Raw genomic sequence first — 115343 nt, 5'->3', positions numbered from 1 at the left:
ATCAAAAAAAGTAGTTGTATCTCCCACAACCAAAGGATAAACTTTATTGACAGGATCGAATCGATATACATAATCATTTCCTGTAGTCTGATTTCCGTCCGTAATTATAACAGTTGGAAAAGTCAGGTTTTTATTAATGCTTTTTAGATTTTTGGCAACTTCATCAAGATTAGTTTGTTTTCCTTTAAAATCAAATTTATCAGAAGACTTAAAATCGGCATCAAATTGATAAGACTGAATATCAAATTTCTCTTTAAGAGCAGGATTTGAAATCAGTTTTTGATATAGTTCAACTGCTTTTTTATCTGATTTTAAAGCTTCAATCGAGCTTGAATTATCGACAGCAATTGCTAATGGTGTTTTGGTGATTTCAAGCGAACTTTTAGAAATTATTGGATTTATCAATAAAACCAATAATCCAAAAATGGCCAGAAAACGTAAAAAAGCCAAAAACCAAATCAGATTTGATTTGTTTTTGGCTTTAAAAAAATATTGAAAATACGACAAACCACCAGCTATTACTAAAGAAAGCAATAATAATAAAATCGAGTTTGTAGTCATATATATTTAGTGTTCAGTAATCAGTTTTTAGTGATCAGAATTTAAAAATCGAATTATAACAAACGTGTTCTTTTTATTATTTTTCAGATTGAATTTACTGAATACTCAAAAACTGAACACTGCAAACTATTAAGTAAGCATTCCTCCGCAAACGTTAAGCACTTGTCCTGTAACGTAAGCACTCATATCTGAAGCTAAGAAAAGACAAGCATTTGCTACATCTTCAGTAGTTCCACCACGTTTCAACGGAATTCCGTCTCTCCATCCTTTTACGACATCTTCAGGTAATTTTGCAGTCATTTCAGTTTCGATGAAACCAGGAGCGATAGCGTTGCAACGAATATTACGAGAACCTAATTCAAGCGCTACAGATTTTGTAAAACCAATTGCACCCGCTTTTGAAGCTGCATAGTTTGTTTGACCAGCGTTTCCAGAAACACCAACAACTGAACTAATGTTGATGATAGAACCAGCGCGTTGTTTCAAAAATGTTTTTTGAATCGCTTTAGTCATATTGAAAACAGATTTCAAGTTAACATCAATAACTTGGTCAAAATCAGCTTCAGACATACGCATTAATAAGTTATCTTTTGTAATTCCGGCGTTGTTGATCAAAATATCAACAGTTCCAAAATCAGCTAAAACAGCATCAACAAAAGTTTGTGCTTCATTAAAATCGGCAGCATTAGATTGATAACCTTTTGCTTTAACTCCTAAACTATTCAATTCAGCTTCAAGAGCTTCTGCAGATGCAGCAGATGAACTATATGTAAATGCTACGTTTGCACCATGTTTAGCAAAAACTTCTGCAATTCCTTTTCCAATTCCGCGGCTAGCGCCCGTAATGATTGCTACTTTTCCTTCTAGTAATTTCATATTAAGGTATTCGTTTTTATTTTTTGAACTACAAATATAGATTATTTGGGCGTTTAATAAAATTTGGATTGCAAAAAATGGCATATAATCTTCCTAAACAAGAAAAAAAGCAACTCCAAAACAGGAGTTGCTTTTCGCTCAAAAAAATAAAAACAAAAGTATAAATTTAGATGTGATTTTGTTTCGTTATAAAATACGCGATTCCTAACATTACTGCCATAATAAGCATTCTATAAATGGCCGATTGAAATTTTACTGTTCCATTTTCTTTGTCTTCTTTTCTCTGTTTTCTAAGATCAAAAATCATTATTGGAAGAATTACAAGAATAGATGCGTACAAATAATATCTAGTGTACTGCGGATATGATTCTGAAAATGTCACTAATACTAATCCCCAGAAAAAGAAAATAGTGATTACTGGTGTTATAATTTTTCTCATCATAATTTTGAATATTTTAATTACTAATTTATATTCGAAATTCTTACATAAAAACTATGTTACTTCTTTGTTTTAGAGAAAAAAAGCAACTCACAAAATGAGCTGCTTTTCCCCAAAATTAAAAACAAAACTAAAAATTAATTAAGCTTCCAAGTCGTCATTCTAAACGGACTTGATGAACTCGTAAACGTATAAACAGTATTGCTATAAACTAATCTGAAATTTTCTTTTTTCACATAAATTCCGTTAGGATCCATAAGATATTTATCAAAACTTGCAAGGAAAGCCGGTGTGGCTACAGTCGTATTTCCGTTCCATGATTTATGTTTCAGAATTATTTTCTTACCAGCGGCATCCTCTTGAATAGTTACATGATGCTGCAACGGTGATCTTCCTACGAAAGTGTAATAAATAAAGGTTCCAATGGCATGATTACTATATATTTCAACCGAAGCAATACTTTGCCCTGCTGGTAAGGATGCATTAATTTTTTCCAATTCCGCATAAAACAATGGTGAATTAGTCTGTGCTTCTACAGTATAGTCATCAGTAAAGAATCCAAACCAAGCAACTGGCTGTCCAGGAAGCATTATTTTATAATCATCTGTAAGAACTAAGGGTTTGTCTGTATATTTTATAACAGCAGTTACCCCATTTGTTCCTGTTGCTGTAAAACTTCCATCCGTACTGTTGTATATGAAATTCGTCAATTTCTGTCCTCCTACTTCAACCGCAGGACTCACTACGATTCCGGTTGGTGTGTATCCAACTCCCATATTGTAACTCACAGTATAACCACTTTCTATAGAGTTTGATTCTGCAAAACGAGTTACTGCACTAAATGAAAAATCAAATTTATGAATTGCTTTACCATCGTTTGTTTCAAGCAGTCTAAAAAGTGGTCTGTCATCTCCTCCAACAACATTTTGCTCCATTATAATATTTTTAGGAAGATCTGTCCAGTCATTAGCCGTTGCTTTTACAAAACGTAATTCCTCTCCACTTCTATTTGTTCTAAAAATGATTTCACCATTTTCCTGTCCATAATATAAAAACTGAAAATCTCCTAAATACCCTTTTGCTCTTAAAGCAGGAATCGGGTAATTGTCTGACTCTGACAAAAGATGAATTCTATTTCTGGTAGTAAAAACTACACTGACCGTGCTTCCTAACTGAACTTCGTACTCGCTTTTATAAACGTTAGTATCGCTATCAAAATCTGAAGCCATTTGTACCGTTCCGTCTTTGGCAAATTTGAACAAATGTGTATATCCGCCTAAAACAGTATTATCTGTAAAATAAACTGCTTTCCAACCAAATTCTGAAGAAAGCAACAAATTATTTAATTCACTTTTTTGAGCATTTAATCGCTCTGTTGGCGTTTGATCAAAATTTTGTTCCGCATCTGTATTATTGCTACAGCTGCTCAAGTACAACACCAAAAGCGTTGCAAATAAGTACTTAAATATATCTTTCATTTTCATAATACTTTTTTTAATTATTTATTACAGCTGTTGTATTTTTTTCGGCTTCATCTCTCAAAGCATAAAAATCCATATTGAAAGCTTCTTTAAAATATTTCACTACGATTGCTTCTTTTGCTTTTAAGGCTGCAAGAGCAGTTGGGCTTTTAATGCCAGCTAAAAATGAAGCATATTCCGCTTTTGAATAGATTAATATCATTGAAGCAGTTTCAGCAAAATCCTCGTTGATGTTTGATCTTGCATAACTTGTGATAAATCCAAGCTCATTGGATTCCGGTATCTCATAATTATACCAATCTGCCGTATAACCACCAGGCGTTAAAAGTTTCCATGCTTTTTCGTCAAAAGGTTTATTTTGATTTAAAATATGGATGTACTCGTGCTGAATGGTATGTATAAACTCCGAAACGTTTGCTCGATTTGATTTATCAATATAATCAGTTTCAAACAAGGTAACACGCTGTCCGCCTTCTGCCAAACCTAAAGTTCTTGTACCTACACTATTTAAATTCACCCCTCCTACTAAAACAATTTCTCTTGGCGCTATTTTCTTTACGAAATCAGGACCTCCGATTGTTGCATAACTTTTAAGCCAGATTGTCTGTACAATTTCCAGCGCAGGCTGTACTTTATCAACTGTTGGAGGAAATAAATAACGACTGTTATCAACTGTATTTTGATTCCACTTATATTGTACATTAATATTATAAGGCTTCACATAAGCATTTGTGATCCAATTATCTAAAGTTGTTTTTGCTGGTTGTGTATAGTCTAACTGACTTTCTCCTGGCATTTCGTCATTACCACATGAAATTAGAGTGATCGAAACTAGTGCTAAAACCGCAATTTTATTATATTTTAATAATTTCATAATTTTAATTTTTAGTTATCTAGGATTTAGTTCAACGCCAGTGTTTGATGCATGCAATGGAATTTGCAATGCTCTGCGGTTATCATCTTTTGCTAATGTATTAACCGGCTTATTTGCCGTTTCATGCTTCACAACAATGTTAAAACGCTTAATATCAAACCATCTTAATCCTTCATGTATAAAATCTCTTCTTCTTGTTTCTGCAATCGCTTTTATATAAGAAGTCTGTACCGCTGTCATTGGATAGAATGGTGTGTATTCATCTGCAATAACCGGGAATTTTGCTACCACTTTTGCTTCTGTAACTTTATCTGTTGTACTATTATACGTTGGTGTTCTTGTAGCTAAAAAATATTCCAGTTCTTCATTCGCTATAGCAGTCTGACCTTTCATAACGTGTGCTTCGATTCGGTTTAAGAAAAACTCATCATTACTTAGTAAAACTTCAGCAACATATGGATCTCCAATTCCAGCAGTTACATTAGAATATTTAAAGTACTCATAGAACTTTGGAACAAATAAAGTAATACTGCTGTTTGACGAATAAAGGTTATAGTAATATGCTTTCCCAAAAAGGTTTGTCGTTCCACCAAAAACATCTGTTTGACGTGTTCCGGACAAGTTAAAACGATTTAAATAATATGCTCTGCTCACAATTGTATTAGCAGAAACTATTAATAAATTAGTTTCAATATTACTGGCTCCATATTTTAATTGCTGATCTTCAACACCTATAGATTCGTAAGAGGAATAATCTCTTAATTTGCCTACTGGCTTTGTTGCAAAATCGTTAGACAATTCAAGAACTCTGTCCCAATTTCCTTTCACTAAATAAAATCTGCTTGCAAAAGCTTTTGACGCATTAATATTAAAGTGAAATTTAGGCTCTTTGTAATCGTTTGTTACCAATTTCAAACCTTCTTCTAAGTCTTTTTCTATAAAACTAAAAACTTCAGCAACCGTATTTCTTTTGTATTTAGTCAATAATTCAGTTTCCGGTTTTGTTACATACGGAATTCCTAGATCTGAAGCTGCTGTTGCAGGATTATAACGTTTTGACCAAAGTGAAACTAACATAAAATGAGAATAAGCTCTTGCTACAAGTGCTTCTCCTTTTTGCGGATTAAGGCTTGCAGGATTTCCTAATTGGTCAATTGCTTCCAAAGCCTTATTGGCGTGCGCAATGGCATTATAACAAGCATCCCAATAGTAGGCCTGTGTATCAATATCCGTTGTTTCGGTTTGAATTAACCAATTATAGTTTTGCTCGTTTTTTTGTAATGTTTCTGGCAATCCGCTATCAAAAACGTTGTCAGACATTGTTTCAGCAATCTCGAAATAACTCATTTTTGGGTACGCTTCTACTAACAACTCTGATATTTTTGCAGGCGTATCAATTTCGGTTCTGTTATCTGGCTTTTCTGAAAGGAAATCATCACAGCTAGAAATACATATAAGTATTAACAGGGATAATGCTATTTTTAAGTTTTTCATGATTTTGAATATTATAATGAAAGGTTTAAAGTAAATGTGTATTGAGAGGTTACTGGTAAAGCAACTCCTCCAGAATTACGAAATTCAGGATCCTGACCGTTTAATCTTTTATCAGAATAAATTAGCCATGGATTAACCGCTGATCCTTTTAAAGTAAATGTACTTACTCCTATTTTTTTCTTGAAATCACTAGGAAATTCCCAACTTAATGATATGTTTTTTAATCTTACAAAATCACCGTCTGCAATACGAACATCTGAATAATTATAGGTGTTGTATGCTTTTGCAAGGTTTCTCGCTCCATCATAATTAGCATTTAAACGTCTGTCTGCGATAACTGGAACATCAGTGAAATTTTCATCGCCCGGATTGATCCAGCGGTTTGTGAAATCTTTTGTGAATACCGTTAAATCATCATAAGTACTGTCGTAAATTGGATTTAAACGAACTTTGTTTCCTCCTGATCCAACAAAAAACACATATAAAGACCAGTTTTTGTACGTGAATGTATTGGCTAAACCAATAGATTTATTTGGCTCAATTGATCCTTCATATTTTAAATATTTCGTCACATTTAAATTATCCTGAAAATTAGCTTCTGTAATATTATTCACAGCTCCGTCTTGTAAAATGAACGTTGGAAGACCTTGATTGTTTAAGCCTGTAAATTGATAAGAGTACAATGAATTTCTTGGATGTCCTAATGTATTTCCTCCATTTGCATCAATCAAATCAAATGCAGTTGGCGTATTTTCCAATCTTGTAATTTCCTGATTATAAACTGAAAAATTCATCGTTGTAGACCATTTGAAATCTCTGTTATCAAAGTTTTTAGTTGTAAAAGCAACCTCTAAACCTTTTGTTTCCATATCAGCATTATTTCCTTGTCTGATTCTTTGACCTCCAATTCCGGAAGTAATTACGTAATCAACTAAGTCAAATGCTTTACGACGATAGACATCAGTAGTGAACTGCACTCTGTTATTGAACATTCCCAGATCAACTCCAATGTTCGTTTCGAATTGCTTTTCCCAAGTTAAATCTCCGTTTTGTAATTCGTCAATTCTAATTCCTGTTTCTCTGTCATCAAGATTAAAACGATCTGTTACATAACTTTTGTAAATAGCCAAAGAGTTTGTTGCAGGTCCCGCTGTAGCTGTTAAACCGTAAGAAGCTCTTAATGCTAAAGTATTTACTGATTCAACATTTTTCATAAATTTTTCTTCAGCAACATTCCATTTTCCACTAAAAGTATAAGTTGGCAGCCATCTTGATGAATCACTATTTCCTTGTCTGTTTGACCCATCATAACGTCCTGTAACAGAAGCCGTATAACGACGATCATAAGTATATCCTACTTTCCCGAAGAAACCAACTGTTCTTTCTTTTTCTTCATTGAATCCATAATAAGAATCTCCTCCATTGATAATTTTTTCAATTAATCTTGGATCAGTAAAGGCCGTTAAACCTCTGTCGTATTGTAAACCTGCAGCTGTAAAATTATCGCTAGATCGATCTACGACTCTCATTTCAGTTCCAAATAAACCTTCAACCTCATGTTTTTCGTTAAAAATATTTCTATAATTGATACTGTTTCTTAAGTTATAAGAAGTCATATCATTTGTAAATTTTCTTAAGAAACCTCCATTTGGTAAAACAGAAACTTTAGGAGCGTTTAAGTCATTCGGGTCCTGATATAAAAAAATATTATCATTTCTTACCAATGTATTTACCCCGTCTTCACCTTCTGGCGTACCCGCTTTATAAGCGCCTACAACATTTGAGCCTTCTAAAATTTTATGCTCACGACTTGTATTGGCATAACGCGCAGAACCTGTTAAGTTATAATTCAAATGCTTAGATATTTTATAATCTAAATCCAATTGAAAACGAATATCCTTAACCTCAATTTCCATATAATTGTTGGCCAATTCGTTCACAATATTCATTTTTGCCCAGTTATTTCTATAGTATTCCAGATTACCATTTTCATCGTAAGGACGCAAAGTTCTGCTTGTATTTAATACATAGTTGAATGGATTGATATCAAAATCACGTGTTACTTTTCCAAAAACAACATCTTTTTCGCTTTCATAACTTCCAGGCGCACCCTGATCACGAATAGAAGCTAACGTAGATAAGGTAATATTCAATTTATCATTTATAAAAAATGTACCTTTTAGGTTACTTGATATTTGTTTTACATCATCAGCAATAGTCCATCCTGGATCTGTATAGTAGCCTAACGAAGCATAGAACGTATTGTTTTTTCCTCCGCCAGAAAAACTCAAAGAGTGGTTTTGTGTAATAGATGGTCTAAATAAAACCTCGAACCAGTCTGTATTTGCTAATTCATATTTCTTTAAGAAATTATTACGGCTAACAGGATCATTATTCACTAAATAAGTTCCAGTTTCAGGATTATAAGTATTTATTGCTCTTCCTAAAATGTTGTATGCTCCTCCATATCTTCCATTTACAGTTGAAGGCAAATCAAGATAGCCTTTCGCTTCCATTTCCTTAAAAATACTCATAGACTCCTGAGAATTCAAAATATCATACTGGCTGTAGTTTGGAACCGTTCTGACAGTTTGTTCTAAACCGTATGTTATTTTTAATGGAGAATCTCTACGACCTCCCTTGGTAGTTACAACTACAACCCCATTTAACGATCTTGAACCATAAATTGACGTAGCCGATGCATCTTTAAGAATTTCGATATTTTGAATGTCGTTTGCGTTTAAACCTGCTACAGATGAACTTAATAATGTCGATGAATTTCCAGAAGCTAAATCTGCAAACGACATATTGATGATATCTTCCTGAACAACACCGTCAATTACCCATAAAGGTTTTGTATCTCCAAAAATAGAAGAAGATCCACGAACGGTAATTTTAGGAGCTGTACCAAAGGTACCTGTAACATTCTGCACGGTTACCCCGGCAGCTTTTCCTTCGATCATTCGGCTTACGTCAACTACACCATCAACTTTTAATTCGGCACCAGAAATTTTACTAATTGCCCCCGTAAAAGTTCTTTTAGAAGTTTTTTCATAACCTGTTGTTACCACAACTTCTTTTAAATTTTGACCCAATTCAGTCAAAACAATAGTTGGCGAAGTATTTGAAGTGTCAATTTCTTTAGTCTCCATTCCTACATAAGAAATCACTAAAGTTGTACTATTTGCAGGCATTTCTATAGAGAAATTCCCATCAAAATCAGTCAAAACTGCAATTTTAGTTCCTTTTGCCATTACTGTTGCACCAGGAAGCGGACTTCCTGTAACATCTGTTACTTTTCCTTTAATAATTGGACCTGCAGTAAAAATATTTAATAAGGCATCATGATTTGCTGTCGCAGAAAAAGGATCTGCTACTGCATTTTTTTGCAAAACAATCTGATTGCTTACTTCAGAAAAAGTGATATTAAAAGGCGCTAGGATTCGGTTAAGAATACTAGCCAAAGTTTCTTGATTTGCCTCAATACTAACTTTTTGGTTTAATTGAGGTAATCTTGAATTATAAGAAAATTTTACTTGTGCTGACTTTTCAATTTTAGATAATGCGTTGTCTAAAGTTAAATTTTCAACTGTAATTGTAACTTTAGTATCTAATTTTTTCTGCCCATTTACACTGTTTGCCATTGTAACACTTGAAAATATAAGTGCTAAGACAAACTGAAATAGTGTTATTTTCATGATTCGATGGAGTAATCGTTGTTTACCAACTGGTTTTTTCATAATTTTGGTTTGTTTTGATTAATACTGATTCGCGTGTATTTTAAGAAACGAACTGAATTGCTCTTTACAGAGAGAAATTCAATCTAATAAGTGTCGATAATGTTACAGCATTTCGGCACTTTTTTTATGCATTTTTATTTTACATAGGCTTATACTATTAGTTTGGTTTTGGTTAATTTTTAGCTTTGGTTTTTTAGTTTTATTTTAAGAATGAAAGTCAAAAACACTTTATAATTACAGTTATAAAATATTGAATTAATTACACCCTTCAGATGTTATAATAACCTGATTTCCATTCATTTCAAAATTGGTTTCGGCACTGATACTTTTACAGACAATTTTTAATTTTTCAGGCAAAGGCTGATCACTGAGCGAAGTGGTCAAATGGCAGTCTTTTAATTTATTTTTAGGATAATCGATCTTAACCTGATACGCCTGTTCAATCGTTTCGAAGATTTGAGAGACCGGAATATCGCTAAACTCAAAACTTAACTGCTCAATATTCCCCACGCTCTGTACTAATGCTTTGTCCTTAGTAATATTTGTGATTTTATTGAATTTTAAATCGCTTCTGAAAAAACGAAGTGCCTGATTAGGAAGAAGTATCACTTCCTGATGATCTGATTTCGAAACCAGATCATTTGACTTTACCTTAACTTTACCGGTGCGAACAAGAACTTCAACATCAGGCTGATCAGAATAAGCTTTAACTCTAAAACTAGTCCCAACTACCTTTGTAACAATCTCATTAGCGTAAACGAAAAAAGGCTTTTTAGGATTTTTACTAATTTCAAAGAAACCTTCGCCGGATAAATACACCTTTCTTTCGTTCCCGGTAAAGATTTTAGGGTAACTTAATTTACTATTTGGCTGTAATAAAACAGAACTGCCGTCTGACAGTGTAATAATTTGCGGATTGCTGGAATTGTTTGTCTGTTCAACCAATCCTTCACTATTTTCAGCTATCAGTTCTTTATAGGTAACAATATTATCAGCGGGATAATAATTTTTATAATACCAGACTGACAGCAGGCAAAAAAACAAACTTGCTGCAATTCCAGTAAAAAAGTAGTTTTTGAAAAACTTTGTGCCGGCATTTTTACCAAAAAGAATTTGATTTTCCTTTTCTTCTATTTTACGCCAAGTATTTTGAAGTGCTTTGTGAATATCAGATTTCGATAAATTCGATTCTGGAACTTTCATTGCTAAAAGCAAATGTCTCGCATCCTGAACAAGTTTTGCACGATGACGGCTCTCTAAAGTCCACTCTTCCCAGCCGTCTTGATCAGCTTTAAGCAAAACCCATGACTGGAATGATTCGTCAGACAAGAAGTCTTCAATTTGAGTATATGTGTTACGTTTTTGCATCTAAAAATAAGGTTACAAAAACATAGAGGACAGCACTCTTATTATATACTCACTAAATTATGATTTTTTTTATTTTTTTTGAAATAAAATTAAAAACTGCTTGCGGATAGCAGAAGAAATAAGGAAAAACTGCCTTTCCATTCTCTGCGAAGCGTCATTAATCCACGGTGCAGCAAATTACTGGCTGACTGATAATTCACGTCAAGCATTTCGGCAATCTGCTCTACGCTAAGACCTTGATGATAACGAAGATATAAGGCTTCCTTTTGTCTGGATGGCAAATCATTCAGCAGTTTATTCAAATGAATTATTTTTCCTTTGGCATCATCATCCGCTTCGTCTAAAAGCTCATGATCAACTGAAAATTCAAGAAGAAAAGCAATTGAATCTGTACTGGCAGTTTTTCGAAAAATATGATCCCGTTCGTGCAAACGTGCAATTCGTTTACGTACGCTTGACAACAAATAAGCTTTTACAACAACTGAGGACTGCAAAGAACTTCTGTAAATCCAAACATCTGTAAAAACATCCTGAATGCAATCTTGAACTTTTTCTTCAAATGGAGAAAGCGAATTTCCATATCGTACTAAATCGGCATAATATCTCTCGAATAACATTGAAAATGATTGTTCATCACCATCTTTCAATTTATTCCAAAGCGTATTATCATCAACAACATTAAATAGTAAAGTCGAACTCTTCATGGTATTTTTGGGGACAAGATTCTCTTATATTGAGATTTATTTAATGTAAGGATTGTATTTTTTTTAACATTATCCTTTCATATTGTGCGATAAATATATAAAAGCGATCTTGTAAAAACAATTTTTTTACATAAAAGAGACATTTTTTTAATAATAAACTTAACGCAATCGATTACATATGAATTATAAGCAAGTCAATAACAACTTTAATTTTGAAAAAATGTGTTCCAAAGATTCTACATCAAAATGAATCTCCATAATCTATAAAAAACAAAAAAGCCTTACTATTTAAGTAAGGCTTCGATATATTTTATCAATATTTCTTTCTTAGAAAGCTACATTCCATCTTGGCAATTTAGCATTTTCATCTAAGAAATTCTGCAAAACCAAACCTTCAACAGCTGTTGGAATTGCTTTCACATCAGCATTGAAAGTTTCGTACCAAACTACTTCAAGTACAGAAATGCCCTCTAATTTCATTTGAGCTGGCCAAGAATATTTTCTTCCAGTTTTAGCAAATTGGTGTCCGTTAACAATCTTATCGTAAAGACCACCATTTTTGCTTTTTAAAGTTCCGTCATTCTGAACTGTTCCTGTAGAACCTACCATAATAAGCTCCTTCTCTCCTCCTTCAACAGCATAGACTACAAAAATCCCAGCGCTTCCTTCCGGTGCATTGCAAACTTCTTCTAAACTGTCTTCAATAGTAAAAGCAAAACTGTTGCTTGCTTTAAACTTTTCTAATTCTTTATACATATAATTTTGTTTTAGCTTCTGAGATACTAAGGTGCTAAGTCGCTAAGTTTTTTTCATCTTCCTTAATATTCCAAAAATGTAAAAAAGTCTCAACAAAATATTGAGACTTTTTTGGAATTTATTATTTTACTATTTGGAGATTATCCAAGTACTTCTTTTACTTTTTTACCAATTTCAGCTGGTGAATCAACAACGTGAATTCCGTTGTCTCTCATAATTTGTTTTTTAGCAGCTGCAGTATCGTCAGAACCACCAACAATAGCACCAGCGTGACCCATTGTTCTACCAGCAGGAGCAGTTTCTCCAGCGATAAAACCAACAACTGGTTTACGGTTACCATCAGCTCTAACCCATTTAGCTGCATCAGCTTCTAATTGACCTCCAATTTCACCAATCATGATGATAATTTCAGTTTCTGGATCGTTCATTAATAATTCAACAGCTTCTTTAGTTGTAGTTCCAATGATTGGATCTCCACCAATTCCAATAGCTGTAGTGATTCCTAAACCTTGTTTTACAACTTGGTCAGCAGCTTCGTAAGTTAAAGTTCCTGATTTAGAAACGATACCAACTGTTCCTTTTTTGAAAACGAAACCTGGCATAATACCAACTTTAGCTTCACCTGGAGTAATAATTCCAGGACAGTTTGGTCCAATTAATCTAGAATTTCTTTCTTTAACATAATTATTTGCTTTAATCATATCTGCTACAGGAATTCCTTCTGTAATAGCAATAATTACTTTAATTCCAGCATCAGCAGCTTCCATAATTGCATCAGCAGCAAAAGCTGGTGGTACAAAAATGATAGATGTATCAGCTCCAGCTTGATCAACAGCATCTTTTACTGTGTTAAAAACCGGACGATCTAAATGGCTAGTTCCTCCTTTTCCTGGAGTAACACCACCAACAACATTAGTACCGTACTCAATCATTTGAGAAGCGTGGAAAGTTCCTTCGCTTCCTGTAAATCCTTGAACAATTATTTTGGAATCTTTATTAACTAAAACACTCATGATATATATTTTATGTAGTTTTTAAAATTGTGATGCAAAAGTAAGGTTTTGTAATGTATTTTAATCTTTTTGTCTTCAAAAAAATTAAGAAAATTGACTCATTTGATAACCGCGGTACAATTTATCATCCTTAATTTGCCATATTGTAGAAAAATGAGCCAATAACATCTCTTCTCTCGGGTTTTCAATCGTTTTCACAAAATGAGAATAACGTATTGAAACCAAGTCGTCTTCGGCAATAATATGACTAATTCTAACCTTCGAACGCACATACGCGCGACTGAGTTCATTAGCCATTGCGAGCATCGAATCATAATCCATTTCGATTAATCCTTTGGTACTGTTCCAATCTAATTTTACATCAGGATGCAAATAAATTTTCATGATCTCGCTATCAATTAAGGCATCTGACTTATAAAATTTTTGAACAAATTCTTTAATAGACATATTATTTCAATTTATTTAGAATTTCAGGAATCTTTTTGATATTAGCCAATTGTTTCAACTTTTCTCTTGATTCTTCGATTGGAGTTCCAAAATATGATTTTCCTCCTTCAACCGATTTAGTAACGCCAGTCTGTCCCATAATAACAGCCTTGGCTCCTATTGTGATGCCACTGGTCGTACCTACCTGTCCCCAGATCGTTACTTCATCTTCAATAACCACACAGCCTGCAATTCCGGTCTGCGATGCAATTAAACATTTTTTTCCGATCACTGTATCATGTCCAACATGAACCTGATTGTCCAACTTAGTTCCTTCACCAATTGTAGTGTCGCCGGTCACTCCTTTGTCAATTGTACAAAGAGCACCAATTCCAACATTGTCTTCAATAACAACTCTTCCACCAGAAATTAACTGATCAAAACCATCCGGACGTTTTTTATAATAAAATGCGTCTGCACCTAAAATCGTTCCGGCATGAATAATTACATTATCTCCAATTACAGTATGATCGTAAATAGAAACATTTGAATGTATCAGACAGTTTTTACCAATTTTCACATGGTTGCCTATAAAGCTGTTAGGCTGTATTAATGTACCTTCTCCAATTTCTGCAGAAGATGAAATTGACACATTTGCAAATTGAAAAGGCTTAAAATGCTTGGTTAAGGTATTAAAATCTCTGAAAGGATCATCAGAAATTAAAAGTGCTTTACCTTCTGGGCAGTCAACTTTTTTATTGATCAAAACAATAGTTGCTGCAGACTGTAAAGCTTTGTCATAATATTTAGGATGGTCAACAAAAACAATATCACCGGGTTCTACAACATGAATTTCATTCATGCCTAAAACCTCAAAGTTTTTATCGCCTATAAATTCGCAGTTAAGCAAATCTGCAATTTCTTGTAAAGAATGAATCTTTGGAAATTTCATATGTTATAATTAGAAAATTTGTCAATTAGAAAACGTGTCAATCAGAAAATGAGTCAATTAGAAAATGAATGTTCAAAAATATGCCTATTCAAAAATTATCTAATTGACTCATTGACAAATTATCTTAATCAATAAACTACTCTTTTACACGCTCCATGTAAGAACCTGAAGCTGTATCAATTTTAATTTTATCACCTTCGTTGATGAATAAAGGAACGTTTACCGATGCTCCAGTTTCTACTGTTGCATTTTTTGTAGCATTTGTAGCTGTATTTCCTTTTACTCCTGGCTCAGCGTATGTAACTTCAAGAATTACTGAAGATGGCATATCTACTGATAAAGGCAAATCAGTTTCAGTATTTACCTGAACCATTACACTTGTTCCTTCTTTCAATAATCCTGGAGCGTCCAAGATATTTTTATTCAAAGAAATCTGCTCAAAAGATTCTGTATTCATAAAATGAAATTCATCTCCTTCAGCATATAAAAACTGATAATTATGTGTTTCTACACGAATAACGTCAATTTTATGACCTGCTGAAAACGTATTATCTAATACTCTTCCTGTAGTTAAACTTCTTAATTTTGTTCTTACGAAAGCAGGACCTTTTCCAGGTTTTACGTGAAGAAATTCAACGATTTTATAAATATCGTGATTGAATTTAATACATAATCCGTTTCTAATATCTGATGTAGATGCCATTTTTGTTTGTTTTATTTAATTTTTGTTGAATCGTTTATTCGTTTAATTGTTTATTCGATCAAACGATTAAACAAATAAACAGTTAAACGGTATTTTAATAATTTCCTGAATAACCTTTCATAATTCCTCGTGATGAATTTCTGATAAAATCCAGAATTTCATCTCTCTCAGGAGTCGCTTCCATTTCAGCTTCAATAATACTTAAAGCTTGAGTTGTATTGTAATTTTTTTGGTATAAAATTCTGTAGATTTCCTGAATTTCTCTAATTTTTTCAGTACTAAAACCTCTTCTTCTTAAACCAACTGAATTGATTCCAACGTATGACAAAGGCTCTTTCGCTGCTTTTGTATAAGGCGGAACGTCTTTTCTAACCAAAGATCCACCTGAAATCATAGCGTGATCTCCAATATGAATAAATTGGTGAATCGCTGCTAAACCACCGATAACTGCATGATTTCCAACAACTACGTGACCTGCTAATGCTACACCATTTACAATAATAGCGTTATTTCCAATTTCGCAGTCGTGTGCAATGTGAGCATAAGCCATTACTAGACAATTGTTTCCAAGAATAGTCTGTCCAGATGCAACTGTACCTCTATTAATAGTTACACATTCTCTAATAGTACAATTATCTCCAATAATAGCAAGAGAATCTTCTCCTCCAAATTTTAAATCTTGTGGCACCGCAGAAATTACAGCTCCTGGAAAAATATTACAATTTTTTCCAATACGCGCACCTTCCATGATGGTCACATTTGAACCAATCCAAGTACCATCACCAATAACAACATTATTGTGAATTGTTGTAAAAGGCTCAATTACAACGTTTTTAGCGATTTTAGCGCCAGGATGAACATATGCTAATGGTTGATTCATCTGTAAGTTTTATATTTTAAATTAAAATAGTCTAATTTGAGGGCAACAAACCTAAACAATAAATTTGATTAATTATTGTTTTCTTGCGATTTGTGCCATTAATTCTGCCTCAGTAACTAATTTTCCGTTTGCATAAGCATTTGCCTGCATGTGGCAGATTCCTCTTCTAATAGGAGAAATCAATTCGCATTTGAAAATTAAGGTATCACCAGGCAATACTTTATGTTTGAACTTAACATTGTCAATTTTCATGAAATATGTTAAATAATTTTCAGGATCTGGAACCGTGCTTAAAACCAAAATCCCTCCTGTCTGTGCCATAGCTTCAACAATTAAAACTCCTGGCATAACTGGTGCTTCTGGAAAGTGTCCTACAAAGAAATTTTCATTCATAGTAACATTTTTCAAACCAACAACATGACGATCAGACATTTCGATAATTCTGTCAATCAACAAAAATGGAGGTCTGTGAGGCAACATTGCCATAATTTTATGAATATCCATCAATGGCTCTTGATTTAAATCATAAACTGGAACGTGATTTCTCTGTTCTATTTTGATAATTTTAGCCAATTTTTTAGCAAACTGAGTGTTTACAAAATGACCTGGCTTATTTGCAATAATTTTTCCTTGAATACGAACTCCAATTAAAGACAAATCTCCAATAACATCAAGTAATTTGTGTCTTGCAGCTTCGTTTGGATAATGCAAAGTAAGATTGTCTAAAACTCCGTTTGGTTTTACAGAAATTTCATCTTTACCAAAGGCTTTCTTTAAATTTTCCATAGTTGCCTCAGAAATCTCTTTGTCTACATAAACAATGGCGTTATTTAAATCACCACCTTTAATAAGTCCGTTTTCTAATAGAGACTCTAATTCATGCAAGAAACTGAAAGTTCTTGAACTTGCGATTTCAGTTTTAAAATCGGAAATACTTTTAAGTGTAGCATTTTGCGTACCTAAAACTTTTGTGCCAAAATCTACCATTGCTGTAACTTGGTAGTCGTCACTAGGCATCACAAGGATTTCGCTTCCTGTTGCTTCGTCAGTAAATGAAATCACTTCTTTTACCACATAAACATTACGGCTTGCGTCTTGTTCTTCTATTCCTGCCTTTTCAATTGCTTCAACAAAATATTTTGATGAACCATCCATAATTGGAAGTTCAGATGCATCTAATTCAATAATAATATTATCCAAATCGCACCCAACTACTGCTGCTAAAACATGTTCTGGAGTTTGTATTTTTACACCTAATTTTTCTAAATTAGTACCTCTTTGCGTGTTAACAACATAATTAGCATCAGCCTCAATAATTGGCTGACCTTGCAAATCTACTCTAACAAAAGTGAAACCATTATTAATAGGAGCCGGTTTAAAAGTCATTGTAACTTCTTTTCCAGTGTGTAATCCTACGCCTGTTAGTGAAATTTCATTTTTGATGGTCTTCTGTTTAACCATTATTTCCATTTTTTGGGTTTATTATTTGTTTTTTTAATTCTTCAACTTCGGCAACAATTTTAGGGAAGTTTTTAAAGTGAACATATGATTTATTAAAATCACTATATCCAAGTGATGGTGAACCTTGTAAAATTTCATCATCTTTAATGTTTCTTGCAACACCAGACTGCGCCTGAAGTCTAACATTATTCCCTATAATTAAATGGCCTGCGATACCAACCTGCCCGCCAATCATACAGCTTTCTCCAATTTTAGTAGAACCAGCAACACCGCTTTGAGCAGCAATTACTGTGTTTTTCCCAATTTCAACATTATGAGCGATCTGAATTTGATTGTCTAACTTAACTCCTTGTCTGATAATCGTAGAACCAAGAGTTGCTCTGTCAATTGTTGTATTTGCACCAATATCAACATTATCTTCAATGATAACATTACCTATTTGTGGTACTTTACTATATACTCCTTCTTCATTTGGCACAAAACCAAAACCGTCAGCTCCAATAATAGTTCCTGAATGAATCGTACAATTGTTTCCAATTATAGTTTCAGAATAAATTTTTGCACCTGCAAAAACAAAAACGTTATCACCAATTGTCACATTGTCTCCAATAAAACTGTTTGGATAAATTTTAACATTATTTCCTAAAACTACATTTTGTCCTATATAACTAAAGCTTCCTAAATATAAATTCTCTCCATATTTTGTCCCTTCTGATATAAAAGACTGCGCTTCAATTCCGGTTTTATTTAATTTTACCTGATTGTAGAAATGCAAAAGTTTAGAAAAAGCTGCGTAAGCATCTTCAACTTTTATTAAAGTTGTAGTGATATCCTGTTCTGGAACAAAGCTGTCGTTAACAATTGTTACTGTCGCTTTTGTAGTATATATATAGTTGACATACTTAGGGTTAGCCAAAAAAGTAAGCGATCCTTCTTCGCCTTCTTCTATTTTAGATAGCCGAGAAACTTCTGCATTGGGATTCCCAACAACTTCTCCTTCTAAAATTCCTGCTATTTGTTCTGCTGTAAATTTCATTGCGACAAAAATATAAAAAATAGATTTTAAATGTTAATTTTAGATAAGTTGTTTTGGGAAACAGATGTAATATTTTGTTACCAATTTAGATAACGATTTCAAATTCAGCTGATCAGAGGCTTCAACAACATCTTCAATTGTTTTATCTTTTTTCAAAATTCGTATCGGTTCAGCCGCTTTACTGTATGCCTGGTTTTTAATTTTTCCTCTAAAAATAAAATAACCCGCATCTACTGCTGAAATATGATGGTCCTCAGCAAATTCTTCTTTTAAAGATTGAGATTCTTCCATCGGAATTTTCTCTGCACTCATTTTTATTTTAAGCAAATCTCTGTTAATGATCATTTTACTTAATGTCGAAAGTATAAAATCATCTTGTCTTTGCCATGCTTTTAAAGCACTTATAATATCAAAATCATCTAATTGAGAAAAAAGGTCTAGTTTTTCGGCATCAAAATCTTCCAGTGTTATTTTGTTTTGCATAAAATACAAAAGCGGTTCGCTGCAAGGAAGTTTTGTTCCTTTAAGTGTAAGCTCTTTTGCTCTTTTTAAGACTTTCATCAAAATTAATTCGGCTACTAAACTTGTTTTATGCAAATAAGCCTGCCAATACATTAAACGTCTCGAAAGCAGAAATTTTTCAACCGAATAAATTCCTTTTTCTTCAATAACCAAAACATCATCAACCACATTCATCATCTGAATCAATCGTTCAGAATTCACATTACCTTCTGCAACTCCTGTGTAAAAACTGTCTCGTTTTAAATAATCCATTCGATCCATATCCAATTGACTTGAAATCAATTGCAACATAAATTTTCGATGATATTCGCCTTTAAAAACCTTAATTGCTAAACTTAATCTTCCGTCAAATTCATCATTTAATTCTTTCATGAATAATAATGAAATTGCTTCGTGATTTACATCTTCAACAATGCTTTTTTCCATTGCATGTGAAAATGGTCCGTGACCAATATCATGCAGTAAAATGGCAATCAGCAAAGCGTTCTCTTCTTCGCTTGAAATTGCAACACCTTTAAAACGAAGTGTATCAACAACTTTCTGCATTAAATGCATGCACCCCAAGGCATGATGAAAACGTGTGTGATTAGCACCCGGATAAACCAAATACGACAAACCCATTTGCGAAATACGACGTAAACGCTGAAAATATGGGTGCTGAATTAAGTCGTAAATAAGTTCGTTCGGGATGGTAATAAACCCGTAAATGGGATCATTGAATATTTTTAACTTATTAATATGAGTCACTATTTGGTTATTTTTAGGTCAACAAATATAAGTAAATAACTATAGTTTTTCATTTAAAAGTTGACATTAAATTCACTTGACTTTGAGACAAATACCTTATATTCAAAAAGATTTAATCTAAAATTTAGGTTTCGTTTTTATGAAATTTATACTATTTTTAATACTTTTTAAGTTCTATACTTCTAAATTGCATCAAAATTAATTTGTTTATGGATAAGATAAAAATACTTTGGGTCGATGATGAAATTGATCTTTTGAAACCACATATATTATTTCTGGAGAAAAAAAACTACTCAGTAACCACTTGCAACAACGGCCTTGATGCAATTGCTTTATTTGAAGAAGATAATTTTGATATTGTTTTTTTAGATGAAAACATGCCAGGAATGAGCGGTTTGGAAACGCTTTCGGAAATGAAAGAAAAAAAATCAGCTATCCCGATGATTATGATCACCAAAAGTGAAGAAGAATATATAATGGAGGAAGCGATTGGTTCTAAAATCGCTGATTATCTGATAAAACCAGTAAATCCAAATCAGATTTTACTGAGTTTGAAGAAGAATTTGGACGATTCGAGATTGATTACTGAAAAAACGACTTTAGATTATCAGAAGGAATTCAGAAAAATTTCGATGGAATTAGCCATGGTTAATTCCTATGAAGACTGGGTTGAATTGTACAAAAAACTGCTTTTTTGGGAATTGAAACTAGAAGATATCAACGATACTGCGATGATTGAAATTCTTGAATCTCAAAAAGTGGAAGCCAATTCTCAATTCGGAAAATATATCGAAAGAAATTACGAAGACTGGTTTGCTCCAAAAGCAGATAAACCAATTCAATCGCATAATTTATTTAAAGAATTAGTTGTTCCAGAACTAAAAAAGAAAGACAAACCTGTTCTGTTTGTTGTAATTGACAATCTTCGCTATGACCAATGGAAATCCTTTGAAACTGTTATTTCTAACTATTACAAATTAGAAAAAGAAGTTCCGTATTTCTCTATTTTACCAACAGCGACGCAATACGCGCGAAATGCCATTTTCTCTGGTTTATTGCCAATTGAAATGGAAAAACAATTTCCGCAATATTGGAAAAATGATGTTGAAGATGGCGGAAAAAACCTTTACGAAGCAGAGTTTCTTTCGGCTCAATTAAAACGTTTAGGATTAAATCTGAAAGAAGATTATTTTAAAATCACCAATTATGCAGGAGGCAAAAAACTGGCAGAAAACTTTAGAGCTTTAAAAGAAAACGACTTGGTTACAGTTGTTTACAACTTTGTCGATATGCTTTCGCACGCTAAAACCGAAATGGAAGTAGTAAAAGAACTAGCTTCTGACGATAAAGCATATCGCTCCTTAACTTTGAGTTGGTTTAAAAACTCTCCATTATTAGAGATTATTCAGCAAGCTCAATTATTAGGCTTCAAACTAATTTTAACCACAGATCACGGTACAATTAATGTAAAAAACCCGTCGAAAGTTGTGGGAGATAAAAATACAAGTTTAAATTTGCGTTATAAAACCGGACGCAGTTTAACGTACGAACAAAAGGATGTTTATGTGGTAAAAGAACCTAAAACAATTGGTTTACCGGCAATAAATATGAGCAGTTCGTTTATTTTTGCCAAAAATGATTTTTTCTTGGCTTATGTAAACAACTACAATCATTATGTTAGTTATTACAAAAACACGTACCAGCACGGCGGCATTTCGCTAGAAGAAATGATTATTCCGTTTCTAGTTTTTAATCCAAAATAGAAAGAGTTTTCAGTCTCAGTTTTCAGTCTCAGTCTGAAAACTGCGACTGAAACTATAAATAAATATAAAAATGAATATCGTTTTTTCATTAGATCAAATTCAAGAAGTTGCTCAGCAAATATTAGACTCGAATCCTAAAAAGATTATTCTTTTTAATGGAGAAATGGGTGTTGGAAAAACCACTTTAATCAAACAATTATGCAAGAGTTTAGATGTTCAGGACGCAACCAGCAGCCCAACTTTTTCTTTAGTTAACGAATATTATACGTCTAACAATCAAATCGTTTATCATTTTGATTTTTACCGATTAAATAAGGAAACTGAAGCACTCGATATGGGCGTTGATGATTATTTATACTCTGGAAATTGGTGTTTTATTGAATGGTCTGAAAAAATCGCGAATTTGCTTCCTGAAGAATATTCTACTATAAATATTGAGTTGTTGGCAGACGGAAAAAGAGAGCTGAAATTAGTTTAAAATCTTTGTTCATCTCTGTGAAAACCTTTTTAGAATTTTTGAAATAACCACAAAGAGACAACAAAAAAATATCCAAAATGAATTCTCAAAATACCGTAGAAATAATCCCTTTTTCCTCAGATTTAAAAGAGCACATCAAAACTTTAAATATTGCCTGGCTGGAAAAATATTTCAAAGTTGAAGAAAAAGATAAACTCACACTTTCAAATCCGCAGGAAGAAATTATAGACAAAGGCGGCATGATTTTTTACGCTCGTTATAATAATGAGATTATAGGAACTGCCTCTTTAATGAAAGTTGATGATTCAACATTTGAATTAAGCAAAATGGCAGTTTCAAATAATGCACAAGGTTTAGGAATTGGCACTAAACTTCTTGAACATTGCTTTAATGTAGCCAAAGAAAACAATGTTAAAACACTCATTTTATATTCGAATACAATTTTACTTCCGGCAATTCATTTATATAGAAAATTCGGTTTCACAGAAATCCCTTTAGAAACGGGCATTTACGAAAGAGCAGACATAAAAATGGCAAAAAAAATATCTTAACATTGTCGCTACAGTATTAGCAGAATTTTTGCACTAATTTTAAATCTTTTTACGTAATTTGTACCTTTAATTTTTTGCACAACCCATGTCAATCACGTTAACTCCATTTACAAAACAACAATTACTGCCACAGGAAGAAAAACTTGAGGTTGGTCGTTTTAAAAGAGAACTTTTTATAGGAATTCCTAAGGAAACAAGTTATCAGGAACGCCGTATTTGCCTAACTCCAGATGCCGTAAATTCCCTAACTTATGAAGGACATCGCGTTATGATTGAATCTGGCGCGGGTGAAAGTTCTAGTTATACCGATAAGGAATATGCCGATGCTGGTGCAGAAATCACAAAAGATACAAAAAGAGTATTTGGTTGTCCATTTTTACTAAAAGTAGAACCGCCGACTTTAGCCGAAATTAAAATGATTAATCCTGAAACGGTTATCATTTCTGCTATTCAATTGAAAACCAAAAAGAAAGAATACTTTGAAGCGTTGGCACAAAAGAAAATTACTGCTCTTGCTTTTGAATATATTAAAGATGAAGATGGATCTTACCCAGCTGTAAAATCTTTAAGCGAAATTGCCGGAACTGCTTCTATCCTAATTGCAGCCGAATTGATGATTACCGATGAATTTGGGAAAGGACTTTTATTTGGAAACATTACTGGCGTTCCTCCTACTGAAGTTGTAATTTTAGGTGCTGGAACGGTTGGTGAGTTTGCTGCAAAAACCGCCATCGGACTAGGTGCAAACGTAAAAGTTTTTGATAATTCGATTACAAAACTACGTCGTTTACAGAATAATTTAAATCAACGAATTTTCACTTCAACCATTCAGCAAAAAGGTCTTTTAAAAGCTTTAAGACGTTGTGATGTTGCTATTGGTGCGATGCGCGGTAAAGAACGCTGTCCAATTGTAGTTACCGAAACTATGGTTGAACACATGAAAAAAGGAGCCGTTATTGTTGACGTCAGTATTGACACTGGCGGATGCTTCGAAAGTTCTGAAGTTACTACACATGAAAAACCTACCTTCATTAAAAACAATGTTTTACACTATTGTGTACCAAATATACCCTCACGATATTCCAAAACTGCCTCATTATCAATAAGTAACATCTTAACACCTTATCTTCATCAGATAGCCGAAGATGGTGGTTTAGAAAGTGCAATCAGATGCAACAAAGGACTTAAAAATGGAATTTATTTGTACCACGGAATCTTAACAAATAAAGCAATTGGCGACTGGTTTGATTTGCCAGACAACGATATTAATTTACTTGTATTTTAAAGGAACTTTAATGTACCTTTGCAAAAAATTTATTTCATGAAGTTCGTACATCGTTTTGCATATTATTTGATTGGTTTAGTTATGGGATGCTTTTTTGTAGCCCTTGTATTTAGTGGAAAAGATACTCGATGCAATTACTTTCCGAATGCCCGAGTTTTAAATAATTTAAGAACAAAACCTTTTCAATATTCACCTAAAGCAATTCAGACTTTAAACGAAAAATGGGTTGATACTGCCGATATTAAAAATACTTTAACTTACGGAGATGTTGATTTTGACCAAAGCAACGTTCCATTCAAAAAAGGGAAATTGTATATCATTGAAGGAAAAACGGCAAAAAATCAAGAGATAATTTTAAAAGTCGTAAACTACGAAAACAAAGCTGTTTTAGAGGAAATTGCGAAGAAATAATTAGCTTTTTATTCCATCAAAACCATTCTATTTCTTTAATTCGCTTCGATTTTAAGAAATCATTTGTCTGACTGAAATGCTTATTTCCAAACCATTTCCCCTGATTTGCACTCATAGGCGAAGGATGACCTGATTCTAAAACATAATGTTTTGAGCGATCAATTTTTAAGCCTTTTTTCTGCGCAAAGCTTCCCCATAAAAGGAAAACAACATTTTCTTTTTGACCAGAAATAGCTTGAATAACAGCATCTGTAAAAAGGTTCCATTTTAAATGTTTATGACTGTTTGGACTGTCTTTTCTAACAGTCAACGAGGCATTCAAAAGTAAAACACCCTGTTTCGCCCATTTTTGAAGATTTCCAGATGTTGGCATAAAAATCGAATCAAAATCGGTGTTTATTTCTCTAAAAATATTACGAAGCGAAGGCGGAATTTTGACATCATCATTTACAGAAAAGCTTAAACCATTGGCTTCTCCTTCTCCATGGTAAGGATCTTGACCAATAATTACAACTTTTAGATCCTCAAAACTGCAGTTATTAAAAGCAGCAAAAATTAATTCAGCCGGCGGATAACAAGTATGCGTTTTATATTCGACATCTAAAGCCTTCATTAATTCAATGAAGTACGGTTTTTGAATTTCATCTTTTAAAACTGCTTGCCAATCTGGAGATAAATTAATTTTCATTTTAAAATTTTATTACAAATTAAGCAAAGTTTTACTCAAACTGCCAATTATTAGTGCAATTTCGTTTTAAAACTTTGTAACTTTGAAATCTTTACAACTTACGATATATAATGATATCTATTACAGAAAAAACATTACAAGATTTACAATTTCCAACGGTGCTTGAAACAATTTCAGCAGGCTGTAACACAGACATTGGAAAAGAAAAAGCTTTACAAATAATACCTTTCAGAGATAAAGAAACATTGATGCAGTCTTTAATGCAGACATCAGAATATGTATCTTCATTTCAAAACAATAACGCAATTCCGAATCACGGATTTGACGCCATCACACACGAAATCAAATTTTTGGCTATTGAAGACAGCTTTCTAGAAGTTGGAAGTTTTAGAAAAATTGCTAATCTTTCGTCAACAACAAATTTCCTGCTGAATTTTTTAAGAAAGTTTGATGATTATTATCCAAACCTTAATGCAAGAGCTTCTCGTGTTGAATTGACTAAAGATATTATCACCGCGATTGATGCCATCGTTGATAAATACGGAGAAATAAAAGACAATGCATCGCCAGCTTTAGCCAGTATTCGTCAGAATATGAATTTGGTTCGCGGTAAAGTAAATCAAAGTTTTGGTGTAGCTTTAACTCAGTACAACGGCTTAGGTTATTTGGACGATATTAAAGAAAGTTTTGTACAAAATCGTAGAGTTTTAGCGGTTTTGGCAATGTACCGCCGTAAAGTAAAAGGCTCAATTTTAGGAAGTTCCAAAACAGGAAGTATTGCTTATATTGAACCAGAAGCTACTTTAAAATATTCGAGAGAATTAGCGAATTTAGAGTATGAAGAAAAGGAAGAAATTACGAGAATTTTAAAAAATTTATCAAATGTAATTCGCCCATTTTTACCTCTGTTAGTTGAATATCAAGACTTTTTAAGCGATATTGATGTCGTTGCCGGAAAAGCAAAATATGCGAATCGAATCAACGGAATTTTACCAACCATTACTGAAGAAAGAAGATTGTTTTTCAGAGAAGCATATCACCCGATTTTATACCTTAATAATAAGGAGAAAAAAGAAATCACGCATCCGCAAACTATTGAATTAAAACAAGAAAACCGAATTATTGTAATTTCTGGACCAAATGCCGGAGGAAAAACTATTTCGTTAAAAACAGTTGGTTTACTGCAATTAATGCTTCAGTCCGGAATTTTGATTCCGGTTCACGAAAGAAGCGAAACTTTCTTATTTGATCGAATTTTAACTGATATTGGAGACAATCAATCTATTGAAAATCACTTAAGTACATATAGTTATCGATTAAAAAACATGAATTATTTCTTGAAGAAATGCAACAAGAAAACCATGTTTTTAATTGATGAATTCGGTACAGGTTCTGATCCTGAATTAGGAGGTGCTTTGGCTGAAATTTTCTTAGAAGAATTTTATCATAGAGAAGCTTTCGGAATAATCACAACCCATTATTCTAATTTAAAAATTCTTGCAAACGAATTGCCTTTTGCTACAAATGCCAATATGATGTTTGACGAAAAGTCATTGGAACCAATGTATAAACTGGCTTTGGGTCAGGCTGGAAGTTCTTTTACCTTTGAAGTCGCTCAGAAAAATGGAATTCCGTTTGGATTAATTAATCGTGCGAAAAAGAAAATTGAAGTTGGAAAAGTTCGTTTTGACAAAACCATTGCGACGCTCCAAAAAGAAAGATCTAAGCTTGAAAAAACTTCTTTAAATTTAAAAGAAGAAGAAACTCGTGCGCGCGAAGAAAGCAAAAAGATGGAAAACATCAATACGAGAATCCAGCAAAAACTAGAAAGCTATCAGGAATTATATGACAGCAACCAGAAGATAATTTACATAGGACAGAAAATTGATGATATTTCTGAGAAATATTTCAACAACAAAAACAAAAAAGAACTTATTGGAGAATTTTTGAAAATTGTTGAAATCGAAAATTCAAAACGTAAAAAAGCAACTCCAAAAGAAGTTAAGGCGAAAGTTGAAAAACAAAAAGAAATTATTGCTGAAGTACAGGTAAAAGTTGAGGAAATTCGCCAGGAGAAAAAAGAAAAGAAACTTAAACCAGTTGTCGAAAAACCAAAACCAATTTTAAAAGTTGGCGATCGCGTCAGAATGTTAGATGGGAGATCCGTTGGAAGTATTGATTCAATCGAAAAAAATAAAGCAACAGTAAATTACGGAATTTTCACGTCTAAAGTAAGTTTGGACGAATTAGAATTGGTTGAAGCTGCTAAAAAATAAGTTTTTTAATTTCCAGTCGCAGTGGCAGTTTTTAGACTTAAAAAAGAGTAAAATTCTGCCAAAATTAAAATAAAGCGATTTTAGAAACTATTTTCAAAAATGCAGTAAAAGACATAAATAATTTTTAAAAATTGATTTAAAGTAAAATATGAATGCTGTTTTTTATTTATAAAACTTATCAAAATTTAAAATTCAATAAATTTTACAAATAGCAATCTAGTTAGTAAATTAAAATACGATATTGCAAATTCTCAACGTTTATAGTTAAGTACAAAACTTGATTCACAATAAAAATGGAAAATCTTCCAAAAGATAAAAAAATAATCCTTTTTGATGGAGTTTGCAATTTATGCGATTCTGCTGTTCAATTTATTATCAAACACGATAAAAATGATATTTTTAGATTTGTAGCATTGCAATCCGAATTAGGTATTTCAATTTGTAAACATCTTGGAATCGGCTTTTCAAAAATGGACAGCATTATTTTATACCATCCTCGGACTGCTTATTTTTATAAATCTTCGGCCGCTATTGAAATTGCTAAAAGTTTTGGTGGATTTTGGAAATTAATTTTAATCTTTAGAATTGTGCCCATTTTCATCAGTGACAAAATTTATGATTATATCGCAAAGAATAGATACAATTGGTATGGCAAAAAAGAAAGCTGCATGATTCCTACTCCGGAATTAAAAGCCAAGTTTCTTTAAAAATTTTAATTTTCACAATATTCTCATTTCGACGAAGGAGAATTTTCACAATTGAAACATATAAAATAAAAATCCCAAACTCCGGTAAATCAGGAATTTGGGATTTTTTTATTGAAAATTTAGATTTTTATTATCTAATCAATTTTCTGTATTTCAAACGTTTTGGAGTTAAATCACCACCAAGACGTTTCTTTTTATTTTCTTCATAATCAGAGAAACTTCCTTCAAAGAAATAAACTTCAGAATCTCCTTCAAAGGCTAAAATGTGCGTACAAATTCTATCTAAGAACCATCTGTCGTGAGAAATAATTACAGCACAACCAGCAAAATTTTCTAAACCTTCTTCTAGTGCACGAAGCGTATTTACGTCAAGGTCATTCGTTGGCTCATCCAGTAAAAGTACATTTCCTTCTTCTTTCAAAGTCATTGCTAAGTGCAAACGGTTACGTTCTCCACCTGACAACATTGAAACTTTTTTATTTTGCTCACCACCACCAAAGTTGAAACGTGATAAATAAGCTCTTGAGTTCACCTGCTTTCCGCCCATCATTACTAATTCCTGACCGTCTGCAAAGTTTTCCCAAATCGATTTATTTGGATCAATATTAGAGTGAGACTGATCTACATAAGCAATTTTCACAGTTTCACCAACTGAAAATTCGCCGCTGTCAGTAGCTTGCTCTCCCATAATCATTTTAAAAATGGTAGATTTACCAGCACCGTTTGGCCCGATAATTCCAACAATTCCGGCTTGTGGCAATGTAAAATTCAAATTATCATAAAGTAATTTTTCACCAAAAGCTTTTGCAACATTTTTAGCTTCAATTACATTAGTTCCTAAACGTGGACCATTAGGAATGTAGATCTCTAAATTCTCATCTAGTTGTTTTTGATCTTCATTTAATAATTTGTCGTAGTTCTGTAAACGTGCTTTTTGTTTGGTTTGACGGCCTTTTGCGCCTTGACGAACCCATTCCAACTCGCGCTCTAAAGTTTTTCTACGTTTAGAAGCTACTTTTTCTTCCTGAGCCATACGGCTTGATTTTTGATCTAACCAAGAAGAATAATTTCCTTTCCATGGAATACCTTCTCCTCTATCCAACTCTAAAATCCATCCTGCAACATTGTCAAGGAAATATCTATCGTGCGTTACAGCGATTACAGTTCCTGCATATTGCGCTAAATGCTGCTCTAACCAAAGTACAGACTCAGCATCAAGGTGGTTGGTTGGCTCATCAAGTAACAATACATCAGGCTGCTGCAATAACAAACGACATAATGCTACACGACGACGCTCACCTCCAGAAAGGTTTTTAATTGGCGTATCACCTTCAGGCGTACGCAAAGCATCCATTGCAATTTCTAATTTCGTATCGATTTCCCAAGCGCCAAGTGCATCAATTTTATCTTGTAATGCTGCCTGGCGGTCCATCAATTTATCCATTTTATCTGGATCTGAGTAATTTTCTTCAAGACCAAATAAATCATTTATCTGATTGTATTCTTCTAAAACAGCCATAGTCTCAGCTGCTCCTTCACGAACAATTTCGATTACTGTTTTAGAATCATCAAGAATTGGTTCTTGCTCTAAGTAACCGACAGTATAACCAGGCTGAAAAACTACATCACCTTGATAATTTTTATCAACTCCTGCAATAATTTTTAAAAGAGAAGATTTTCCAGAACCGTTAAGTCCCAAAATACCAATTTTTGCTCCATAAAAGAAACTCAAATAAATGTTTTTAAGCACCGGCTTGTCTGCTCCCTGATAGGTTTTACTCAATTTCTGCATTGAGAAAATTACTTTCTTATCGTCTGACATTTTCTATATTTTATTTTAATTATTTAATTAGATACGTTGCAAAAGATTTTTGCATTTATTATTGAAAAAATTAAACCCTGCCTTTTAAAGCATTGAATACCCATGCATTAGCTAAAAAACCAACTCCAACAGCAGCAAATCCCCATCCCGAAACATCACTGTATCTAAAGATTCCAAGACCTATAAGCAACAATCCCATAAGTACCATTATAAAAGTAGCCCATCCTAAAACGGTATTTTTATTCATTCCCATAATTGTGTAATTATTTTTTAATCTGATTAATTTTTAGAAAGGCAAATATCGTGAATTATTACGGCTTAATTAAATATTTTATATAGCATTTCTTTAAGTAAATCTGATTGAGGCAAAGCATTGGCACCGACTCCTTTACTCTTAACATCAATATCTCGCAAAGCGCCAACAATCTGACTTACTTTTCGCATTGGGTAATTTTTAATCGCTAAATCATATTCTTTCAAGAAATACGGATTTACACCAATTGCTGCAGCAACGTTTTTTGGATTTTTATCTTTTAAACCATGATATTTTAAGAGCTGTACAAAGAATCCAAATATTAATCCAGTAGTCATTACTAAAGGATATTCTTTAGGATTATGCGCAAAATTTTCTGCTATCTTATACGCTTTCAATTGATTGCGTTCTCCAATTGCTTTTCGCAATTCGAATACATTATAATCTTTGCTAAAACCAATATTCTCCTCAATATGCTGAGGCGTAATCATGGTTCCCTGCGGCAAAATAATCTGCAGTTTTTCAAGTTCGTTATTGATTTTACTCAAATCTGTTCCTAAAAACTCAACCAACATGGCATTTGCTTTTGGGTCAATTGTGTATTTTTTTCCAGCCAGAACACGCTTAATCCAGTCTCCTACCTGATTTTCGTATAGTTTTTTACTTTCGTAAACCAAACCATTTTGAGCCAATACCTTGGTTACTTTTTTACGTTTGTCGAGCGTTTTGTATTTATAACAAAAAACCAAAACCGTAGTTTCCATCGGATTATTGGCATACGATTCAAGTTTATCAATATTTCTGGACAAATCTTGGGCTTCTTTTACAATAACAACTTGACGGTCAGCCATCATAGGATAGCGCTTGGCCGTTGAAACAATATCTTCAATAGAAACATCTCTTCCGTATAAAACTGTCTGGTTAAAACCTTTCTCTTCTTCAGCAAGAATATTCCCTTCAATATATTCAGCTAGTTTATCTATATAATAAGGTTCTTCCCCCATTAAAAAATAAATTGGCTTAATATTTCCTGCTTTGATATCATTAACAATTTTTACTACTTCGTCCATTAAATATTTTTGTTTCAAGTTTAAAGTTTCAGGTTCTGGCTTCAAATCTTGAAACTTTAAACCTGAAACCTGAAACTATTTTATATTTTTGCTTTATGCTTAAACTTAATTTCCCAGTTTACACTTTCCGATTCAAAAATAGCGAAAATAAAGTGTCTATTTTTGATGAAATCAGAAAAAAATTCATCATTCTTACCCCAGAAGAATGGGTTCGACAGCATGTTGTTCATTATTTGATGAACGAAAAAAAATACCCAAAATCGCTGATAAATGTAGAGAAAGTTTTAAAAGTCAACGGATTAAGAAAAAGATATGATGTTGTAGTTTTCAATCCTGACGGCTCTATACATATACTGGTAGAGTGTAAAGCTCCCGAGGTAAAAATATCTCAGGCAACTTTTGATCAAATTGCACGTTATAACATGACAATGCAGGCACGGTTTTTGAATGTCACAAACGGACTAAACCATTTTTATTGTCAAATGGATTTTGAAAACGAAAAATATGAGTTTTTAAGAAGTCTGCCTGATTATAAAGAAAACCATTAAAATAAATAATTTAAGAACTTTTGGATAAAATAGCAGTTGTCATTTTAAATTGGAACGGAGTAAAATTGCTGGAGCAGTTTTTACCATCTGTTATCCAATTTTCAGAAGGAGCGACAATATATGTTGCCGATAATGATTCTACAGATAATTCAGTTGAATTTGTTCAGCAAAATTTCCCTACAGTTAAAATTGTAAAAAACACTGGCAATTATGGCTTTGCAAAAGGCTATAATGATGCTTTGAAACATATTGATGCTGAAATTTATGCGTTAGTCAATTCAGATATTGAAGTGACCAAAGATTGGCTTAAGCCAATTCTTGAGAATTTTGATAATGAAAAGCAAACCGGAATTATTCAGCCGAAAATCCTTGATTTTAAAAACAAAGAATATTTTGAGTACGCTGGTGCCGCCGGCGGTTTCATTGATAAATTTGGTTTTCCATTCTGCAGAGGAAGAGTCTTTGAAACTATTGAAAAAGATAACAGACAATATGATGATAATTGTGAATTGTTCTGGGCTTCAGGCGCTTGTTTTTTTATCCGAAAAAACGTGTTTCATGAACTAGGCGGTTTTGACGAGAGCTTTTTTGCACATCAAGAAGAAATTGATTTATGCTGGCGTGCTTTGAATGAAGGACACATTATTAAGTATAATTATCAGTCTTTGGTATATCATGTTGGCGGTGCAACACTGCAACAGGGAAATCCTAAAAAAACATATTTGAATTTTAGAAATTCCCTATTAATGCTTGTCAAAAACCTACCAAAAAGAGGATTATTCTGGGTCATTTTTCTTCGAATGATTTTAGACGGAATTGCTGGTATCCGTTTTCTTACGCAGGGGAAATTCAGCCATACTTTTGCCATTTTAAAAGCACATTTCTCTTTTTATTGCCTATCTTTAAAATATCTTAAAAAAAGAAAAGATTTTCAAATACAGCAATACTATACCGTAAAAAGTATCGTTTACCTGTATTACATAAAGAAATTACTGGTTTTTAAAGAAATCTTTAACAGTAATCAAAATATTAAAAACTAAATTTGTAATCAACGTTTAATTAAATATAATACCTATGAGAAAAATAGTTATCGCACTATCAGTATTAATGGCCTTAACTTCGTGTGTATCGAAAAAACAATACGCAGCACTTGAAGCTAAGAACAAAGAGACCCAAGATTTATTAAACTCTTGCACTGTTAAATTAAATTCTTGTTTAGAAGAAAAAGCTGGTTTAGCTGCTACAGCTGAAAGCTACAAACAACACAATCAAGACTTAATCAACAGTTCAAAAGATTTAACGGTTTTAACTACTAAAGGAGCTGAAAACCTTGAAAAATCTCTAGAAAGCTTAAAAGAGAAAGATTTGAAAATCTCAAGACTTCAAGATGCTCTTACGAAAAAAGACAGTGTAACTTTAGCATTAGTTACAAGTTTAAAAGGAGCAGTTGGAATCAACGATCCAGATATCGAAATCAATGTTGAAAAAGGAGTTGTATTTATTTCTATCGCTGATAAATTGTTATTCAAAAGCGGAAGTTATGACGTAAGTGACAAAGCAAAATCTGTTTTAGCTAAAGTTGCAAAAGTTGTAAATGACAAACCTGATTTTGAATGTATGGTTGAAGGGCACACAGATGATGTTCCTTACAAAAGCAACGGAGTTTTGTTAGACAACTGGGATTTAAGTGTTAAACGTTCTACTTCTATCGTTCGTGTATTAACAAACGATCTTGGTGTTAATCCTGCTAAATTAATTGCAGCTGGTAGAAGTTCATATGTACCATTAGTTGCAAATGATACTCCAGACAACAAAGCTCGTAACAGAAGAACTCGTATTGTTGTTATGCCAAAAATCGATCAATTCTACGATATGATTGAAAAAGAAATGAAAAAACAAGCTAAATAATCCTTGTTTTACATATCATAAAAACAGAAAAAGCAGGTCTTACGACCTGCTTTTATGTATCCTTAATTTTTTTAATAACCAATTAAATATAAATCAAGAATAGCATTATTTTTAATCAACTAACTAAATTTTAACTATACTAAAGTTAGGGATTATTTTTTAACTTTTATACAATTTCAGTTTTTTTTTACAAAATTCCAATATCGCCTTTACCCTCTCTCACAATAATTGGTTCATATTCAGACAAGTCAATAATCGTCGAACCAACATTATCACCATAGCCTCCATCGATTACCAAATCTACTAGATTTTGCCATTTTTCAAAAATCAATTCTGGATCTGTTGTGTATTCAATTACATCATCTTCATCACGAATCGAAGTCGAAACAACCGGATTTCCAAGTTGACGAACAATCTCTAAAATAATATTATTATCAGGAACACGAATACCGACTGTCGTTTTCTTTTTAAACTCTTTTGGCAAATTATTATTTCCTGGCAAAATAAAAGTATAAGGACCCGGCAATGCTCTTTTCAAAATTTTGAATGTCGACGTATCAATCTGACGAACATAATCTGATAAGTTACTTAAGTCATGACAAATAAACGAAAAATTTGCTTTCTCTAACTTAACTCCTTTTATTTTTGCAATCTTTTCTAAAGCCCTTGAATTGGTAATATCACAGCCCAAACCATAAACAGTATCTGTCGGATAAATTACCAATCCGCCATTTTGAAGCACTTTTACAACTTTTGCAATTGCAGCTTCACTAGGTTTATCTGGATATATTTTTATGAATTCAGCCATTTTTTTAGAAGATAGATTTTAGACAATAGAATAAAGACTACTCTTTAATTCCCTTATAGTTTTAGACACAAAAAACAACATTCCAAAAGCAAATAAATTCAACTTGAAACGAAAAACTTCATCGCTTGCATTAAATGTTAAAAAAAATTGTGATGGTTGAAAATCAAATCCTGCAAAAGTGTCATTTGTAAGATCCAAAGTAAAATTTATAGCAATACCACTTACAGATGTATAATACAATCCATAAAATTCGAAAGCAATCATTTGTAAAAATAACAAAATGATAAGTAAATTTAATCCTTTCAAATATTTTTTCTTATTTAATAACCATGCCGAATATATGGATAAACCAAAAAAAACAAAAGGGAGAATTAAGGGAATAAAAAACGGATTTTGGTATTTACCAGGATTCGTTGTCAATAATAAATAAATCGTTAGTAATAAACCGACAAGTCCTCCAAAAAACTGGTAAATTTCAATAAAATTGAGCTTTTTAGAAAGCGTTTTATTCAACATGCTTAATATCTATCTATTTTCTTTATTCTTTATTCTTTATTCTTTATTCTTCTACCCTACAACATCTAATTTAGCAAATCTTAGTAAAAGTTTCTTAATTCCGCCAACTTCAAATTTGATTTCGGCTTTTTTATCAGCTCCAACGCCTTCTAAATTAATCACTTCTCCTTTTCCAAAACGCTCGTGCATAACAATATTTCCAACAGTTAATTTGCTGTCAAATAAATTTGGAGCACTAGCATTTGGATTCGTTCCTGTTACTGGTTTTAGTTTTCTGATATTTAAATCCGGTTTCGGATTATTATCAGTAACATGTTTTGGCGGTGTTCCTCCTACTGGTTTTGCCAGTCTTAATTTTGATTTATCAACATCGCCAAAAATATCACCATCAATTGGCGATTTATAACGATAATTACTTTCAGCGGGAGTTAGATATTCTAAAAATTGACCATCAATTTCTTCAATAAAACGTGACGGTTCACTATCTGTTAATTTCCCCCAACGGTAACGGGACTGTGCATAAGTCAAATATGCTTGATGTTCCGCACGAGTTAAAGCTACGTAAAATAATCGACGTTCTTCTTCTAATTCGCTTCTGGTACTCATACTCATGGCACTCGGAAACAAATCTTCTTCCATTCCAACCACAAAAACATGAGGAAACTCAAGTCCTTTCGCTAAGTGAATAGTCATCAACGCCACTCGGTCTTCATCATTTGTATCTTTATCTAGATCTGTTGCCAAAGCTACATCTTCCATAAATTCAGAAAGTGCTCCTCTAGCTCCATCAATTTCTCTTTGTCCTTCGGTAAAATCTTTAATACCGTTTAAAAGTTCTTCGATATTTTGAATTTTCGCCATTCCTTCGGGAGTAGCATCTTTTTTCAATTCCTGAACCAAACCTGTCTTCTTTGCAACATGGTCCGTTAAATAAAAAGCATCCTGATTCTGATCAATTACCTGAAAACTCTGAATCATAGTCACAAAATCTTTCAATTTGTTTTTTGTTCCGGTATTCAGTTTCAAATCAATTTTATCAATGTTAACCATTACTTCCCAAATTGAGCGTTTGTAATGATTTGCCGCAATTGTCAATTTTTCTACGGTTGTGTCGCCAATTCCTCTCGCTGGATAATTAATCACGCGAATTAGTGCTTCTTCATCTTTTGGGTTAATTACCAAACGTAAATAACACAAAACATCTTTAATCTCTTTACGCTGATAAAAAGACAATCCGCCATAAATTCGATACGGAATATCACGCTTTCTCAACGCATCTTCCATCGCACGTGACTGAGCATTCGTACGATACAAAATGGCAAAAGATCCATTATGAAGCTGGTTCTGCATTTTCTGTTCAAAAATGGTACTTGCCACAAAGCGACCTTCTTCGGCATCTGTTAAACTGCGGTGCACTTTAATTTTCGGTCCAAAATCATTTGCTGTCCAAACTACTTTATCCAGTTTGGTTTTATTATGCTCCATAACCGTATTTGCCGCTTCAACAATATTTCGTGTTGAACGATAATTCTGCTCTAGACGAAACATTACAACACCTTCATAATCCTTCTGGAAATTCAAAATGTTATTAATGTTTGCTCCACGGAACGCATAAATACTCTGTGCATCGTCACCAACCACACAAATATTCTGAAATCTGTCTGACAAAGCCCTTACAATCAAATATTGAGAGTGATTTGTATCTTGGTACTCATCAACCAAAATATAACGGAAACGGTCTTGATATTTAGCTAAAACTTCCGGAAAACGTGTCAACAACTCATTGGTTTTCAATAACAAATCATCAAAATCCATTGCGCCGGCTTTAAAACAGCGCTCCACATATTGCTGATAAATTTCACCTAATCTTGGTCTTTTTGCCATAGCATCGGCTTCTACCAATTCTGGATTATTGAAATAGGCTTTTACTGTAATCAAGCTATTCTTATAACTAGATATACGTCCTAAAATCTGTTTTGGTTTATAGATATCACGATCTAATTGCATTTCTTTAATAATGGAAGAAATTAGTCTGGCCGAATCCTGCGAATCGTAAATAGTGAAATTAGAAGGATATCCCAAATGATCTGATTCCGCACGAAGGATACGTGCAAAAATCGAGTGAAATGTTCCCATCCAAAGATTTTTAGCTTCACTCGCTCCCACAATATCCGAAATCCTGTGCTTCATCTCGCGGGCTGCTTTATTGGTAAAAGTCAGCGACAAAATATTGAACGCATCAACACCCTGAGCCATTAAATAGGCAATTCTAATCGTTAAAACACGGGTTTTTCCCGAACCTGCACCAGCAATAATAATCATTGGCCCGTCTTTTTTAAGAACGGGTTGTCTTTGCGCTTCGTTGAGCTGGTCAATATATTTCTGCATGTAATTTATCTCCTTTATATGCAAAAATAAGAATTAATGATTTAATAAGCTACTAAGATTCTAAGGTTCTGAGATGCTAAGTTTTTTTTCTTTTTTTGAAGCCAAAGAATAGGCATTTTATTGAACATGGTTTCCCGCTTTCGGCTTTATCTCTCCGTTTCACTGCGAGGATATCACCTCTATCGGGGCTAGAAAACAAACAATATGATTTGAAAGAAAAATCTTTAAATTTAATTTATATTTGCAATAACTATGATTAATAATATGAAAATAAAACTTACTGAAACAGCCGAAAAAAGTTATTATGAAATTGTTAGAAAATATACTGAAAAGAAAGCTGCTGAATTTTCTAAAACTACATTTTCTGTAATTAGAATTATATCAGACAACAATAAAATTGGTCCACGCCACCAAAAAACTCTTTACCGAAAATTTTTGATTTCGAATCAAGTGTATTTATTTTACAAAATTGAAATTGATATAATTTATGTGGTTTTGTTTTGGGACAACAAAAGGAACCCCTTGATTCTAGATGTTATACTTAGTTCTTAATTTTTCTTTAAAATCAGAAAAATCAATTGTTCTACCTGCTTTTATATCTTCTTCACTTTTCTGTAATTCTTGAATCAAAATCTCTTCAGGAAACAACAAATTTGTAATCAACTTTACTTCTTGATGTGTAAAACTTTTTGACTTCAATTTTCTATAATAAGTTGCATGTTTCAAACCTAGTTTTTGCATAAAAAACTCAGCTTTATAATATGACTTACCTATTAAATCTGGCAGGCTATTAATATAATTCTCGTAATTTTCAACTATTTCTATCATAAAATGATATTTTAAGTACTATTATTCTACAAATATAATCTAACTAAATGATAAATAAAACAGAATTAAGTTAAAACTTACAATATTAAAGACATCAGTTCCGAAGCTTCGTGGATAGTATCTTATTTAAAAAACACATCATAAGCAAAGCGAATTAATGTCCCAACCACAACAACCAAAAAGAAAATTCGAATAAAACCATTTCCCTTATTAATTGCCAGTTTTGCACCAAGCCATCCGCCAAGTCCGTTGCTTATTGCCATTGGAATCGCGATGGACCAGATTATTTTTCCTTTAATCATAAACAAACAAATCGAACCAAAATTTGTCGCCAAGTTTACCATTTTAGCATTCGCGGAAGCGTGCAAAAAATCAAAACCTAAAAGTGCAATAAACGCAACTACAAAAAAGCTTCCAGTTCCTGGCCCAATAAATCCGTCATAAAAACCAACAATCATACTAATTACAATTGCATAAATAATTTGAGTTGTTTCCGAATGATCTTTGGCAACGTGCTGACCAAAATTCTTCTTTGCATACGTATAAACAAACAACAACGACAAAACCACAAGTAAAAGCGGTTTCATAAAATCGTTGCTGACCATTGTCAAAATGGTAGAACCCAAAAATGCCGATGGAACTGCCAAACACATCATTATGATTAATAATTTCCACTGAATAACTACTTTCTTTAAATATTGAAAAGCAGCAAAAGCCGTTCCGCTGAAAGCCGGAATTTTTAGCGATCCTATTACTGTTGAAACAGGCAAATTAGGCAATAAAATTAGCCCCATTGGAGTTTGGATTAGTCCACCGCCACCAACAATTGCATCGATAAATCCTGCAGCAAAGGCAGCTAAGCAAAGAAAAAATATTATGTATGAATCCATTAAAAGTAGTTTTGTTCAGATTTTGAAAACCAGTTGCAAAAATAAGTTTTCCGTTTTGTTTATTACCAAAAATTTAAAATGGATTTCTCCTCAAAAAGTATATTTTTGCTAAAAAATTTAACCCAAATGGATTTTACAAGAATTATAGAATTAGCCAGTTATACTTTGCCTGCAATTGTAACAGGATTTGTTGCCTACAGTTTTTTTGAACTGCATATTAAAAACAATGATAAAAAGCGTGCTTTTTTATTGAATAGAGACTATCAAAAACAGTCATTGCCAATACGTTTACAGGCTTACGAGCGTATGACTTTATTTTTGGAGCGTATAAACTTGACCAAATTATTAATTCGAATTGCCCCAATTTCGCAAAATAAACACGATTACGAAAACTACGTAATTGACCAAATTGAACAGGAATTTGAACATAATTTAACGCAGCAGATTTACATGTCTGACGAGTGCTGGACGATTATCACAACTGCTAAAAATGCTACAATCCAAATGATTCGTAAAGCTGCAATGAGCGATAAAGTAGAAAATGCAGATAAATTGCGTGAAGTTATTTTGAATGATTTATTAGAAAAACAATCACCTAGCAACGCTGCTTTAGGATATATTAAAAATGAAGTTGCTGAACTTTGGTAAAATATAATTTACTCGAAAGATTGAGTAATTAAAACATACTCAATCTTTCATTTTTTTTTTAGCTAACCCATTCTTCGCTATATTTTACTACTACCCATTTTCCTTTCTTTTTTTCTAAGAAAACCCGGTAACCTGCGCCGCATAAGCCAGAACAGTTTAAAATATATTTGACATAAGCCTTCTTTCCGTCAAGTGAAATTATTGGAATCGTTGCGTAATAATAACTAAAGTATTTTACATTCTTAATATCATTCCTAACTTCTTGGATAGATTTGATATCGACTTCATTAAAATCATTTTGCGATATTTTGAAAGCATTAAAGTTTTTGTTTTGAAATTCAATGTATAACGAATCTGATTTTGAAAAGAAAAATTTTTCTCTAGGAATATCTGGTAGTCCAATAAGAAGTTCTATCAACTCAGACTCACCTTCTGCTTTCTTTGGCAACTTGTTTTTCTCCACATGATCAATTCTCAGCTTTTGCAGATCTTCGCAAAAAGAAATCTTCTTTTTCTTTCCTAAATAAGGAGCGATTTCTAAGCTATCACTATTAATGAGCGCTTTAATTATTTCATTAACTTCTTCATTTTTTGGCAATCTAAAATTAGGAATTTGCTTTTCCTTCTGACAGCTTATAAAAAAGAAAATCAATACTAAAAGTGAACCAAAATAATTTAAACTTCTCATAATTTCAGATAAATTATTTTTTATATCTACCTATTATCACTCATAACTTCAGACTTATTCTGGGCGTATTCATAACCTTGCTCCCACCATTCCTTCATTACTTCTTTGTTGAAAATTAAGGCATTATCAGTCAGTTTTGTTGGTGTGTAATATAAGTTAAGTTTCACATTCTTATTGTTTGCCATAAGTTTTCCTATAGCAATATCATGTTTTTCTACCTGATCTAGAGCAATTCGGAACAAATCAATCATTAGTGAAAACGGGTTTTTACCGATAACGGTTTTATCCATATTCACTTCGGTTTCCAAAATAATTACGTCGATCTCTGTTGCACCACGATTGATTGCTTCACGAATTGGCACTAAACTTGAAAATCCGCCATCGCCGTATTCATAATTATTTTTCTCAACTAAACTCATAAACGGAACATAATTACTTGAAATCCAGGACCATTCTATGAATTCTTCATAACTGCAATCTTTTACCGACTTATATTCTGATTCGTTTTTTGTAAAATTGGTGACCGTAATAATTACATCAGTCTTCAGCTTTTTTAGCTTATTGAAATCTGATAATGAAAAATTATTTCGAATATATTTTCTCAAACCTTTGCTTTCGCCAAAAGTCCTTTTACCTTTAAAAAACTGACGTAATACATTGAAATGATTAATTGTTACAATATCAACACCTTCTTTATTTTTAACCACAAACGGACAAATATTGAAAATACTTGCCATTGTAACATTAGTATAAACCGAATGAATCTTTCTAATATGTCCCAAAGCTAAATGCGGAATAAGCAAACTTCCTGTAGAAGTGCCTAAAAATAAATCATACTCGTGATTTTTCTCTTCTATTAAATACTGCGCAACTCCGCCGGCAAAGGCGCCTTTGCTTCCGCCGCCAGAAATAACTAATGCTCTCATATATGGTATTGTAGGTTCTTTTTTAGAAATTAGAAGAAAGAAGCAAGAACAAAGACTTTCTTTAAAAGTGAAATCTTCCTTCTTTACTCTTGCTTCTTTGCTCTATTTTCTATATTCTATTCTCTTTTTTTCACTCTTTCAATAAACGGTTCAATTGAAATTGTTCATCGGGGGTCAAATTAGGCAAAATTCTTTCAAACGAGGCACGCATTTCTGAATTTTTTAATAACATTCTTATTGTGTCTCTTCCAAATTTTGAAAACTGCCACATATGATGCGTTGTGGAGGAAACTAAATTACTCAAAACCTGATCGTTAATAATTTTGAAAGCTATTAATTTTTCAAGTGCATTTTGTCTGGTCGTGGCTTCATATTTAGTAGACGAAAAACCAATTAATTCGGCAACAAGTTCATCTGGATTATCAGCATAATTTGATGTTGATAACGCGAGTGAAAGCCACAAAGTGCGAAGATTATAATCATTAAAACCAATCCAATTTTTTGATTTATTCAAATATTCGTTTCGGTGATCTGGAAAATTTCTCCAAAGCCAGTACAAAGCAATTTCCTGTGTTTGATACGATTGATCGTTTAACAGCGTTTCATATGCTGCTCTAAAATCTTCCGGAATTTTGGTTAAAGTTTCTGCAACAGTTTGACGAATCTGTACATTATTTGTCTGCATTGCTAAAAGCAGTAAATCTTTTTTTGCTTCGTATTTCTCATTTTCTAATTGATCAACAATTGACTCTTTTACTGTATGATAAACATCCGAATTTAAAGTTTTTATAAAGAAATCCTTTTTTTCAGCTAAAGGTGTTTTCTTCAATTTATCAACTTCCAATCTAACCTGAATAGCTTTATTTTTACTCAACAAAGCATTCGCAGTCGGTGTATCAAAAACTGTTGATTCCAGCCAGGTTTTCTGGAATTTATCCAAATCAAAATCGGATACCTTTTTAATTTCATTAAAGAAATCTTCTGTATTTACAATTTGATAGGCATATTTTTTCAGGTAACTTTTTATTGCTTTTTTAAAGGCTTTATCACCAATTGATTCATGAAGAACAAAAAGCGTCCAAGCCCCTTTTTCGTAAAACGTCAGCGAACTCGCTTTTGGATTCAAAACCGGAATAGAATCGGTTCTTGAAGCAAACTTTATTTGCTGTGCGGTGTCATAAAGTTTAGAATAAAAATAATCGTCACCAAAAATTTCACGTTCTGCAAGCGCAGCATAATAAGTTGCAAAACCTTCCTGAAGCCAGTGATGTTTACTGCTTTCGGCGGTTATTAAATTCCCAAACCAATGATGCGCTAATTCGTGCGCATCGACGTTTGTATAATTTCTGTCGGTAAATCCAATTGAATCGACTACATATCGAGTGGCAAAAAGCGTTGAAGTTGTATTTTCCATTCCGGCATATAAAAAATCTCGAACCGGAATTTCTCTATAAACTTGCCATGGATATGAAACGCCAATTTCTTTTTCTAAAAAATCAAAAATACGTTTTGAATATCGAAATGTAGGTTCAAAACGAGACGCATCTTTATTTTCTAAGTAATATTCAAGCGGAACATTCGATTTCGATTTCAAACTTTTTTTATCGTATTTCCCAACTGCAAGCATCAAAACGTAAGAACTCATTGGTTTTTCCATTTTGTACTGCCAATGAAATAAATTATCCTTTTGCGTTTTATCTTTTAAAATTCCATTTGAAATAACCTGATACTCTTTGTCATAAGATATACCTAAATTGAAGATCACTTTTTCATTAACATCGTCAAAACTCGGAAACCAATTACTTGTGTATCGACCTTGACCTTGTGTCCAGATTTGAACATCTTTTCCTTCAATATCAACAAAATACAAGGCTTGTTTTGGTTTTGCAGTATATTTAAAAGTCAGATGATTTTCTCCTTTTTGAAAATTTCCAATAAGCTGCAGCTGTTTCCCAGAATTAACGAAAACAACGTCTTTGTTGTCAATTTGTACTTTGGAAAATTCCATGTTTTTGGCATCAATTTTTATGGTGTCTATAGATTTTAAAACCATAAAACCGTAATCAACAGTACCTGAAACTGATTTTTCTTTGGCATTTAAAGTTAATTGCGCATTAACCGATTTAAAATCGACGAATTGAGTTTGTTGTGCAAAAATAAATCCAGTAAAAAGTAAAAAGATATATTTCATTGAAAATTTTATTTTAAAGAATCTGTTTCCCAAGATTTCGGATTGTTTTTAATATAATCATAAATTATTTCGAATCGTTTATAATTTCTGACGATGTGATCATGATAATTATCCTGCCAAATGGATTTTGTACCATTTATTTGTTTGGTCGTCACCGATTTAAAAATTGCTACAAATGATGAAATAGATTTTGGTTTACGTCCAAAATTAGATTCAGATTGTTTTTCGTCCCTATTGTCACGTAGAGGCGCACAGCTGTGCGTCTCCGTAACGTTTGTCGACAAAGATGTGTCACATTCTGTTGTCGATATGCTGGACGGAGACGCACTGCTGTGCGCCTCTACGATATGCGTTGTGTTTTGAATTTCGTTTTTATTTTGAATTTCAATCAATAAATGAATATGATTTGGCATAATAACCCAATTATGGAAAAACCAATTTTTACGAATCGCAATTGATTTCAAAAGTTCTGTCTCAATAATCTTTCCATTATCGTTTAAAATCATTTTATCATCTTCAATTGTTCCAAAAACACATTCTCTATTTTTTGCAACCATTGTAATAAAATAGACTGCTTCACTTGAGTAATCCCAATTCTTTAATCTAGTTGAATCGATTTTGAATTTATCTTTATATAATGACATATTTAGGCGTGTAAATTCCCAAAGTTACAAACCTTTCACCAACAAATAGAATGAAATTTGTAAGTTTACCGCATAAAAATACCAAATCGTGTCGATAAAAAAAGCCTTATTCAACTGGAGCAGCGGAAAAGATTCTGCTCTTGCCTTATATAAAATTCTGCAGCATCCTGCGCATAAAATTGAATGTTTAATGACAAGCGTGAATCAGCAATTTCAGCGAATTTCAATGCATGGCGTACGAGTTGAATTGTTAGAAGCTCAGGCAAAAAGCATCGGAATACCATTAAAAATTCTTGAAATTCCTGAAATGCCAACTATGGAAGTTTACGAAAGTGTAATGACTACAGCTTTAACCGAATTAAAAGAAGAAGGTATTTCGCATTCGATTTTTGGTGATATTTTTTTGGAAGATTTACGAAAATATCGTGAAGATCAATTGGCAAAATTAGGTTTTGAAGGTGTTTTTCCAATTTGGAAAATTCCATCCCACGATTTAATTCAGGAGTTTATTTCGCTTGGATTCAAAACGATTGTGGTTTGTGTAAACGAACGTTATTTAGACAAAAGTTTTGTTGGCCGAATTATCGACCAAGATTTTATTAATGATTTACCCGAAAATGTTGATGTGTGCGGAGAAAACGGCGAATTTCACACTTTTGCTTTTGACGGACCCATTTTCTCTGAACCAATAAACTTTGAAATTGGAGAAATTGTTTACCGCAAATATGAGAAACCTAAAAACGAAGATTCGTCAAATACTGCCTGTGACACAAATAGTTCTGATGCTTTTGATTATGGATTCTGGTACTGCGATTTGATTGCTAAATAAAAATTAGCCACGAATTCACGAATTTTTTATTTAATAGCAAAGTAAAAATAATTCGTGAATTCGTGGCTAATTTTCTTTTTATTCAGAATACATTGCCAGCAAATTCGTTACTGTATTCCAGTTTCGCATTGTTACTATAACATTCAGTTTTTTCTCGATATATTTTCCTTCCAATCTAGTTTTTCCAGCTCCAACGGCGTATTTAATAAAAATTCTATTGCCGTCAATACTGGCTTCATCTGGCTTAAACTGACTGATTTTTAAGTCATTTATATTTTCACTTTTTAAAGTAGTCGATACAAAAGCAACGTACAGTTTTTTGGTATCAAGATCTTTTTCTTTTAGATACGGACTGTTTTTAAAACACAATTCTAAATCTTCTTTAGTAATTACAATTACAGGAACTTCATGCCCAAAAACTTTAAAAATTTCCTGTTTTATCATGAAACCCACTTTCGAAGCATCTTCATCACTATCGACAAAAACATTCCCAGATTGCAGATAAGTGCGGATATTTTGAAATCCAATGTTTTCCAGCATGGTTTTTAGAGCTTCCATTTTCATCATGTTATGACCAGAAACGTTGATGCCGCGTAAAAGTGCTAAGTGTGTTTTCATTTTTAAAGTATTTAAAACAAAAAAAGTATCCAATTAGAATTGAATACTTTTTTCCTAAACAAACTTACGCTTTTTATTTTGCTTTTTAATAAATCACAACTTACAATAAAATAATATTCAAAAGGTATAAAAAACGATCTTAAACCTTCGAAGCAATTTTAAAAATAGTCTAAATATCAAAAAAACTGTGTCAAAAATTTACGAAGTCTTAAACAATTTGAATTAGTGAGTCTTGTTATTATTATTTTGACTTCTTGTATGTTAATTGATAATCGCACATCCTTGCCGAATTTTCCAAATTACCATTAAGAATATACAAAAGCTCGCTTTTTCCTCCAGATCCACTACAGGTAATAATCAAATTTGAAGGAGCAGAATAAGTTAATTGGAAATTAGCCCTGCCCTCTCTTTCAAAAATTTCAAAAGTACCAGATAAATGAGTAGTTACGCTATTAACTGTTTTAGTTCTTGTAAATGTATTGTCTTTACTAAAAACATACTCATCATTCCAACTTACTTCATTTTGGGTATTTATCCATTTTCCATAATAATCATTTACTTCTAATTTTTCTTTGTCATCAGAATTATCACTAGAACAAGAAGTAAGTAAAATAAGCAACGTAATTAAAAGTCCAATTTTTTTCATTTTTATAGTTTTTTAGGTTAACTATTAGTAAGATAAATCTTTTTTAAAAATAGTTGCGTCGAAAAACACTATCTTAACAATATGATAATATACGAGTTAACTTTCCTATATAATTGATAAATATTCCATTTTCAAATTTCCTAATTTAAATCTATCTTCGCTTTTCCAAATGAAAGATAAAAGATTATAGAATCAGGAAAATAGATTTTTGTCTTTGCTCTTTATTCTTTATTCTATTTTCTAAAATCTAAGCCAGTCTAATAATCTAAGAAGTCTAAAAAAAATGTCTAATAATCTTCTTGAAACTCCAATCGAATACTTAAAAGGTGTTGGCCCGAGCCGTGGTCAGTTGCTTCGTAAGGAATTGGGAATTCATAAATATGGAGATTTGGTTAATTTTTTTCCAAATAGATACATTGACAGAACACGTTATTATAAGATTAATGAACTGCAGAATACAGGAACTGAAGTTCAGATTATTGGAAAAATTATCAATATCAAGACTGTTGAATTTGCTAAAAACAAAAAACGTTTAGTCGCGTCTTTTGTGGATGATACGGGGCAAATTGAGCTGAATTGGTTTCAAGGACATAAATGGGTTCGAGAGAGTTTAAAATTGAATGAAACGCTTGTAATCTTTGGAAAATGTTCTTTATATGGAAGCCAATTTAGTATGGCACACCCTGAAATTGAATTATTAACCGAGCATCAAAAAAGTCTGCGTTCTGCCATGCAGCCGGTCTATCCTTCAACAGAAACACTTGCCAATCGTGGTATTTCAAACCGAACCATCAATAAACTGATGGAACAATTGTTTATTGAAACTCAAGCTTTATTTACTGAAACTTTTCCGCCATATTTAATTGAAGAGTTAAAGTTAATTCCGAAAAGAGCTGCTTTATTCAATATTCATTTCCCAAAAAGTACCGATGCTTTGGCGAAAGCCCAATTCCGATTAAAATTTGAAGAATTGTTTTTTATTCAGCTTCAATTGATTACTAAAAATCTAATTCGAAAACATAAAATAAAAGGACATCCGTTTACTAAAGTTGGCGAATTATTTAATGAATTTTATAAAAATCATTTGCCTTTTGATTTGACAGGCGCCCAAAAAAGAGTAATCAAAGAAATTCGTACCGATATGGGAAGCAACGCTCAAATGAACCGTTTGCTTCAGGGAGATGTTGGTTCTGGAAAAACGATTGTGGCTTTTATGAGTATGCTTTTGGCAATTGATAATGGGTTTCAGGCTTGTTTAATGGCTCCGACTGAGATTTTGGCCAATCAGCATTTTATTGGATTATCTGCATTTGCAAATACGCTGAATATCAATATCCGAATTTTAACGGGATCAACTAAAACATCGGAACGAAAAATTATTCATGAAGAACTTGAAAACGGAACCCTGCAAATTATAATTGGAACTCACGCTTTATTAGAAGATAAAGTAAAATTTCAAAATTTAGGTCTTGCTGTTATTGATGAACAGCACCGCTTTGGTGTGGAGCAAAGATCCAAATTGTGGAAGAAAAACGAGATTCCGCCACACGTTTTAGTGATGACGGCAACTCCAATTCCGAGAACTTTGGCGATGAGTTTATACGGAGATTTGGATATTTCTGTAATAGATGAATTACCTCCTGGAAGAAAACCAATTCAGACCGTTCATCGTTATGATACAAACCGATTAAAAGTCTGGAAATTTCTTCGTGATGAAATTGCTTTAGGAAGACAAATTTATATTGTTTATCCGTTAATTCAGGAATCTGAAAAAATGGATTACAAAGATTTAATGGATGGTTACGAAAGCATTTCGAGAGATTTTCCGCTCCCACAATATTCGATTTCTATTTTACATGGAAAAATGAAACCAGCCGATAAAGATGCTGAAATGAAACGCTTTTCTGAAGGCAAAACAAATATTATGGTTGCTACAACTGTAATTGAAGTTGGTGTAAATGTACCTAATGCCAGCGTTATGATTATTGAAAGTGCCGAACGTTTTGGATTATCGCAATTGCATCAATTGCGCGGTCGCGTTGGCCGTGGTGCTGAACAAAGTTATTGTATTTTAATGACGAGCCACAAACTAAGCACCGACAGCAAAACCAGAATGGAAACGATGGTTGGAACCAATGACGGTTTCGAAATTGCCGAAGTCGACCTAAAACTGCGTGGTCCCGGCGATTTAATGGGAACACAGCAAAGCGGTGTTTTAAATCTGCAAATTGCTGATATTGTAAAAGACCGAGACATTTTGTCTTTGGCACGAAATTATGCCATGAAAATTTTAAAAGAAGACAGCGCACTTCAAAAGCCGGAACACGTGGTTCTAAAAGCTGTTTTTATTGAACTTACTAAAAAGAAGAATATTTGGAATTATATATCTTAATCTAAGATGCTAAGGTTCTGAGATACTAAGATGCTAAGTTTTTTTCATTAGCCTTCGACTTCGCTCAGGATGACACTCGGATTGATTTAGATTTTAAACTTTATTTGTCACTTTATTTTTTGCAGTTTTGAACTAAAAAAGGCTTAGCAACTTAGCCTCTTAGTATCTTAGCAACTTTAAGAAAAAACTTCACTGCATCAAATTTTACAAAATATCCAATTATTTTTCTAGGTGATTAGATTTGTTGGGGGACAAATTCAGGATTGAATATTCTGATTGATACAGCAAAGTTTTTTTCAAATTTATTTTTATTTTTTAGGAGTCTCTTTCTTTTCAAAAAGTCCGCTGAACAGACCTTTGCTTACTTTATTTTTATCATCTTTTCCAGTTGCAATAAGATGATCAATGTATTCCATATATGTTTTTTTTCGTTCCTCTAAAAAACCAATTAAATATTCTTCAGATGCCAACATTCCGCTGGCCTCTTCTATATGCAAAAGTTTTTTATACAAAGGTTCGATAAATTTGACTACAATATCTTCGGGAACCGATTTTCTTGTTCCAAAATAACCTACAATTTCTCCATTTGAATCGGCTATGATTTTAAAATCGGTAATAACCCAATAATATCTGCCGGTTTTCGACATGTTTTTGATAATGGCATGAATGTTTTTACTCGATTTAATACTATCCCATAAAAATTTAAAAATTACTTTGGGCATATCAGGATGACGTATTACGTTATGAGCCTGGCCAATGAGCTCAAATTCATCATAACCAGATACGTCAATAAAATCTTCATTGGCGTATAAAATGGTTCCTTTTGTATCCGTTTTACTGAGTAATACTTTATTCTTATTCCAATCGACTTCTCTGTCTGATGGAGTTGGGCGGGTAATTCTGGTATCCATAAATTTCTGCATTTAAAATTAACATATGATTACGTTGCTGCGTATACTATTAAATTCAATTAAAATATTGTTTTTATTAAATTATTGATTCGGATTTGTCTTTCCACTGACTGATTTGAAATGGATATCATTTACCAGATCATCGATTTTTTTAGCGCTTTCTCTCATCATATCTAAATAACTCAAAAGCTGATCATTATCTGTATGTCCTTTAGAAACATCAATCAGTTTTAATACTGAACTTACAGGCATTTTTAAATCTAAAGTGGTTTTATGAATAAAATCATTGTATTCTTTTGTAGCCGACATTGAACTGAATTTTGCAGATGCTAATTTGATGTTTTCCAATTCGTATTCGTCAGAGATTTTAGAAATATGATTTTGACTGTGTGCTTTAAAATAGTAAGCCCAGTATCCATTCATAAAAAACACCGCACCCGCTAATACAACGTGTACTAAAAAAGTTTCAACATCAAAATTTACCTGCGAAAAATAAATCTGCATGCCATTTGCATCGTTGTAAACATAATTTTGAAGATAAGCCAAAGCACCATGATGCAAAATCACTAAAAGTGTCAGCGGAATCTGCAATTTCCAATTTTGATAGATAATTAAAATTGTACTGGCCACAAATACTGTAAAATGCATTTCAAACATACCATGCATTTGATAAATATATTGTGCCATAAAAATGGCCAGAACCACAGAAAGAACATATTGATAAAACTTCGAATTTTTCAGAAATAATTTAGCCGAATAATACGCCAGCAAATTCAGCGTTCCCACTCCTGCTCCAATTTCCCAAGTGTCATATTTAAAAGATAATGCAATTCCGAGAAGGAAATAAACAGCAAGAACATAATTAATAATAGTATCAGATTTTTCTGTCATTGTAGACACAAAACTGTGCAGGTAGTCCTGCTCATTTAAACTAGCTTTTGATTTCATAAAATTGAGGTAATTAAATGGTTAGATTTATTTAGTGCATTTTGGTAATGAACATCCATAGGCCCTAAGAGCCAAAGCATCAAATGAAGGGGCATTTGTATGACTTAATAAAGAATCTATTGCCTGCTGGGCATAATTCGTCTCGGCATCAGTGCAATATCTTGTTTTATTGTAATTACCGCGAAAATAAAGGTTTTGTGAACCATCAATAAGAACGGCCTGCGGCGTAGAAAAAACTCCACAGCTTTTTGCTATTTGCTGATCAAAGTAAACTGGAATTTTAGCGCCAAATTTTTTCTGAATTTCCTCAATAGATACGCTCTTTTCATTATTGATCACAACAATCTTGAAATTAACACGATCGCCATATTTTTTTATCAATTCACTTACATGAGGAACATTAAAACGGGAACAAGGACATTCTGGATTAAAAAAGTGGAAAAAGATTGGTTTTTGATCCGCTGTACAGCACTTTAAATCAATTTTACTGCCCATAGCAACTGCGTGATAATCCTTTGGAATTGGTGTTGGCAAACTGTACTGAAATTCGTTCTTCCAAAACAAAACCGAAATAGCTGCAAGAATCAAAGAAAACCATAAACCAAGAAGTAATTTTTTCTTCATAAATAAATAGATTTTGATTTTTAATATAAACAGTTGTTAATTTTTTAAATTTTCTAAAACAAAAAATTCAAGTCTAAACAAATAAAAAACCTACATTTATCACAACTAACTACAGAAAAAACAGCAAAAATGATAGTCCAATAACGCTGTTTTGTTTAACCTTATCAATGTTACAAATAAAATCGATAAAGCACAAAATAAAACTGATAAAATGCGTATAAATAAAATTCACGTAGTCTTTTTCCTAAATTAATCACACGTATTTTTACTTTTTTTATAAATAAAAACCTACTTTTTAAATTGCTTTTTTTCACTTAAAAACTGACTTAATTAATTTTTAGCCAAAAACAGCCTAAAAAAAGAAGAATATTTTTTTTACACCCCTACATTAAACCATTGTAAAGAAAAACAGTCTAAATGATAAGCAAAGCAAAAACTTGTACATACAAATGTTAAATTAAGAGTTCAGCCTTTCGTTTTCGTATCAAAAAGTTAAATTTGTAAGCTTACTTAAAAAAAAACCAAAAAATACATTTACCTCAAATTTATGAAAGTAAAAAATCTAATTTATGCCTTGCTAGTTATCGGACTTGGAGGATTTATTGCTTACCGAGTAGTTTCAAACAAAAGTAAAAACGACGATTCTAAAAAGTTTGGCGACAAAGACAAACCAACAACTGTTACTGGAATTGTTGTAAAAACAGCTGTTTTTGACAACAATTTATCTTTATCAGGATCAATCGAAGCAAATGAACAAATCGAAATCAGAAGCGAGGTTTCAGGAATTGTTGAGGGTATTTATTTTAACGAAGGAAGTTACGTGAATAAAGGTCAAGTACTTTTCAAGGTAAATGATATTGAATTAAAAGCACAGCTTCGTCAGGCGCAAACCAAAGAAGGATTAGCCGGCGAAAACGAAAGAAGAGCAAAATTACTTCTTCAGAAAGAAGCCATAAGCCAGGAAGAATTTGATGTTGCCAATGCAGATTACGCTTCTGCAAAAGCCCAGACGCAATTAATAAAAGCACAAATTTCAAAAACATCTGTAAAAGCTCCTTTTTCAGGAAAAATTGGTTTGCGCTCTATTTCTCCAGGAACTTATATTACACCAACGATATTAGTAGCGAAATTGGTAAATACTGGAAAACTGAAAATTACTTTTTCGATTCCTGAAAAATATGCTACAGAAGTAAATAACGGATCTAGCATTGACTTTACAGTTTCTGGTTCAAATAAAGTTTACAAAGCTAAAATTTATGCCATTGAGCCTGAAGTTGCCGTTGCCACGCGTACACTGCAAATTAGAGCTATTGCAGACAATATTGATGGAAAACTTTTCCCTGGAACTTTTGCCGATGTAAAACTGCCATTGAATATTATTAAAGACGCTATTGTGGTTCCATCTGAAGCTATTGTTCCTGTTCAGGACGGAAAAAAGGTTTTTATTGCAAATATGGGCAAAGCCAGAGAAGTTATGGTTGAAGCAACAACACGTACTGACGCTTCTATTTTAATTTTATCAGGATTAAAAGCTGGTGATACTCTAGTTACAAGCGGTGTTATGTCATTAAAAAATGATGCTCCAATAAAAGTTAAAGTGCAAAAATAATTTTAAGTTATGAGTTTTTAGTTAGGTGTTATGAGTAAATGAATTTTAAAATTCCTGCACTCTACATCTAAAACATGAACTCTAAAAACATAAATCCTCTATGAGTTTATCAACCACAAGCATAAGAAGACCCGTTTTAACGATTGTACTGAATCTTTTGATTATTTTATTCGGTTTCATTGGTTATACGTTTTTGGGTGTTCGAGAATTCCCTTCAATTGATCCGGCGCAAGTTTCGATCAGAACAAATTATACCGGAGCCAATTCTGATATTATTGAATCACAAATTACAGAACCTCTTGAAAAAGCAGTAAACGCGATTGACGGAATTAGAAATATTACTTCATCTAGTAACCAAGGAAGCAGTAATATTACGATCGAGTTTAATTTAGATAAAGACTTGGAAGAAGCTGCGAATGATGTTCGTGACAAAGTTTCTCAAGCAATCAGAAGTTTACCACAGGATATTGATGCGCCTCCAGTTGTATCTAAAGCCGATGCTGACAGTGATGCTATCATTTCGATGACGGTACAAAGTGACTCTCGAAATTCTCTTGAATTAAGTGATTATGCCGAAAATGTAATTTCGCAGCGTTTAGAAACTATTCCGGGCGTGAGTGGCGTGCAAATTTGGGGACAAAAACGTTATGCAATGCGTTTATGGATTGATCCTGTAAAGCTTGCTGCATATGGCTGTACCGTTGCAGAAGTCCGCACTGCTTTAAATGCTCAGAATGTGGAGCTTCCTTCAGGAAAATTAACTGGTAATAACACAGAACTTACTGTAAAAACGGTTGGAAATTTATCAAAACCTGAAGAATTCAACAATATTATTATTCGTACTGACGGAGATAAAATTGTTCGTTTCAGCGATGTTGGCCTTGCATCATTAGGCCCTGAAAATTTAGAAACAAAATTAAGTCAATCTGGTCTTCCAATGATTGGTTTGGCTATCGTACCGATGCCTGGAGCAAATTATCTGGATATTTCAAAAGAATTTTATAAAAAATATGAAGCACTAAAAAAAGACCTTCCAAAAGATATAAAACTGAATATTGCGCTTGATAATACTATTTTCGTAAAGAAATCAGTAATGGAAGTTGCTGAAACACTTGGAATCTCTATAATTCTGGTAATCATCATTATCTATTTATTTTTTAGAGACTGGGCAATTGCGTTCAGGCCTTTAATTGATATTCCTGTTTCGTTAATTGCTACGTTTTTTATTATGTGGCTTTTTGGATTCTCCATCAACGTATTGACTTTATTAGCAATTGTACTTGCAACAGGTTTAGTAGTTGACGATGGAATTGTAGTTACGGAAAATATCTTCAAAAAAGTTGAAGAAGGAATGTCCCCTATTGAAGCAGCAATTAAAGGTTCAAATGAAATTTTCTATGCCGTAATTTCGATCTCCATAACTTTAGCAGCGGTATTCCTGCCTGTAATTTTCTTAGAAGGTTTCGTAGGCCGACTCTTTAGGGAATTTGGTGTAGTAATTGGTGCCGCAGTATTAATTTCGGCTTTCGTTTCATTAACATTGACGCCAATGTTAAATGCTTATTTAATGAAAGGCGGCGAACAGAAAAAATCAAAATTCTATATTAAAACAGAGCCGTTTTTTGAAAAAATGAACAGCACTTATGCCGAAGCTTTAGAGAAGTTCATGCATAAAAAATGGATCAGTTTTCCAATTTTAATTGTTTGTTTTGGATTGATTTACTTGTTCTTTACAATTCTTCCAAAAGAAACTGCACCGTATGATGATCGTGGTGCCGTAACGTTGCGTATGACTACTCCAGAAGGATCTTCATACGAATATACAGATCGTTTTATGCAGGAAATTTCCAAAGTTATCGACGACTCAATTCCAGAGAAAAAAGTAAGTTTGGTTATTACGTCACCTGGATTCAGTTCAAATTCAGTAAACTCGGGAATGATTAGACTTGCTCTTAAAGATGTTGAAGACCGAAAAGTATCTCAAAAAGAAATTGCTGATAAATTAACCAAGTGGACAAAACAATATCCAAGTGCTAAAACTGCTGTAACACAACAGCCTACAATTGCCGTTAATAGACGTGGAGGTTTGCCGATTCAGTATATTATTCAGGCTCCAAACTTTGAAAAATTAAGAGCTAAAATTCCAGTTTTCATGGAAGAAGTTGGTAAAAGCGATGTTTTTTCTACTACCGATGTGAATTTGAAATTTAATAAACCTGAAATCAACGTAAGTATTGACCGTGAAAAAGCAGAAAGCTTAGGAATTTCGATTTTAGATATCGCACAAACTTTACAGCTTTCTTTGAGCGGACAACGTTTTGGTTATTTCATTAAAAACGGAAAACAATATCAGGTTATTGGTCAATTTGATCAAAAAGACCGTTCAAAACCATTGGATTTAACTTCAATGTTCGTTAAAAATAACAAAGGTCAATTAATCCAGATGGACAACGTTGTAAATGTTGAAGAACAAAGTAATCCACCGCAATTGTATCACAATAACCGTTATATGTCGGCTACTGTTTCTGCAGGTTTAGCACCAGGAAAAAGTATCAGCGACGGTATTGAGGAGATGGACCGAATTAAAGCGAAAGTTTTAGACGAAAGTTTCACAACCGATTTGAGTGGAGAATCACGAGATTTCGTAGAAAGTAGTTCTAATACTTCCTTCGCCTTTGGATTAGCTTTGCTTTTAATCTTTTTGATTCTAGCGGCGCAATTTGAGAGTTTTATTGATCCATTGATTATTATTTTAACAGTTCCAATGGCGGTTGCCGGAGCATTATTTTCGTTATGGCTTTTCAATCAAACATGGAATATTTTCAGCCAGATTGGAACCGTAATGCTTATCGGATTAGTTACTAAAAATGGTATTTTAATTGTCGAATTTGCCAATCAGCTTCGTGAACAAGGAAAACCAAAATTAGAAGCTATTCTAGAAGCATCAGAAGCGCGTTTGCGTCCAATTTTAATGACCAGTTTAGCGATTGCATTAGGAGCTCTGCCAATTGCAATGTCGCTTGGAGCCGCTTCAACAAGTAGAATCGGAATGGGAGTTGTAATTGTTGGAGGAACTATTTTCTCTCTTGCTTTGACACTTTTTGTAATTCCTGCGATTTATTTAATGTGGTCTAAAGCCAGAAAACATTATCCAGAGTTTGATCATATCGACGAATACGAAAAAGAAAATATAAAATAGCAATTCAAAAATCATGAATTTTACTTTGTGTAAAATTCATGATTTCTTGCAAAAGAATATAAACATGAATATTAAAAATATATACTGCACTTTGATAATCCTCTTCTTCTGCATTGTAAAAACAAATGCACAAGGAGTTCTGACGATTGAAGATGCAACAAGAATCGCCTTAGAAAACAATTTTGAAATTAGAATCGCAAAAAATAATTCAAAAATAAGCGAAACAAATGTTACGGTTGGAAATGCTGGATTACTGCCAACGGTTGCAGCTACAGTAAATGACAACAACAGTGTTACCAATTCATCACAAACACGTCAAGACGGAACTTCAACTTCTTTAAACAATGCTAAAAACAACACCTTAACTTATGGAGTTGGCCTAAATTGGACTGTTTTTGACGGAATGAAAATGTTTGCGCGTCTGGATCAGTTAAAAGAACTTCAAAATTTAGGAGATTCTGAATTAAGAAGAACTGTTTTACTCAAAATTGTTCAGGTAAATTCAGCTTACTACGATCTTGTACAGCAACAGCACCAATTGGCTGCTTTAGATACAACAATCGTAATTTCTAAACAGCGATTGACATTGGCACAAAATCGATTCAGCATTGGAAAAGCTTCAAAATTAGAAGTTTTAAACGCTCAAGTTGATTTAAATTCAGATCAGGTTGCTTTATTGCGTCAAAAAGAAACTTATGCAAATGCTAAAATTCTGCTAAACCAATATTTGGCGCGTGATCCTAAAATTGATTTCACAGTAACTGATTTAGTTACAGTTGATAACGCTATGAATTTTGCCGAACTATCGGATTTGGCACACAAGCAAAATCCTGCTGTAGAAGCTCAAATTATTAATAAACGCATTGCCGAACTGCAGCTTAAGCAAGTAAAAGCCGACCGTTATCCGGTTGTAAATTTAACTTCTGGTTATAATTTTTCTGAAAATCAATCAAGTTTAGGTTTTACGAGTCAGTCTTCTTCAAAAGGTTTTAATTATGGTTTTAATGCACGACTTAATTTGTTTGATGGTTTAAATCAGCATCGAAATGAAAAAGTAGCAAAAATAGAAATCGAAAATTCTCAGATTGCTATTGATCAGCAAAATATGATTTTAGATACACAGCTGAGCACTGCATTTCAAACCTACCAAACAAACTTAGGGTTAATTGATTTGGAAGAAGATAACGTAACGATTGCTAAACAAAATTTAGATATTACTTTAGATAAATTCAGAATTGGAACCATCACAACACTTGATTTCAGAACCGCTCAATTGAACTATGTAAATGCTAAAGTGCGTTACAGCAATGCTCAATATCAGGCAAAATTATCTGAAATTGCTTTAAGAGAATTAGCAGGAAATATTAATTTTTAAACTAAATTTGTTTCAAAAATTAGTAAAAAATGATTGCATACAATCCTAAAGAGTGGTTTACATTTATCTTTCATTTTCATAAATCAGACACTATCAGGCAATTATTTCCTGTAATGATTGGCATCGGTATTTATGCGGCCATTGTTGGTTATGTTGAAGTGATTTATTTTGGAATAGATGAAAATCATTACCTTAAAAACATTCCTGTAATGCACGGAATATTGGGTTTTGTGATTTCACTTTTATTAGTTTTTAGAACAAATACTGCATACGACCGCTGGTGGGAAGCCAGAAAATTATGGGGCGGTTTGGTCAACAACAGCCGTAATTTTGCTATAAAACTTTCGGCTATTTTAAAAGATGAAAATGACCGAAAGTTTTTTAGAAAATTTATTCCGGGTTATGCCTCCATTTTATACAAACATTTAAATAATTCTGAGACGGCAAAACAGCTTTTTGAAGATGTTGATTTAGAATTGGACCATCATAAACACAAACCAAATCAGGTGAAACGAATGATGTTTCATAAAATCAATGATTTATACGATTCAAAAAAAATAACAGGCGACCAGCTTATCATCTTAAATGCCGAATTAGTTGCTTTTACCGATATTTGCGGAGCCTGCGAACGAATCAAAAACACGCCTATTCCCTACTCTTACAGTGCTTTTATAAAAAAGTTTATCTTCTTTTACATCATGACTTTGCCTTTCGGCTATTCTTTAAGTCTAGGCTATTATGTAGTTCCTGTAGTTGTTTTTATTTTTTATGTTTTGGCAAGTTTGGAATTAATTGCCGAAGAAATTGAAGATCCTTTTGGTGATGATGAAAATGATTTACCAATCAAAAAGATTTCAGAAAACATTAAAAAACATGTTGAAGAATTGATTTAATATTCTTTCTTCAAATTCATAAAAGATTCTGAATAAAGTAAATACCAAACTTTTCATTCAATATTTCGGGCGCAAATTCCGATAAACGGGATATTTTTCAGTCAAAAAACAAAAAAATTGTTTCCAACTCCGCTGATCAATCCTTATATTTACATCCTCATATAAGAATAATAAAATAACATGAAAATATCTTACAACTGGCTAAAACAATTTATTAAAACAGACTGGACTTCAGAACAGACTTCAGAATTACTGACAGATTTAGGCCTGGAAGTTGAAGTGGTTGAAAAATACCAATCTATAAAAGGTGGATTGGAAGGAGTTGTTGTAGGTCACGTTCTTACCTGCGAAAAACACCCAGATGCTGACAGATTAAAAGTTACAACTGTAAATATTGGTTTAGAAGCTCCTGTACAGATTGTTTGCGGTGCGGCAAATGTTGAAGCGGGTCAAAAAGTTCCTGTTGCTACTATTGGAACCATTTTATATGATAAAGATGGAGCAGAATTTACGATTAAAAAAGGAAAAATTCGCGGACAGGAAAGCCACGGAATGATTTGTGCCGAAGATGAATTAGGATTAGGAACAAGTCATGAAGGAATTATGGTTCTTGATGAAACTTTAGAACCTGGTACTCCAGCGGCTGAAGTTTTTAAAATTGCAAATGATGAAGTTTTCGAAATTGGATTAACTCCAAATCGTGCCGATGCGATGAGTCATTTTGGAACTGCTCGTGATTTGAGAGCTGGAATGTTACAGCGTGGCGTAAATGTAGAATTGATTACGCCTTCTGTAAGCAATTTTAGAGTTGATATGCGTACGTTAAAAATCGACGTTAATGTTGAAGACTCCCATTTAGCACCAAGGTATTGTGGTGTAACTATTTCTGGAATTACAGTTCAAGAATCACCATCTTGGCTTCAGGATCGATTGAAAGCAATTGGATTGACTCCAAAAAATAATATTGTCGATGTTACTAATTATGTTCTGCATGAATTAGGACAGCCTTTACACGCTTTTGACGCAGCAAAAATCAACGGAAAAGTAATTGTGAAAACACTTCCAGAAGGAACTAAATTCATTACTTTAGACGATGTTGAAAGAACATTGCATGCAGAAGATTTAATGATCTGTGATGAAAAAGGTCCGTTATGTATTGCTGGTGTTTTTGGAGGAAAAAAATCGGGAGTTACAGACGGAACAACTTCTATCTTTTTAGAAAGTGCTTATTTTGATGCTGTAACTATTCGTAAAACTGCGAAAAGACATAACTTGAACACTGATGCTTCTTTTAGATTTGAAAGAGGAATTGACCCAACAATTACTGAATATGCTTTGAAACGTGCAGCACTTTTAATTCAGGAAGTTGCCGGTGGAAAAATTACTTCAGATGTTGTGGAAGTGTATCCTAAAAAAGTGGAAGATTTCTCTGTTTTACTGAATTTCAGTCACGTTTCGAAAATCATTGGACAGGAAATTCCGAAAGATACGATCAAAAAAATATTAGTTTCTTTAGACATTAAAGTTAATAGTGTTTCTGATTCTGGTTTAGGACTAACAATCCCTGCTTACCGTGTTGACGTACAGCGCGAAATTGATGTAATCGAAGAAATTTTACGTGTTTACGGTTACAACAACATTAATTTTTCTAAAAAATTCAATGCAACTGTAGCAAACTCGCCTAGAACAGAAGATTATAAAGTACAAAATGTAATTGCTTCTCAGTTGAATTCTCAAGGTTTTCATGAAATGATGGCCAACTCTTTGACAACTGCTGCATATGCAAAACTTACAGCTTCATTAAAAGAAGAACATAATGTTACAATGCTGAATCCTTTGAGCAGTGATTTGTCGACTATGCGCCAATCATTATTGTTTTCAGGACTTGAAGCTATTTCATATAATATCAATAGAAAAAATGCCGATTTAAAATTATTTGAATTCGGAAAAAGCTATCACAAATACCTGACTGGATACGAAGAACACAAACACCTGACTTTGCTTATTTCTGGAAACAGAAACAAAGAAAGCTGGACAAATCCTCAAAAAACGACTGATTTCTTTTTATTAAAAGGATACGTTAAAGGAGTTTTAGCCCGTTTAGGAATTGATAAAATTTCGAATGCACCGGTTCAATCTGATATTTTTTCTGAAGGAACAGCCATTTGCTACAACAATGATACTTTAGTTGAAATGGGTGTAGTAAAAAAATCTATTTTGAAACATTTCGGAATCAAACAAGATGTTTATTATGCTGATTTTAACTGGGATTTAGTACTGAAAATCATTACTGGAAAAATTAAATATACTGAAATTCCAAAGTATCCAGAAGTACGCAGAGATTTAGCTTTGCTGATCGATCAGAGTACGACTTATGAAAGTATTTTTAATTTGGCAAAACAAACAGAAAAATCACTTTTAAAAGATATCAACTTGTTTGATGTCTATGAAGGAGAAAAACTTCCAGAAGGAAAAAAATCGTATGCATTGAGTTTTACCATTCAGGATAATACAAAAACGCTTACCGATGCTCAAATTGATAAAATCATGTCAAAATTACAACAGACTTTTGAAACTGAACTTGGAGCAAGTTTAAGATAGAGTAAAAAATTATAGAATAAAAAATGCCTCATAGCTTTATGAGGCATTTTTTTTTGCCTAAGCTTAATTTCACCTTATTGTATCACAAATAAAACTTTTTGGTACTGCCGTTTTTTGTTTACGTTTTTATTTTTATTAAAACGATTTCGTTTAGCATTTTCATTTCTTCCGAAAATGCTACTCATTTACTAACCAACAAAAAATACTATGGCACATTTCTCAGACCAAGTTTACATTACCATTGGAGGTTTTACCCAAAACATTATTTATTATGATTTGAAGCTGTCACAGAAAATGGCAGATCATCATTATTTTTCATTTGTCTGGCAATATACCGGCAAGGCAGTTATAAAACCTGTCGATCAGGCAAAAGCCATAACAAAATATCTTGGAAACGAAGTGATTTTCACTTTCAAAAGCCTTACCGGAATCAAACTGATGAGTAAAGGCATTATAACTGAATTGTCTTCGGTGGATCAAAACGGAAGCGCAGTCGGTCTGCATGTAACAGGAATAAGCCACAGTATTGTATTGGATGACATGCCAAAATCCAGAACTTATCTCGAAAGAGGAATGGATGATATTGTGCTGGATATTTTGTCAGAAGGCCCTACGGAATTTTATCAGCGAGATGCGATAAGATCTACTTATATGAAAGAGTTTAATTATATCGCTCAGTATAATGAAACCAGTTTCAATTTTCTCAAAAGACTGGCACAGCGCTACGGCCAGTGGTTTTATTTTGATGGAATGCGCATGCAGTTTGGACAAACGAAAAACTCTAAAATAAAACTGATCAACGGAGCATCATTGCACAGTTTTAAGATTCAGGCCAATATGAAAGCGCATAAAATTTCGCTTGCAGGTTATGATTATAATAATGCTTCCAGTATCCGAAATTCGTCGCAGAGAACCTCCTCGGGAAGCAAAGACAGCTTTGCATCAAATATAGGATTCAATCAGGGAACTGTGACCCAGCCTGAGCTGAGTATTGGAGCTTACACCAACAACGCCCAGAACAAAGACGAAATAGACGAAATGGTCACACTGCAGACCGCAGGAAGCGATGCTAACAGCGTGTATTACAGCGGAATTTCATACTTCCCAATAGGACTCGGGCAGATATTTACAATCATTAACCAGACCGTCGAGCATCAACTTATTTGCATCGAAGCCATACACCACTCCGAAGTACACGGAAATTATACCTGTGAATTCAAAGCCATTCCTGCCGATGTCTCGGCTCCGCATTATACAGATACAAAAGTTTTTGCCAAAGCAGAAACCCAGCCAGCAAAAATAAAAGACAACAACGATCCAGAAGGACTCGGGCGCGTAAGAGTAGAATTCTACTGGGCATCAGGAAGCACCAAAAGCCAGTGGATGAGAATGATCCAGCCACATACCGGAGCCGGAAAAGGATTTTATTTTATACCTGAAATTGATGAGGAAGTTTTGGTTGATTTTGAAGGTGGAAATGCACAGTGCCCTTATGTAATGGGAGCGCATTATAATGGTCAGGAATCATCAGGTTACAACACTCCAAAAAATGACATTAAGGCCATTCATACCCGAAGTGGTCACATTATTAAATTCACCGAAGATGAGAGTATCATCATTACAGATAAAATTGGTAATGAAATACATTTAGATACCATTGGAGGAAACATAAATATTACAGCTCCGAAAGTAATTACTATGACAGCGACTGATATTATTATGAATGCTTCTCAAAATATTACTTCAAGTGCGGGTATGAATATAAGTGAAAGTGCTGGAGTTGACATTTCGCAAAATGCCAATGCTATGATTTTGCAAAATGCGGGTGCAGACTATCTTTTAATTGCTAAAAATATCACTAAAGTAGCAAGTGATAGTTATTCAGCAGATGCAAAGGACATTTCTAGAAATGCTTCAGGAAAAATAGAATCACTTTCGCAAGAAAATCATATTCAGAATAGTAAAGGAAATATTAATAATCATTCTGGCGAGAATTCTACAAACTCATAGTGTATGGGAAATATTACAATTATAGCAAAAAATATTTGTGAAAACGCATCAGGAAGTATCAGGAATGATGCATCTCAAATTATAAATCAATCAGGTAGAAAAATTATTCAAAACAGTAATACAGGTATAAATTATCTTAATCATCAAGATAGACAGCCTCCGACTGATATTAGAATAACAAAGGTTGAAGGCCCTTTTGATGCAAGCGATAACTTGGTTGATAAAATTGAGCTGGGTAAGTCTTATACATTTAAGGCTACACCAACTCGAAAGCCAACTATAACGGAAATTCCTTTATTAAAATGGGCAATTAAACTTGATGATAGTAAAAAGGAAATTATTGCGGGAGTTGCTTCATTTAATAAATTGGAGAATAAAAAAATAATAATAGCCTTAAAGATTAATCATGATTTTGAAAAAGCGAGGATTTATGCTTTTTATCAAAAGCCTGATGATATCGTAAGTACGGATTTGAATCTTCAACAAATTGAAATAATACTTGTGGCAGGTACGGAACAACATTCTCAAACATATGGCAATAAGTTGATGTTTCCTGCTCAAGCAGTTAGAGAAATTCGTCAAAATTATGCGCATTATAAGCATGCTACAATAATAGTATTCAAAGATGGATTTACTGAGATGGAATTAAGTATTATCAAGAGAGATGCAAGAAATTGGAATAAAACATTATATTTTAAAAAAATTAATTCAATTAAAGAATTATTAGATTATATAAATAAGGGAGATGCCACTGTTAAAAGATCAGATGTTAAAATAGGAGTGATGAAAATTTTCTCACACGGCTTACCAAGTATTTTAGATTTTGGACTAGATGGCAAAAATAGCTCCACCCAACAATTTGGTATTGATAATGTTACTTCTCTAGTAAAAGATTCGTTTACTTTAAATCCAATAATTTATTCTTATGCTTGTAGAACTGGAAATTCTGATAATAGAATAGTGACATTGAACCCTAGTTATAAATATGATGCTGAAGAGATTAAATTAGTTAAACCAAAAGAAAGTCTTGCACAAAAGCTAAGTGATCATCTTGATGCAAGTGTTTATGCTTATTTGAGAAGAAGTAATTATAATCCCACATGGCTGGATGGAGGTGATTTAGAATATAAGAAGAAATATATAACTATAGAAGATGAAGAGGTTAGTAATCCTTTAAATCCAAAGGATTGGTTTAGAAAAGGGTGGGATGAAGCGTTATGGAATTCTAATGGAGCTTTTACTTTGCCTAGATCGGGAGATTCTCCCGGCGGATTACTTCAAAGTGGAATTTTTCTTTTTGAAAAAGATAAAGAACCTTCTAAACAATAAAAACATGAACATAAAAAAAAAATTCATTTTGGGAATTATAATAAATCTTATTTCTATTGGTGTAATATATGTAACTATGAATAAATACGCGACAGAGATTTCTGCAAATTGTATCGATTGTTCCTATATGCAGGATGTTTTAATAAATAGCATTAGTATTTTATTATTTCCAATAATCTATGTCTCCAGTAAATTTATTAATAACAAAAATTTTTTTGTATTAATAGTTTCTTTATATGCAATCATAAATGTTTTTGTTGGACAGATAGGAATATTTAATTCAAGAATTGGATCTTGGAGTAGTTATTCGTATACAGATATTATTATTGGTGTTTTTCTGGAGCAATATTTCAATTTGATTATGATACTTGTGGTTTTTATTTTAACTATTAAATTATGGAATATACAAACAAAATTTACAGATTGCAATAATGCCTTTTTTAAATAGAAAAACCCGACTTTAAAAAGTCGGGTTTTATATTTTAGAATGTTACACGTGTTGATAACCTCCTCGCTCCTGCTGAGTTTGGATGAATTTCATCTCTCCAAAATTCAGATGAATTCAATAAACCGCGGTAATCAATAATTCGGCTTTGAAAACGATAACCGTAATAGGTGAAATGATTTTTAATTTGCCACAAAAGCGCGTAAAATTTATCTAATAATCGGATAATGATATACGATCTTAAAATTTCGTCGGCAATTCCTAAACGATCAAAAACAGGTTTTATCCAAGGTCCCAAAGGCAAATCAACACCCACAATCGATGGTCTTACGCCAAGTTTAAATAACGGATAATCATAAGTATGCATATAAAATATTGTATTTGGCGTTGCATGTGCATTTACAATACTTCCAAAACCAAGATAATTTCGCATAATAGTACTAAAAATGGAACCGAGATTAACGGAGTTAAAAAGAGCACGATCAAAAGCAGCAGTGTTTAAATATCTTTTGTACAAAATACATTTCTGATATAATGCATCGCCAGACAAACTTCTGAGTTCTGTCAGTTTTGCTTGATCAGTAAAGAAACTTGGGTCAAAAGAAGTTATTCCGGAGTTTAATATTCTGCCAAGCTGCGGAAAAACATCATTTCCGCCTCCACTAAAATAAATTCGGTCAATACGATAACCGCTGACATATTGCACAAAATGAGTTCTGTCAGCATACATTTGAGAAGTTGTTTCTCCAAATTTGGCTAAATGCAGGCAATTCAAATTGAGCCTTTGATTTCGGTCTGTAATGGTATCATACAAATCTAAAATAGTCGGAACCGGATAATCCAGCCAAGAATCTCCTTCAAAAATAACATTCAATGTATTAGTGTTTCCGGCATTTCTTCTAAAAAGAAATGAATTGGTCAAAAACGGCTGATGCAGGGATTCGTCTTCCGCTTCAACCAGCGAAGTATTTGTACTATTCAATTGTTTTAGGGCATTATAAGTAACATCATCAGGGTTTATATTTCCCGTGACTTGAATCCTATTATTTGCCTGAAAATTAAGAATAGAAATAATGGTGCTATCCGTTTGATTATTTGATATACTTCCGCTGGCCGCCACGGGATAACCTAATGTTTTTAAATAATTTTGTATTTGCAATACGTCAGATCTATTGTTTATGGCATTCAATCCTACGCTGTTAACAAGAGTGTTTATTGACGAAGGATTCTGATTTATAACTGGGGAATTCGAAACTAAATTTTCCATAATATTCCGTATTTATGTTATTTTATTTGGATTGATATAGCCATGTCCGGCTCTAAAAACCTCAAAATTGTTTTCTTTAAAAGAAGCACTGTCACAGCCCTTAAAGAGTTTTTTTCGTATTGAAAAAATATCAAGATCAGGTTCTTTCTCTAAAATTTTCATTACTAAAGAAGCTACATAAGGTGCGGCCATACTGCTGCCACTTTTAGAAGTCAATTTATTTGACGCTCTGTTTTCTCTGCTTGAAGACGAACAGGATGATTTTATTTTAAAACCAGGTGCAACAAGTTCGGGTTTCATGCGTCCATCTACTGTTGGTCCTGAACTGCTAAACGACAAAATAGATTTTGCGTCCTCATTCTGATTATATGCACCGACAACAATGCTGTATTTTGAATTGCAGATCGAATTTGTAGTATGCGTTTTGTTTGCAATTGCAGGCAAGAATATCGACTGTCCTCCGTCATCGCGTTCTATATAACAATGATAACGTCCATTTTTCACAACTTTTCCAACCAATTCGACTGTCCAGAATTTTGAATTTAATTTGCCGTTGACTAAAATATTAATTTGATTCTTTCCTGTATTGGGTTCGTTGCTTCTGTGCAGGCAAATCCCGACTTCATCATTATCTTTTAAAATTAATTCGTCTTTAAAAGGTGTTGAAGAAAGCAGTAGTTTCATATTATCATCATAAATATCCACACTTAAAATATCGTTGCCATGATACCAAATTTCCATTTCGTTTGGCGTTCGGTCATTCTTTTTAAACATCCACGGAATTTTAATTTTCTGATCTAATTTAATATCGCCGTAAGTGTGAGCATTTGACTGATGATAATTTCCAGTACTCTGAACAATCGCCGTTCCTTTGCGTGTGGTTACAATATGATCGATGATTTGTTCAAACAAAGTTTTCCCCATATGTGCATCACCGTGGCCGCCCAAACTCATATTGATTACCAAAGGCCTTTCGCCTGCTTCCTTTGTAATCAAACACAATCCTTCGGCTCCTTTTACCGAATCACCTAATGACAAATTAGATCCGTTAACAAGGTTGGTTCCCATATCAACAGCAACTATTGGTACATTTGGCGCGAAACTTTTAGGCGCAACAGCTCCATTGCCACAAGCAATTCCGAGTACATGTGTTCCATGTGTTCCGTTTCCAAATAAATCTGATTTTCCAGGATGGTATCCAAGTTTTTTAAACGGAAATTCATCTAATAAAGCTTCGTTTATCTGTGCTTTGGTAATGATTCTTCCATACCCGTATTTATTTCCATCATATCGGTCAGATTGTACCCAAATTTTCTCGAAACGCGTTTTTCCATTATTTATAAAATCTGGGTGCGTAAAATCAAATCCAAAATCAATTATTCCGAACACAACATTTGAAACAGTATCCTCAAAAACATCATTTTTTTTATCTAAAAATTGCGTTTCAGGAGCAAGTTCAATATAATTATTGGCAGGAACAACCATAGGAGCTTTAAGGCTTTTTACTTTTTTGCTTTGGTAAATTGGACATAAAAAACGCCGCTGTGTTCTAATACTCACAATATTTCCAAATTCCGAAATGATTTTACAATTATCAGGATATTCCTTTTCTTTCTCTAAACGCATTAAGAGTGATAATTCTTCATCGGGGTTTCCATATAAGATAACTTTGAGTCTTGGATCCATGATTTTGTATTTTAAATATTAGCCCAAAGCCTCTAATCTTCTCTCAATAGCATTTAATTCTGAATTTAAAAGAGTAAAATGAATTGTTTCCTCAATTACGGTTGCAAAACCATCGGCAGCATTCTGAGACGAAGCAATAAAATCATTAATTTCTTTGATGTAAAGACTGTTTTTAAAACCTAATTTTTCCAATCCAGTAATAAAATCCTGGTCATTTTTTTCAAGTTTTGAGAAGTTGGCATGCTCTAAAATTTTGGTGAAAATTTCTAACGAACGTTTAAAATCAAATAAACTTTTAGAAGCTAAGTTTTTGCTTAAAAAAACTTTCTCTTCTTCTGCTTTCTTTGAAAGCTTGAAATTAGTTTTAAAAAAAGTTGGTCGGATATTATTAATTTTCTCAAGAATTTGATTTGTATTCTTTTCAATTTTATCTAAACCGATGATTTCTTGGGTTGAAGCTGTTGTTTTCATCTTTTTACATTTTTAGCGGGTGATTTTTGATCAGAAGCAGTAGTCGAATCTGAAATTGGAAAAGCTTTAGAAATTACTTCTAATTTGCCTTTAATTTCCTGAATAGCAATATTTAAATCTGCATTGCTTTTTTCTAAACTTTCAATTTTTGGCTTTAATGTTTCGCCAACAATTTTTTCTAGTTCACTTTTGTTTTTATCTGAAATTCTAGCGATTTCTTCCTTCAAAACATTAGTCCCTTCCAAAATTTTTGCTTCAACAGTTTCTAAAGTTGTGAGATTTACTTTAGCAGTTTCTTCAGTTGGAGCTCCTTTTGTTTGTTCCTTGGTATTTGTTTTAGTTCCCTCATCTGCAGCAATATTTACAACTGGTACAGATGCCGTCGCAGCAGCAGAGGCAATAAATTTATCACCTTCAATTTTGGCTTTGTTTTCTATGATTAAGTAATTCAACAGCGGATTTTCAGAAACTGCACCTGTTAAAAGCGCTGTATTCATAATTTCCTGATTTCCTGAAACATTATAAAAACTCGCTCTGCTGTTAGCAATAAAATAATTGATTAATATACTAAGATTCATCGTTGCATAATTTTAAGGTTAATAGAAAGTAAAGGGCAATTGGGAGCAACTGCCCTTTCTATAATTTACTTATTCATCATCATCATCAATGCAATAGGTAAAATAGTGTTATTGCTATTTGCAGTATTGCCTTGATTTTGCTGTGACATTATAAGTACTAATGGAAGCATCATATTTGAATTGTCTGATTTTCCAGAACCTGAATCCCCCATTGTAGTCATCATTGGCAATAATAAAGACAATGTTGGATCTACGAAAATTGCACTGGTATTTGGTTTTTCAATTATTTTCGCTTCAATAGCAGGGTTGGTACCTTCGGCAGCTTTACCAGGAATATATTGCAAATTCTCAGGTTTTAATTTTGGCTGATTCAGCAATGATCCCATCATGCTCATCATTTGCATATTTTTTAAAACCTTGGTCTGGTTATCGCCTTTACGAGCGTCTATCTTTGCAAATTCTGTATGTTTTTGATCTAATGCAACTAATGCTTTATTTGTAGCTAATGAAGTCTTTTTAAGCTCATTAACCTGATTAGAAATGGCATCTAATGATTTTTTAAGTTCGCTTTTAGTAGCATAATCATTAGCTCTTCCGCTTAAAGCTTTTCCAAAATTTGATCTTTGTTTTACCGCTGAACTTACATTTGGTCTAATACCTCGAGTTAAAGGTCTTCTGCCTCTTGCCGCTTCATCATAACTTTCGTCATAGCTTTCTAATAAATCTTCGCTTAAAAGATCTTCGTTGAAATAGTTTTCATTTAATAAATCTTCGTCTAAATAACTTTCAAAATAGCTCATAATTTTAATTTTTAATGGTTAATTTTTGTTGAAATAATGTTTGTTATATTTCTGGATGGCTGGCTGAATATATTTATTGAAAAGAATAAAATCTGGAACAGTGTAACCTGGTTTCCCAGTTCCAAAACATTCTGGACAATCACTGTTTTCTCCAAAACATTCAGTACAGGCACCAATTGCTTTTGCCAAATCATCATTTTGATTTAACTCAAATTCCAGCTGAAATTTCAGTCCTTCAATTATGGTAAAAAGTTTATGATTGATTTTTTTTAATTTCTTGATTCTCTCTTCAAGTTCTAAATCAATTTTGGGAACTTCTTTTTCTACTTCTTCAGGCTCTTTTTTTTCCATCATGGGCTGCATAAGCTCAAAATATTTAGCCATTTCAGGATTATGTTCTTTAAAATATTCTAAATAAGCATCCATTAGTATAACATTTAGGTTTTATAAACTTGCAATAGAATTTTCAAGTCTATTGATTCGGTTAGGAGTGTTAGTACCAACAAATTGGCCATATTGATCAACGTAATAATCTTCAGTCGGAATTAATCCTCCATTATAATATTCGTATAAAATATTCTCTGTTAAGTAATTAACACTTTCGATTAATTCGGCAAAAGAGTGGCTTTCTATTGGTGCATTTGGGCTTGCAGTACCTAAACTTTGTTGCGCTTGGCCTGCTTGAAATTGAGGATTGTTAATAACGCCTCCTAATTGATTGTACAAGCCTTGAACTCTGCCAATGTCCTGTGCAGCCTGTGGACGAAGCACTACCGGATTATCCTGTACATACTGCTGAATCGCAGGAAGCGCTGCTCTGCCGGCATCAGCTAAATAACGGGTTGTATTTCCCCAAGCTTGTCTAACTGGCGATGGCTGTCTGCGCTGTGGTGCAGGTCTGCGCTGTGGTTGAGATGGTCTGCGTTGTGGCTGACGGCTATTGTCTAAAGCAGCACTGCCCGCTCCTGCCAAATTGCTGACCAAACCTCCAACGGCACCGCCAATTTGAGGTGCGCCAAAATAAGTTCCAACAGCAGTTCCAACAATTGGAGCCACGGCAGAAACACCACGCAAAACACCAGAACCAATACTGCTGGCTACATTTCCTAAACTGGACCAAAATCCTTCTGCTTCACTTTCAGACATTTGATCTACTCTTGACAACAGGACATCTTCTAATTCACTTTCACTTAAATTAGAATATTCTGGTCCTAAAACATATCGTACAGCTTCAAAATAATTGTCTTCGCTGAATGATTCTCCCTGAAAAACTTCATGATATAAACTCATAATTCTAAGTATTACAATTAACTCTTACTCTTTTAACAGGCTTTTCAGATTTCGCCTATCCATTTTGTGCACAAAAAAAGGACGATGTAAAATTGATTTTTTATAAATTACTAAAAAACAGTACTTTAACCCAAAATTTTAAATAAATTTACCCTAAGAAAAAGGGTACATTTCCCCTTGCCGATTTTTGGCGTTTAAAATATTTTTGCTCTCAATGTTTTACCAAAACACTATTTATCAAACAATTAACCCTTAAACTATTAATACTCATGGAAAGACAGCCTGAAAAACCAACGCAATTGATTACTAAAAAATTCGCTAAAGAATTACATTCGAATTTTATGAAATACAGAGCAAGTATTATTGCTAAATACATTAAAAAAGAAGACGCCAATGCGGTTTGGTTTTCTGTAGAAGAACTCGAAAATTACATTCATTATATCAAGTCTAAAGGTGAAAAAACAGGCTATAATGTCAATGGAATTCGCATTTATTTTGGTGTATATCCAGAAGAGAAAAAATATGAAGAAAAAGCAGGATTGATGACGGTATTTTTGACTGCAACCGGAAAAAAAATAAAAACGCCTAAGGCTGGAGAATTACAAACTTTTGCTTCTCTCAGTATTGACAACTCCGACATATCAAGCATTGAACCAATGAATTATGGAAGTATTGGAAGACCGCCAAGCTTAGACTATAACTAAAAAATTATGTTCGAATTTTTACGATTTTATATTTTCTATTTAGCTTTATTTTCCGGAATTATTGGCTTGATTTCATGGCACAAACTTCCTGGATATAAAGCTAAATCACTTGTAATTTTAATTTGGTTTTCTGTTATAATAGAAAAAGTAGGTTATTATTTTACAGAGTGGACCGGCTTGCTGAATTATTATGTTTTTAATTTTTATATGCTGGTCAGTTTTTCTGCCTATATATTGCTCTTAAGAAGTCTGTTAACTAAAACAAATTATAGAATAACAGCCTCTCTAAGTTTAATACTTTTTATATTATCCTTTTTTCTGAATATTTTATATTTCAAAGAAGACGTAAATCACTCTTACACTTACAGTTTTGCTATTGGCGTATTGTTAGTAATGATTTTATCTTGTTTGTATTTAGTGGAAATTTTTAATTCAGACAAAATATTGAATTTTAAAAAATCGGTCTTTTTTTGGTACATACTCGGAATATTAGTTTTTCATGTGCCTTTTTTGCCCTTTATGCTGGCTTTAAATTGGTTTTTAATCAAACACGATGAATCGGTTTTTAGTTTGGTAGTATTTATTTTAAATCTTCTGGCCCAGACCTGCTATATTATTGGATTTTTATGGAGCGAAAAGAAATACAATTATTAGTCATTTCATTAGGTATTGTTTTTTTAACTTTACTGATCATTTTGCTTGTTATATTCTTTTATTTCCTTAAAAAGAAAAACACTTATCTGGTTGAAAAAATGGAATCAGAGCTTTATTTTCAATCGGAATTAATTAAAACCAGAATTGAAATAAAAGATCAGACACTCAGCGAAATAAGCAAAGAACTCCACGACAATATAGGCCAAATCATTTCGGTAGGTATTATGCAGCTTAATATATACTTGAATGGAGGGAAATCGGTTAAAACCAATGAACTTCAAGACCTTAAAGAAATACTAGCCAAGTCATTAGATGAAATAAGGATTTTATCCCGAATTATAAATAAAGACAATTTACTGCAGAGTAATTTCATCGAAGCCATTAAACAAGATTTAGAGCGCATAAAAAAACTGAAAAATATTCAGTATAAATACAATCTTACGGGAGAAATTCCGAAGATTAATCAAGAACATGATTTGTTTATTTATAGAATTTTTCAGGAAGCGCTGCACAACAGCTTAAAACATTCTCACAGTGATTTATTTGAAGTAAACATCAGTACCGATACTGCTATTTTTCGATTAGAAATAAAAGATTTCGGAATTGGCTATGATGCGAGTCAGATAAATTCCGGGATAGGTTTAAACAACATGAAATTAAGAGCCAAATTAATTGGCGCTAAATTAATTATGGAGTCAAATTCATCAGGAACAACCGTAACTTTAGAATACCCCTTAACCCTAACCAATGAAACCCAACACTAAAAACCGAATTATTATAGTAGATGATCATCAGCTTTTTTCGCAGTCGCTGGAACTTTTAATCAACAGTTTTAAAGATTTTGAAGTAATAAATCGTTTTGAAAACGGCAAATTATTTGTAACATATCTGCAAGATCATCCCAGCACAAATATTGATTTAATTTTATTAGATGTGAATATGCCGGTTTTAGACGGTGTAAGCACGATGAAATGGATTAAGGAAAACAGACCCGACTTAAAGGTGATCGCGCTCTCTGTTAATGATGATGAAGAAATTATCATCAAAATGATTACAAACGGCGCCAAAGGTTATCTGCTGAAAGATACTTCACCCGAAATATTTAAAGAAGCCATAATCTCCGTTATTGAGAAAGGCTTTTATTTTACCGAATTAGTTTCAGGCATGCTGGTCAAAAAAGCAAACAGCGATTCTAAAAAAATCAATTTAAAAGAAAAAGAAATTGTTTTTATAAAACATGCCTGCACTGAAAAAACGTATAAAGAAATCGCTTCAGAAATGTGTTTAAGCCCAAAAACAATCGACGGTTATCGAGAATGTCTGTTTGACAAACTCGAAATCAAAACCCGAATTGGATTAGTTCTTTATGCTATTAAGAACAAAATTGTTTTGATTTAAATTAATAGGTAATGGCAGAAAATATAGGGTATTCTTTTATTTTTTCTCTTCCTTTCAAGAAAGATAATTCCATTAAAAAATTGCATTGTACAATTTCGCCTCCTAAACGTTCTACTAATTCGCAAACGGCTTTTGCAGTGCCGCCAGTTGCCAAAACATCATCGTGAATTAAAACGCGATCTCCTTTTTTAATGGCATCGGTATGCATTTCTAAGCTGTCTGTACCATATTCAAGCTCGTAAGAAGCTGAAATGATTTCATAAGGCAGTTTTTTAGGTTTACGAACCGGAACAAAACCGGCATTTAATTCCTGCGCTAATAAAATTCCGAAGAAAAAACCTCTGCTCTCCGCTCCTACTACTTTGTCAATTTTCTGTTCTTTTAAAGAATTTACTAGATCCGAAAGGCATTCTTTCCTTGCAATTGGGTCATTTAAGAGCGGTGTAATATCTTTAAATAAAATTCCTTCTTTTGGAAAACCCTGAATATCACGTATATAATTTTCTATCTTCATTTTTTTTTATTTTTATCTTATTTTATGTTTGTATATCTCACATTTATGTCTATCTTTGCACCCGCAATAAGCAATCAACAAAGCTAGTAAAAATTAGCTTAATGATAACAAAAAGGCCTCGTGGCGCAACTGAATAGCGCATCTGATTACGGCTCAGAAGGTTACTGGTTTGAATCCAGTCGAGGTCACTTCTAAAATAAAATAATCCCTATGTATTTGATACATAGGGATTTATTTTTTTGTGCTGGAATTACAATCTAAACCTTTCAAGAAACATAAATCCCTACAAATCAACACAATATAAATTTTATTAAGATTACAAATTATTATTTTTTATTTGTAACTACCCACAAACGTCCCAAACAATTAATTTGGGAATCATTACATAAAAATATTACTTTTAATAAAAAAAATAGACGATTTAATTAAATTGAAAGATCTTTAGGTATTAATATTAAAAAAAAAAAATAGAATTATACCCAAATCTTAACGTTAATTAGATTTTAACTGGTGTAGTAAGTATTGAAATTAATCAAGCTGAAAACTCTATTTTAATGGAACCTATAACAGATTATACAATGGAAGATCCCATCGGTTGGAGAGAATTATAGCGAACAAATTGAGAAGATTAAAGAGATTATTAAAATGCATTCATAATCAAAAAAAACTAATATCATGGGGGAAGGAAGTAATTTTAGCTTAGTGAAAATTGAAGGTAAGCCGCTTGAAAAATTAATTGAAGTAATTGGTCAAGGAATTGGAACTTTATATAGGCCCACTGCAATCCGAAAAGAAGCAAAAGCAAAAGCATTTGAAATTGAAGTCTTAGCAAAAGCGCAAGCAATAGCCAATGCTGAAGGCAAATTAATTGATTTGGAAACTCTCAATACAATTGAGCAAAAAATTATATACCAGCAGGTTAAAAAACAGAACAATATTGACAAAATTATTGATGTAGCATTCGACCAAGTTAGTCAAGAACCAGACGTTTCCTCTGAAAAAGTTGATCCAGATTGGACTACTCGATTTTTTAATATCGCTGAAGATATTTCTAATGATGAAATGCAAAAACTATGGGGAAGAATACTTGCCGGTGAAGTTAAAAAACCCGGTACATTTTCTTTACGAACTTTAGATCTTTTGAAAAATCTTTCAAAAGAGGAAGCATTAGTCTTTACAAAATTTGCCAAATTATTAATAAAATCACATCACACTAATTTTATTCCATTTGTAAATAAAGATTTTGTCTACAAACAACTTAATATACCATATAAGGAAATATTACTAATGTCTGAATTAGGCCTAGTAATTACAGCTCCAGACTTAGTTATGATTTCAAAAGGTAGTGAAAAAGATACAGGTACACTATTTGTAAATGGAGATACCGGTATATATGTTGAGTCACAGCCTAATAATTCCCAACATCACATCAATATTATTGCCTTTACAAAAACAGGTTCAGAATTAGCTACGTTAATAACTTTCGATTTCGATAAACAATATATCGAATATGTATGCGAATCGCTTTTAACACCTCAATCAAATATCAGATACGGAAAACTAGCAAATATTGAAGGAACTAATAAAGAACTTAGAGAAGCAATTGAGTACAAACTAAATTTTTAAGTATAACGTCCCAAAAATTCCCCAATAGATAATTATGATTACTGATTTACAACACATTAGCATAAAGGTTGATTTCCAGTCGAGGTCACAAAAAGAGACAACTAAAGAATAGGTGTCTCTTTTTTTTATACACAAACATGTAGGATTTTCAAGCCTTTACAGCTTAGCATTTTATGGTTCGATTTTTTCCAAAGGAATTCTTAGCCTGTTTGAAATAAACAATCTAAAAGTGGTGTTATTAGAGATTTAATCAAAGCTGAACGATGATTCGAAGTCCCGTTAAGGATATAGATTTTTTTTCTCTTTTGGTTTATCGCATTTTTTTGATGTTAAATATAAAATACTTCCAAAATGGACTTAATACATTTCTCTCAAAAAAGCTAAGGCGAATTTCAAATAAATAAACCATCGCGGAACTATCCATACATATTTTTTATCTCCGACATAACAAAGGTACTTTGGGTACTCCCTATACTTTCAACTGATCCCAATTTATTAAACACAAAATCCTGATAATGCTTCATGTCTTTGGCAGAAACTTTCATTAAAAAATCGTAATCTCCTGAAATATTGTAACATTCCACAACTTCTTCTATTTTCATAATATCACTAACAAACTGATTGCCAATATTACGATCGTGCTGTTTAAGTTTGATATTACAGAAAACGATGAATCCCCTGTTTAATTTTTCTGCATCAAGGAGTGCTATATACTTTTTAATATAACCACTGTTTTCCAATCTTTTAATCCTCTCAAAAACTGGCGATGCCGAAAGATTTACCATTTTAGCAAGCTCTTTTACAGTGTATTTAGAATTATCGTGAAGTATATTTAATAACTGAAGATCAATATCGTCTATTTGTTCCATAGAATATTACTTTAAACAGGTTTAATTTATTTTTAATCAGAATAAAATTCTTCAAATATAACCAAAAACAATACAAAAATCTTATTTCATACAAGTTAAAAATATAAAATACTGTAGCTTTCATCTTCGCAGTATAAAAATCTAAAAGGCATTATTTTATAGCAGGAAGCGTTATCCTGGTGCCCTTTATTGAAAAAAGATAAAGCGCCATGCCATAAATAAAAATTATACTTCTTTTCGTCGAGCCATACCCTGAGCGATGATACTAGCGGCAATCAATTGCAAGGCATGATAAAGCATGAGCGGCAGCAATACGATGCCGGTGATGGTACTGTGCTGAAAAAGTACTTTTGACATAACGGTGCCATGTACCAATGACTTTTTAGACCCGCAGAATAAAACAGTAATGCGGTCTTCTTCTGAAAAACCAAGCAGGCGGCTGAGTAGTCCGACACAAAAGAATACGGCAAAAAACAACGCCATCATCCCTGCAGCGAGTCCAGCAAGTTCAAGGGCGGTGAAGCCTTCAAAAAGATGTTCGGAAAATGACTTGCAAAACGACGTGTAAATAATCGTTAGAATAACTGCCTGATCGAAATATTTGAGCTGTTTCTTGTATTTTTCGGCAATGGCACCGAAACGGAAATTGAGGCTTATGCCAATGATGACAGGCAGCAAGACTTGAAAAATCAACTTTATGACGATATGAGCGATATCAAAATCGCCTGTCGCAGAAGCTATAAACAGCCCAACCCAGAGAGGCGTAACCACTACCCCGATCAAACTGGAAATGCTTGCATTGAAAATGGCTGCGGGAATGTTTCCCTTAGCGATGGAAACCATGACCACCGAAGAGGAAACTGTGGATGGCAATGCTGCCAGAAAAAATACACCCAGCCAAAGCAGCTCAAAGCCGTTATTGACAAACAACGGGCGAAATGCCAAAATAATGAGCGGAAAAAATAAAAAGGTTGTCAACTGGACAACAATGTGCATTTTCCAGTTGGATAGTCCGGCTTTTAGTTTCTCAACACTTAGCCGCATACCATAAAACAAGAAAATTAAGGAAACGCCAGCATTGGCAATCTCCTCCAGTGAAACAGGTTCTTTGACCATGCCTGGCTTTGGCAAAAAATAAGCCATCAAAATCATGGTGGCTATCATTAACAGGAAACCGTCGAACCCTGCTTTTTTTAATACTTCTAATAATTTCTTCAATGTGTTTTAAATATTATTCCTCCGTGGAGGCACGGACTTCATTATTAATATATTGAGACTAAATTCCAAGTTCTTTACGTATAATTTCTGCTCCTGCGCTTAAAGCACTTAACTTACCTCTAGCTACGTCTCGAGATAGCGGGGCCATACCGCAGTTTGTAGAAGGGTAAAGATTTTCGGCATCTACAAACTCAAGAGCTTTACGCAGGGTATCAGCTACTTCTTCTGGTGTTTCGATAGTATTGGTTGCCACATCAATAGCACCTACCATTACTTTTTTACCGCGAACAAGTTCCATTAAATTTAAAGGCACATTGGAGTTGTGACATTCTAAAGACACCACATCAATTTTAGATTTTTGAATTTTCGGAAAAATTTCTTCGTATTGTCGCCACTCCGAACCTAATGTCTTTTTCCAATCAGTATTTGCCTGTATTCCATAACCATAGCAAATATGAACCGCAGTTTGACAGTGTAAACCTTCAATGGCTCTTTCTAATGCTGCCATTCCCCAATCGTTTACTTCATCAAAGAACACATTAAATGCAGGTTCATCAAACTGGATAATATCTACTCCTGCGTCTTGAAGTTCTCTTGCTTCTTCATTGAGTGCTTTCGCAAATTCCCATGCCAATTTTTCACGGCTTTTGTAATGGTCGTCGTACAAGGTATCTACCATTGTCAGCGGGCCTGGCAATGCCCATTTTATAGGCTTGTTAGTCTGTTTACGTAAAAATTTAGCATCTTCAACAAAAACTGCTTTTTGACGTGCAACCTCACCTACAACCACTGGAACACTCGCGTCATAACGGTTACGGATTTTTACTGTTTTACGATTTTCAAAATCTACACCGCTTAAATGCTCGATAAAAGTCGTTACAAAATGCTGACGTGTCTGCTCACCGTCACAAATGATATCTAGATCTGCCAATTGCTGTTCCTGCAGAGAAATGCGTAATGCATCTTGTTTCCCTTCAAGTAGCTGATCGCCTTCTAATTTCCATGGTGACCAAAGTTTTTCGGGTGGCGCAAGCCAGGCAGGTTTGGGTAAACTTCCGACAATAGAGGTGGGTAATAATAATTTCTTCATAATAGTATAATTTTAATGCGTTTTAATCAATTAAAGGGTAAAATTAGCAGACCATTGTTCCAAGAGACTTTTGTAAGGCTTAATGAAATGCTCTTCTGCATATTTACCCTGTTCAACAGCAAGTCGGCTGCGCTCTTCGCGATCATAATCCACGCGAGTCAGCGAATAATCTTCGTGTTTAAGAGTAGGTTGATAGATTTTTCCAGCCACTGAATTTGCATTGTAAATTTCAGGGCGATAAATCTTCTGGAAAGTCTCCATCGTGCTGATTGAGCTGATTAGCCCAAGATCAGTATAATCAGCAAGCAGATCTCCGGAATGATAAAAAGCCATCGGTGCCACACTATTTGGAGGCATGAAAAAACGAACTTTTAAGCCCATTTTAGAGAAATATTCATCAGTGATAGAATACTGATCCTGAAGATACTCAAAACCCAGAACCGGATGCTGATACTCAGTGCGAGTATAAGTTTTGTTGCTCGATACACTTAGACAGATGATTGGTGACATCTTAAAGTGCTCTTTATAAGTTTCTGAACTCACAAAGCATTTATAAAGCTTTCCGTGCAAATCACCAAAATTTTCAGGAATAGAAAAACTAGCTTTATTTTTATTGTGCTCGGTCAATAAAATACTGAAGTCATAATCACGAACATAAGACGAAAAATTATTTCCGGCAATACCTTCGATACACTGGCTGGTCTTGCGGTCAAAAATATTTGTTTTTAAAACTTCAATCAGCGGCAGATTGTTACTACCATTCTTATCATCAATACTCATCGTTACTGTGATGATTTCAAGTTCTACAAGGTAACGATCCGCTTTTGGATTATCCAAATGAGCCAATGCGTTAAATCGATTGTTAATCATATTTAAGGCATTACGTAAGTTTTGCTGGCGATTAGCTCCTCTAGCCAAGTTTGCAAAATTGGTTGTCAAACGCGTTTGACTTGAGGGGTGATAGTTTTCATCTAAACAAGTGCTCTCTAATGTGAATGCAAAATTATTCTGGGTGTTTTCAATATCTTGCTTTTCGCTTATTCTTAAATCTTCTTGTATGTTCGCTTTCATTTGATGACAAGGTTTAGTTTTTTTACCCTGCAAATTTGAAAATAAAAGATTTAATATTTTACAAAACCAAAAAAATCAGATAATTATTCTTTTTTAATGCTATTTTTAAGATTATTAATCTTTTTATAAATATAATAACAAAGGAAAACAGATAATTATTCTTTAGAGAACTAGGATATGACTGATTTGAAGTTTATCATAGCAATTCAAGCCTCGAAAAACAAAACAAATAAATTTATATTTGCCAAAATTTAAGACAGACATAGCAATGAATTTGATAGAAAATTTGAAATGGCGCTACGCCACAAAAGCTTACAATAACATTAAAGTAACAGAAGAGAAGGTCGATCAGATTTTAGAGGCTATAAATCTTTCAGCATCTTCTTGTGGTCTACAATCTTACCGTGTTTTTGTTGTAAGCAACCCAGAAATTCAAAAAAAATTAGGTGCTGATTCGTATAATGGACAGATTAGCTCTTGCTCTCATTTGTTGGTTTTTGCTGCATTTAATGACATAACTTCGACTTACATTGACGATTACATGGCAATGACAGAAAAGCAAAGAGGTCTTGATGCTGGTGCCTTATCAGGGTTTAGAAATGGATTGCATTCTTATTTCAGCGCTATTAACGCAGAGCAAAAAGCACTTTGGGCGGCAAAACAGGCTTATATTGCACTAGGAACAGCACTTATTGCTGCGGCAGAATTGAAAGTGGATGCCACTCCTATCGAAGGATTTAATGCTTCTATTATCGATGCCGTTTTGGGTTTGAAAGAAAAAGGGCTGCATTCCGCAGTTATCCTTGCTTTAGGATATCGGGATTCGGAAAAAGACTATATGGCAGCTACGAAAAAAGTTCGTTTACCTATAGATGAAATGATAACGAAAGTTTATTAGTATTATAAGAATGTATATGTTTTAACATTTAACCTTGACAGGACATACAAACCATTTACTTATAAAAAATTAAAATAATTATCTTACAAATCAACTTAAAAGTAAGCTAATTTCTTTAAATCCTGCATAAAATTTGTATGAATTTGTATCTTAGAGGTCACTTATTATAAAAAACGCTAAACTAAAAATTTAGCGTTTTTTTTATGCCTTTTCATACTATTTAACTAGTTTGAACCTCCAATTATATTGAAGTTTATATATCCTGCAAGATGAAAGTTGATGATACTCTAAATAAAAATATAAATCTTTAAAATTAATCAGCACCTCCGTCGACACTGTCAAAAGTTTCCCGTTCCTTAGGTCGGATGCTGTATTTAACTGATACCATAGGGCCGTAATAAACATCGAACTGAGTACCGTTTGTGCGCAATTGCATTTGGCCAATTATACCGGCCAGAAAATGGATATTTGGTGTAATTCCCGCCGTGTAATAAACTGATAATCTGAAAATATCAAAATGTTCTTCTGCATAATCTTTTTTGGCAAACTTGAGCATTAATTCTGTATAGTAGCCTATGTTTGGTGCAAGAAATATTGGTTTTTCTTTACTCTGACGAAGATAATGATTCACTCCAAATCTTGCTCTGATTCTTGGCACCACCTGTTGCTGGCCAGTTCTGTCATCAAAAAATTTCGTTTCAAAACGCACTTGCTCAAATAATGATCCTTTAGGCATTTCTTGAGTATAAGTCCCCATAACAATAAGTCTGTTTTCAAGTGTTTCATAATTGCCCATTTCTTCTAAAGCATATTTTTGATTGTGTGCATAACCAAGCCACAATTTCATATTCTTTAAACCTGAGAATACGATCCAAGGTCTTACTACTTTACGCTGTGTATATTCAAACGGATTAGATGTATCGTAAGTTCCTTGCGTCACTAATTGAAAATCAACCTGACCACTTAAATGCCATTTATCGTATATGGGAAAAGCGATATCACCTTCTGTAATCGAAGCTGGGATAAAACCCATAGTGTAAGGTGCATCTTGTTGTGCGTACGCAATTGATTCACAAATAATACAAAATAGTATCGTAATGGCCTTCTTAAATTTATTCATCGTTTTTCTAATTAGAACCTTGTATATAATTTTATTTTATAATTGAAAAAGCATAGAAGCTTGCACGATAAAAAATAATGTTGACTTTAAATTATAAAACTCTTTCAATAAATTATAAATTTAAAATACACTTAATATCAAAATCTCCTCACTGCTTAGGAGTTTTTGTTTTTAGCGAATTTTTTAAAATATTATTCTGCGCCAGGTTTCTTTAAACCGATGTCTTTCATTGGATATTTTTGATAAGTAGCAAGATGTGCCGCAATAAGTCCCATTACGCCCGGAATTCCCCATTCAAAATAACGATGCCCTTGACTCAATTGTTCTTTTGGGTCGGCGTAAATATTATATACCCACGGACTCATTCCGATACTTTGAATAGTGGACTGATCCAGATTTCTTCTTGTAGCTGAAGTATTAAATACATTCATGTGCACTTTGTATTCCTGCCATCGGATAGCCATAAATTTTGTTTCTGAATACATGAAAACAGCATTTCGATTCGACAACCCTTTATCTGACAAAAAGAACGATAACTGATCTACTCCATCAATATAATTCGTTGAAGGAATTTTATCTAAAACTCCTGCTGCAGAAAGAGAGGTGTTAAACATATCACAAATGTCAAATAAACCATCACTAATACGTCCCGGAGCTATCATTCCTTTCCAGTATGCGATTCCTGGTACTCTAACTCCTCCTTCCCAAGTTGTTCCCTTTCCTCCTCTAAATGGTGTATAGCCACCATCTGGCCAAACATCTTCATTTGGTCCGTTGTCAGAAGTAAGGAATACTAAAGTATTATCATCAATTTTTAAATCTTGTAAAAGTTTCATCAATCTGCCCACAATATCATCAACTTCAACAATAGCATCTTTATACGGAATTGCAGCTGGACTTTTCCCTTTATAACCTTCAGATACATAGTTGTCATTATGTACTTTAGAAAAAGAATGAATCAAATAAAATGGTTTATTCTCTTTAACAGAACGTCTAATAAAATCCTCGCTGTAGTTGGCAAAAACCTGATCAACTTTAGAAAGTTCTTCAATATTAGATATTGGCTGTACTACCTTATTTTCTCCTCCCTTTACACCAGTTAAGATATTTTGGTCTACCATTTTTTTCACTGCAGCTAGTCGATCTGGTTTATTGATTAAATCAGGATAAATCCATTCGTTTACAAACTGCGCGTATTCAGACTGAACTGAACCAAATCCCAACCATTCATCATAACCAACTTCATTTGGAAGACTACCTTTGCTCTCGCCCAGGTGCCATTTTCCAGAAATAGCCGATTTATAACCGTTTTGAGAAAGTATTTTGGCAGTTGTATTTTCAGAAGCCCATGGATTTACTTTAGGATTCTCGCCAGTTAAAGTTGGTCTTGTTAACCCTGATCGCGCCGGAATTCTTCCTGTCATAATTGCAGCACGGCTTGGCGTACAAGTTGGTTGCGCATAGGTTGATGTAAGCTGTAAACCTTCATGAGCTAATTTGTCCATGTTTGGTGTTGGTGCACCAATGGCAACACCTCCGCCATAAACGCCGATATCTCCATAACCCATATCATCAATAAGAATGATCAGAATATTAGGTTTCTTTTTCAATTTACTCATTTTATCCTTCATTTCTTTATCCTGATCAGGATGCGGAATTGCAGGCTCTAAATATTCTTTTACCTTAACGGTTGGATTAAAATAATTCTGCTGTGCACTGATTTCAGTAACAAAAGCCAAAACTGCAAATAAAACAATGTACTTTTTCATAACTGTAGGTTTATAACTAAAATTCTTAATACTTAAAACTATTTCAAATCAATATTAACCTTATCAATTTTACCCGTAAACTTAAATGGAAGCTTGTACGAATATGCAACTGGAGATCCAGTATCTTCGCCAATTCCGAAAGTGTCGATTCCAAAACGAGCTGCAACTGTTTTATCAATACGGCCTTCTCCAACTAATTTATCATTGATATAAAGTTTTCCAGTTCCGCCTTTTCCAGTTCCTCCGCCATCATAAGCAAAATCAAATCGTACGGTGCTTTTTCCTGTCGGAAGTGATTCTTTTGAAGTAATGACGTAACGGGCTTCATCAAAATAATTATAATGATAAACCAGTTTTCCATTTTGTACATACAATACAAATCCTGCCGAACTTCCTCCTGAAGCGACAATAACACCACTATCCGATTTTGATTTTAGTTCAATTTCAGCCGTAATACTGTGTGATTTATTTTTAGTATTTGGAGAAGCGGTTTCTGCCAGTCTTATCGCGCCTGCATAAAAAGTAAAATGTTTGCGTTTAGGATCTGATGGCGTAGGTTTAGGAGAAATTAATCGGCCTGTACCTCTGTCATCTAATGGATAAACGTTGTATTTTTTCGCTTCTTCATCAAAAATTGCTTGCAGTTCCTTAAGCTTTTCAGGATATTTTTTAGCCAAATCAACTGATTCACTGTAATCTTTATCAATATTATAAAGTTCCCATTTGTCTTTATCCCAGTTTCCTGGTGCAAAATCCTGTCTCCATGGGAAAGTGTGTTGTGTCGCAGCAACCCAGCCATTATCATAAATTGCCCTGTTGCTGAAGATCTCAAAATATTGTCTAGTTCTAACCGGTTTTGCATTTTTATCTGTAAAAGTGGATAAGAACGAAACCCCATCCATAGGTTTCTGTTCAACACCATCAACCGTTTTTGGCGCTGGCAAATGAGAAGCGTCTAAAATTGTAGGAAGCACATCAATTAAATGAACAAATTGGCTTCGCATACCGCCTTTATCTTTTATTACTTTTGGCCAACTAACCACCATTGGATTTCGGCTTCCGCCAAAGTGAGACGCGACTTGTTTTACCCATTGAAAAGGAGCATTTCCTGCCCAAGCCCAACCTACAGGATAATGAGGTTCTGTATTAGGATTTCCGATTTCATCAAGATGTTTTAAATTGTCTGCCAAAGGAGTTGCTATTCCGCTCAATGCTTTTATTTCGTTGACAGTTCCTTCCATTCCTCCTTCAGAACTTGCTCCATTATCTCCCACAATATAAAATATTAGCGTGTTATCTGCATCAGGAAGTTTGCTGATGGCTTCTAAAAGTCGTCCTGTTTCATGATCGGCGAACGAAAGATATCCTGCATAATTTTCCATTAAGCGCGCAAATAGTTTTTTCTGATCTGCTGAAAGTTTATCCCAAGGCGTAACCCAGTCTGGTCTTGGAGTAAGTTTTGTTCCTGGCGGAATAATTCCCATTTTCAACTGGCGTTCATAAGTTTCCTGTCTTACCACATCCCAGCCTTTGTCAAACTGTCCTCTAAATTTTTCACGCCATTCTTTTGGTGCATGATGCGGAGCGTGTGCCGCTCCTGGAGCAAAATACAGCATAACAGGTTTTTGAGGTGCCACTGATTTGCTATACTCCAGCCAATTAATTGCTCTGTCCGTCATATCGGTCATGAAATGATAACCTTGTTCAGGAGATTTGTCTGGTTCCACAGCTTTTGTATTTTCAAAAAGAACTGGATAATACTGATGCGTTTCTCCGGCATTAAATCCATAAAAGTAATCGAACCCTAAACCCGTAGGCCAGCGGTCAAAAGGACCAGTAACAGAAGTTTCCCAGTCCGGAGTATTATGATTTTTTCCGAACCAGCTTGTGCTGTATCCGTTCCCTTTTAATATTCTGCCCGAAGTTGCCGTTGTTTTTGGAATCATACAATTATAACTCGGATATCCGGTTGCCCATTCGGCCAAAAAGCCCGAACCTGCATTATGATGGTTTCTTCCGGTTAACAAGGCTGCACGCGAAGGCCCGCAGATTGCTGTTGTATGAAATCGATTATATTTTAAGCCATTTGCTGCGAGTTTATCCAATTCTGGTGTAGGAACAGGCCCTCCAAAAGTACTTACTTGTCCAAAACCCACATCATCCAACATAATAATAATCACATTTGGCGCTCCCTGCGGAGGTGTAACCAGTTTTGGCCATTCTTCTTTTGAATCTTTATAGGTTTCTCCGATTTTACCACCAAAAGGAGGCTCAGGAATTGGAAGTATGGTTCGGTCTAATTCTCCCGAATCACTTTTTTCTGCTACTGAGTTATCTTTTTGAGATTGATTACAGCTGAAAAGAAATACAGCCAAAATTAACAGTAGTTTTGGGTAAGTAAAGGATCTCATAGTTATAAATTTTGTGACAAACACTAATTTACAAACATGGTAATTACAAAAAATTTTATTGATGTTGCAGATTATAATTTGCAACAAAGTTTTTTAAAACATTATATCCTTCCCTAAATTAAATCACAATTACGAACTATCTTTTAGAGGAATAAACTTAAAAGATTGTTTTAAGAGCTTTCCATACTAAATTATAACATTAATAAATCTTTATATTCTTCTTAATTTTATTAATTGATTATAAATTTTTTAAATTAAAACTATTATTGTTTAATTGAAAAAATCATTACTGTTAAATTAAGTTTTTTACCATTTAACCCTTACGATACATACAAACCTCATCTGGATAAAAAATTAAAATAATTATCTTATAAATTCACTTAATAATAAGCCAATTTCTTTAAATCGTTCATAAAATGATTTGTAAATTGTGAATTAAACGTCACAAGTAAAAACTCCAAATTAATGATTTGGAGCTTTTTTTTATACCTTTATTTTACTATTTAACAGTATTTAAAAGCAGTTTGAATGTCCCGTAAAGTTTGCGCAGCTTTTCTTAAGGAAAAATTCGGAGACCCAGGGTAATAAATTATTTATAGTCCACTACTTCCATCATCAACGGCAGTTTTTGTCCTTTGAAATGATTTAATCACATTCGGAAGCAAATTATTAAATATCAAATTTACCTGAACAGCATTCACTATTTGATTATTAGGATCTCTAGGCATAATTTCATTTGCATATGAAACTTCAATTTGAAAATCTTTTTTGATAGGAATTCCTAATCCAATTGTTGCTCTGTTGCGATCAAAAAAATCAGGACCGCTAACTGCACTTTTGGTTTTAAAAAATACTTCTTCAGATGCGAAAAGATATGTTGAATTTTCTTCAATTTTTAAAAAATAAAGCGGATAAACAGCTTTTATCTGAAATCGGAATCGTGCTACAGCTTCAAAATTTGATTCTTCATTCTCCAAATGTCTGTCTTCAAATCTGGCTCTTAAATTTATCTTTAGTCTGTCTTGTTTAAATAAATTGTAAGTAGCTTGAAGCGCACTTCGCAGCTCTGGTGATTTTTCCTGATTTAGTTCGGGTACATTTTTATTATAAAAATAAGCATAAAACAATGACAATTTCCAACGCTCTGCAGGATAATAGTGCATCCATCCTCTAACGTACAACTGAGTAACATTATGAAACATTTTTGGGTTTTCTGCAGAACCGCTCGTTGTTAAACCAAAATTTAATTCCAGAACCCATTTTTGACTTAAATCTTTCGTAAAAGCATATTCGTTCCAAAATTGATTTAGTTTTTCCGTCTGAGAATAGGATCTGAAACTAGCTAGAAGCAGAAAAAAAGTTACTATTTTTTTAACATACTTCATAAGTAATCTTATTTTGTTTACTATTCACCCATTTTTATTAAAAATAAAAACCCACAACATTTCATCGTATGTGTGGGTGTTTTAATTAGGTTCTATTATTTTAAATTGAAAGTCACTTTTTCTATTTTTCCGGTGAAGGAATTATTCCAAGGATCATAATCTTTTGTTACTGGTGAGTAAGAATCTTTGCCAATATCGGCCGTTTCGGCTGCTAATGAATAAAGCGAACCCATTGTTTTACCTATTCTTCCTTGCCCTACTTTTTTTCCGTTAATAAAAATAGTTCCAGTTCCACCACTGTTTAACGGACCTCCATCGTAAGCAAAATCAAAGCCTAAGCTCACTTTTCCTTCTGGCAATGTTTCGGTGGATTCTATAGAATAAGATTCTCGCGCTAGCCAATTGTAAGTGAATTTTGGTTTGCCATTTAAAACATAAAAACTCCAGCCTCCAAACATTCCTGCCTGAGAAAAAATAACGCCATTTGCACCTCCTTTTGGTACTTCAATTTTTGCGTCTATCGTATATGAAGTTTGTTTGGTGCTGATAAAGCTATTTTCAGTTAATCCGGGCATTCCAGGGTAAATGGTAAGTGTTTTACGTCCATCCATTATATCAGGTCTTCCGGCTACTTTTGCATTCAATCTTTCAGCTCTGCGGTCATCCAAAGGAAAGACATTATTTTTTAATGCTTCTTTTATAAATAACGCTTTTAGTTCTTCTAATTTCTTTGGATTTTTAGCTGCAAGATCATTGGCTAAACCAAAATCTTCACGCATATTATACAGTTCCCATTTGTCTTTATTAAAATCTTGCGTTCTTAATTCTGGTTCCCATAATGCACTATGAATGGTTGCTGCAATCCAACCATCTTGATAAATACTTCTGTTTCCTGCTGTTTCATTATATTGAACAGTATGACGCTCTTTGGCTTTGCCATCTTCAAAAAGATAGCTCATACTGCTGCCCTGCATTGGCAATTGCGCAATACCGTTTACCGTTTTAGGTTCAGGAATGCCAACTGCCTCAAGTATCGTCGGCACTACATCTATAAGATGTGTATATTGGGTACGTTTTTCCCCTTTTGCTTTAATTCCTTTTGGCCATTGTAGTGCCATTCCGGCAATATTACCACCACCATGAGCAAAGGTAATGCCGAGTGTACATGGTGTACCACCAGCCATCGCCCATCCTACAGCGTAATTGGGATATGAATTTGGACCGCCATACTCGTCTAAACGGCTTGCTAAGTACGGAATATCTTCTGGTGCGCCATTAAGTCCAGACCATTCTACAAATGTTCCGTTCAAATCTCCCACTACCGAAGAGCCATTATCTCCAAAAATATAAATGAAGAGGGTGTTATCCAATTCTCCCATTTCCTCAAGACCATCCATTAAACGCCCTACTTCATAATCAGCGTGCTCAGTTAACGTAGCATAAACTTCCATTTCTCGAGCCAGCACTTTTTTAGCTTGAGGAGTCAAGCTTTCCCATTCCTGAACTGTTTCAGGGTTTTTCGCCAGTTTAGTTCCCGCGGGAACAATTCCTAATTTAATTTGACGGGCTAAAACTTCCTCGCGATATTTATCCCATCCCTGATCAAATTTTCCTTTATATGAATCCCTTTTCAACCAATCAATTGGTGGTGTATGTGGCGGATGACTTGCGCTTTGTGCATAATAAATCATAAATGGACGATCTGGCGTTAAAGAACGTGTTGCGCGAATCCATTCTAAAGATTTATTGGTTAAATCAGTATTAAAATGATAATTAGGATCTGTTGATGTTCCTATCGGAGTAGTTCCATCATATAAACTCGGATGAAAAAGAGATTGTTCTCCCGCTAAATAACCGTAAAACTTATCAAATCCCGTTCGCGTTGGCCAACGTGTGAAAGGTCCGCTGACATTTACTTCGTTATCCGGAACTTCATTACATTTTCCAAAATATCCTGTGCAATATCCCCAGCTTTGGAGCATATAACCGATTGAATTTATAGTTGGAGGTCGTATACCGTCATCACCAGGATATGATGTATTGGTTCCGGTTACGCCAGCCATATGATTTTGATGGCTGTTTCTTCCTGTTAACAAAGCCACACGGCTTGGAGAACACAGAGCATTAACATGAAAATTGGTAAACAGCAGACCGTTTTTAGCTACTCTTTCAAATGCAGGTGTATTTACGCCACCTCCCATTGTTGAAGGATCAGAATAACCAGTTTGATCCATTAATACGATAACAACATTAGGAGCGCCTTTGGGTGGTTTAACTACAAAACGTTCAGGTGGTGTTACTTTCCTCCAATCCATTTCAGTTATAGGGGCTCTATTTGGAGCAGGAATTGGTAAGACTTCACCCATTTTGGTCTGTGCGAAAACATTTGCATTAGCAAAAATAAGGACACAAATGAATGTAAATACTGCTTTTTTCATAAGTACTATGTTAAATTAGTGAATTTTGTTTAATCTGCTTTTATTAAACTTTCTTCATAATATAGAGCAGTATCTTCTGCTCTAAATCATTTGATAAATTTTCATATTCAATTTAAATTGAGGATTCTCTTCTGATTTTTTATTCGTCAACATTTATTTTGCTTGTACAGTAATTATCATAATAGGTTTTAATTCATCATCAAACAAAAACCTGTATCGACTAATTGTACTGGGTAATTTTTAAAAAAATAGTGTTTATGAGATGGCAAATATTTCTTAATAATTATATGAGTTCTTAATTATTAAGAGCCTTATTTAAAACTTAGAAGCATGTAGGAAAATAAATCTAACAGCGGTATCATTAAAAAATGGCAATTAGACTTAACGGCATAAAGTAAATCTATACATATCATATTAAGCAAAAATGAAATGTATAAAGCTAAAAAAACATATTTTTTTAAATAGGCTAAGAATATTACAAGCTTAAAATTAATAATTGAACGAATGCTAAATTAAAATATGAATAGCAATTAGGTAGCAAATTATAATTTGCAACCATTTTAATAAATCAAGAACAATAAATAATTATTTTAAAAAAGAGGAATAATACAATTTGTATCACTCTAAGGGACAAAAGATAAAAACCATCTTTTTGTCCCTTTTTTTATCCTCAAAGCTTCATTTTCTACTATCAATTACGATTAGCACTACTCGCCTGTCTAATTGTTTTTGGATCTGTTAAGTTAAAACGGTACACAAAACTGAGTCGGTAGCGGGCTGCGTTTGGGATACTGTTTTCAATGATATAATAATCTGTACCGGTTGTTGTACTTTTATTTTGGCGCAAGTCAAAAGCATTTGTCACATCAAATACAATGGTCGCTTTGTCTTTTAATAAAGTTTTGCTTAAGCCAAAATCAAGCGATTGCAATGCATCGTTTCTTGTTTGTGCATTTTGTTGCGCACCTCGAAAATTGTAACGTCCCTGAAAACTGAATTTTGATGGAAGTTTAACCTGAGTACTTAAACGCCCCGTAAAAGTTTTCCCTGCATAATAAAGATTTTGGTCTTGATAGCTTCCTTTTTGCGTAAAATGATACAAATTCATTTCTAAATTTACCTGAAGCCATTTTAACGGATTATATAATGTCGAAAGTTCGATACCAGTTCGTATTTCATGCTGAATGTTAATAGGCGTTGTAAAAAATATATCATTTTCACGATAAGTAAAATCCTGAATATAACCACTCTCCCATTGATAATAAACAGAAGGATTCAGTGTAAGCTTTTTCCATGTCTTAAGAAAAGCCAATTCAAATACATCAGAATAGGAAGGATTAAGATCTGGATTACCAATATATTGTGCATTTAAATCGGTTAGTTCGTTAAAAGGATACAAAGCATATAAAGGCGGACGATTAATACGCTTGCTGTAATTTAACTGCAAAGTTGAGGCTTCGAACTTATAACTTAAATTAACCGTAGGAAATAATTTGTTGTATTTTTTATCATCGTTGTAGGTGTTTTTAATATCTGTAATCGAAACTTTGGTAAATTCTGTACGAAGACCCAGCATATAATTAAATTTCTTAAGCTTGTTGCTGTATTGTGCATAAGCACTTGAAATAGTCTCAGTATAATTGAGATCATTATCAATATCTTGATAAATCGACCAATCATTTTCCTGTTGCTGTTCAGCCAAAAACTGACTCGAAACTTTACGAATTTCTGTCTTAACCCCCATTTCAAATACAGAAACAGAATCGATTGGCTGAATAAAATCACTCTGCATAAGCAAGTCCTTACTGTTTCCTATTGAGCTGGTCCTAATACCGGGATAAGCCAGCGTTTCCGGATAAATTTGTTGCGTCAAAAGATTCCATTTTTTATCACTGTTCCACCAATCATACTGGACATCAATAGTCCATTTTTTTGAAGGTTTCTTAAAAGTCTGGGTATAATTAAACTCGAATTGGTTGTAATCTCTTTTTTCCAGTGATTTTCCTTCTCTTGCTAAAGTGCTGTCTCGTGTATGATTCGCATTGCTGTAATCATATAACAAACGGGTTTTATCATCGTCCTGCGTGGCATTTTTCAAGAAAGCTGCAGTAATAGTTCGATGTTCATCAATATAATAATCGGCACCCAGATACATCAATTTGCCATCGTCGTGGCGATCTTCGTTCTGCACGTGGTTAAGATAATTTGGAGTACCGTTATTCATAGTCGATTGATTCGTAGTATATAGTCCAACGTAATCTGAGGAACGTATACCAAAATTGGAAAAAATATTGATTTTATCTGATTTAAAATTAACGCTTGGATTAAGGCGGCTGTCATTTGGTGATCCGGCAACTAATCTCACCTGACCGCTGAAACCGCTTTTTTTATTTTTCTTCAATACAATATTGATAATTCCTGCCGAACCATAAGCATCATATCGAGATGAAGGATTCGTTATTACTTCGATGCGTTCGATCTGGTCAGCTGCAATTTGATCGAGGGAATTGCTTTGTGTTAAACCAGACTGACGCCCGTTAATTAACACCAATACACTGCTGTTTCCACGAAGACTTATTCCTCCTGTTGGACTAACGGTTACCGATGGAACTCCATTTAAAACATCGTGAGCAGAGCCATTCTGCGAAAGCACATCTTTACCCACTTCAAAAACTTTTTTATCCAATTTTAGGCTAACGCTGGATTTTTGCCCAGTCACTTCTACCGCATTTAATTCTACCGCATCGGCATGCAAAGCAATCGTTCCTAGTTCTATTTTTGGTTTTCCAGAACCGATTTCAAATGTTTGAGTATAATTTTGATATCCAACATAACTAAAAGATATTGTCATTTTACCGCTTGGCAGTTTTTCGAAATTAAATATTCCCTTCTCGTCAGTCACACCAACCGCTGCTGTTTTTGAAGCATTATCTTGTATTGATACTGTAACATATGGAATTGATTCTTTAGTTGTATTGTCCTGAACTTTTCCAGAAACAGAAGCTTTTTGCGCAAAGCTAAACATCGGAATAAATAAAATTAAAATACTGGTTATTAAGGCTTTCATATTTATTGATTTTGATGATACAAGATTACTTTATAAAATAAAATCTTACCTTTTAAAACATGCAAACGGCTCTAGGAGCTTTCGAAATGCATTTCTGTATTCGATATTTATTTTATCTTTATCTCATGTATAGACCGCCCTTTTTTATCGTTTTAGCACTACTATTGTTTTCGTCCTGTAAACAATACACCGAGTTCGTGAAATCGGATGTAACGTATTATGTTGACGATGATAAACCGCAGAATTTTCTGGGTCAGTCGGCAGATTCTATATTTAAAGTTGCTATCGATGTTGAATTGCTTAAGCGTGAAAATATTTCCAGTCCGCTGGGCATACAAGTGACTGGTTTTGGTGCTTTTGATGTTTATTGGGATGGTGTTTTTGTGGGAAGAAATGGTAAAATGGCTAAACGTGGCCAAGCCGAAGTACCCGGAACTGAATTGACGTATTACCAAATACCTGAAAAATTAGCCACTATAGGCAAGCATACTGTAACAGTAACGGGAACTCAGGTTTATTTACGGGAATCTCAACGAGGGATGAAGGTCAAACTTGAAAGCTTTTTGAGACTTCATCGCGCACCGCTTGTTGTGATGTCTTTTATGAATCTCATGGCTGGAGCTTTTCTTATCGCCTCTATTTATTATTTCTTTCTCTACATAAACAGTACTCGCAAAGAAGCAACCGTTTTGCTTTTTGGAATAATCTGTCTGCTCTTCTTCTGCCTGCTTATTATAGAATACGTCAAATTTTATATTGATATTCCGTATACCAATTTTTATACCCGATTGCAGATTGTTGGTTTACTCACATTTATAATTTCGATATTAGTTCCTTGGTATTTTATGCTGCAATTTGGTTTTAAAAGAAAGCGCTTGCTTTTATTTCTTTTGATTGTAAGTCTTCTGACAATTTATATTGAATACTACGGCGAGTATGATAGAACCGCCATCTATTTTAGTTATGCCATGTGTACCATCTCCTTTATTGTTGCCATCGATGCGGCATTCCGAAAAATTAAAGGCGGCTTAATCGTAGTGATTGGTTTATTGGCAAGCGTAATTGTAAATCGATATATTTTTTATGATTTTGGATTGTTTATAGCTTTTACGATTATCGTCCTGTCTATGCTTTATCTGCATACTATTCGGGCAAAAGCTCTTGAAGAAGCTCACAATGCCTCGTTATTGCTTTCATCCAGATTGCAGTTGGAACTGATTAAGAAAAATATTCAGCCACACTTTCTTCGAAATACATTAACTTCATTGATTGACTGGATCGAAGAATCTCCGCAGCAGGGCGTAATATTTATTCGTGCGCTGGCAGATGAATTTGATATTATGAATTCTATTGCTGAGGATACGCTGATTCCCATTCAGCAGGAAATCGATTTATGCCGAAAACACTTAGAAGTAATGTCTTTTCGAAAAGAAGTTTGTTATAATTGGGAAGACAGAAATATTGATGCAAATGAAGAAATTCCACCCGCAATTATTCATACTATTATAGAAAACGGAATTACACATAGTTTACCTCCAAAACAAGGCTGTATTACTTTCTCTTTAAGTTTTACCAAAGAAAAACAGTACAAACAATATACCTTGTTAACACTGGCAAAAAACCGAAACAGAAAGAAAGAAAACAGTAACGGAACAGGTTTTAAATACATCAAAGCCAGATTAAATGAAAGTTACGGCAGCAATTGGGAATTTGACTCTTTTGCTGTAGAAGAAGGATGGTGTACAACAATTAAAATTTTTGATAAAAAATGAAAATTCTAATTATTGAAGATGAGGCCCGAATTGCGAAACGAATCGAAAGAATGACCCGTGATTTTTTTGATAAAGAGGTACAGATTTTACTCAGCGATTCTGTTGAAAATGGATTAAACACAATCGAAAAACAAGCAATAGATTTACTGCTTCTCGATTTGAATTTAAACGGCGAAGACGGATTTGAAGTACTGCAGACCGTTGTTGCTAAATCTTTTCAAACCATTATTATCTCTGCTTATACGGATAAAGCAATTATGGCATTTCATTATGGTGTTTTGGATTTTGTTCCAAAACCTTTTGACGTAAACCGACTTACGCAAGCCTTTACACGTTTTATAACACCAGAAAGAAAAAGCGAACAGGATATACAATTTTTAGCTGTCAAAAAAGCAAAAACCATTAAACTGATTCCTGTTAAAGATATCAAATACATTAAAGGCGCAGGAATTTATACTGAACTGCATTTATTCGATGGCCGTATAGAGCTACATGATAAGTCTATGGAATCATTAGAAAAACTTCTTCCTGCAGCATTCGAACGAATTCACAAATCCTATATTCTTTGCTGGCAAGAGGCAGATAAACTTATTGTAGAAACTGGCGGAAAATATAATATGCTGCTTAAAAATGGAGAACTATTGCCAGTTGGCCGTTCAAAATACAAAGAGATCAAGCATAAATTGATTTAGTTTTTTTAATAAAGACTCTCGACTCTCTGGATTTTAAGATTTTAATAACACAAACTGGATTTTTGCATACACAAAAACGTACTTTATTACTCCTTACCCTACTTTCAATTAATCTACTTTGCACATCAATTACCAGCAGAGTTCTTACTATTTAAACAACAAAAAAAACATCCATGAATAAAAAAAATGTTTTTACCATTACGCTTTGTATTTCCTTTATAATGCAAATGTTTTCTCAAGAAAAACAAGGAATTAGTAATACCGAAAAATACAAACAATTTGGATTAGTTTGGGGATTGATGAAATACCAGCATTCTGAAGTCAGTAATGGAAAATACAATTGGGATGAAAAATTTGTTGAAAATTTTAATAAGCTTGAAAGTGTAACTACACAAACAAATCTCGATACATTTTTATTAAATTTTATTTTGTCGATTCCAGAAAGCAAAATAAAAACCAATACGAATACAGATAATTTATTTACAAAAAATTATGATTACAAGTGGATTGAACAATATTCAGGCAACACAGAACTTTATCCCAAGTTAAAAAAACTAGAAAACAACACAAGTATTGGTAATTACTATACATCAAAAAGCGGAATCCCAACTTTCGACAATGAAAAAGGCTTTAAAGCATTTGACTATAAAATAAAAAGCCATAGACTACTAGAACTATTTAGTTTTTGGAATGTAATCCAATATCATGATGTGAATAAATATCTGATGGATAAAAACTGGTATAGCCAGTTAGAAAGCTTTATCGATAATTTCACAAACGCTAATTCTCAATTCGATTATGAGTTAGCAAAGACCAATTTAATTGTATCTCTTAATGATTCACATTCGTATTTTTTTTCAAAAACAGTATCCGATTCTCTATTTAAATTTAAGCCGCCAATCTCAGTAATGAACGTTAATGATACTCTGGTAGTTTCAGGAATTGTGAATGAATTGGCAAAAAAAGAGGATTTGAAATTAGGAGATTTCATTCTTGAAGTTAACGATATGGACATTAAATCATTTCGAAAACAAAAGATAGATTCAAAGCTTTCCTCTTCAAATGCTGCTCATTTAAAATATTGGACCAGGTTCTTATTATGGAATAAGGAAGATAGTCTTAAACTTAAAATAAAAAGAAAAGATTCTGTTACTACAAAATATGTTCATCTCTATCAGAATTTCTCCAAAGAAGAGGAGCGTTCTTATTTACCATTTTTTTCTTATAAAAAGGAATGGCAGCTTATTGATGACAATATTGGGTACATAAATCTAAGTACAATTTCAAAAGAGGAAACCAAAAAAGCATTTGAAGCATTTTCTAGTACAAATGGGATTATACTAGATTTAAGAAATTATCCAAAAAATATTTCAGGCGAGGAGATTGCAAAATATACCTATCCAGACAGAAGAGAATTTATTAAAATTCTTTCACCATCAAGAGACAGACCTTCGTTGGCAAACTTTGGTAAACCTGCTATCAGTGTCATAATAGATCCTTTTAAGGCTGGCAGTAAAAACTCCAACTACTATAATAAAAAAATTATTCTATTGGTAAATACTACCACTCAAAGTAAGGCTGAGTTTATTGGAATGACTATTCAGGCCTCTCCTACTTGCATAACTGTGGGGGAAACGACATCTGGCGCTCCACTGAATATTGCCGTTTTTAAATCGCCTGATGGGACAGAAATTCCATTCACTTCTATGGGAGGATTTTATCCTGATGGTACGGGTGTCCAAAGAAATGGTTTGAAAATAGATTATTTTGTCAAGGAAACAACATCAAATTTTACTGCCGATCAATATATTCTTAAAGGAATTGAATTAATAAAAGCTGCAGAAAACAAAGCAAACTAATTTTGTATGTTTTTTTAAAGATATTCCGTCTAACAAATCAATAGCAACCTGTATTCTCCTTCGTTTTCTATTGGTGCTCTATGAATGCAGGGCAAAACTTGTTGTTTGGGATGATCTACGGCACTAAAACAAAAACATAATTCAAAAAAAGCATTGATAATCAACTAAATACTGATAATCAATGCCTATTAATGATAATAAAGTAAAAGCTACTTATCTTTTGTTTTAAGAACTTTATAACATATAAAAAGAATACCTAGCCAAATAGGAATTAATTCTACAGATATCTTCATATTCGTCATCCACATAATGGATAAAATACCAAATAAAAATACAAAACAGATGTAATTACTTAGTGGATAAAATAAGGAAGGAAACTTAGTTTTTGTGTTTTCCTTGTCTTTCGAAAGTCTAAACTTTAGATGCGTATACGAAATCATCACCCAGTTAATAACTAAGCAAGACACCACTAAAGACATTAAAATACTAAAAGCCTCTTCTGGAATTACTTTATTTATTAAAATACAAATCGCTGCAAAGCATGAAGAAATTAAAATGGCATTAATGGGTACTGATTGTTTGTTTAGCTTCTTTAAAAATTGAGGAGCACTACCTTGATCTGCTAAACCATATAACATGCGGGAGTTACTATATACACTACTATTATATACAGATAAAGCTGCAGTTAATACAATTAAATTAAGCACATTAGCAATAAAGCTTGTAAAAAATATTTTGTTGCCAAACAACTCAAATTCCATTCCGTTTAAATTTTGAAAAACCATTACAAACGGACTACTGTCTGTAGTAATTTGTCTCCAAGGCGATAAAGCAAATAAAATCACCAATGCACCAACATAAAATATAAGGATTCTATAAATGACCTGATTGGTTGCTTTTGGAATGTTTTTTTCTGGATTTTCTGCCTCAGCAGCGGTAATTCCAATTAATTCTAAACCACCAAAAGAGAACATAATTAGCGCCATTGCGGATAATAAACCTTGAAAATCACCCGTTGCAGTTTTTTCAAAAAAACCTTTTGGAAAAAAGCCTCCATCATTATATAAATTATGAATTGTAGCATGCTCCCCTCCTGTACCACTTATTAGCAAGTAAGTACCAAAGAGAATCATTGCAATAATAGCGACAACTTTTATGATTGAAAACCAAAATTCAGTTTCTCCATAAACTTTTACAGAGGCAAAATTTAAAGCATTAATTACCAGAAAGAAAAATAAACTGGATGCCCAAAGCGGAATTTCAGGCCACCAAAATTGAACATAAACACCAATGGCTGTAAGTTCAGCCATACTCACTAAAATATACAAAATCCAATAATTCCAACCCGATGCAAAACCGGCAAAAGAACCACAATATTTATAAGCAAAATGGCTAAAACTTCCTGAAACAGGTTCTTCAACAACCATTTCGCCAAGTTGTCTCATAATAAAAAAAGCGATAATTCCGGCAATAGCATATCCTAAAATAACAGATGGTCCTGCTAATACAGCCGCTGGACCAATACCAAGGAAAAGTCCTGTTCCTATTGATCCGCCTAAGGCAATTAACTGAATGTGACGATTCGTCAGCCCGCGTTTAAGTTGATTCTCTTGTGCGTCTTTCTGTGTGTTTTTCACAAATTAGATTTTTAAAGGAGTAAAATGTACTCACAAATGTATAAACAGCGAAGATAAGTTAAAAAAGGAGTCGTACAAAGCATGAAGATCATACTTGTGTATTCCGTTTTCGATCTATAATAAAACAAAAGCATTGAAATAAACAACCCATAAAAACCATTTCAACCCAAATCTCTTCTACTTTTGCCGAATGTTAGAAATTCTTTACCAAGATGAATATATTATAGCCATTAATAAACCAAGTGGCTTATTGGTTCACAAATCATTTTATGCGCGCGATGCAAAAGTTTATGCCATTCAGGAATTGAGAAATCAAATAGGGCAACACGTTTATCCTATTCATCGGTTAGACCGCAAAACATCTGGCGTTTTGTTATTTGCTTTGGATGCAGCCATTTTAAAAATTATGAATGATCGTTTTGCCACACGCAAAGTCGAAAAAAAATATTTAGCCATTTTACGAGGTTGGTCACCCGAAGAACTAACAATTGATTATGATTTAACTAATGATGACGATGTTACTCAAAATGCAATAACCTATTTTCATCGTTTGCAAAATGCCGAAGTTGCGTTAGCATTTAACAATAAACCAACTTCCCGATATTGTTTGGTAGAAGCGATTCCTGAAACTGGACGTATGCATCAATTACGTAAACATTTCAAACATATTTTTCATCCCATATTAGGAAGTCGGCCACATGGTTGTAACAAACAAAATAAATTATGGCTGGAGAATTTTGACCTGAAAGGAATGATGCTTCATGCGCATCAGTTAATTTTTAATCATCCGATAAGTAATGAACAACTAATCCTGAATGCAAAAATTAATAAAGAGTTTAGCAAAGTAGGTGCTATTCTTAATCTGGATTTGAGTAAATATCAATAGAATTTCATCTAACAAATCAATAGCAACCTGTATTCTCCTTCGTTTTCTATTGGCGCTCTATGAATGCAGGGCAAAACTTGTTGTTTGGGATGATCTACGGCCAGGCGCCAAAGATGTCCTAATCCTAAATTAATAGGTTTTGCATCCTCATTTGCCTGATAATGCAGATCAAAGTAATTCTCCTTCAAAAAGCCTTCGAATTCTTCCTCTGCTCCATCATGAAGTTTTTTTAGCTTTGCCCGGATTTCTGGAATTAGAATTTTTTGTTCTGCCTGCGAATTAGAAATAATATCACTTGCCGCCCCGTGATAGGTGCATAAAAACGTATCTGTTGCAATGGGCGAACGATCAACATGAAACGAATAAACATCTGTGGATATGAAATCAAATTCGTCATCACGTTCATAACACTTCAGCAAATTAAGAGAAGGCGAAGCTCCAAAATCAGTTAATAACTGCAAATCATTTAAGATTATTTTCCGTGCGATATTTCCCTTTTCTGATAGCTGGAGGGCTAGCAAATCTTCAGAATGAACTTCTGTTATATTTTCTTTTAAAGACAACTTGGCTGTAATCTCGTTAAAATCGCCATCCAAATTCCGGTACCAGCATAACGCATTCATTTCTCCTTTAAAATCGGTATGCACTAGCTCAGGGAAAGTTGATACCATTCCTATTTGGTTATTGTCAGAAAATGTATTATTCATAGTATAATATTACGAAGCTGGTTACTTCATGAATTACAAAATTATGTATTAGTCATGAGTTACGACATTTTTATCTGCACTAAATTATAATATGTTTAAAAGCCCATTTCTATTGAAATGGGCCTTTTTCATGGCTTTTTCTAATTATTATGAAATATTATTTTGCCTGCATTTTCCAAATACAGTTTCAAGTAGTAGAGAAACTATCTATTTAATTCCATTTGAAGTATTTCTCCATTCATCTTTCCATTTAAAATCAACTTATTATTTGCTCTAATCAATTTACCTTTAAAATGATCTAATTTATCAGAAGGATATCGCCATCGAATCGTAATGGAATCATTTTTTTCGTTGAGAAAATAGGTGCCAATGTATCTGTACCTCCAATCATTAAAGTCAAAAGCTACTTCATCATCGAGATCCATATAAACTGTTGTCAGTACACTGTCCTTTGGGCTCTTCGCTTTCAGAGAAACATGATCTATTTTCAAATTTTGAACTTGATATTTTCCGGTTAATTGGGGATGTTTATTGGGATAATCATAAATGAAATAGAAAAACAGAGGCCAAATAAATAAAGATGCTCTGTACAAATTTTTATAATAGTTCGATACGTTCAAACTTTTGGTACCTTCTAAAGGCTGAAAAATAAAATTGATTAATCTTTTTGAATCCTGAGATAAAAAATAAAACACGCCCAACAATAATATAATACCATGTGTTAAAGGACCCATTGGCATTTGGTAAAAAATATCAAGACAGGTTATAAAAACTAACATCGGTACTGACAAAATCAATCCGAAAAGTCTTGTTCTTGAAAAGAGTAAAAGTACGGCGGTTAAGATTTGCAATAAGGCAATAAAAACGGTAAAAGGATACGAATATTTGAAGAATGCCCATACGAGCGTTTCACCTGATAAAGTACTAAACGGCGTATCCAGCAAACCCAACGGAACAATCATTTGCAGTCCTTCAATTTTATGAAAACCAAACATAATTAAATCCAAAGAAATTGCATAAATAATCCGATGTTCCAGTCTTGTTTTGAGTTCACTGCTCTTAATACCTTGTTGTTTTTCCATAGAATGCCATACAAAAGGTAAAATCAACGATGCAATTAAAAAAAGAATCGTGGCGCCGAGTAAAAAAGGAGGCGGAATCCAAGGAGAAAAATACTTAGTCGATAATCGCAAAAAGACTGCACCGACAACCAAGCCAAAGCATAAACCTAACCAAATTTTGTTTTTTAAAGATGTTGTATACATAATATTGCTGTTTAAATTCCCAGCAAAAAAACATCTTCTTAAGGTTTGAGTCGTCCAGATGTACCCATTCAGACCTCTTTTAGGCTATTTTTTTTCACATACTCGCTCGGCGTATTTCCTGTAGTTTTCTTGAATGCAGTATTAAAAGTTGATTTTGATGTAAACCCTGCCTCATAAGCAATACCAAGAATTGTCAAATGACTGTATTGTTTTTTTACCAGCATCTCTTTCACTTTTTCTACTCTGTAATTATTTATCAAGGTATAGAAATTCATATTGTAACTAGTATTGATTACAAAAGATAAATCATTCATTGAAATACCAACTTTATCAGCGAGGGAAGCCAAATTGATTTCAGAATCTGTAAACACTTCTTCTTGTTGCAAAAGAGTATTCAAAATTGACTTGTATTTTAACAGCTCATCTTCGCTTAGTCGCGATGCCGGTTTTTCAGTCTGAAAACTAAGATTCGGATATAAAATATTTTCAAGTGCTATGTTTTCGTTTTTATTATCTAAAAAAACTTCTTTTTGTCTCAAAAGATTGTAGACCATAAATAGTGTAAAGATCAAATACAGATAAGTACTAACCGAATTAAGATAGTCATTTTCCTTTATTTTTGTTATCATGGACACGACAATCATAAAGAGTATCCACACCAGTATACTTAGCAGCCACTTTAAATCTTTTTCATCTTTCTGAGATGAAAACAACAATATAATGCCTCTATGTTTTTTTAACAATTGATACGACAAAATCCAATAGATGATGAGTTGAACAGGGAATACCAAACTCATCAAACGTCCTACTATACGGCTTGCACCTTCTCCAATTAGATCGGAAATATTTCCTAAGGAAAGAAAATACGGAATCGATACTATAAGAATAAATACTAGTGCCGGTATAAAATGCAACCATTTTTTTCCAAAACTTGTTTCACCCAAATGTGTGTAGTACCAAATACTTAAATAAAAACCTGGAGCAACAATAAAACGAGATAATTCTGAAACCGGAACAATATAGGGAAACTTAATATCCAACTCTTCTTCCCATACTATTTTACTTAACAATGCAAAACCCACTGATATAAGAAAAATACCAAACCACAGATTTCCTTTCTTGTTATAAGGTATATAAAAAATGGCTAATATCCCTATTAGAAAGCAAATTGCTACTGAAAATGAGTTAATAATAATCTCCGGCATTTAACTGATTTTTTATTTAACTCATCAAATGTAAAATTTTAGATCTTATTTTGTTTGAATTACCTTCATAAAAATTTGATACTAAATTATAAATAACCAGTACGCTCTCCACACTATTAATCTAACATTATCTTTAAACAATTTTTAAAGTTAAGAATATGATTATAATACTTTTTTTAGTAAATTTAAGCTTTAAATCTTTCACTTCTAAACGGTTAATTCTGCCTTGCATCTTTACATAACCTACCCCCTCAGATCTGCAATTTCACTTTATTTTGCTTTTTTATGAATGATTCATATCAACTGTCATATTCTTTATATTACATAGAGATTCACATTGATTCAAATTCTAACCAATTAAAAAATGATTTGATGGTTTTGAATGAAATACGCTTATGAAACATCTTTTAACCGATGCCATGCAGAATTAATTTAACATAGTATGCTTAATTTATTACTCAAAATACAGTAAAAACAATTTTAAACTCTTTAATTTTTATCTATAGTCGTTATAAAAATCAATATAAACCTTAAACCAAACTTATTTCAATATGGATGACCTCCAAGTGGCAAGACAGTTTTTAAGTTACTGTTGCAATTTATCAGAAGAAGCTTTTTTATTATCAGCAGATATGTGGAATATAAATACATACAAAAAAGGCGATAAATACAGTAAAAGCGGACGAATTTGTAGAACTTCATCTTTCATAGTCGAAGGATATTTTAGAACTTATAAGCAAGGTCCTGATGGTGAGCAGAGAAATGTTTTTATACATTCACCCGGACAGACTTTAGTTTCATTTGTAAGTTTTGTTCAACAAGTTCCTTGTGACCATGATATAGAAGCAATCACTGATGCGAAAATTATCAGCATAAGTTATGACGATCTGCAGGAACTATATAAAAGTTCGATTGAATGGGGCAAAGTTGGGAGGTTGTTTGCGGAATACGCTTATAAATTGGTTGAAGATAGGTTTTTGGGCTATTATGATCTTTCTCCGGAAGAACGGTATCTCAAACTGATCAATGAAGCCCCGGAAATTTTTAACGTTGTGGCTTTAAAAGATATATCGTCTTTTCTAGGAATCGAATTTCAATCATTGTGCAGGATAAGAAAAAGAGTTTTAAAACGCAAAAGTTAACTTAAGTTAACTTTTTGAGCGTCATTCATTTTTAACTTTATTAAAATTTTAGCACTATGACAAAAACAAAATCTACAATCGTATTCTGCCATGGAATCTGGGCAGATGGTTCATGCTTTAGCAAAGTAATTCCTGCCTTGCAAGCTGATGGACATGAAGTAATCGCCGTTCAATATGGACTAGATTCATTTGAAGAAGATGTGGCAACTATCAAACGCACACTTAACCGTGTAGGCAGTCCCGTTATTCTTGTTGGCCATTCCTATGGTGGAGCAACCATCACAGCTGCAGCGAGTGATGAGCGCGTAGTTGGCCTTGTTTACATTGCTGCCGTAGCTCCCGCTGTTGGCGAAACTGTACAGGAACAACTTAATAAATATCCATCAGATATTTTCTCACGTGTTGAAGTAGCAGATGGACGAGCCTGGATGCTTCCGTCAGGAACTGAGTTTTTTGCGGGTGATCTTTCTCCAGAAGAACAAAAATTAGTTTGGGCCACACATTATGCTCCGGCAGCTGATTTGTTCAATCAGCAAAAAATTACCAGTACTCCATGGGATACAAAACCAAGCTGGTATATTTTATGTAAGCAAGACCATACCGTACATCCCGATCTGCAGCGCTGGGTTTCAAAACGTATGGGAGCAAAAGTATTTGAAATAGAAAGCAGTCATGTACCAATGCTTTCAAATCCGGAAATTGTTATTGATGTTATCCGTCAAGCTGCTGCGTCAATTTAATACTAATCATTTGTGTTTTTTATATATTAGAAACCGTCGTCAAACGGTTTCTAATATTATTAAACAGAAATTTTCATATCCTTATTACTGCATTGTATCAACAAATCAACAACAACCGATATTCTCCTTCTTTTTCTATTGGTGCTCTATGAATGCAAGGCAAAAATTGTTGTTTTGGATGATCTATGGCCAGTCGCCAGCTATATCTTAAACCTAAATTAATAGCTTTTTACATCCACATCTATTAAGTCTTCAGGATAAACTTCCGTTATATAAATAAAGAGTAATAAATCCAGTCAGGTCAACCTCAATAACTCAATTTGAACACATAAATCCTGAATCTGAATACTTTTAGTACCTGCTATTTTTTGAATTTTGTCTTATTAATTAAAACAAAAAATATGAGCACTCAAAAAGTATGGTTTATTACCGGAGCATCAAAAGGAATAGGACTTGAAACCGTAAATGCAGTTTTGAAAAATGGCGATAAAGTGGCAGCAACTTCTCGAAATTTAAAAGAATTAACCGCACACATTGGGAATCAAACAGAAAATTTTCTGCCTCTTCAGGTTGACATTACCAATGATGAAGAAGTAAAAAAGGCTATTGAAACTACAATTGAAACTTTCGGAAAGATTGATGTTGTCTTAAACAATGCAGGATATTATCTGGTAGGAAGTATGGAAGAAATCAGCGATGAAGAATTCCGTAAAACAATCGATGTCAATTTATTCGGAACCGTAAATGTTATTCGAAATACAATGCCTTATCTGCGTCAGCAAAAATCAGGACATATACTGAATATTGCTTCTAATATGGGATATATCGGTTACGCCAATACCGGAAGTTATAATGCCGCTAAATTTGCCGTAATTGGACTTTCTGAAGCTTTAGCACAAGAAGCAAAACCTTTCAACATCAAAGTTACCGCAATTGCACCCGGAATGTTTCGCACGCGTTTTATGAGCGACAGCACTTTGGCAGAAGCCAAAAATAAAATAGCTGTTTATAATGTAGAACAACATGTAAATATGCTGAAGAATTTTGATGGAAACCAACCGGGAGATCCAATGAAACTTGCTAAAGTTTTAGTTGCTGTTACCGAATTACCAAATCCCCCAATACATCTTCCGCTAGGAAACGACAGTTACAATTCGATAGTAGAACATCGAAAAAATGAAGCTCAGGAAATGGAAACTTGGCAACATCTTTCCTACTCTACTAATTTCGATTAATTTGTAAATTTGCTCCAATGAAAAAATCAGTCCCACATAAAATCAAAACTATTTCAGAATTGCATCAGTTATTTGCACTTCCAAAACCAGATCATCCTTTGGTTAGTGTAATTGATTTTGCTTTATTGAGCTACAAACACGCTGATATCTGGAAACATTTTACGAATGATTTTTACTGTATTACCATAAAAAAAGGCATTAACGGAAAGTTCAAATACGGTCAATCTGATTATGATTTTGATGAAGGAATGATGACATTAACAAAACCGGATCAGGTATTTTCGGTTACACACACCAATGACAATCCGGTTACGGGGTATATGCTGGTTTTTAAAGCTGATTTAATTCGAAATTATCCTTTAGGAAAAACAATACAGAACTACGGTTTTTTTTCTTATTCGATTGCAGAAGCATTACATCTTTCTGATAAGGAAGATGTAATTATTTGCGGTCTTCTAAAACAAATGCAAGACGAACTGAAAAACAATATCGATCATTACAGTCAGGATTTAATTGTTTCGCATTTGGATTTACTTCTTAATTATATTAATAGATTTTACGGCCGTCAATTCATTACCAGAAAAACTTCTAATCATGATTTATTAAGCAAGTTAGAACAAACTTTATTAGATTATTTTGAAAACGAAAATGGGGCTGTAAAAGGGCTTCCAACAGTTCAATACTTATCACAGGAACTCCATCTTTCGGCCAATTATTTAAGCGATTTACTCCGAAATATTACGGGTTCAAATACACAGCAGTACATTCAGAATCATATTATTGAAAAATCAAAACAACTGCTTTCCACATCCAATTTAAGTGTAAACGAAATTGCTTATTCATTAGGTTTCGAATATGCACAATCCTTTAGCAAACTCTTCAAAAAGAAAACTAATTTAACGCCTTTGCAATTCAGGCAGTCTTTTAATTAAATAAAAAATGCCTTAAAATTTGGAGTAAAATTATTTTTATTTAATTTTGTACCAATCATTACAAAATAAAAAAATCAATAATGAGAGGAAGACCAACGATATACGAAGACGCTAATATTGTAAAAAAAGCACAAGAAGTTTTTTGGCAAAAAGGATACAGCGCCACATCATTGAGTGATTTGCAGAAAGCCTCCGGAGCCGGAGCTGGAAGTTTTTATAATACTTTTAAGGGCGGTAAAAAAGAGGTTTTCCAAAAAGCAATTGAAGAACGACGATTGGCCTTTGATGCTTTTAAAGTTGAATTAAGCAAAAGCGAATCTCCGTTAGAATTGATTAAAGATTTTTTTAGAAGTATCGCTTCCGCGGAGGAAAAAGAACATCTTAAAGGATGTATTATTGCCAATACGGTTGTAGAAATGACTTTTATTGATGAAAATCTGGAAGCCAATGCCGTTCAGATTTTAAAAGAAGTTGAACAAATGTTTACTCAGGCTATTAAACATGAACAGGCAAAGCGAAACTTAAAAACACAGGCAGATCCTGAAATACTAGGCAGATATTTAATAACATTTTGGTGTGGACTTAATACACTTCGAAGAATGTATCCTGACAAAAATGTCTTAAAAAATCAAATCGAAATGCAATTAGCTGTTATCAGCTAATTTTTTTGACTATTTATGTATCGATCATTACAAAAATTAAAACAATAAAAAATGAATTTGAAATTAGAAGGAAAAAGAGCTTTTATAAGCGGTTCGACACAAGGAATTGGTTATGCGATTGCAAAGCAATTATTAAATGAAAAAGCTGAAGTTATCATTAACGGACGACATGAAGAAAAAACCAATCTGGCTGTTCTAAAATTAAAAAGTGAATTTCCTGATGCCACAGTTTCCGGAATAGTTTGCGATTTTGGAAACAAAGAAGAAGTAACCGCATTACTAAACCAACTAGAGGATATTGACATTTTAATAAACAATGTGGGGATTTTCGAATTAAAAGATTTTGAAACTATCGAAGACGAAGATTGGTACCGAATTTTTGATATTAATGTAATGAGCAGTGTTCTGCTTTCTAAGAAGCTTTTACCACAAATGCTTCAGAAAAAATCAGGAAGAATTATTTTCATCAGCAGCGAATCGGGCGTGAATATTCCAGGAAACATGATTCATTACGGAATGACAAAAGCGGCGATGATGGCCGTTAGCAATGGTTTGTCTAAATTAACTCTGGGAACTGAAGTTACTGTAAATACAATTTTAGGCGGTCCAACTTATTCTGATGGCGTTGCCTCGACAATCGAACATATTGCTTCTTTGCAAAACATAGCAGTCGAGCAAATGAAAAGCGCTATTATACAACAGACTAATCCGCATTCTTTATTACAACGTTTTATTGATCCGGAAGAAATTGCTTCTTTGGCCGTTTATTTATCTAGCCCGCTTTCGATCGCAACAAATGGAACGAGTCTTCGAGCAGATGGCGGGGTTCTTAAAGTAATTTAGATTGAATCCTGTAATATTTAAAAAGTAAACCGCTTAATCAGCGGTCTACTTTTTTTATATGAAAAACTTTTACAACGACCCAGCTTTCACAAAAGTCTGCCATCCCCGCATCGTCTCAATAAAGCGTTCACTAAGTCCGCCTTGACGAAGATAATCAGCCATTACGGGCAGTTGCGGACTATCGTACATCGGATTTGCTTTCACCTGTAGCGGAAAATCTCGCTGAAGAATAGCCGCACGCGCAATAAGCACAAAATCACATCCTTCATCGAGAAGTTCTCCGGCACGCTGCGCACTCATAATTTTTCCGGCCGCACCTAAACGGACACCTTTTCTTGGAAGTTCTGTAAAAACACTGAGCATCGTTTTTCCTTTAAAAGTTCCTTCACGAACAATTTGGGCCGAATCCCAAAGCGCTAAATCCAAATAGTCAATTAATTCTCTATCAAAAATATTGGCGGTAACTTCCCTCAATTCTTCTAAAAGCAATCCGTAGCGCTCAATCGACAATCTCCAGCCAATCTGAAAATCAGGACCGCAGGCTTTACGAATTCCTTCAATAACCTCAATGGTAAAACGGGCGCGGTTTTCTAGGCTTCCTCCATACTTATCGGTACGATCGTTCAGATTTGGAGACATAAATTCCGAAAGAATCCATCCAAAAGCACCGTGAACTGAAATCCCATCAAATCCAGCCAGCTGCGCTCTTTTTGCGGCTCCAATAAAACTGTCGCGAATTCGTTCAACTTCTTCAGTTGTAATTGCTTTTATTCCTTCTAAAGTTTTACTCGAAGCCGGAGCCGGTATTCCTCCTATTGAAGGCTTAGCCCGATGTCCCGCGTGATGCAATTGCACTGCCGACAGCGCTCCGCCATTGTGAATGACCGACGCCATTTTAGTCAGGCCCGATAAATGATCATCACTATGAATACCCAATTGGCGTTCAAATGCTATACCTCCTGCTTCTATCGTTGCAGCACTGGTTTGAATTAATCCGTAACCGCCTTGAGCAAGCTGTTCCATCCAATATTGGTCGTATTGAGATGCCGTGCCATCAAAATCACTTTGCTGGCTGGTCAAAGGTGCCAACATAAAACGATTTCTCATTGCTGGACCATGCAGCAGCGTAAGCGGTTTAAATAAATCAGAAACAGCCATTTTGTTTATTTTTTAAAGTTGAACTTAAATGAATTATTATCTGATGCAAAGTTGCCGAGATCCTCTCATGTGAAAAATGGATGATTTTTACTTTATAATGGACGTTTTAAACCTGATCTTTTAAAGGCTCCTGAGAAAATTGAACGAGAAAAAAATCCTCCATTATAAAGTAAATTTCCTCCATTCTTTAGCTGGCATCGTCGTCAGATCTTTGCGGTGTTAATAAAATTTATTCAAATGAAAAAAACAGCTATTATTATTCTATCTGATCCAAAAGCAGGTTCAGAAGAAGCTCTAGGACGTGTATTCAATGCTTTAGCATCAGCATATGAATTCAAACACGAAGGTGAAGATGTAAAAATTATTTTTCAAGGTACAGGAATTAGATGGCCTGAGCAGCTTGAAAAACCGGAGCATCCAGTGAATGCTCTTTATAAAGAAGTAAAAGATCATGTTCACGGCCTTTCTAAAGGATGTGTTGCCGTATTTGGTACTGAAACTTCTGGTTATGATTTGTTAAATGACAATGAAGTACCTGGAACTCCTGGTCTTCCAAGTCTTGTTAACCTTAAAAAAGAAGGTTACGAGATTTTGATATTCTAAACAAAACCTGCAGCTGCCCTCTTTTTATTTAGAGGGCAGTTTTTAAAAAAATCTATGGAATTAAATTCAGACTGTTTACTGCAATAAAATGTTATCAAAAACGGTTGTTTTTTTTGAGTAATTTAGCATCAACTGGATATATTCCATAAAATCAAAATTTAAGTTATAAAATTATGCAAGAGGATTTTCAATATTACATGAATCAATGTTTAGATCTTGCCAAAACTGCTCTAAAAGCTGGAAATCCGCCTGTCGGTGCGCTGATTGTACTTGATGGAAAAGTAATTGGTACGGGTATTGAATCTGGAAAATCAACTGGAGACATTACCAATCATGCAGAAATATTGGCTGTTAAAGATACGCTAAAAAATGGATTTTCGGATAAATTACATCTGGCACAAATGTACACCACACACGAACCCTGCATTATGTGTTCTTATATGATTCGTCATCACAAAATAGCCAAAATTATTTTTGGTACAGCTGTGCCGCATGTGGGCGGTTTTACTTCAAAATATGATGTTCTAAACGCTGAAGATGTACCCAAATGGGGAAACAAACCAAAGGTAATCGCCGATGTATGCGTTGAAGAATGCAATGTTCTCAATGCTCAATTTTTAGAATTATTAGGCAAATCAGTATAACTATGTTTTCACAGTCCGTTTATACACTTGTTAACCAGCAAAATGGAAATTTATCATTCAAAGTATTTGAATTTGATAATGCTAGTTATTTTGATCATATTCAGCGTAATAATTATTTTACGCTAATTATAATAACTTCAGGAGAAGGAATAGCCAAAGTTGATCTTAGTGAGTATTCTTTTAAAGAGAATACTTTGTTTGCCTTTTATCCTTATCAGCCTTTTATGCTGGCTTCAGAAGGACCAATAGCGGGTATTTCTATTCAGTTTCATCATGATTTTTTCTGTATCTACAGACATCATAAAGAAATTGCTGCAAATGGAATTTTATTCAACAATGTCTATCAGCTGCCTTTTATTTTTTTGGATCAAAATAACAAACAGACACTGATGAATATCGTCAGAGAAATTGTCAATGAGCTGAAAATGGAAGCTTTGAGAAAAGATGAGGTTCTTATTTCTTATCTGAAAATATTTTTAGTCCTCGCAACCCGAATAAAACTGGAACAACAAGCTGTCAAAGAAATAAATTCAAATGAAAAACAGCTTTTCATTGTACAGAATTTACGAAATGCAATTGAAGATAATTTCAGAACCAAACATTCTGTCAGTGAATATGCCGATATCCTTCATGTATCACCTGTTGTTCTTGCAAGAGCTGCCAAAAATCATTTTAACATGACACTTTCTGATTTAATAACGGAAAGAATCATTGTTGAAGCTAAAAGAGAATTGTACCTCACAAACAAAACGGTCAAAGAAATTGCCTATGAACTTGGTTATGACGACGAATATTATTTCAGCAGAGTATTTAAAAGCAAGACAGATACATCTCCACAATTATACAGAGATACAATAGGCTTTAACAGAGGAGATTCCTAAAATAGTTTATATCACTCATTAAGAGATATTATAAAAAAAACGCTGAACCAAAAGTTTAGCGTTTTTGTCAATCTTATTTTTGCAATTAATTACTTCGCCAATTCAGTTTCCGTATGCAATGCGCAGACCCAATTATTATTTTGCTTAATCCAGGTAGAAGTACACACACATTTCATTGGGGAATTTTGCTTATCGTCTGCTATTTCTAATGCTATTAAATATCCAATTATTGTAGTATTTTCGTTAATTAACTTCTCATCCACATCAGAAATATTCAATACTTTTATTTTACCGCTATCAACAGACTCAAACATCTTTTTAAACATAGATTCGTCTACGCTTTGTAAACCACTTTTGCCGGCAATCATACAAGGAAACAGCGTAAGATTTTTTACTGTTTCATAATCGTGATTTTCCATTCCCTGCCAATATTTTTTTTCCAGTTCAATAATTTGCATTTCCATAATCATTCTTCTTTTTTTAATTAAACTTTTGCACGGGGTTTTGATGAAAAGTATTATTTATGATCAAATTCCCTTCGGTTGTAAAATGAATCATCATCACTGTCATAAGATCCGAAATCATTCTCAGGATAATACGATTTCATTACTCTTCTTTCATAATCTCGGTCAAAATTATGCTGCCTGTGATATCGATTTGTATTTCTGAATGTATCATATCCTATACTATTTGCCATCACAATTTTTGTGTCTTTATTTATGCTGACAGATCCAATAGGTATAATAATATGACTGTCTCCGTCTTTATAGATAAATTCTCTTGCGTTATCGTTCGCTATAACATCATGCACCTCATTGTGGCTCTCCTCTATCAATTTTTTATCTACTTTCACATCCAGATAGATAACACGCTGCATATCCTTATTCACCCAGAGATTATCAATTGTTCCAATAGTGCGGTTGTCAGCATCAACTATTTTCCATCCTCTTACATCAGAATAATTTGATGCAATTTTATAATCGGATAGTTCGTCTAATTTGTATAAATTTTTATTTTCCATAACTTCTTTTTTAGTATATGTTTCAAAGTTTCTTTAAGGCTTTAAAAACAATAGTCTTCTTGCCTGTTTCCCTTTTTTTGTTCTATTGGGCACTTGAAGTATTTTCTACTTCAACACTGTTTCCACTTTGAACTTGATGGTCTACAAAATAAATGTAGTAGATAATTGCAGCAATTACTAGTAGTACTGCAATCCACGGCCATACTCGCTTTTTCTTCTCAATTTTAATTTCTGCCATAACTTATTTTTTTGATTATTTAATAGTTTTAAAACACTATTAAAGATACAAATGAGAAGAGACTGCAAAGTATTAAATTTCAGCAAGATCTTACAAAATTCCCAGTAGATTAATTAGCGATTATCATCTCTCATTGTGCAAAATAAAAAACGCTAAACTTTTGGTTTAGCGTTTTTTACTCTGTCTTTTAGAGCTATTAAAATTGCTTTTTATCTCTAAAGCAAAACTGTAATTCTTATCTACTTCTTTTCAACCAATTCAATATTTTGCTGCAGGTTTTTTTCGGTTTGAATAATATCCAAAAAAATCATTTTTAAAGTCTGTTTTGTATTTTTATCGGTTGCGTTCATGTTTGAGTATATAAAAGTCATTACAAATTCACTTTTATCTTTTAATGTTTCTTTTAGTTCTTCAATATTAGAAAGTGAAGCTACTTTTTTATAATCAATTAAATCAATTTTAGTACTCGATACTGATTTCCATGCATTGATTTTAATTTGCGGAATATAAATTCCTTTAGATTTCTTGACAATATCTAAAACTGTAACATTTTTGTTGTTGTTATAAAATTGCAATGAATCAACTAAAGATTCTTGTTTGGGAACAATTGCCTTAATATCTTCTTTAGATTCCTTTAATTCGCTATTTATAGTCGAAAATACTTGATCAATATAAACTTGGTCTTTACGTTCAGAATTCCAGTTGTCTATAAAAAGAGCTATTAAAATACCTGCAATTACTGGAATGATTTCTTTAATAAAATGAATAGTGTAATTTTTAATTTTTTCTTTCATTAATTCTGGTTTTGGATTGGCGGATAATAGTAATTGTTTATGAAACGTGACGCTTTCTATTTCGTAAAAAAGCGATTTAACTATACTTCGTAAAACTGTTTCGCTAATTTAGTTAAATATTTGAATTAATCTTTTCCTCAGATAAAATAGCAGAAAATAAGCCGTTTAGATAACAGCTGCTGTATTTATTTTTTGAATCAGCGTATGTTTACAGCAAACTTTTATCCTAAAACAACGATATTTCGTTGGCAGTCAATTTTCGAATATTTTAAATTTAAATACATAATTATCAATACCTTCGTATAGCCAGCAGTTTAATCCTAAGAAAATGCGCTCTAATCCGTACAGAATAATTCTGTTTTTCCTTGTATGTTTTACAATTGGAGATGCAAATGCATTGTCTTTTTTTAAAAACGGAAACCAAATTGAAACGGCGGAAAAAAGCCTTCCAGCTCTTATTAATAATTTGGATCAAGAAACAGCTTATAGTGAACTGCAGGTTAAAATTGCAGAGAAATTGCTAAGCAGATTACCTCAAAGCATTGACAAAATCAAAATATTATTAAAAGTAAGCGATTGGTATGAAGCTTCTTATAATAATCCTAAAACATTGGAAATAGCATTTCAATATGCTGAAGATGCTCTTCGGATAAGCCAGGCTCTTCATTCTAATATTTATTCTGGTAAATGTTATTTACAACTTTCGATGGTGCAAGAGTTGAGAAATAACAATTCTATGATAGAAGTCAACGCCAGAAAAGCAATAGATGTATTAGCCAAAACAGATCAAATAGATGATTTGGCAGAATCTTGGGTTATGCTCTGGTCAGCTAAAATGCGTACAAATGCACCTATTAAAGAGAGATTGGTTCCAATTTTTAATGCAGCAGCGTTATTCGAAAAATCAAAAAACAATAAAAGAAGCGGTGACTGTTACAGAGAAATTAGTGAGCTATATTTTTCAATTTCCGATTTTAATCACGCTCTCAACTATTTAAAAAAAGCAATATTTTATTATAAAGCGGCAAACCTTAAAGAAAGCGATATTTATCCTATTTCCTCTAGACTGAATATTATTTATGAAGCCGAAAAAAGAAGCAGGGATATTGTCAAACTTAAAAACAAAACCCTTTTACAGGAAAGCAAACTCGAAAATGAGGTTTTTTTACGTAATTCGATGATTACTTTTGTGGTGCTCCTGCTTATAATTCTTGCACTGCTTTACAAAAGTTATAGTTTTAAGAAGAAGACAAATAAAGTACTCGAAACACAGCAAAATGAAATCAATAAAAAAAATGCAACACTGGAGAATCTGGTAGTTGAAAAAGAATGGCTGCTGCGGGAAATTCACCAC

Annotated in this window: 103 protein-coding genes, 1 tRNA gene and 2 pseudogenes (2 of these 106 cut by a window edge); 41 read left to right on the top strand and 65 right to left on the bottom strand. The window is 33.4% G+C overall.

The features are described from left to right. The 18 genes from GKZ88_RS14050 to GKZ88_RS13965 form a co-directional block, all read right to left on the bottom strand. Positions 1 to 561, bottom strand: partial view of a hypothetical protein gene (locus GKZ88_RS14050; protein WP_155102987.1) — the 5' portion only. 1467 nt of this gene lie to the left of the window's left edge; only the first 561 of its 2028 coding nucleotides appear in the window; the start codon lies at positions 559 to 561; the stop codon falls past the left edge of the window. 129 nt (positions 562 to 690) lie between these two features. Beyond that, positions 691 to 1437 (bottom strand): 3-oxoacyl-[acyl-carrier-protein] reductase, encoded by a 747-nt coding sequence (fabG, locus tag GKZ88_RS14045; RefSeq protein WP_073481292.1) that lies wholly within the window; start codon positions 1435 to 1437, stop codon positions 691 to 693. Between the two features lie 166 nt (positions 1438 to 1603). After that, complete coding sequence (locus tag GKZ88_RS14040) at positions 1604 to 1879, bottom strand: hypothetical protein (protein WP_155102986.1); 276 nt, start codon at positions 1877 to 1879, stop codon at positions 1604 to 1606. A 134-nt stretch (positions 1880 to 2013) separates the two neighbouring features. Beyond that, complete coding sequence (locus GKZ88_RS14035; RefSeq protein ID WP_347343880.1) at positions 2014 to 3354, bottom strand: DUF4302 domain-containing protein; 1341 nt, start codon at positions 3352 to 3354, stop codon at positions 2014 to 2016. Between the two features lie 16 nt (positions 3355 to 3370). Further along, complete coding sequence (locus tag GKZ88_RS14030; RefSeq protein ID WP_155102984.1) at positions 3371 to 4231, bottom strand: substrate import-associated zinc metallohydrolase lipoprotein; 861 nt, start codon at positions 4229 to 4231, stop codon at positions 3371 to 3373. A gap of 15 nt (positions 4232 to 4246) precedes the next feature. Further along, on the bottom strand, positions 4247 to 5725 hold the full coding sequence (locus tag GKZ88_RS14025) for a RagB/SusD family nutrient uptake outer membrane protein (protein WP_155102983.1): 1479 nt from the start codon (positions 5723 to 5725) through the stop codon (positions 4247 to 4249). Positions 5726 to 5736: 11 nt separating this feature from the next. After that, the gene (locus GKZ88_RS14020) at positions 5737 to 9465 is read right to left on the bottom strand and encodes a SusC/RagA family TonB-linked outer membrane protein (protein WP_155102982.1); all 3729 of its coding nucleotides are present in this window, start codon (positions 9463 to 9465) and stop codon (positions 5737 to 5739) included. Between the two features lie 255 nt (positions 9466 to 9720). Further along, positions 9721 to 10833 carry a FecR family protein gene (locus tag GKZ88_RS14015; RefSeq protein WP_155102981.1) on the bottom strand — a complete coding sequence of 371 codons (1113 nt, stop codon included), beginning with the start codon at positions 10831 to 10833 and terminating at the stop codon, positions 9721 to 9723. Between the two features lie 89 nt (positions 10834 to 10922). Beyond that, positions 10923 to 11537 carry a sigma-70 family RNA polymerase sigma factor gene (locus GKZ88_RS14010; protein ID WP_155102980.1) on the bottom strand — a complete coding sequence of 205 codons (615 nt, stop codon included), beginning with the start codon at positions 11535 to 11537 and terminating at the stop codon, positions 10923 to 10925. Positions 11538 to 11864: 327 nt separating this feature from the next. Next, positions 11865 to 12293 carry a hypothetical protein gene (locus GKZ88_RS14005; RefSeq protein WP_155102979.1) on the bottom strand — a complete coding sequence of 143 codons (429 nt, stop codon included), beginning with the start codon at positions 12291 to 12293 and terminating at the stop codon, positions 11865 to 11867. A gap of 140 nt (positions 12294 to 12433) precedes the next feature. Continuing rightward, on the bottom strand, positions 12434 to 13306 hold the full coding sequence (gene sucD / locus GKZ88_RS14000; RefSeq protein WP_026985154.1) for a succinate--CoA ligase subunit alpha: 873 nt from the start codon (positions 13304 to 13306) through the stop codon (positions 12434 to 12436). A gap of 84 nt (positions 13307 to 13390) precedes the next feature. Further along, the gene (locus GKZ88_RS13995; protein WP_155102978.1) at positions 13391 to 13753 is read right to left on the bottom strand and encodes a nuclear transport factor 2 family protein; all 363 of its coding nucleotides are present in this window, start codon (positions 13751 to 13753) and stop codon (positions 13391 to 13393) included. Position 13754: 1 nt separating this feature from the next. Next, on the bottom strand, positions 13755 to 14684 hold the full coding sequence (locus GKZ88_RS13990) for a UDP-3-O-(3-hydroxymyristoyl)glucosamine N-acyltransferase (RefSeq protein WP_155102977.1): 930 nt from the start codon (positions 14682 to 14684) through the stop codon (positions 13755 to 13757). Between the two features lie 136 nt (positions 14685 to 14820). Continuing rightward, positions 14821 to 15387, bottom strand: coding sequence for an elongation factor P (gene efp, locus GKZ88_RS13985; RefSeq protein ID WP_099712374.1), 567 nt, complete (start codon positions 15385 to 15387; stop codon positions 14821 to 14823). Between the two features lie 94 nt (positions 15388 to 15481). Further along, entirely contained in the window at positions 15482 to 16267 is a 786-nt protein-coding gene (gene lpxA / locus GKZ88_RS13980; protein WP_029270176.1) for an acyl-ACP--UDP-N-acetylglucosamine O-acyltransferase, read from the bottom strand. Positions 16268 to 16339: 72 nt separating this feature from the next. Continuing rightward, complete coding sequence (locus tag GKZ88_RS13975) at positions 16340 to 17728, bottom strand: bifunctional UDP-3-O-[3-hydroxymyristoyl] N-acetylglucosamine deacetylase/3-hydroxyacyl-ACP dehydratase (RefSeq protein WP_155102976.1); 1389 nt, start codon at positions 17726 to 17728, stop codon at positions 16340 to 16342. After that, positions 17721 to 18764 (bottom strand): UDP-3-O-(3-hydroxymyristoyl)glucosamine N-acyltransferase, encoded by a 1044-nt coding sequence (lpxD, locus tag GKZ88_RS13970; protein WP_155102975.1) that lies wholly within the window; start codon positions 18762 to 18764, stop codon positions 17721 to 17723. Before lpxD ends, GKZ88_RS13975 begins: the two co-directional genes overlap by 8 nt. Positions 18765 to 18803: 39 nt before the next feature. Beyond that, positions 18804 to 20033 (bottom strand): HD domain-containing protein, encoded by a 1230-nt coding sequence (locus GKZ88_RS13965; protein WP_347343879.1) that lies wholly within the window; start codon positions 20031 to 20033, stop codon positions 18804 to 18806. Between the two features lie 209 nt (positions 20034 to 20242). Here GKZ88_RS13965 and GKZ88_RS13960 point away from each other — a divergent pair, with 209 nt between their 5' ends. The 5 genes from GKZ88_RS13960 to GKZ88_RS13940 all read left to right on the top strand — a co-directional run bounded on the left by GKZ88_RS13960 (position 20243) and on the right by GKZ88_RS13940 (position 24521). Next, complete coding sequence (locus GKZ88_RS13960) at positions 20243 to 21796, top strand: bifunctional response regulator/alkaline phosphatase family protein (RefSeq protein WP_155102974.1); 1554 nt, start codon at positions 20243 to 20245, stop codon at positions 21794 to 21796. Between the two features lie 70 nt (positions 21797 to 21866). Next, positions 21867 to 22274, top strand: a complete 408-nt coding sequence (gene tsaE, locus GKZ88_RS13955; RefSeq protein ID WP_155102973.1) for a tRNA (adenosine(37)-N6)-threonylcarbamoyltransferase complex ATPase subunit type 1 TsaE — start codon at positions 21867 to 21869, stop codon at positions 22272 to 22274. Between the two features lie 77 nt (positions 22275 to 22351). After that, on the top strand, positions 22352 to 22825 hold the full coding sequence (locus tag GKZ88_RS13950; protein ID WP_155102972.1) for a GNAT family N-acetyltransferase: 474 nt from the start codon (positions 22352 to 22354) through the stop codon (positions 22823 to 22825). Between the two features lie 85 nt (positions 22826 to 22910). Then, a complete protein-coding gene (locus GKZ88_RS13945) occupies positions 22911 to 24110 on the top strand; it encodes an alanine dehydrogenase (RefSeq protein ID WP_144336175.1) in 1200 nt (399 codons plus the stop codon). A gap of 36 nt (positions 24111 to 24146) precedes the next feature. Next, positions 24147 to 24521, top strand: a complete 375-nt coding sequence (locus GKZ88_RS13940; RefSeq protein ID WP_155102971.1) for a DUF4258 domain-containing protein — start codon at positions 24147 to 24149, stop codon at positions 24519 to 24521. Between the two features lie 16 nt (positions 24522 to 24537). Here GKZ88_RS13940 and GKZ88_RS13935 read toward each other — a convergent pair whose 3' ends face one another. Then, entirely contained in the window at positions 24538 to 25209 is a 672-nt protein-coding gene (locus GKZ88_RS13935) for a uracil-DNA glycosylase (RefSeq protein ID WP_155102970.1), read from the bottom strand. A gap of 110 nt (positions 25210 to 25319) precedes the next feature. On the opposite strand from GKZ88_RS13935, the gene GKZ88_RS13930 reads away from it, so the two are divergent. Together GKZ88_RS13930 and GKZ88_RS13925 are read left to right on the top strand one after the other, a co-directional pair. Continuing rightward, complete coding sequence (locus GKZ88_RS13930) at positions 25320 to 27485, top strand: DNA mismatch repair protein MutS (protein WP_155102969.1); 2166 nt, start codon at positions 25320 to 25322, stop codon at positions 27483 to 27485. A 293-nt stretch (positions 27486 to 27778) separates the two neighbouring features. After that, on the top strand, positions 27779 to 28192 hold the full coding sequence (locus tag GKZ88_RS13925) for a thiol-disulfide oxidoreductase DCC family protein (RefSeq protein WP_155102968.1): 414 nt from the start codon (positions 27779 to 27781) through the stop codon (positions 28190 to 28192). Positions 28193 to 28322: 130 nt separating this feature from the next. Here GKZ88_RS13925 and ettA read toward each other — a convergent pair whose 3' ends face one another. The 3 genes from ettA to holA form a co-directional block, all read right to left on the bottom strand. Then, entirely contained in the window at positions 28323 to 30014 is a 1692-nt protein-coding gene (gene ettA, locus GKZ88_RS13920) for an energy-dependent translational throttle protein EttA (protein ID WP_035680920.1), read from the bottom strand. Positions 30015 to 30084: 70 nt separating this feature from the next. Then, the gene (locus GKZ88_RS13915; RefSeq protein WP_155102967.1) at positions 30085 to 30267 is read right to left on the bottom strand and encodes a CAL67264 family membrane protein; all 183 of its coding nucleotides are present in this window, start codon (positions 30265 to 30267) and stop codon (positions 30085 to 30087) included. 65 nt (positions 30268 to 30332) lie between these two features. Continuing rightward, a complete protein-coding gene (holA, locus tag GKZ88_RS13910; RefSeq protein ID WP_155103159.1) occupies positions 30333 to 31337 on the bottom strand; it encodes a DNA polymerase III subunit delta in 1005 nt (334 codons plus the stop codon). Positions 31338 to 31432: 95 nt separating this feature from the next. Here holA and GKZ88_RS13905 point away from each other — a divergent pair, with 95 nt between their 5' ends. The 3 genes from GKZ88_RS13905 to GKZ88_RS13895 are packed head-to-tail and all read left to right on the top strand — an operon-like array spanning position 31433 to position 33793. After that, positions 31433 to 31885 carry a type I restriction enzyme HsdR N-terminal domain-containing protein gene (locus GKZ88_RS13905; protein ID WP_155102966.1) on the top strand — a complete coding sequence of 151 codons (453 nt, stop codon included), beginning with the start codon at positions 31433 to 31435 and terminating at the stop codon, positions 31883 to 31885. A 20-nt stretch (positions 31886 to 31905) separates the two neighbouring features. Continuing rightward, complete coding sequence (locus tag GKZ88_RS13900) at positions 31906 to 32925, top strand: glycosyltransferase family 2 protein (protein ID WP_155102965.1); 1020 nt, start codon at positions 31906 to 31908, stop codon at positions 32923 to 32925. A gap of 34 nt (positions 32926 to 32959) precedes the next feature. After that, the gene (locus GKZ88_RS13895; RefSeq protein ID WP_155102964.1) at positions 32960 to 33793 is read left to right on the top strand and encodes an OmpA family protein; all 834 of its coding nucleotides are present in this window, start codon (positions 32960 to 32962) and stop codon (positions 33791 to 33793) included. Between the two features lie 187 nt (positions 33794 to 33980). On the opposite strand, the gene GKZ88_RS13890 is transcribed toward GKZ88_RS13895, so the two are convergent. The 5 genes from GKZ88_RS13890 to GKZ88_RS13870 all read right to left on the bottom strand — a co-directional run bounded on the left by GKZ88_RS13890 (position 33981) and on the right by GKZ88_RS13870 (position 39223). After that, on the bottom strand, positions 33981 to 34601 hold the full coding sequence (locus GKZ88_RS13890; protein ID WP_155102963.1) for an L-threonylcarbamoyladenylate synthase: 621 nt from the start codon (positions 34599 to 34601) through the stop codon (positions 33981 to 33983). Positions 34602 to 34619: 18 nt separating this feature from the next. Next, entirely contained in the window at positions 34620 to 35117 is a 498-nt protein-coding gene (locus GKZ88_RS13885; protein ID WP_155102962.1) for a hypothetical protein, read from the bottom strand. A gap of 51 nt (positions 35118 to 35168) precedes the next feature. Beyond that, positions 35169 to 37505, bottom strand: a complete 2337-nt coding sequence (locus GKZ88_RS13880) for a UvrD-helicase domain-containing protein (RefSeq protein ID WP_155102961.1) — start codon at positions 37503 to 37505, stop codon at positions 35169 to 35171. A 528-nt stretch (positions 37506 to 38033) separates the two neighbouring features. Further along, on the bottom strand, positions 38034 to 38333 hold the full coding sequence (locus tag GKZ88_RS13875; RefSeq protein ID WP_155102960.1) for a hypothetical protein: 300 nt from the start codon (positions 38331 to 38333) through the stop codon (positions 38034 to 38036). A gap of 122 nt (positions 38334 to 38455) precedes the next feature. Continuing rightward, positions 38456 to 39223, bottom strand: a complete 768-nt coding sequence (locus tag GKZ88_RS13870) for a TSUP family transporter (RefSeq protein WP_155102959.1) — start codon at positions 39221 to 39223, stop codon at positions 38456 to 38458. Positions 39224 to 39349: 126 nt separating this feature from the next. Between GKZ88_RS13870 and GKZ88_RS13865 the strand changes: the two genes are divergently transcribed. Then, positions 39350 to 39871: a hypothetical protein gene (locus GKZ88_RS13865; protein ID WP_155102958.1), complete on the top strand. Its 522-nt coding sequence runs from the start codon at positions 39350 to 39352 to the stop codon at positions 39869 to 39871. A gap of 58 nt (positions 39872 to 39929) precedes the next feature. Here the strand turns inward: GKZ88_RS13865 and GKZ88_RS13860 are convergent, their stop codons facing one another. The 4 genes from GKZ88_RS13860 to GKZ88_RS13845 form a co-directional block, all read right to left on the bottom strand. Then, the gene (locus GKZ88_RS13860) at positions 39930 to 40559 is read right to left on the bottom strand and encodes a hypothetical protein (RefSeq protein ID WP_155102957.1); all 630 of its coding nucleotides are present in this window, start codon (positions 40557 to 40559) and stop codon (positions 39930 to 39932) included. A gap of 26 nt (positions 40560 to 40585) precedes the next feature. Further along, on the bottom strand, positions 40586 to 41485 hold the full coding sequence (locus tag GKZ88_RS13855) for a patatin-like phospholipase family protein (RefSeq protein ID WP_155102956.1): 900 nt from the start codon (positions 41483 to 41485) through the stop codon (positions 40586 to 40588). A gap of 130 nt (positions 41486 to 41615) precedes the next feature. Further along, entirely contained in the window at positions 41616 to 43676 is a 2061-nt protein-coding gene (locus GKZ88_RS13850) for a M1 family metallopeptidase (RefSeq protein ID WP_155102955.1), read from the bottom strand. An 8-nt stretch (positions 43677 to 43684) separates the two neighbouring features. Then, complete coding sequence (locus GKZ88_RS13845) at positions 43685 to 44320, bottom strand: transposase (RefSeq protein WP_155102954.1); 636 nt, start codon at positions 44318 to 44320, stop codon at positions 43685 to 43687. Between the two features lie 85 nt (positions 44321 to 44405). On the opposite strand from GKZ88_RS13845, the gene GKZ88_RS13840 reads away from it, so the two are divergent. Then, a complete protein-coding gene (locus GKZ88_RS13840; protein WP_347343881.1) occupies positions 44406 to 45149 on the top strand; it encodes a diphthine--ammonia ligase in 744 nt (247 codons plus the stop codon). Positions 45150 to 45227: 78 nt separating this feature from the next. Here GKZ88_RS13840 and GKZ88_RS13835 read toward each other — a convergent pair whose 3' ends face one another. Continuing rightward, a complete protein-coding gene (locus tag GKZ88_RS13835) occupies positions 45228 to 45767 on the bottom strand; it encodes a DUF1697 domain-containing protein (protein WP_155102953.1) in 540 nt (179 codons plus the stop codon). A 241-nt stretch (positions 45768 to 46008) separates the two neighbouring features. After that, positions 46009 to 46413: a hypothetical protein gene (locus GKZ88_RS13830; RefSeq protein WP_155102952.1), complete on the bottom strand. Its 405-nt coding sequence runs from the start codon at positions 46411 to 46413 to the stop codon at positions 46009 to 46011. Between the two features lie 283 nt (positions 46414 to 46696). On the opposite strand from GKZ88_RS13830, the gene recG reads away from it, so the two are divergent. After that, entirely contained in the window at positions 46697 to 48805 is a 2109-nt protein-coding gene (gene recG / locus GKZ88_RS13825; protein WP_155102951.1) for an ATP-dependent DNA helicase RecG, read from the top strand. Between the two features lie 308 nt (positions 48806 to 49113). Here the strand turns inward: recG and GKZ88_RS13820 are convergent, their stop codons facing one another. From GKZ88_RS13820 to GKZ88_RS13810, 3 genes are all read right to left on the bottom strand, one after another. Beyond that, the gene (locus tag GKZ88_RS13820) at positions 49114 to 49716 is read right to left on the bottom strand and encodes a PAS domain-containing protein (protein WP_155102950.1); all 603 of its coding nucleotides are present in this window, start codon (positions 49714 to 49716) and stop codon (positions 49114 to 49116) included. 81 nt (positions 49717 to 49797) lie between these two features. Continuing rightward, on the bottom strand, positions 49798 to 50664 hold the full coding sequence (locus tag GKZ88_RS13815; RefSeq protein WP_155102949.1) for a hypothetical protein: 867 nt from the start codon (positions 50662 to 50664) through the stop codon (positions 49798 to 49800). Between the two features lie 27 nt (positions 50665 to 50691). Further along, positions 50692 to 51288 carry a thioredoxin fold domain-containing protein gene (locus tag GKZ88_RS13810; protein ID WP_155102948.1) on the bottom strand — a complete coding sequence of 199 codons (597 nt, stop codon included), beginning with the start codon at positions 51286 to 51288 and terminating at the stop codon, positions 50692 to 50694. Positions 51289 to 51835: 547 nt separating this feature from the next. On the opposite strand from GKZ88_RS13810, the gene GKZ88_RS13805 reads away from it, so the two are divergent. The 7 genes from GKZ88_RS13805 (at position 51836) to GKZ88_RS13775 (ending at position 64304) form a co-directional block, all read left to right on the top strand. Further along, positions 51836 to 52897: an efflux RND transporter periplasmic adaptor subunit gene (locus tag GKZ88_RS13805; protein WP_155102947.1), complete on the top strand. Its 1062-nt coding sequence runs from the start codon at positions 51836 to 51838 to the stop codon at positions 52895 to 52897. Between the two features lie 100 nt (positions 52898 to 52997). Next, positions 52998 to 56096, top strand: coding sequence for an efflux RND transporter permease subunit (locus GKZ88_RS13800; RefSeq protein WP_155102946.1), 3099 nt, complete (start codon positions 52998 to 53000; stop codon positions 56094 to 56096). 64 nt (positions 56097 to 56160) lie between these two features. After that, positions 56161 to 57471, top strand: a complete 1311-nt coding sequence (locus GKZ88_RS13795; RefSeq protein ID WP_155102945.1) for a TolC family protein — start codon at positions 56161 to 56163, stop codon at positions 57469 to 57471. Positions 57472 to 57500: 29 nt separating this feature from the next. After that, the gene (locus GKZ88_RS13790; protein WP_155102944.1) at positions 57501 to 58364 is read left to right on the top strand and encodes a bestrophin family ion channel; all 864 of its coding nucleotides are present in this window, start codon (positions 57501 to 57503) and stop codon (positions 58362 to 58364) included. A 180-nt stretch (positions 58365 to 58544) separates the two neighbouring features. Continuing rightward, positions 58545 to 60965 carry a phenylalanine--tRNA ligase subunit beta gene (gene pheT / locus GKZ88_RS13785; protein ID WP_155102943.1) on the top strand — a complete coding sequence of 807 codons (2421 nt, stop codon included), beginning with the start codon at positions 58545 to 58547 and terminating at the stop codon, positions 60963 to 60965. Between the two features lie 207 nt (positions 60966 to 61172). Further along, positions 61173 to 62975: a phage baseplate assembly protein V gene (locus tag GKZ88_RS13780; RefSeq protein ID WP_155102942.1), complete on the top strand. Its 1803-nt coding sequence runs from the start codon at positions 61173 to 61175 to the stop codon at positions 62973 to 62975. Between the two features lie 3 nt (positions 62976 to 62978). Continuing rightward, positions 62979 to 64304: a hypothetical protein gene (locus GKZ88_RS13775; protein WP_155102941.1), complete on the top strand. Its 1326-nt coding sequence runs from the start codon at positions 62979 to 62981 to the stop codon at positions 64302 to 64304. A gap of 482 nt (positions 64305 to 64786) precedes the next feature. Here the strand turns inward: GKZ88_RS13775 and GKZ88_RS13770 are convergent, their stop codons facing one another. From GKZ88_RS13770 to GKZ88_RS13740, 7 genes are all read right to left on the bottom strand, one after another. Then, positions 64787 to 66016: a peptidoglycan-binding domain-containing protein gene (locus tag GKZ88_RS13770; protein WP_155102940.1), complete on the bottom strand. Its 1230-nt coding sequence runs from the start codon at positions 66014 to 66016 to the stop codon at positions 64787 to 64789. Positions 66017 to 66028: 12 nt separating this feature from the next. Continuing rightward, the gene (locus tag GKZ88_RS13765; RefSeq protein WP_155102939.1) at positions 66029 to 67702 is read right to left on the bottom strand and encodes a S8 family serine peptidase; all 1674 of its coding nucleotides are present in this window, start codon (positions 67700 to 67702) and stop codon (positions 66029 to 66031) included. An 18-nt stretch (positions 67703 to 67720) separates the two neighbouring features. Beyond that, a complete protein-coding gene (locus GKZ88_RS13760) occupies positions 67721 to 68173 on the bottom strand; it encodes a hypothetical protein (RefSeq protein ID WP_155102938.1) in 453 nt (150 codons plus the stop codon). Then, entirely contained in the window at positions 68170 to 68751 is a 582-nt protein-coding gene (locus tag GKZ88_RS13755; protein ID WP_155102937.1) for a hypothetical protein, read from the bottom strand. Before GKZ88_RS13755 ends, GKZ88_RS13760 begins: the two co-directional genes overlap by 4 nt. A gap of 65 nt (positions 68752 to 68816) precedes the next feature. Beyond that, a complete protein-coding gene (locus tag GKZ88_RS13750; RefSeq protein ID WP_155102936.1) occupies positions 68817 to 69551 on the bottom strand; it encodes a hypothetical protein in 735 nt (244 codons plus the stop codon). Positions 69552 to 69569: 18 nt separating this feature from the next. Continuing rightward, entirely contained in the window at positions 69570 to 69977 is a 408-nt protein-coding gene (locus GKZ88_RS13745) for a hypothetical protein (protein ID WP_155102935.1), read from the bottom strand. Positions 69978 to 69995: 18 nt separating this feature from the next. Next, positions 69996 to 70841 carry a hypothetical protein gene (locus tag GKZ88_RS13740; RefSeq protein WP_155102934.1) on the bottom strand — a complete coding sequence of 282 codons (846 nt, stop codon included), beginning with the start codon at positions 70839 to 70841 and terminating at the stop codon, positions 69996 to 69998. Positions 70842 to 71110: 269 nt separating this feature from the next. Between GKZ88_RS13740 and GKZ88_RS13735 the strand changes: the two genes are divergently transcribed. The 4 genes from GKZ88_RS13735 to GKZ88_RS13720 all read left to right on the top strand — a co-directional run bounded on the left by GKZ88_RS13735 (position 71111) and on the right by GKZ88_RS13720 (position 73597). Continuing rightward, positions 71111 to 71545, top strand: a complete 435-nt coding sequence (locus GKZ88_RS13735; RefSeq protein ID WP_155102933.1) for a hypothetical protein — start codon at positions 71111 to 71113, stop codon at positions 71543 to 71545. Between the two features lie 6 nt (positions 71546 to 71551). After that, entirely contained in the window at positions 71552 to 72199 is a 648-nt protein-coding gene (locus GKZ88_RS13730; protein WP_155102932.1) for a hypothetical protein, read from the top strand. Positions 72200 to 72297: 98 nt separating this feature from the next. Next, positions 72298 to 72963 (top strand): ATP-binding protein, encoded by a 666-nt coding sequence (locus GKZ88_RS13725; protein WP_230392524.1) that lies wholly within the window; start codon positions 72298 to 72300, stop codon positions 72961 to 72963. Continuing rightward, the gene (locus GKZ88_RS13720; RefSeq protein WP_155102930.1) at positions 72947 to 73597 is read left to right on the top strand and encodes a response regulator transcription factor; all 651 of its coding nucleotides are present in this window, start codon (positions 72947 to 72949) and stop codon (positions 73595 to 73597) included. The genes GKZ88_RS13725 and GKZ88_RS13720 overlap by 17 nt, the downstream gene beginning before the upstream one ends. A gap of 1 nt (position 73598) precedes the next feature. Here the strand turns inward: GKZ88_RS13720 and GKZ88_RS13715 are convergent, their stop codons facing one another. Beyond that, positions 73599 to 74111, bottom strand: coding sequence for an adenine phosphoribosyltransferase (locus tag GKZ88_RS13715; protein ID WP_155102929.1), 513 nt, complete (start codon positions 74109 to 74111; stop codon positions 73599 to 73601). Between the two features lie 114 nt (positions 74112 to 74225). Between GKZ88_RS13715 and GKZ88_RS13710 the strand changes: the two genes are divergently transcribed. Then, positions 74226 to 74299 (top strand) — tRNA-Arg (locus GKZ88_RS13710). A 487-nt stretch (positions 74300 to 74786) separates the two neighbouring features. Continuing rightward, positions 74787 to 75737, top strand: coding sequence for a DUF2806 domain-containing protein (locus tag GKZ88_RS13705; RefSeq protein WP_155102928.1), 951 nt, complete (start codon positions 74787 to 74789; stop codon positions 75735 to 75737). Positions 75738 to 76153: 416 nt separating this feature from the next. Here the strand turns inward: GKZ88_RS13705 and GKZ88_RS13700 are convergent, their stop codons facing one another. The 4 genes from GKZ88_RS13700 to GKZ88_RS13685 form a co-directional block, all read right to left on the bottom strand. Further along, the gene (locus GKZ88_RS13700; protein WP_083694586.1) at positions 76154 to 76606 is read right to left on the bottom strand and encodes an Lrp/AsnC family transcriptional regulator; all 453 of its coding nucleotides are present in this window, start codon (positions 76604 to 76606) and stop codon (positions 76154 to 76156) included. Between the two features lie 225 nt (positions 76607 to 76831). Then, positions 76832 to 77824 carry a bile acid:sodium symporter family protein gene (locus GKZ88_RS13695; RefSeq protein ID WP_155102927.1) on the bottom strand — a complete coding sequence of 331 codons (993 nt, stop codon included), beginning with the start codon at positions 77822 to 77824 and terminating at the stop codon, positions 76832 to 76834. Between the two features lie 58 nt (positions 77825 to 77882). Beyond that, positions 77883 to 78914 (bottom strand): methionine synthase, encoded by a 1032-nt coding sequence (locus tag GKZ88_RS13690; RefSeq protein ID WP_155102926.1) that lies wholly within the window; start codon positions 78912 to 78914, stop codon positions 77883 to 77885. Between the two features lie 30 nt (positions 78915 to 78944). Next, positions 78945 to 79985, bottom strand: a complete 1041-nt coding sequence (locus tag GKZ88_RS13685; RefSeq protein WP_155102925.1) for a DUF1852 domain-containing protein — start codon at positions 79983 to 79985, stop codon at positions 78945 to 78947. Between the two features lie 268 nt (positions 79986 to 80253). On the opposite strand from GKZ88_RS13685, the gene GKZ88_RS13680 reads away from it, so the two are divergent. After that, on the top strand, positions 80254 to 80883 hold the full coding sequence (locus GKZ88_RS13680; RefSeq protein WP_155102924.1) for a nitroreductase family protein: 630 nt from the start codon (positions 80254 to 80256) through the stop codon (positions 80881 to 80883). 313 nt (positions 80884 to 81196) lie between these two features. On the opposite strand, the gene GKZ88_RS13675 is transcribed toward GKZ88_RS13680, so the two are convergent. The 6 genes from GKZ88_RS13675 to GKZ88_RS13650 form a co-directional block, all read right to left on the bottom strand. Continuing rightward, entirely contained in the window at positions 81197 to 82003 is an 807-nt protein-coding gene (locus GKZ88_RS13675) for a DUF2490 domain-containing protein (RefSeq protein WP_155102923.1), read from the bottom strand. A gap of 191 nt (positions 82004 to 82194) precedes the next feature. Then, positions 82195 to 83772: an arylsulfatase gene (locus tag GKZ88_RS13670; RefSeq protein WP_155102922.1), complete on the bottom strand. Its 1578-nt coding sequence runs from the start codon at positions 83770 to 83772 to the stop codon at positions 82195 to 82197. A 38-nt stretch (positions 83773 to 83810) separates the two neighbouring features. Continuing rightward, complete coding sequence (locus GKZ88_RS13665) at positions 83811 to 86183, bottom strand: arylsulfatase (RefSeq protein WP_155102921.1); 2373 nt, start codon at positions 86181 to 86183, stop codon at positions 83811 to 83813. A 593-nt stretch (positions 86184 to 86776) separates the two neighbouring features. Then, complete coding sequence (locus GKZ88_RS13660; protein ID WP_155102920.1) at positions 86777 to 87568, bottom strand: DUF2490 domain-containing protein; 792 nt, start codon at positions 87566 to 87568, stop codon at positions 86777 to 86779. A gap of 95 nt (positions 87569 to 87663) precedes the next feature. Continuing rightward, on the bottom strand, positions 87664 to 90006 hold the full coding sequence (locus GKZ88_RS13655; RefSeq protein WP_155102919.1) for an arylsulfatase: 2343 nt from the start codon (positions 90004 to 90006) through the stop codon (positions 87664 to 87666). Between the two features lie 691 nt (positions 90007 to 90697). Continuing rightward, positions 90698 to 93073, bottom strand: a complete 2376-nt coding sequence (locus GKZ88_RS13650; RefSeq protein ID WP_155102918.1) for an outer membrane beta-barrel protein — start codon at positions 93071 to 93073, stop codon at positions 90698 to 90700. 197 nt (positions 93074 to 93270) lie between these two features. Between GKZ88_RS13650 and GKZ88_RS13645 the strand changes: the two genes are divergently transcribed. From GKZ88_RS13645 to GKZ88_RS13635, 3 genes are all read left to right on the top strand, one after another. Then, the gene (locus tag GKZ88_RS13645) at positions 93271 to 94845 is read left to right on the top strand and encodes a histidine kinase (RefSeq protein WP_347343878.1); all 1575 of its coding nucleotides are present in this window, start codon (positions 93271 to 93273) and stop codon (positions 94843 to 94845) included. Then, positions 94842 to 95537 carry a LytTR family DNA-binding domain-containing protein gene (locus GKZ88_RS13640; protein ID WP_155102917.1) on the top strand — a complete coding sequence of 232 codons (696 nt, stop codon included), beginning with the start codon at positions 94842 to 94844 and terminating at the stop codon, positions 95535 to 95537. Before GKZ88_RS13645 ends, GKZ88_RS13640 begins: the two co-directional genes overlap by 4 nt. 173 nt (positions 95538 to 95710) lie before the next feature. Next, positions 95711 to 97396 (top strand): S41 family peptidase, encoded by a 1686-nt coding sequence (locus tag GKZ88_RS13635; RefSeq protein WP_155102916.1) that lies wholly within the window; start codon positions 95711 to 95713, stop codon positions 97394 to 97396. Between the two features lie 29 nt (positions 97397 to 97425). Here the strand turns inward: GKZ88_RS13635 and GKZ88_RS13630 are convergent. Both GKZ88_RS13630 and GKZ88_RS13625 read right to left on the bottom strand, forming a co-directional pair. Further along, positions 97426 to 97518, bottom strand: a pseudogene (locus tag GKZ88_RS13630) (DUF1826 domain-containing protein); the annotation flags it as partial. Positions 97519 to 97605: 87 nt separating this feature from the next. Then, positions 97606 to 99033, bottom strand: a complete 1428-nt coding sequence (locus GKZ88_RS13625) for an amino acid permease (RefSeq protein ID WP_347343877.1) — start codon at positions 99031 to 99033, stop codon at positions 97606 to 97608. 190 nt (positions 99034 to 99223) lie between these two features. On the opposite strand from GKZ88_RS13625, the gene GKZ88_RS13620 reads away from it, so the two are divergent. After that, positions 99224 to 99919, top strand: a complete 696-nt coding sequence (locus GKZ88_RS13620) for a pseudouridine synthase (protein WP_155102915.1) — start codon at positions 99224 to 99226, stop codon at positions 99917 to 99919. Between the two features lie 8 nt (positions 99920 to 99927). Here GKZ88_RS13620 and GKZ88_RS13615 read toward each other — a convergent pair whose 3' ends face one another. From GKZ88_RS13615 to GKZ88_RS13605, 3 genes are all read right to left on the bottom strand, one after another. After that, positions 99928 to 100626: a DUF1826 domain-containing protein gene (locus GKZ88_RS13615; RefSeq protein ID WP_155102914.1), complete on the bottom strand. Its 699-nt coding sequence runs from the start codon at positions 100624 to 100626 to the stop codon at positions 99928 to 99930. Positions 100627 to 100829: 203 nt separating this feature from the next. Further along, complete coding sequence (locus tag GKZ88_RS13610) at positions 100830 to 101891, bottom strand: hypothetical protein (RefSeq protein ID WP_155102913.1); 1062 nt, start codon at positions 101889 to 101891, stop codon at positions 100830 to 100832. Positions 101892 to 101959: 68 nt separating this feature from the next. After that, entirely contained in the window at positions 101960 to 103096 is a 1137-nt protein-coding gene (locus GKZ88_RS13605; RefSeq protein WP_155102912.1) for a helix-turn-helix domain-containing protein, read from the bottom strand. A gap of 551 nt (positions 103097 to 103647) precedes the next feature. Here GKZ88_RS13605 and GKZ88_RS13600 point away from each other — a divergent pair. Beyond that, positions 103648 to 104238, top strand: a complete 591-nt coding sequence (locus GKZ88_RS13600) for a cyclic nucleotide-binding domain-containing protein (RefSeq protein ID WP_155102911.1) — start codon at positions 103648 to 103650, stop codon at positions 104236 to 104238. 56 nt (positions 104239 to 104294) lie between these two features. Next, on the top strand, positions 104295 to 104978 hold the full coding sequence (locus tag GKZ88_RS13595; protein WP_155102910.1) for an alpha/beta hydrolase: 684 nt from the start codon (positions 104295 to 104297) through the stop codon (positions 104976 to 104978). 97 nt (positions 104979 to 105075) lie between these two features. Here GKZ88_RS13595 and GKZ88_RS22505 read toward each other — a convergent pair. Beyond that, positions 105076 to 105207 (bottom strand): annotated as a pseudogene (locus GKZ88_RS22505) (DUF1826 domain-containing protein); the annotation flags it as partial. A 172-nt stretch (positions 105208 to 105379) separates the two neighbouring features. Between GKZ88_RS22505 and GKZ88_RS13585 the strand changes: the two are divergent. From GKZ88_RS13585 to GKZ88_RS13570, 4 genes are all read left to right on the top strand, one after another. Then, positions 105380 to 106213: an SDR family NAD(P)-dependent oxidoreductase gene (locus GKZ88_RS13585; protein WP_155102909.1), complete on the top strand. Its 834-nt coding sequence runs from the start codon at positions 105380 to 105382 to the stop codon at positions 106211 to 106213. Between the two features lie 17 nt (positions 106214 to 106230). Continuing rightward, positions 106231 to 107145, top strand: coding sequence for an AraC family transcriptional regulator (locus tag GKZ88_RS13580; protein WP_155102908.1), 915 nt, complete (start codon positions 106231 to 106233; stop codon positions 107143 to 107145). A gap of 80 nt (positions 107146 to 107225) precedes the next feature. Beyond that, entirely contained in the window at positions 107226 to 107807 is a 582-nt protein-coding gene (locus GKZ88_RS13575; protein WP_155102907.1) for a TetR/AcrR family transcriptional regulator, read from the top strand. Positions 107808 to 107858: 51 nt separating this feature from the next. After that, the gene (locus GKZ88_RS13570) at positions 107859 to 108650 is read left to right on the top strand and encodes an SDR family oxidoreductase (protein WP_155102906.1); all 792 of its coding nucleotides are present in this window, start codon (positions 107859 to 107861) and stop codon (positions 108648 to 108650) included. 69 nt (positions 108651 to 108719) lie between these two features. Here GKZ88_RS13570 and GKZ88_RS13565 read toward each other — a convergent pair whose 3' ends face one another. Further along, positions 108720 to 109808: an NADH:flavin oxidoreductase gene (locus GKZ88_RS13565; protein ID WP_155102905.1), complete on the bottom strand. Its 1089-nt coding sequence runs from the start codon at positions 109806 to 109808 to the stop codon at positions 108720 to 108722. Between the two features lie 237 nt (positions 109809 to 110045). Between GKZ88_RS13565 and GKZ88_RS13560 the strand changes: the two genes are divergently transcribed. The 3 genes from GKZ88_RS13560 to GKZ88_RS13550 all read left to right on the top strand — a co-directional run bounded on the left by GKZ88_RS13560 (position 110046) and on the right by GKZ88_RS13550 (position 111936). After that, positions 110046 to 110411, top strand: a complete 366-nt coding sequence (locus GKZ88_RS13560) for a DsrE family protein (protein ID WP_155102904.1) — start codon at positions 110046 to 110048, stop codon at positions 110409 to 110411. Positions 110412 to 110584: 173 nt separating this feature from the next. After that, a complete protein-coding gene (locus GKZ88_RS13555) occupies positions 110585 to 111055 on the top strand; it encodes a nucleoside deaminase (protein WP_155102903.1) in 471 nt (156 codons plus the stop codon). Positions 111056 to 111057: 2 nt separating this feature from the next. After that, positions 111058 to 111936 (top strand): AraC family transcriptional regulator, encoded by an 879-nt coding sequence (locus tag GKZ88_RS13550; RefSeq protein WP_155102902.1) that lies wholly within the window; start codon positions 111058 to 111060, stop codon positions 111934 to 111936. Positions 111937 to 112025: 89 nt separating this feature from the next. Here the strand turns inward: GKZ88_RS13550 and GKZ88_RS13545 are convergent, their stop codons facing one another. The 4 genes from GKZ88_RS13545 to GKZ88_RS13535 all read right to left on the bottom strand — a co-directional run bounded on the left by GKZ88_RS13545 (position 112026) and on the right by GKZ88_RS13535 (position 113989). Beyond that, complete coding sequence (locus tag GKZ88_RS13545; protein ID WP_155102901.1) at positions 112026 to 112400, bottom strand: DUF4440 domain-containing protein; 375 nt, start codon at positions 112398 to 112400, stop codon at positions 112026 to 112028. Positions 112401 to 112453: 53 nt separating this feature from the next. After that, positions 112454 to 112957 carry a PRC-barrel domain-containing protein gene (locus GKZ88_RS13540; protein ID WP_155102900.1) on the bottom strand — a complete coding sequence of 168 codons (504 nt, stop codon included), beginning with the start codon at positions 112955 to 112957 and terminating at the stop codon, positions 112454 to 112456. Positions 112958 to 113039: 82 nt separating this feature from the next. Then, the gene (locus GKZ88_RS22360) at positions 113040 to 113195 is read right to left on the bottom strand and encodes a hypothetical protein (RefSeq protein WP_196216481.1); all 156 of its coding nucleotides are present in this window, start codon (positions 113193 to 113195) and stop codon (positions 113040 to 113042) included. A 239-nt stretch (positions 113196 to 113434) separates the two neighbouring features. Next, positions 113435 to 113989, bottom strand: a complete 555-nt coding sequence (locus GKZ88_RS13535) for a hypothetical protein (RefSeq protein WP_155102899.1) — start codon at positions 113987 to 113989, stop codon at positions 113435 to 113437. A gap of 328 nt (positions 113990 to 114317) precedes the next feature. On the opposite strand from GKZ88_RS13535, the gene GKZ88_RS13530 reads away from it, so the two are divergent. Further along, positions 114318 to 115343 carry the 5' portion of a sensor histidine kinase gene (locus GKZ88_RS13530; protein ID WP_155102898.1) on the top strand. It continues 585 nt past the right edge of the window, so only the first 1026 of its 1611 coding nucleotides appear in the window; its start codon is at positions 114318 to 114320; the stop codon falls past the right edge of the window.

The organism is Flavobacterium sp. LC2016-01 (assembly GCF_009711135.1).
Taxonomy (GTDB): domain Bacteria; phylum Bacteroidota; class Bacteroidia; order Flavobacteriales; family Flavobacteriaceae; genus Flavobacterium.
This window is presented reverse-complemented; position numbering and strand designations above follow the sequence as displayed.

Bases quoted from the DNA above. Each gene is read 5' to 3' on its own strand.
- fabG (WP_073481292.1), bottom strand. From the start codon at position 1,437: ATGAAATTACTAGAAGGAAAAGTAGCAATCATTACGGGCGCTAGCCGC.
- GKZ88_RS14040 (WP_155102986.1), bottom strand. From the start codon at position 1,879: ATGATGAGAAAAATTATAACACCAGTAATCACTATTTTCTTTTTCTGG.
- GKZ88_RS14035 (WP_347343880.1), bottom strand. From the start codon at position 3,354: ATGAAAGATATATTTAAGTACTTATTTGCAACGCTTTTGGTGTTGTAC.
- GKZ88_RS14030 (WP_155102984.1), bottom strand. From the start codon at position 4,231: ATGAAATTATTAAAATATAATAAAATTGCGGTTTTAGCACTAGTTTCG.
- GKZ88_RS14025 (WP_155102983.1), bottom strand. From the start codon at position 5,725: ATGAAAAACTTAAAAATAGCATTATCCCTGTTAATACTTATATGTATT.
- GKZ88_RS14020 (WP_155102982.1), bottom strand. From the start codon at position 9,465: ATGAAAAAACCAGTTGGTAAACAACGATTACTCCATCGAATCATGAAA.
- GKZ88_RS14015 (WP_155102981.1), bottom strand. From the start codon at position 10,833: ATGCAAAAACGTAACACATATACTCAAATTGAAGACTTCTTGTCTGAC.
- GKZ88_RS14010 (WP_155102980.1), bottom strand. From the start codon at position 11,537: ATGAAGAGTTCGACTTTACTATTTAATGTTGTTGATGATAATACGCTT.
- GKZ88_RS14005 (WP_155102979.1), bottom strand. From the start codon at position 12,293: ATGTATAAAGAATTAGAAAAGTTTAAAGCAAGCAACAGTTTTGCTTTT.
- sucD (WP_026985154.1), bottom strand. From the start codon at position 13,306: ATGAGTGTTTTAGTTAATAAAGATTCCAAAATAATTGTTCAAGGATTT.
- GKZ88_RS13995 (WP_155102978.1), bottom strand. From the start codon at position 13,753: ATGTCTATTAAAGAATTTGTTCAAAAATTTTATAAGTCAGATGCCTTA.
- GKZ88_RS13990 (WP_155102977.1), bottom strand. From the start codon at position 14,684: ATGAAATTTCCAAAGATTCATTCTTTACAAGAAATTGCAGATTTGCTT.
- efp (WP_099712374.1), bottom strand. From the start codon at position 15,387: ATGGCATCTACATCAGATATTAGAAACGGATTATGTATTAAATTCAAT.
- lpxA (WP_029270176.1), bottom strand. From the start codon at position 16,267: ATGAATCAACCATTAGCATATGTTCATCCTGGCGCTAAAATCGCTAAA.
- GKZ88_RS13975 (WP_155102976.1), bottom strand. From the start codon at position 17,728: ATGGTTAAACAGAAGACCATCAAAAATGAAATTTCACTAACAGGCGTA.
- lpxD (WP_155102975.1), bottom strand. From the start codon at position 18,764: ATGAAATTTACAGCAGAACAAATAGCAGGAATTTTAGAAGGAGAAGTT.
- GKZ88_RS13960 (WP_155102974.1), top strand. From the start codon at position 20,243: ATGGATAAGATAAAAATACTTTGGGTCGATGATGAAATTGATCTTTTG.
- tsaE (WP_155102973.1), top strand. From the start codon at position 21,867: ATGAATATCGTTTTTTCATTAGATCAAATTCAAGAAGTTGCTCAGCAA.
- GKZ88_RS13950 (WP_155102972.1), top strand. From the start codon at position 22,352: ATGAATTCTCAAAATACCGTAGAAATAATCCCTTTTTCCTCAGATTTA.
- GKZ88_RS13945 (WP_144336175.1), top strand. From the start codon at position 22,911: ATGTCAATCACGTTAACTCCATTTACAAAACAACAATTACTGCCACAG.
- GKZ88_RS13940 (WP_155102971.1), top strand. From the start codon at position 24,147: ATGAAGTTCGTACATCGTTTTGCATATTATTTGATTGGTTTAGTTATG.
- GKZ88_RS13935 (WP_155102970.1), bottom strand. From the start codon at position 25,209: ATGAAAATTAATTTATCTCCAGATTGGCAAGCAGTTTTAAAAGATGAA.
- GKZ88_RS13930 (WP_155102969.1), top strand. From the start codon at position 25,320: ATGATATCTATTACAGAAAAAACATTACAAGATTTACAATTTCCAACG.
- GKZ88_RS13925 (WP_155102968.1), top strand. From the start codon at position 27,779: ATGGAAAATCTTCCAAAAGATAAAAAAATAATCCTTTTTGATGGAGTT.
- ettA (WP_035680920.1), bottom strand. From the start codon at position 30,014: ATGTCAGACGATAAGAAAGTAATTTTCTCAATGCAGAAATTGAGTAAA.
- GKZ88_RS13915 (WP_155102967.1), bottom strand. From the start codon at position 30,267: ATGGGAATGAATAAAAATACCGTTTTAGGATGGGCTACTTTTATAATG.
- holA (WP_155103159.1), bottom strand. From the start codon at position 31,337: ATGGACGAAGTAGTAAAAATTGTTAATGATATCAAAGCAGGAAATATT.
- GKZ88_RS13905 (WP_155102966.1), top strand. From the start codon at position 31,433: ATGCTTAAACTTAATTTCCCAGTTTACACTTTCCGATTCAAAAATAGC.
- GKZ88_RS13895 (WP_155102964.1), top strand. From the start codon at position 32,960: ATGAGAAAAATAGTTATCGCACTATCAGTATTAATGGCCTTAACTTCG.
- GKZ88_RS13890 (WP_155102963.1), bottom strand. From the start codon at position 34,601: ATGGCTGAATTCATAAAAATATATCCAGATAAACCTAGTGAAGCTGCA.
- GKZ88_RS13885 (WP_155102962.1), bottom strand. From the start codon at position 35,117: ATGTTGAATAAAACGCTTTCTAAAAAGCTCAATTTTATTGAAATTTAC.
- GKZ88_RS13880 (WP_155102961.1), bottom strand. From the start codon at position 37,505: ATGCAGAAATATATTGACCAGCTCAACGAAGCGCAAAGACAACCCGTT.
- GKZ88_RS13875 (WP_155102960.1), bottom strand. From the start codon at position 38,333: ATGATAGAAATAGTTGAAAATTACGAGAATTATATTAATAGCCTGCCA.
- GKZ88_RS13870 (WP_155102959.1), bottom strand. From the start codon at position 39,223: ATGGATTCATACATAATATTTTTTCTTTGCTTAGCTGCCTTTGCTGCA.
- GKZ88_RS13865 (WP_155102958.1), top strand. From the start codon at position 39,350: ATGGATTTTACAAGAATTATAGAATTAGCCAGTTATACTTTGCCTGCA.
- GKZ88_RS13860 (WP_155102957.1), bottom strand. From the start codon at position 40,559: ATGAGAAGTTTAAATTATTTTGGTTCACTTTTAGTATTGATTTTCTTT.
- GKZ88_RS13855 (WP_155102956.1), bottom strand. From the start codon at position 41,485: ATGAGAGCATTAGTTATTTCTGGCGGCGGAAGCAAAGGCGCCTTTGCC.
- GKZ88_RS13850 (WP_155102955.1), bottom strand. From the start codon at position 43,676: ATGAAATATATCTTTTTACTTTTTACTGGATTTATTTTTGCACAACAA.
- GKZ88_RS13845 (WP_155102954.1), bottom strand. From the start codon at position 44,320: ATGTCATTATATAAAGATAAATTCAAAATCGATTCAACTAGATTAAAG.
- GKZ88_RS13835 (WP_155102953.1), bottom strand. From the start codon at position 45,767: ATGAAAACACACTTAGCACTTTTACGCGGCATCAACGTTTCTGGTCAT.
- GKZ88_RS13830 (WP_155102952.1), bottom strand. From the start codon at position 46,413: ATGAAAAAAATTGGACTTTTAATTACGTTGCTTATTTTACTTACTTCT.
- recG (WP_155102951.1), top strand. From the start codon at position 46,697: ATGTCTAATAATCTTCTTGAAACTCCAATCGAATACTTAAAAGGTGTT.
- GKZ88_RS13820 (WP_155102950.1), bottom strand. From the start codon at position 49,716: ATGGATACCAGAATTACCCGCCCAACTCCATCAGACAGAGAAGTCGAT.
- GKZ88_RS13815 (WP_155102949.1), bottom strand. From the start codon at position 50,664: ATGAAATCAAAAGCTAGTTTAAATGAGCAGGACTACCTGCACAGTTTT.
- GKZ88_RS13810 (WP_155102948.1), bottom strand. From the start codon at position 51,288: ATGAAGAAAAAATTACTTCTTGGTTTATGGTTTTCTTTGATTCTTGCA.
- GKZ88_RS13805 (WP_155102947.1), top strand. From the start codon at position 51,836: ATGAAAGTAAAAAATCTAATTTATGCCTTGCTAGTTATCGGACTTGGA.
- GKZ88_RS13800 (WP_155102946.1), top strand. From the start codon at position 52,998: ATGAGTTTATCAACCACAAGCATAAGAAGACCCGTTTTAACGATTGTA.
- GKZ88_RS13795 (WP_155102945.1), top strand. From the start codon at position 56,161: ATGAATATTAAAAATATATACTGCACTTTGATAATCCTCTTCTTCTGC.
- GKZ88_RS13790 (WP_155102944.1), top strand. From the start codon at position 57,501: ATGATTGCATACAATCCTAAAGAGTGGTTTACATTTATCTTTCATTTT.
- pheT (WP_155102943.1), top strand. From the start codon at position 58,545: ATGAAAATATCTTACAACTGGCTAAAACAATTTATTAAAACAGACTGG.
- GKZ88_RS13780 (WP_155102942.1), top strand. From the start codon at position 61,173: ATGGCACATTTCTCAGACCAAGTTTACATTACCATTGGAGGTTTTACC.
- GKZ88_RS13775 (WP_155102941.1), top strand. From the start codon at position 62,979: ATGGGAAATATTACAATTATAGCAAAAAATATTTGTGAAAACGCATCA.
- GKZ88_RS13770 (WP_155102940.1), bottom strand. From the start codon at position 66,016: ATGGAAAATTTAGTTTCGAATTCCCCAGTTATAAATCAGAATCCTTCG.
- GKZ88_RS13765 (WP_155102939.1), bottom strand. From the start codon at position 67,702: ATGGATCCAAGACTCAAAGTTATCTTATATGGAAACCCCGATGAAGAA.
- GKZ88_RS13760 (WP_155102938.1), bottom strand. From the start codon at position 68,173: ATGAAAACAACAGCTTCAACCCAAGAAATCATCGGTTTAGATAAAATT.
- GKZ88_RS13755 (WP_155102937.1), bottom strand. From the start codon at position 68,751: ATGAATCTTAGTATATTAATCAATTATTTTATTGCTAACAGCAGAGCG.
- GKZ88_RS13750 (WP_155102936.1), bottom strand. From the start codon at position 69,551: ATGAGCTATTTTGAAAGTTATTTAGACGAAGATTTATTAAATGAAAAC.
- GKZ88_RS13745 (WP_155102935.1), bottom strand. From the start codon at position 69,977: ATGGATGCTTATTTAGAATATTTTAAAGAACATAATCCTGAAATGGCT.
- GKZ88_RS13740 (WP_155102934.1), bottom strand. From the start codon at position 70,841: ATGAGTTTATATCATGAAGTTTTTCAGGGAGAATCATTCAGCGAAGAC.
- GKZ88_RS13735 (WP_155102933.1), top strand. From the start codon at position 71,111: ATGGAAAGACAGCCTGAAAAACCAACGCAATTGATTACTAAAAAATTC.
- GKZ88_RS13730 (WP_155102932.1), top strand. From the start codon at position 71,552: ATGTTCGAATTTTTACGATTTTATATTTTCTATTTAGCTTTATTTTCC.
- GKZ88_RS13725 (WP_230392524.1), top strand. From the start codon at position 72,298: ATGGAATCAGAGCTTTATTTTCAATCGGAATTAATTAAAACCAGAATT.
- GKZ88_RS13720 (WP_155102930.1), top strand. From the start codon at position 72,947: ATGAAACCCAACACTAAAAACCGAATTATTATAGTAGATGATCATCAG.
- GKZ88_RS13715 (WP_155102929.1), bottom strand. From the start codon at position 74,111: ATGAAGATAGAAAATTATATACGTGATATTCAGGGTTTTCCAAAAGAA.
- GKZ88_RS13705 (WP_155102928.1), top strand. From the start codon at position 74,787: ATGGGGGAAGGAAGTAATTTTAGCTTAGTGAAAATTGAAGGTAAGCCG.
- GKZ88_RS13700 (WP_083694586.1), bottom strand. From the start codon at position 76,606: ATGGAACAAATAGACGATATTGATCTTCAGTTATTAAATATACTTCAC.
- GKZ88_RS13690 (WP_155102926.1), bottom strand. From the start codon at position 78,914: ATGAAGAAATTATTATTACCCACCTCTATTGTCGGAAGTTTACCCAAA.
- GKZ88_RS13685 (WP_155102925.1), bottom strand. From the start codon at position 79,985: ATGAAAGCGAACATACAAGAAGATTTAAGAATAAGCGAAAAGCAAGAT.
- GKZ88_RS13680 (WP_155102924.1), top strand. From the start codon at position 80,254: ATGAATTTGATAGAAAATTTGAAATGGCGCTACGCCACAAAAGCTTAC.
- GKZ88_RS13675 (WP_155102923.1), bottom strand. From the start codon at position 82,003: ATGAATAAATTTAAGAAGGCCATTACGATACTATTTTGTATTATTTGT.
- GKZ88_RS13670 (WP_155102922.1), bottom strand. From the start codon at position 83,772: ATGAAAAAGTACATTGTTTTATTTGCAGTTTTGGCTTTTGTTACTGAA.
- GKZ88_RS13665 (WP_155102921.1), bottom strand. From the start codon at position 86,183: ATGAGATCCTTTACTTACCCAAAACTACTGTTAATTTTGGCTGTATTT.
- GKZ88_RS13660 (WP_155102920.1), bottom strand. From the start codon at position 87,568: ATGAAGTATGTTAAAAAAATAGTAACTTTTTTTCTGCTTCTAGCTAGT.
- GKZ88_RS13655 (WP_155102919.1), bottom strand. From the start codon at position 90,006: ATGAAAAAAGCAGTATTTACATTCATTTGTGTCCTTATTTTTGCTAAT.
- GKZ88_RS13650 (WP_155102918.1), bottom strand. From the start codon at position 93,073: ATGAAAGCCTTAATAACCAGTATTTTAATTTTATTTATTCCGATGTTT.
- GKZ88_RS13640 (WP_155102917.1), top strand. From the start codon at position 94,842: ATGAAAATTCTAATTATTGAAGATGAGGCCCGAATTGCGAAACGAATC.
- GKZ88_RS13635 (WP_155102916.1), top strand. From the start codon at position 95,711: ATGAATAAAAAAAATGTTTTTACCATTACGCTTTGTATTTCCTTTATA.
- GKZ88_RS13620 (WP_155102915.1), top strand. From the start codon at position 99,224: ATGTTAGAAATTCTTTACCAAGATGAATATATTATAGCCATTAATAAA.
- GKZ88_RS13615 (WP_155102914.1), bottom strand. From the start codon at position 100,626: ATGAATAATACATTTTCTGACAATAACCAAATAGGAATGGTATCAACT.
- GKZ88_RS13610 (WP_155102913.1), bottom strand. From the start codon at position 101,891: ATGTATACAACATCTTTAAAAAACAAAATTTGGTTAGGTTTATGCTTT.
- GKZ88_RS13605 (WP_155102912.1), bottom strand. From the start codon at position 103,096: ATGCCGGAGATTATTATTAACTCATTTTCAGTAGCAATTTGCTTTCTA.
- GKZ88_RS13600 (WP_155102911.1), top strand. From the start codon at position 103,648: ATGGATGACCTCCAAGTGGCAAGACAGTTTTTAAGTTACTGTTGCAAT.
- GKZ88_RS13595 (WP_155102910.1), top strand. From the start codon at position 104,295: ATGACAAAAACAAAATCTACAATCGTATTCTGCCATGGAATCTGGGCA.
- GKZ88_RS13585 (WP_155102909.1), top strand. From the start codon at position 105,380: ATGAGCACTCAAAAAGTATGGTTTATTACCGGAGCATCAAAAGGAATA.
- GKZ88_RS13580 (WP_155102908.1), top strand. From the start codon at position 106,231: ATGAAAAAATCAGTCCCACATAAAATCAAAACTATTTCAGAATTGCAT.
- GKZ88_RS13575 (WP_155102907.1), top strand. From the start codon at position 107,226: ATGAGAGGAAGACCAACGATATACGAAGACGCTAATATTGTAAAAAAA.
- GKZ88_RS13570 (WP_155102906.1), top strand. From the start codon at position 107,859: ATGAATTTGAAATTAGAAGGAAAAAGAGCTTTTATAAGCGGTTCGACA.
- GKZ88_RS13565 (WP_155102905.1), bottom strand. From the start codon at position 109,808: ATGGCTGTTTCTGATTTATTTAAACCGCTTACGCTGCTGCATGGTCCA.
- GKZ88_RS13560 (WP_155102904.1), top strand. From the start codon at position 110,046: ATGAAAAAAACAGCTATTATTATTCTATCTGATCCAAAAGCAGGTTCA.
- GKZ88_RS13555 (WP_155102903.1), top strand. From the start codon at position 110,585: ATGCAAGAGGATTTTCAATATTACATGAATCAATGTTTAGATCTTGCC.
- GKZ88_RS13550 (WP_155102902.1), top strand. From the start codon at position 111,058: ATGTTTTCACAGTCCGTTTATACACTTGTTAACCAGCAAAATGGAAAT.
- GKZ88_RS13545 (WP_155102901.1), bottom strand. From the start codon at position 112,400: ATGGAAATGCAAATTATTGAACTGGAAAAAAAATATTGGCAGGGAATG.
- GKZ88_RS13540 (WP_155102900.1), bottom strand. From the start codon at position 112,957: ATGGAAAATAAAAATTTATACAAATTAGACGAACTATCCGATTATAAA.
- GKZ88_RS22360 (WP_196216481.1), bottom strand. From the start codon at position 113,195: ATGGCAGAAATTAAAATTGAGAAGAAAAAGCGAGTATGGCCGTGGATT.
- GKZ88_RS13535 (WP_155102899.1), bottom strand. From the start codon at position 113,989: ATGAAAGAAAAAATTAAAAATTACACTATTCATTTTATTAAAGAAATC.